Source organism: Bacillus songklensis, from assembly GCF_042649685.1.
GTDB lineage: Bacteria > Bacillota > Bacilli > Bacillales > Bacillaceae_H > Bacillus_BA > Bacillus_BA songklensis.
The window spans coordinates 478,767-594,109 of sequence record NZ_JBHRZT010000020.1; the positions used below are offsets into that span (position 1 = coordinate 478,767).

General features: G+C 41.3%; 110 protein-coding genes, 1 other RNA gene, 3 pseudogenes and 4 other annotated features (1 of these 118 only partly in view). Of the genes and pseudogenes, 16 read left to right on the forward strand and 98 right to left on the reverse strand.

Going from position 1 to position 115,343, the window contains the following annotated elements; all coding sequences use genetic code 11:
* Window positions 1–180: 180 nt before the first annotated feature.
* Window positions 181–807 carry a helix-hairpin-helix domain-containing protein gene (locus ACFOU2_RS05470; protein ID WP_377912956.1) on the reverse strand — a complete coding sequence of 209 codons (627 nt, stop codon included), beginning with the start codon at window positions 805–807 and terminating at the stop codon, window positions 181–183.
* Window positions 808–902: 95 nt separating this feature from the next.
* On the opposite strand from ACFOU2_RS05470, the gene comER reads away from it, so the two are divergent.
* Window positions 903–1,724, forward strand: coding sequence for a late competence protein ComER (comER, locus tag ACFOU2_RS05475; RefSeq protein ID WP_377912958.1), 822 nt, complete (start codon window positions 903–905; stop codon window positions 1,722–1,724).
* Window positions 1,725–1,853: 129 nt separating this feature from the next.
* Here comER and ACFOU2_RS05480 read toward each other — a convergent pair whose 3' ends face one another.
* From ACFOU2_RS05480 to ACFOU2_RS05515, 8 genes are all read right to left on the reverse strand, one after another.
* Window positions 1,854–2,600, reverse strand: coding sequence for a class I SAM-dependent DNA methyltransferase (locus ACFOU2_RS05480; RefSeq protein WP_377912960.1), 747 nt, complete (start codon window positions 2,598–2,600; stop codon window positions 1,854–1,856).
* Window positions 2,597–2,953 carry a ribosome silencing factor gene (gene rsfS / locus ACFOU2_RS05485; protein ID WP_377912962.1) on the reverse strand — a complete coding sequence of 119 codons (357 nt, stop codon included), beginning with the start codon at window positions 2,951–2,953 and terminating at the stop codon, window positions 2,597–2,599. Before rsfS ends, ACFOU2_RS05480 begins: the two co-directional genes overlap by 4 nt.
* Window positions 2,954–3,517, reverse strand: coding sequence for a bis(5'-nucleosyl)-tetraphosphatase (symmetrical) YqeK (gene yqeK, locus ACFOU2_RS05490; protein WP_377912964.1), 564 nt, complete (start codon window positions 3,515–3,517; stop codon window positions 2,954–2,956).
* Window positions 3,507–4,076, reverse strand: coding sequence for a nicotinate-nucleotide adenylyltransferase (locus ACFOU2_RS05495; protein WP_377913598.1), 570 nt, complete (start codon window positions 4,074–4,076; stop codon window positions 3,507–3,509). The genes yqeK and ACFOU2_RS05495 overlap by 11 nt, the downstream gene beginning before the upstream one ends.
* Window positions 4,077–4,098: 22 nt before the next feature.
* Entirely contained in the window at window positions 4,099–4,392 is a 294-nt protein-coding gene (gene yhbY, locus ACFOU2_RS05500) for a ribosome assembly RNA-binding protein YhbY (protein ID WP_377912966.1), read from the reverse strand.
* A 17-nt stretch (window positions 4,393–4,409) separates the two neighbouring features.
* Entirely contained in the window at window positions 4,410–5,264 is an 855-nt protein-coding gene (gene aroE / locus ACFOU2_RS05505; protein ID WP_377912968.1) for a shikimate dehydrogenase, read from the reverse strand.
* Window positions 5,265–5,485: 221 nt separating this feature from the next.
* Complete coding sequence (gene yqeH, locus ACFOU2_RS05510) at window positions 5,486–6,592, reverse strand: ribosome biogenesis GTPase YqeH (protein WP_377912970.1); 1,107 nt, start codon at window positions 6,590–6,592, stop codon at window positions 5,486–5,488.
* 4 nt (window positions 6,593–6,596) lie between these two features.
* Complete coding sequence (locus tag ACFOU2_RS05515) at window positions 6,597–7,112, reverse strand: YqeG family HAD IIIA-type phosphatase (protein WP_377912972.1); 516 nt, start codon at window positions 7,110–7,112, stop codon at window positions 6,597–6,599.
* A 563-nt stretch (window positions 7,113–7,675) separates the two neighbouring features.
* Here ACFOU2_RS05515 and sda point away from each other — a divergent pair.
* Window positions 7,676–7,816: a sporulation histidine kinase inhibitor Sda gene (gene sda / locus ACFOU2_RS05520; RefSeq protein ID WP_377912974.1), complete on the forward strand. Its 141-nt coding sequence runs from the start codon at window positions 7,676–7,678 to the stop codon at window positions 7,814–7,816.
* A gap of 12 nt (window positions 7,817–7,828) precedes the next feature.
* Here the strand turns inward: sda and ACFOU2_RS05525 are convergent, their stop codons facing one another.
* On the reverse strand, window positions 7,829–8,614 hold the full coding sequence (locus ACFOU2_RS05525; protein ID WP_377912976.1) for a phosphatidylserine decarboxylase: 786 nt from the start codon (window positions 8,612–8,614) through the stop codon (window positions 7,829–7,831).
* A 112-nt stretch (window positions 8,615–8,726) separates the two neighbouring features.
* Here ACFOU2_RS05525 and pssA point away from each other — a divergent pair, with 112 nt between their 5' ends.
* On the forward strand, window positions 8,727–9,266 hold the full coding sequence (gene pssA, locus ACFOU2_RS05530) for a CDP-diacylglycerol--serine O-phosphatidyltransferase (RefSeq protein WP_377912978.1): 540 nt from the start codon (window positions 8,727–8,729) through the stop codon (window positions 9,264–9,266).
* Between the two features lie 39 nt (window positions 9,267–9,305).
* Here the strand turns inward: pssA and ACFOU2_RS05535 are convergent, their stop codons facing one another.
* Window positions 9,306–9,455: a sporulation protein YjcZ gene (locus ACFOU2_RS05535; protein WP_377912980.1), complete on the reverse strand. Its 150-nt coding sequence runs from the start codon at window positions 9,453–9,455 to the stop codon at window positions 9,306–9,308.
* Window positions 9,456–9,891: 436 nt separating this feature from the next.
* Here ACFOU2_RS05535 and motA point away from each other — a divergent pair, with 436 nt between their 5' ends.
* The 3 genes from motA (at window position 9,892) to sigK (ending at window position 12,263) form a co-directional block, all read left to right on the forward strand.
* Entirely contained in the window at window positions 9,892–10,698 is an 807-nt protein-coding gene (motA, locus tag ACFOU2_RS05540; protein WP_377912982.1) for a flagellar motor stator protein MotA, read from the forward strand.
* The gene (gene motB / locus ACFOU2_RS05545; protein WP_377912984.1) at window positions 10,676–11,425 is read left to right on the forward strand and encodes a flagellar motor protein MotB; all 750 of its coding nucleotides are present in this window, start codon (window positions 10,676–10,678) and stop codon (window positions 11,423–11,425) included. Before motA ends, motB begins: the two co-directional genes overlap by 23 nt.
* A gap of 124 nt (window positions 11,426–11,549) precedes the next feature.
* A complete protein-coding gene (gene sigK / locus ACFOU2_RS05550) occupies window positions 11,550–12,263 on the forward strand; it encodes an RNA polymerase sporulation sigma factor SigK (RefSeq protein ID WP_377912986.1) in 714 nt (237 codons plus the stop codon).
* A gap of 238 nt (window positions 12,264–12,501) precedes the next feature.
* Here sigK and ACFOU2_RS05555 read toward each other — a convergent pair whose 3' ends face one another.
* From ACFOU2_RS05555 to ACFOU2_RS05580, 6 genes are all read right to left on the reverse strand, one after another.
* Entirely contained in the window at window positions 12,502–12,642 is a 141-nt protein-coding gene (locus tag ACFOU2_RS05555) for a YrzI family small protein (RefSeq protein WP_377912988.1), read from the reverse strand.
* Window positions 12,643–12,979: 337 nt separating this feature from the next.
* Window positions 12,980–13,219, reverse strand: coding sequence for a YrhC family protein (locus ACFOU2_RS05560; protein WP_377912990.1), 240 nt, complete (start codon window positions 13,217–13,219; stop codon window positions 12,980–12,982).
* 226 nt (window positions 13,220–13,445) lie between these two features.
* On the reverse strand, window positions 13,446–14,579 hold the full coding sequence (locus ACFOU2_RS05565; RefSeq protein ID WP_377912992.1) for a bifunctional cystathionine gamma-lyase/homocysteine desulfhydrase: 1,134 nt from the start codon (window positions 14,577–14,579) through the stop codon (window positions 13,446–13,448).
* Window position 14,580: 1 nt separating this feature from the next.
* The gene (locus tag ACFOU2_RS05570) at window positions 14,581–15,504 is read right to left on the reverse strand and encodes a PLP-dependent cysteine synthase family protein (RefSeq protein WP_377912994.1); all 924 of its coding nucleotides are present in this window, start codon (window positions 15,502–15,504) and stop codon (window positions 14,581–14,583) included.
* A 406-nt stretch (window positions 15,505–15,910) separates the two neighbouring features.
* Window positions 15,911–16,612 (reverse strand): 5'-methylthioadenosine/S-adenosylhomocysteine nucleosidase, encoded by a 702-nt coding sequence (gene mtnN / locus ACFOU2_RS05575; protein ID WP_377912996.1) that lies wholly within the window; start codon window positions 16,610–16,612, stop codon window positions 15,911–15,913.
* Window positions 16,613–16,638: 26 nt separating this feature from the next.
* On the reverse strand, window positions 16,639–17,280 hold the full coding sequence (locus ACFOU2_RS05580) for a class I SAM-dependent methyltransferase (protein ID WP_377912998.1): 642 nt from the start codon (window positions 17,278–17,280) through the stop codon (window positions 16,639–16,641).
* Window positions 17,281–17,538: 258 nt separating this feature from the next.
* Here ACFOU2_RS05580 and ACFOU2_RS05585 point away from each other — a divergent pair, with 258 nt between their 5' ends.
* Window positions 17,539–17,751, forward strand: coding sequence for a YrzA family protein (locus ACFOU2_RS05585; RefSeq protein WP_377913000.1), 213 nt, complete (start codon window positions 17,539–17,541; stop codon window positions 17,749–17,751).
* Between the two features lie 409 nt (window positions 17,752–18,160).
* Here ACFOU2_RS05585 and argH read toward each other — a convergent pair whose 3' ends face one another.
* The 26 genes from argH to cymR all read right to left on the reverse strand — a co-directional run bounded on the left by argH (window position 18,161) and on the right by cymR (window position 48,632).
* Window positions 18,161–19,669: an argininosuccinate lyase gene (gene argH, locus ACFOU2_RS05590; protein WP_377913002.1), complete on the reverse strand. Its 1,509-nt coding sequence runs from the start codon at window positions 19,667–19,669 to the stop codon at window positions 18,161–18,163.
* 12 nt (window positions 19,670–19,681) lie between these two features.
* Window positions 19,682–21,367, reverse strand: a complete 1,686-nt coding sequence (locus ACFOU2_RS05595) for an ABC transporter permease (protein ID WP_377913004.1) — start codon at window positions 21,365–21,367, stop codon at window positions 19,682–19,684.
* A complete protein-coding gene (locus ACFOU2_RS05600; protein WP_377913006.1) occupies window positions 21,357–22,472 on the reverse strand; it encodes an ABC transporter ATP-binding protein in 1,116 nt (371 codons plus the stop codon). Before ACFOU2_RS05600 ends, ACFOU2_RS05595 begins: the two co-directional genes overlap by 11 nt.
* A gap of 19 nt (window positions 22,473–22,491) precedes the next feature.
* Window positions 22,492–23,583, reverse strand: a complete 1,092-nt coding sequence (locus ACFOU2_RS05605) for an extracellular solute-binding protein (RefSeq protein WP_377913008.1) — start codon at window positions 23,581–23,583, stop codon at window positions 22,492–22,494.
* 117 nt (window positions 23,584–23,700) lie between these two features.
* Entirely contained in the window at window positions 23,701–26,226 is a 2,526-nt protein-coding gene (locus ACFOU2_RS05610; RefSeq protein WP_377913010.1) for an NEW3 domain-containing protein, read from the reverse strand.
* The gene (locus ACFOU2_RS05615) at window positions 26,223–27,428 is read right to left on the reverse strand and encodes an ROK family transcriptional regulator (RefSeq protein ID WP_377913012.1); all 1,206 of its coding nucleotides are present in this window, start codon (window positions 27,426–27,428) and stop codon (window positions 26,223–26,225) included. The genes ACFOU2_RS05610 and ACFOU2_RS05615 overlap by 4 nt, the downstream gene beginning before the upstream one ends.
* A 197-nt stretch (window positions 27,429–27,625) precedes the next feature.
* Window positions 27,626–28,297, reverse strand: coding sequence for a DUF1510 family protein (locus ACFOU2_RS05620; RefSeq protein ID WP_377913014.1), 672 nt, complete (start codon window positions 28,295–28,297; stop codon window positions 27,626–27,628).
* A gap of 121 nt (window positions 28,298–28,418) precedes the next feature.
* Window positions 28,419–30,188: a peptidoglycan D,D-transpeptidase FtsI family protein gene (locus ACFOU2_RS05625; RefSeq protein ID WP_377913016.1), complete on the reverse strand. Its 1,770-nt coding sequence runs from the start codon at window positions 30,186–30,188 to the stop codon at window positions 28,419–28,421.
* 380 nt (window positions 30,189–30,568) lie between these two features.
* Window positions 30,569–31,045: a transcription elongation factor GreA gene (gene greA / locus ACFOU2_RS05630; protein ID WP_377913018.1), complete on the reverse strand. Its 477-nt coding sequence runs from the start codon at window positions 31,043–31,045 to the stop codon at window positions 30,569–30,571.
* Window positions 31,046–31,328: 283 nt separating this feature from the next.
* Window positions 31,329–31,964 (reverse strand): uridine kinase, encoded by a 636-nt coding sequence (gene udk / locus ACFOU2_RS05635; RefSeq protein WP_377913020.1) that lies wholly within the window; start codon window positions 31,962–31,964, stop codon window positions 31,329–31,331.
* Window positions 31,965–31,970: 6 nt separating this feature from the next.
* Window positions 31,971–33,236, reverse strand: coding sequence for a peptidase U32 family protein (locus tag ACFOU2_RS05640; protein WP_377913022.1), 1,266 nt, complete (start codon window positions 33,234–33,236; stop codon window positions 31,971–31,973).
* A gap of 200 nt (window positions 33,237–33,436) precedes the next feature.
* Complete coding sequence (locus tag ACFOU2_RS05645; protein ID WP_377913024.1) at window positions 33,437–34,366, reverse strand: peptidase U32 family protein; 930 nt, start codon at window positions 34,364–34,366, stop codon at window positions 33,437–33,439.
* Window positions 34,363–35,019 (reverse strand): O-methyltransferase, encoded by a 657-nt coding sequence (locus ACFOU2_RS05650; RefSeq protein WP_377913026.1) that lies wholly within the window; start codon window positions 35,017–35,019, stop codon window positions 34,363–34,365. The genes ACFOU2_RS05645 and ACFOU2_RS05650 overlap by 4 nt, the downstream gene beginning before the upstream one ends.
* 292 nt (window positions 35,020–35,311) lie before the next feature.
* Window positions 35,312–36,364, reverse strand: a complete 1,053-nt coding sequence (gene mltG / locus ACFOU2_RS05655; protein WP_377913600.1) for an endolytic transglycosylase MltG — start codon at window positions 36,362–36,364, stop codon at window positions 35,312–35,314.
* A gap of 295 nt (window positions 36,365–36,659) precedes the next feature.
* Window positions 36,660–36,947 (reverse strand): DUF1292 domain-containing protein, encoded by a 288-nt coding sequence (locus ACFOU2_RS05660; protein ID WP_377913028.1) that lies wholly within the window; start codon window positions 36,945–36,947, stop codon window positions 36,660–36,662.
* A gap of 192 nt (window positions 36,948–37,139) precedes the next feature.
* Window positions 37,140–37,559 carry a Holliday junction resolvase RuvX gene (gene ruvX, locus ACFOU2_RS05665; protein ID WP_377913030.1) on the reverse strand — a complete coding sequence of 140 codons (420 nt, stop codon included), beginning with the start codon at window positions 37,557–37,559 and terminating at the stop codon, window positions 37,140–37,142.
* 3 nt (window positions 37,560–37,562) lie between these two features.
* Window positions 37,563–37,829, reverse strand: coding sequence for an IreB family regulatory phosphoprotein (locus ACFOU2_RS05670; protein ID WP_377913032.1), 267 nt, complete (start codon window positions 37,827–37,829; stop codon window positions 37,563–37,565).
* Window positions 37,830–37,911: 82 nt separating this feature from the next.
* Complete coding sequence (gene alaS, locus ACFOU2_RS05675; RefSeq protein WP_377913034.1) at window positions 37,912–40,545, reverse strand: alanine--tRNA ligase; 2,634 nt, start codon at window positions 40,543–40,545, stop codon at window positions 37,912–37,914.
* 106 nt (window positions 40,546–40,651) lie between these two features.
* Window positions 40,652–40,862 (reverse strand) — a binding site (T-box leader).
* 44 nt (window positions 40,863–40,906) lie between these two features.
* On the reverse strand, window positions 40,907–41,917 hold the full coding sequence (locus ACFOU2_RS05680; RefSeq protein ID WP_377913602.1) for an AI-2E family transporter: 1,011 nt from the start codon (window positions 41,915–41,917) through the stop codon (window positions 40,907–40,909).
* 222 nt (window positions 41,918–42,139) lie between these two features.
* The gene (locus tag ACFOU2_RS05685; RefSeq protein ID WP_377913036.1) at window positions 42,140–42,274 is read right to left on the reverse strand and encodes a YrzQ family protein; all 135 of its coding nucleotides are present in this window, start codon (window positions 42,272–42,274) and stop codon (window positions 42,140–42,142) included.
* A gap of 13 nt (window positions 42,275–42,287) precedes the next feature.
* A complete protein-coding gene (locus ACFOU2_RS05690; RefSeq protein ID WP_377913604.1) occupies window positions 42,288–42,479 on the reverse strand; it encodes a hypothetical protein in 192 nt (63 codons plus the stop codon).
* A 156-nt stretch (window positions 42,480–42,635) separates the two neighbouring features.
* Window positions 42,636–44,981, reverse strand: a complete 2,346-nt coding sequence (gene recD2 / locus ACFOU2_RS05695; RefSeq protein WP_377913038.1) for an SF1B family DNA helicase RecD2 — start codon at window positions 44,979–44,981, stop codon at window positions 42,636–42,638.
* A 64-nt stretch (window positions 44,982–45,045) separates the two neighbouring features.
* Window positions 45,046–45,696 (reverse strand): tetratricopeptide repeat protein, encoded by a 651-nt coding sequence (locus ACFOU2_RS05700; RefSeq protein WP_377913040.1) that lies wholly within the window; start codon window positions 45,694–45,696, stop codon window positions 45,046–45,048.
* A 120-nt stretch (window positions 45,697–45,816) separates the two neighbouring features.
* Window positions 45,817–46,929, reverse strand: a complete 1,113-nt coding sequence (gene mnmA, locus ACFOU2_RS05705; RefSeq protein ID WP_377913043.1) for a tRNA 2-thiouridine(34) synthase MnmA — start codon at window positions 46,927–46,929, stop codon at window positions 45,817–45,819.
* Window positions 46,930–46,967: 38 nt separating this feature from the next.
* A complete protein-coding gene (locus ACFOU2_RS05710) occupies window positions 46,968–48,110 on the reverse strand; it encodes a cysteine desulfurase family protein (RefSeq protein ID WP_377913045.1) in 1,143 nt (380 codons plus the stop codon).
* Between the two features lie 105 nt (window positions 48,111–48,215).
* Entirely contained in the window at window positions 48,216–48,632 is a 417-nt protein-coding gene (gene cymR, locus ACFOU2_RS05715) for a cysteine metabolism transcriptional regulator CymR (protein WP_377913047.1), read from the reverse strand.
* 168 nt (window positions 48,633–48,800) lie between these two features.
* Between cymR and ACFOU2_RS05720 the strand changes: the two genes are divergently transcribed.
* Window positions 48,801–50,084 (forward strand): replication-associated recombination protein A, encoded by a 1,284-nt coding sequence (locus ACFOU2_RS05720; protein ID WP_377913050.1) that lies wholly within the window; start codon window positions 48,801–48,803, stop codon window positions 50,082–50,084.
* Window positions 50,085–50,279: 195 nt separating this feature from the next.
* Window positions 50,280–50,954 (forward strand): RsfA family transcriptional regulator, encoded by a 675-nt coding sequence (locus ACFOU2_RS05725; protein ID WP_377913052.1) that lies wholly within the window; start codon window positions 50,280–50,282, stop codon window positions 50,952–50,954.
* 241 nt (window positions 50,955–51,195) lie between these two features.
* On the opposite strand, the gene ACFOU2_RS05730 is transcribed toward ACFOU2_RS05725, so the two are convergent.
* From ACFOU2_RS05730 to ACFOU2_RS05750, 5 genes are all read right to left on the reverse strand, one after another.
* The gene (locus ACFOU2_RS05730; protein ID WP_377913054.1) at window positions 51,196–51,963 is read right to left on the reverse strand and encodes a tRNA threonylcarbamoyladenosine dehydratase; all 768 of its coding nucleotides are present in this window, start codon (window positions 51,961–51,963) and stop codon (window positions 51,196–51,198) included.
* A gap of 169 nt (window positions 51,964–52,132) precedes the next feature.
* Window positions 52,133–52,319, reverse strand: a non-coding RNA gene (gene ssrS, locus ACFOU2_RS05735) — 6S RNA.
* A 62-nt stretch (window positions 52,320–52,381) separates the two neighbouring features.
* A complete protein-coding gene (gene aspS / locus ACFOU2_RS05740) occupies window positions 52,382–54,157 on the reverse strand; it encodes an aspartate--tRNA ligase (RefSeq protein ID WP_377913056.1) in 1,776 nt (591 codons plus the stop codon).
* Between the two features lie 14 nt (window positions 54,158–54,171).
* The gene (hisS, locus tag ACFOU2_RS05745; protein ID WP_377913058.1) at window positions 54,172–55,440 is read right to left on the reverse strand and encodes a histidine--tRNA ligase; all 1,269 of its coding nucleotides are present in this window, start codon (window positions 55,438–55,440) and stop codon (window positions 54,172–54,174) included.
* 85 nt (window positions 55,441–55,525) lie between these two features.
* Window positions 55,526–55,759: a binding site (T-box leader), on the reverse strand.
* 89 nt (window positions 55,760–55,848) lie between these two features.
* Window positions 55,849–56,025, reverse strand: coding sequence for an RNA polymerase subunit sigma-70 (locus ACFOU2_RS05750; RefSeq protein ID WP_377913060.1), 177 nt, complete (start codon window positions 56,023–56,025; stop codon window positions 55,849–55,851).
* Window positions 56,026–56,160: 135 nt separating this feature from the next.
* Between ACFOU2_RS05750 and ACFOU2_RS05755 the strand changes: the two genes are divergently transcribed.
* Window positions 56,161–57,072, forward strand: a complete 912-nt coding sequence (locus ACFOU2_RS05755; protein WP_377913062.1) for an N-acetylmuramoyl-L-alanine amidase — start codon at window positions 56,161–56,163, stop codon at window positions 57,070–57,072.
* A gap of 264 nt (window positions 57,073–57,336) precedes the next feature.
* Here ACFOU2_RS05755 and dtd read toward each other — a convergent pair whose 3' ends face one another.
* The 7 genes from dtd to ACFOU2_RS05790 form a co-directional block, all read right to left on the reverse strand.
* Window positions 57,337–57,777 (reverse strand): D-aminoacyl-tRNA deacylase, encoded by a 441-nt coding sequence (gene dtd / locus ACFOU2_RS05760; protein WP_377913065.1) that lies wholly within the window; start codon window positions 57,775–57,777, stop codon window positions 57,337–57,339.
* A gap of 15 nt (window positions 57,778–57,792) precedes the next feature.
* Window positions 57,793–59,982, reverse strand: coding sequence for a RelA/SpoT family protein (locus ACFOU2_RS05765; protein ID WP_377913067.1), 2,190 nt, complete (start codon window positions 59,980–59,982; stop codon window positions 57,793–57,795).
* A gap of 555 nt (window positions 59,983–60,537) precedes the next feature.
* Window positions 60,538–61,050 carry an adenine phosphoribosyltransferase gene (locus ACFOU2_RS05770; protein WP_377913069.1) on the reverse strand — a complete coding sequence of 171 codons (513 nt, stop codon included), beginning with the start codon at window positions 61,048–61,050 and terminating at the stop codon, window positions 60,538–60,540.
* Window positions 61,051–61,073: 23 nt separating this feature from the next.
* Window positions 61,074–63,410 (reverse strand): single-stranded-DNA-specific exonuclease RecJ, encoded by a 2,337-nt coding sequence (gene recJ / locus ACFOU2_RS05775; RefSeq protein ID WP_377913071.1) that lies wholly within the window; start codon window positions 63,408–63,410, stop codon window positions 61,074–61,076.
* Between the two features lie 68 nt (window positions 63,411–63,478).
* Window positions 63,479–64,372 (reverse strand): cation diffusion facilitator family transporter, encoded by an 894-nt coding sequence (locus ACFOU2_RS05780; RefSeq protein WP_377913073.1) that lies wholly within the window; start codon window positions 64,370–64,372, stop codon window positions 63,479–63,481.
* Between the two features lie 130 nt (window positions 64,373–64,502).
* A complete protein-coding gene (gene secDF / locus ACFOU2_RS05785; protein WP_377913075.1) occupies window positions 64,503–66,746 on the reverse strand; it encodes a protein translocase subunit SecDF in 2,244 nt (747 codons plus the stop codon).
* Between the two features lie 126 nt (window positions 66,747–66,872).
* Complete coding sequence (locus tag ACFOU2_RS05790; protein WP_377913077.1) at window positions 66,873–67,166, reverse strand: post-transcriptional regulator; 294 nt, start codon at window positions 67,164–67,166, stop codon at window positions 66,873–66,875.
* Window positions 67,167–67,441: 275 nt separating this feature from the next.
* Between ACFOU2_RS05790 and spoVB the strand changes: the two genes are divergently transcribed.
* Complete coding sequence (spoVB, locus tag ACFOU2_RS05795; RefSeq protein ID WP_377913079.1) at window positions 67,442–68,989, forward strand: stage V sporulation protein B; 1,548 nt, start codon at window positions 67,442–67,444, stop codon at window positions 68,987–68,989.
* A 127-nt stretch (window positions 68,990–69,116) separates the two neighbouring features.
* Here the strand turns inward: spoVB and ACFOU2_RS05800 are convergent, their stop codons facing one another.
* Window positions 69,117–69,773, reverse strand: a complete 657-nt coding sequence (locus ACFOU2_RS05800; protein ID WP_377913081.1) for a DUF421 domain-containing protein — start codon at window positions 69,771–69,773, stop codon at window positions 69,117–69,119.
* A 157-nt stretch (window positions 69,774–69,930) separates the two neighbouring features.
* Between ACFOU2_RS05800 and ACFOU2_RS05805 the strand changes: the two genes are divergently transcribed.
* Window positions 69,931–70,311, forward strand: a complete 381-nt coding sequence (locus tag ACFOU2_RS05805) for a TIGR04086 family membrane protein (RefSeq protein ID WP_377913083.1) — start codon at window positions 69,931–69,933, stop codon at window positions 70,309–70,311.
* A 104-nt stretch (window positions 70,312–70,415) separates the two neighbouring features.
* On the opposite strand, the gene yajC is transcribed toward ACFOU2_RS05805, so the two are convergent.
* The 8 genes from yajC to ACFOU2_RS05845 form a co-directional block, all read right to left on the reverse strand.
* Entirely contained in the window at window positions 70,416–70,676 is a 261-nt protein-coding gene (yajC, locus tag ACFOU2_RS05810) for a preprotein translocase subunit YajC (protein ID WP_377913085.1), read from the reverse strand.
* 183 nt (window positions 70,677–70,859) lie between these two features.
* The gene (tgt, locus tag ACFOU2_RS05815) at window positions 70,860–71,999 is read right to left on the reverse strand and encodes a tRNA guanosine(34) transglycosylase Tgt (RefSeq protein ID WP_377913088.1); all 1,140 of its coding nucleotides are present in this window, start codon (window positions 71,997–71,999) and stop codon (window positions 70,860–70,862) included.
* 28 nt (window positions 72,000–72,027) lie between these two features.
* Window positions 72,028–73,056 (reverse strand): tRNA preQ1(34) S-adenosylmethionine ribosyltransferase-isomerase QueA, encoded by a 1,029-nt coding sequence (queA, locus tag ACFOU2_RS05820; protein WP_377913090.1) that lies wholly within the window; start codon window positions 73,054–73,056, stop codon window positions 72,028–72,030.
* Window positions 73,057–73,155: 99 nt separating this feature from the next.
* Entirely contained in the window at window positions 73,156–73,356 is a 201-nt protein-coding gene (locus tag ACFOU2_RS05825; protein WP_377913092.1) for a DUF2905 domain-containing protein, read from the reverse strand.
* Window positions 73,353–74,354: a Holliday junction branch migration DNA helicase RuvB gene (gene ruvB, locus ACFOU2_RS05830; RefSeq protein WP_377913095.1), complete on the reverse strand. Its 1,002-nt coding sequence runs from the start codon at window positions 74,352–74,354 to the stop codon at window positions 73,353–73,355. Before ruvB ends, ACFOU2_RS05825 begins: the two co-directional genes overlap by 4 nt.
* Before the next feature lie 35 nt (window positions 74,355–74,389).
* A complete protein-coding gene (gene ruvA / locus ACFOU2_RS05835) occupies window positions 74,390–75,001 on the reverse strand; it encodes a Holliday junction branch migration protein RuvA (RefSeq protein WP_377913097.1) in 612 nt (203 codons plus the stop codon).
* 358 nt (window positions 75,002–75,359) lie between these two features.
* Window positions 75,360–75,872: a BofC C-terminal domain-containing protein gene (locus tag ACFOU2_RS05840; protein ID WP_377913099.1), complete on the reverse strand. Its 513-nt coding sequence runs from the start codon at window positions 75,870–75,872 to the stop codon at window positions 75,360–75,362.
* 107 nt (window positions 75,873–75,979) lie between these two features.
* Window positions 75,980–76,243 (reverse strand): WGxxGxxG family protein, encoded by a 264-nt coding sequence (locus ACFOU2_RS05845; RefSeq protein ID WP_377913606.1) that lies wholly within the window; start codon window positions 76,241–76,243, stop codon window positions 75,980–75,982.
* A 418-nt stretch (window positions 76,244–76,661) separates the two neighbouring features.
* Here ACFOU2_RS05845 and ACFOU2_RS05850 point away from each other — a divergent pair, with 418 nt between their 5' ends.
* Window positions 76,662–77,381, forward strand: a complete 720-nt coding sequence (locus ACFOU2_RS05850; RefSeq protein ID WP_377913101.1) for a YebC/PmpR family DNA-binding transcriptional regulator — start codon at window positions 76,662–76,664, stop codon at window positions 77,379–77,381.
* Between the two features lie 289 nt (window positions 77,382–77,670).
* Here ACFOU2_RS05850 and ACFOU2_RS05855 read toward each other — a convergent pair whose 3' ends face one another.
* The 6 genes and pseudogenes from ACFOU2_RS05855 to nadB form a co-directional block, all read right to left on the reverse strand.
* The gene (locus ACFOU2_RS05855; protein WP_377913103.1) at window positions 77,671–78,444 is read right to left on the reverse strand and encodes a YhcN/YlaJ family sporulation lipoprotein; all 774 of its coding nucleotides are present in this window, start codon (window positions 78,442–78,444) and stop codon (window positions 77,671–77,673) included.
* A gap of 158 nt (window positions 78,445–78,602) precedes the next feature.
* Window positions 78,603–79,601: a phosphotransferase gene (locus ACFOU2_RS05860; protein ID WP_377913105.1), complete on the reverse strand. Its 999-nt coding sequence runs from the start codon at window positions 79,599–79,601 to the stop codon at window positions 78,603–78,605.
* 1,227 nt (window positions 79,602–80,828) lie between these two features.
* A pseudogene (safA, locus tag ACFOU2_RS05865) lies at window positions 80,829–81,006 on the reverse strand (SafA/ExsA family spore coat assembly protein); the annotation flags it as partial.
* Window positions 81,007–81,276: 270 nt separating this feature from the next.
* Window positions 81,277–82,377, reverse strand: coding sequence for a quinolinate synthase NadA (gene nadA, locus ACFOU2_RS05870; RefSeq protein ID WP_377913107.1), 1,101 nt, complete (start codon window positions 82,375–82,377; stop codon window positions 81,277–81,279).
* 22 nt (window positions 82,378–82,399) lie between these two features.
* Complete coding sequence (gene nadC, locus ACFOU2_RS05875) at window positions 82,400–83,233, reverse strand: carboxylating nicotinate-nucleotide diphosphorylase (RefSeq protein ID WP_377913109.1); 834 nt, start codon at window positions 83,231–83,233, stop codon at window positions 82,400–82,402.
* Between the two features lie 20 nt (window positions 83,234–83,253).
* The gene (gene nadB, locus ACFOU2_RS05880) at window positions 83,254–84,792 is read right to left on the reverse strand and encodes an L-aspartate oxidase (protein ID WP_377913111.1); all 1,539 of its coding nucleotides are present in this window, start codon (window positions 84,790–84,792) and stop codon (window positions 83,254–83,256) included.
* A gap of 89 nt (window positions 84,793–84,881) precedes the next feature.
* On the opposite strand from nadB, the gene ACFOU2_RS05885 reads away from it, so the two are divergent.
* Window positions 84,882–86,024, forward strand: a complete 1,143-nt coding sequence (locus ACFOU2_RS05885; protein WP_377913113.1) for an IscS subfamily cysteine desulfurase — start codon at window positions 84,882–84,884, stop codon at window positions 86,022–86,024.
* A gap of 12 nt (window positions 86,025–86,036) precedes the next feature.
* Window positions 86,037–86,579 (forward strand): transcription repressor NadR, encoded by a 543-nt coding sequence (locus ACFOU2_RS05890; protein ID WP_377913115.1) that lies wholly within the window; start codon window positions 86,037–86,039, stop codon window positions 86,577–86,579.
* Between the two features lie 259 nt (window positions 86,580–86,838).
* On the opposite strand, the gene pheA is transcribed toward ACFOU2_RS05890, so the two are convergent.
* The 26 genes and pseudogenes from pheA to ACFOU2_RS06020 form a co-directional block, all read right to left on the reverse strand.
* Window positions 86,839–87,693 (reverse strand): prephenate dehydratase, encoded by an 855-nt coding sequence (gene pheA / locus ACFOU2_RS05895; RefSeq protein ID WP_377913118.1) that lies wholly within the window; start codon window positions 87,691–87,693, stop codon window positions 86,839–86,841.
* Window positions 87,694–87,720: 27 nt separating this feature from the next.
* A complete protein-coding gene (locus ACFOU2_RS05900) occupies window positions 87,721–88,170 on the reverse strand; it encodes an ACT domain-containing protein (RefSeq protein ID WP_377913120.1) in 450 nt (149 codons plus the stop codon).
* A 30-nt stretch (window positions 88,171–88,200) separates the two neighbouring features.
* Window positions 88,201–89,487, reverse strand: coding sequence for a GTPase ObgE (obgE, locus tag ACFOU2_RS05905; protein ID WP_377913122.1), 1,287 nt, complete (start codon window positions 89,485–89,487; stop codon window positions 88,201–88,203).
* A 38-nt stretch (window positions 89,488–89,525) separates the two neighbouring features.
* On the reverse strand, window positions 89,526–90,065 hold the full coding sequence (locus tag ACFOU2_RS05910; RefSeq protein WP_377913124.1) for a Spo0B C-terminal domain-containing protein: 540 nt from the start codon (window positions 90,063–90,065) through the stop codon (window positions 89,526–89,528).
* Window positions 90,066–90,396: 331 nt separating this feature from the next.
* On the reverse strand, window positions 90,397–90,687 hold the full coding sequence (rpmA, locus tag ACFOU2_RS05915) for a 50S ribosomal protein L27 (RefSeq protein ID WP_377913126.1): 291 nt from the start codon (window positions 90,685–90,687) through the stop codon (window positions 90,397–90,399).
* A 15-nt stretch (window positions 90,688–90,702) separates the two neighbouring features.
* Entirely contained in the window at window positions 90,703–91,035 is a 333-nt protein-coding gene (locus ACFOU2_RS05920) for a ribosomal-processing cysteine protease Prp (protein ID WP_377913128.1), read from the reverse strand.
* A gap of 11 nt (window positions 91,036–91,046) precedes the next feature.
* On the reverse strand, window positions 91,047–91,355 hold the full coding sequence (gene rplU, locus ACFOU2_RS05925; protein ID WP_377913130.1) for a 50S ribosomal protein L21: 309 nt from the start codon (window positions 91,353–91,355) through the stop codon (window positions 91,047–91,049).
* A gap of 13 nt (window positions 91,356–91,368) precedes the next feature.
* Window positions 91,369–91,443: a sequence feature (ribosomal protein L21 leader region), on the reverse strand.
* A 170-nt stretch (window positions 91,444–91,613) separates the two neighbouring features.
* Window positions 91,614–93,089: an Rne/Rng family ribonuclease gene (locus ACFOU2_RS05930; protein ID WP_377913132.1), complete on the reverse strand. Its 1,476-nt coding sequence runs from the start codon at window positions 93,087–93,089 to the stop codon at window positions 91,614–91,616.
* 107 nt (window positions 93,090–93,196) lie between these two features.
* Window positions 93,197–94,063 (reverse strand): M50 family metallopeptidase, encoded by an 867-nt coding sequence (locus ACFOU2_RS05935; protein WP_377913135.1) that lies wholly within the window; start codon window positions 94,061–94,063, stop codon window positions 93,197–93,199.
* A complete protein-coding gene (locus ACFOU2_RS05940) occupies window positions 94,056–94,838 on the reverse strand; it encodes a peptidoglycan DD-metalloendopeptidase family protein (protein WP_377913137.1) in 783 nt (260 codons plus the stop codon). The genes ACFOU2_RS05935 and ACFOU2_RS05940 overlap by 8 nt, the downstream gene beginning before the upstream one ends.
* Before the next feature lie 228 nt (window positions 94,839–95,066).
* Complete coding sequence (minD, locus tag ACFOU2_RS05945; protein ID WP_377913139.1) at window positions 95,067–95,867, reverse strand: septum site-determining protein MinD; 801 nt, start codon at window positions 95,865–95,867, stop codon at window positions 95,067–95,069.
* A gap of 2 nt (window positions 95,868–95,869) precedes the next feature.
* Window positions 95,870–96,553 carry a septum site-determining protein MinC gene (minC, locus tag ACFOU2_RS05950; protein WP_377913141.1) on the reverse strand — a complete coding sequence of 228 codons (684 nt, stop codon included), beginning with the start codon at window positions 96,551–96,553 and terminating at the stop codon, window positions 95,870–95,872.
* 60 nt (window positions 96,554–96,613) lie between these two features.
* Complete coding sequence (gene mreD / locus ACFOU2_RS05955; RefSeq protein WP_377913143.1) at window positions 96,614–97,138, reverse strand: rod shape-determining protein MreD; 525 nt, start codon at window positions 97,136–97,138, stop codon at window positions 96,614–96,616.
* On the reverse strand, window positions 97,135–98,010 hold the full coding sequence (gene mreC / locus ACFOU2_RS05960) for a rod shape-determining protein MreC (protein WP_377913145.1): 876 nt from the start codon (window positions 98,008–98,010) through the stop codon (window positions 97,135–97,137). Before mreC ends, mreD begins: the two co-directional genes overlap by 4 nt.
* Window positions 98,011–98,028: 18 nt before the next feature.
* Window positions 98,029–99,054 (reverse strand): rod shape-determining protein, encoded by a 1,026-nt coding sequence (locus ACFOU2_RS05965; protein ID WP_377913147.1) that lies wholly within the window; start codon window positions 99,052–99,054, stop codon window positions 98,029–98,031.
* Window positions 99,055–99,274: 220 nt separating this feature from the next.
* Window positions 99,275–99,478: pseudogene (locus ACFOU2_RS05970) on the reverse strand (JAB domain-containing protein); the annotation flags it as partial.
* A 103-nt stretch (window positions 99,479–99,581) separates the two neighbouring features.
* A complete protein-coding gene (locus ACFOU2_RS05975; RefSeq protein WP_377913150.1) occupies window positions 99,582–101,393 on the reverse strand; it encodes a reverse transcriptase/maturase family protein in 1,812 nt (603 codons plus the stop codon).
* A gap of 176 nt (window positions 101,394–101,569) precedes the next feature.
* The gene (gene ltrA, locus ACFOU2_RS05980; protein ID WP_377913152.1) at window positions 101,570–103,195 is read right to left on the reverse strand and encodes a group II intron reverse transcriptase/maturase; all 1,626 of its coding nucleotides are present in this window, start codon (window positions 103,193–103,195) and stop codon (window positions 101,570–101,572) included.
* Window positions 103,196–104,269: 1,074 nt separating this feature from the next.
* Window positions 104,270–104,749, reverse strand: a pseudogene (radC, locus tag ACFOU2_RS05985) (RadC family protein); the annotation flags it as partial.
* A 28-nt stretch (window positions 104,750–104,777) separates the two neighbouring features.
* A complete protein-coding gene (locus ACFOU2_RS05990; RefSeq protein ID WP_377913154.1) occupies window positions 104,778–105,362 on the reverse strand; it encodes a Maf family protein in 585 nt (194 codons plus the stop codon).
* Window positions 105,363–105,564: 202 nt separating this feature from the next.
* Window positions 105,565–106,587 (reverse strand): hypothetical protein, encoded by a 1,023-nt coding sequence (locus tag ACFOU2_RS05995; protein ID WP_377913156.1) that lies wholly within the window; start codon window positions 106,585–106,587, stop codon window positions 105,565–105,567.
* Window positions 106,588–106,719: 132 nt separating this feature from the next.
* Entirely contained in the window at window positions 106,720–106,851 is a 132-nt protein-coding gene (locus ACFOU2_RS06000; protein ID WP_377913158.1) for a hypothetical protein, read from the reverse strand.
* 186 nt (window positions 106,852–107,037) lie between these two features.
* Window positions 107,038–107,796: a prepilin peptidase gene (locus ACFOU2_RS06005; protein ID WP_377913160.1), complete on the reverse strand. Its 759-nt coding sequence runs from the start codon at window positions 107,794–107,796 to the stop codon at window positions 107,038–107,040.
* A gap of 94 nt (window positions 107,797–107,890) precedes the next feature.
* Window positions 107,891–108,100, reverse strand: a complete 210-nt coding sequence (locus ACFOU2_RS06010) for a hypothetical protein (RefSeq protein WP_377913162.1) — start codon at window positions 108,098–108,100, stop codon at window positions 107,891–107,893.
* Window positions 108,101–108,529: 429 nt separating this feature from the next.
* The gene (locus ACFOU2_RS06015) at window positions 108,530–109,825 is read right to left on the reverse strand and encodes a bifunctional folylpolyglutamate synthase/dihydrofolate synthase (protein WP_377913608.1); all 1,296 of its coding nucleotides are present in this window, start codon (window positions 109,823–109,825) and stop codon (window positions 108,530–108,532) included.
* 237 nt (window positions 109,826–110,062) lie between these two features.
* Complete coding sequence (locus ACFOU2_RS06020) at window positions 110,063–112,708, reverse strand: valine--tRNA ligase (RefSeq protein ID WP_377913164.1); 2,646 nt, start codon at window positions 112,706–112,708, stop codon at window positions 110,063–110,065.
* 43 nt (window positions 112,709–112,751) lie between these two features.
* Window positions 112,752–113,025 (reverse strand) — a binding site (T-box leader).
* A 174-nt stretch (window positions 113,026–113,199) separates the two neighbouring features.
* Here ACFOU2_RS06020 and ACFOU2_RS06025 point away from each other — a divergent pair.
* Complete coding sequence (locus ACFOU2_RS06025) at window positions 113,200–113,391, forward strand: hypothetical protein (RefSeq protein ID WP_377913166.1); 192 nt, start codon at window positions 113,200–113,202, stop codon at window positions 113,389–113,391.
* Between the two features lie 209 nt (window positions 113,392–113,600).
* Here ACFOU2_RS06025 and ysxE read toward each other — a convergent pair whose 3' ends face one another.
* Both ysxE and spoVID read right to left on the reverse strand, forming a co-directional pair.
* Window positions 113,601–114,653: a spore coat protein YsxE gene (gene ysxE, locus ACFOU2_RS06030; protein WP_377913168.1), complete on the reverse strand. Its 1,053-nt coding sequence runs from the start codon at window positions 114,651–114,653 to the stop codon at window positions 113,601–113,603.
* An 85-nt stretch (window positions 114,654–114,738) separates the two neighbouring features.
* On the reverse strand, window positions 114,739–115,343 hold the 3' end of the coding sequence (gene spoVID / locus ACFOU2_RS06035) for a stage VI sporulation protein D (RefSeq protein ID WP_377913170.1). It continues 766 nt past the right edge of the window; 605 of the gene's 1,371 nt are visible here — the last part of the coding sequence; the start codon falls outside the window, past its right edge — the gene reads right to left on this strand; the stop codon is at window positions 114,739–114,741.

Below are 115,343 nucleotides of genomic sequence, written 5' to 3' on the forward strand. Positions count from 1 at the left end.
CACTGTCCAGCTGCGAAAACCAAGCCGTACGGTCGTTTCACTTTCTCCCACGGCACCAAAGAGCGGTTCCCCGGGAGAACGCTCCAACGCCCTATCGGCTTAAACAGGCTTTCTCCGCTTTTCTTTTTAGTGTAGCGGTTATAATCAAATATCGTCAATATTCATCTTTTTTCACACATATTACTGAATGGTGACATGTTCTTTAATCTTTTCGAATGACTTCTCCCCAATTCCCGACACATTCATTAAATCTTCCGCTTTTTGAAATCCCCCTTTCTCTTCACGATAGGCGATAATGGCTTCAGCCTTAGATGGACCGATTCCCGGTAATGATTGTAATTGTTCACTTGAAGCTGCATTGATATTAACGAGCTCAGCATTCTCTTCCACCTGAAGAGGGGCAGCAGGTAAAGCCGGCATTTCCCCTAATTTAGGAATATAGATGACCATTTCATCTTTTAGCTTTCCCGCTAGATTAACTTGATTTATATCCGCCTCTTTTATAAATCCTCCTGCTGACATCACTGCATCTTTTACCCGGCTTCCTTCTTTCATTTCATATACACCTGGTGTTTGAACCGCTCCTTTGACATCCACCACTATCGAGAGTGAGGCACTTTGTGACTCCCTGCTTTTCTTTTCGGCAGGAAATCTCCCCTCCTCTTTTGTCTCCACCATTTCTTCCAGTTCATTTATAGAGGACATATTTTCTGAAGAATCTTCTTGTTTAAAAAACCAAAATAAGGTCAATACAATCACCGCCAAACCAGATGCCATCATTCCAATTTGTTTTTTTGATAACGTCAATAGATGAACCCCTTTCTCATAAATCATAATCATAAAATCTTCATCGGACTCATATCGTTTAGGGGAGAATCTTTTATAAAGGAGGGGATGAAATAGTGAACATAGGGCTTATCGGAACAGGAAACATGGGGAGAATATTAATCGAGGCATTCATTGAATCAAAAGCAGTACAGCCAGCTAACATGATTGTCACAAACCGGACGATTGAAAAGGCCTATGATATTCAAGCCCAACATCCCTCGGTCAAAGTAGCCCAAAACGCGAAGGAAGTGGTGCAACACTCGAATATTATCTTTCTCTGTGTAAAACCATTGGATATTCACCCCCTTTTAATACAATTAAAAAATGATTTACAGTTTGCTCAATGTATTGTATCAATAACAAGTCCAATTTCAGTGGAACAACTTGAGAGTGTCGTGAACTGTCAAGTTGCCCGTATCATACCAAGCATTACAAACCGCGCCTTAGCGGGCGTTTCATTATTCACTTATGGAGAAAGCTGTAGCAGGGATTATCAGCAAGTGTTATACGAGCTATTTTCGGCTATTTCCCATCCTGTATTAATCGATCATTCTATTACAAGAATTGCATCTGATATCGTCAGCTGCGGTCCTGCTTTTCTCAGCTTTCTCTTGCAAAAATTCGTCTCAGCGGCAGTAAGTGAAACAAATATTTCAAAGGAAAAGGCAATAGAGCTTGCAAGTCAAATGGTTATAGGAATGGGAAAACTGCTTGAAAAAGAGATCTTTACCCTCCCTACCTTACAAGAGAAGGTTTGTGTAAAAGGCGGAGTAACCGGGGAAGGGATTAAAGTATTGGAAGCGGAGCTTGGAAACTTATTCGAGCATGTGTTCCAGCAAACACACGCAAAGTATTATGAGGATATCGAGAAGGTAGGCCAACAATTCAATATATAGGCATTATGTATCTATTTTGACAACAAGAGCTGATTGTCCTGCTTCCTAAAAAAATTCATACTTATTCAAGAAGAGGGTGTCCTAAAGTACGGTTTTTGTACTTTTTGGGACACCCTCCTTCTTTTTTGTTTAGCCATTCTTAATAGATGAAAAAAATAGACGCTGGCTTGTATTCGCCGGTGGATTTTCTGAAAAATCCGCTGTGACGCTTACATGATCGAACCCTGCATCCCGCAGCCACTTTTCATATGTCCCAATCGGGAATGTACGCTGTTGATGACACTCATCAAAACGCTCGTAACGACCTGTATCATCTTGTACAAAAAAAGTTAATTCATGCTCAACGGAATGCTCGTCCTCCCCACGGAAACACTCCCAAATATACGAAACTTCTTCCCCTGTATAGGCAAACGTCTCTTCGGCAAAGATAAAGTCTATTTTATAAAGGGAATGAATATCAAATACAAATAATCCTCCCGGCTTTAGATGTCGATAAACGGAAGAAAAAGTTCGCTTCACTTCTTCAGGGGAACGCAAATAGTTTAATGAATCACAAAAAATCCCGACACAATCAAACTGTTCCCCCAATTCAAGTTCTGCCATATTTTGCTGAAATAAAGGAATAGACAAACCTTCCTGACGCGCCCTCTCTTGTGCAACCATTAACATATCATCGGACAAGTCGATGCCTGTTACTTCGTATCCTTCTTTCGCTAAACGAACGGTGACTTGCCCTGTTCCGCATGCAACATCTAATATCTTCGGCTGATGTAAGCCAATACGCTCTAATTCCCTTCTGACATATCTTACCCACTCATCATATGGAACATCGGCCATTAAGCGATCGTACACATAAGCAAACCGTCCATAACTCATTGATTCAACACTTCTTGAACATCCACTGCAGGCGCGTCTCCCCATAGCCTTTCAAGATTATAATAAGAGCGTTCATCCTTATGAAACACGTGCGCTATAACATTTCCCAAATCAACAAGTACCCAGCGGGCTTCATCGAACCCTTCCAATCGTTTTACCTGAATCCCCTTTTCATTTGCACGTTCTTTAATTTCACGGGCGATTGCCTGAACTTGCTTATCGGAATTCCCGTGACAAATTAAGAAATAATCCGAAATTAACGAAATTCCCTTCATGTCCAATACAATCATATCTTCTGCTCTTTTATCATCTGCCGCTTGGACAACCAATGGTAACAGTTCATGCTCTTGCATCTATTTACCTCCTGTAACTAAGCTGTTATATGTAAAAATGGTATCCGGATAAACCGCCTGGTTTTTTTTCAATAAAAATGTAATCGTATTTTTCAGAGACTGTACTAATGCCTTGTCTAAATCCTGTTTGGCAAGCTCCCTTACCTCTTGAACACCGGGAAAGATTCTTCCTGGTTCAATATAATCAGCCACATATATAATTTTTTCCAAAAGTGTCATATTGGGACGCCCTGACGTATGATAACGAATGGCATTTAATACTTCTGAATTTGTCACACCCGCTTCTTTTTCAACTAAGTAAGCTCCTACCGGGGCATGCCATAATTCAGTGTTATGAACGAGCAGGTCTTGGGCCATGTTTTGGTCGATAATAATTTCCCTCATCTCTTCTTTGGAGCGAAATTTTGCATAGTCGTGGAAAATAGCCGCCAATTCTGCTTTCTTTACATCCGCCCCGTACCGTTTGGCCAGTTCAATGGCTGTTTCCATAACGCCGATGGTGTGAATATATCGATGTTCCGTTAACTTCTCTTTTACAATGGCTAATGCTCTCTCACGATCCATATAAATGATTCTCCTCTATATATTTTTCCACTTCATCAGGGACTAAATACCGAATCGTTTGCCCCTTTTTTATTTTCTCTCGAATAAGCGACGAAGATAAATCAATCGTTGGGGCCTCTACCTGTAAAATCGGATAAGGAGATTGCCTGCTATAGCCAGGGCGATTTACTCCTACAAAGGTGACTAAATGCAACAGCTCATCGATACGATGCCATTCAGATAAGCTTTCAATCATATCTGCCCCGATGATAAAGTGAAAATCCGAATTCGGATATTGTTCACGTAAAATTTTCATCGTTTCATATGTGTATGACTTCCCCCGTCTTTCAAATTCAATACGTTGAATAGAAAAAGAGGGATGACCCACAATAGCGACCTCAATCATTTTTAAACGATGAAACGGTTGTGTCCATATATCAGTTGCTTTGTGAGGAGGTACATATGTAGGCATGAACCAGATCTCATCTAATTTCAAAGCATCCTGTACTTCATTTGCCATAATTAAATGTCCGATATGAGGTGGATTAAACGTACCGCCTAGAATGCCGATTTTCTTCAACAATCTCCGTCTCCTTTGTTGATTAATTAGGAAGAACGATTTGTTTATTTTCACGTGATTCTTTATATAAAACAATGGTGTTTCCAATTACCTGCACAAGCTCAGCCTTCGCACCTTCACTAAGTTCCTCAGCTACTGTATAACGATCTTCTTCACAGTTTTGCAGCACACTTACTTTAATCAGTTCACGCGCTTCTAGCACATCTTCAATTTGCTTTACCATGTTCTCGTTGACTCCGCCTTTCCCAACTTGAAAAACAGGGGTTAAGTGGTGTGCCTGCGAGCGTAAAAAACGTTTTTGTTTACCAGTTAACATTGTATTCCTCCATCTTATTACTTATCTTTTTGATTTTGCAATCTGCTTAATACAATTGCTTCCATAGCTTTTATATCCGGGCGTTTACCTGTCCATTTCTCAAAAGCCAATGCCCCTTGCATAACAAACATTCCAATTCCATTCTGGATAAACGCCCCTTGATTTTTTGCATCTTTTAATAGCCTCGTTTCAAGAGGGTTATAAATGATGTCACTTACGAGAGCACCTTTTCTTACATGATGAAGCTGCAAAGGGGTGTTTTCTATATGAGGGTGCATCCCGACAGATGTTGTATTGACAATGATATCATATTGCTGCAGCGAGGCTTCCGCTTCTTCGATTGAAAGAGCCGCTGAGACAGCAGAAGCGGGATTATCTGCTATTAAGTCTTTTGCTTTTTCCGCTGTTCTGTTGCAAAGATCAATCTGGTGTGGTGCATCTTTATAAGTAGCGAGAGTAAAATAAATCGCTCTTGCTGCTCCCCCCGCTCCGATTATCAATACACGCCTCTTCTTCAAGTCGGCTTCATTCAGTGCTTGCAGCAGGGACGTCACATATCCCTCTCCATCTGTATTATATCCAATAAAACGCCCATTTTCATTGACGACAGTATTTACCGCCCCAATCGCCTTTGCTAAAGGATCCACTTCATCTAAAAAATCCATGATTTTCACTTTATAAGGCACCGTTACATTGAAGCCGGATATATCAACTGCTTTTAATCCTTCCACTGCTGCCGCAAACTTTTCAGGTACTATTTCAAAAGCGTGATAATAAGCCTCCATGTTTAAACGTCCAAAAGCATCGTTGTGCATAGTAGGTGACATCGAATGGCCGACCGGATAACCAATAACCCCATATAGTTTTTTCATCTGCTGCTCCCCCTTTACGAATTGAAGAGAGAGTGAGCCAAAAAGGGAAATCCCTTCCGATTCACTCTCGTATAATTATTTACTTCTTCCATGTACGCGCTAGTCCCTTACAAGGGATATCTCCCTTTCATTCATTGAGAAAATCCGCGTCCATAAAAGCCACGCACCGCCCCACATTACTCGGCGGCCGTTTTCCCCATCCCTCAGTATGTCCATCCTTTTTAAATAAGGGAATCTCTAACGAACACGCCCACGCCTTTCGGAGCATAGGCTACCACTTTTGCACCTGGTTCATTTACGGTGATCCAACCTAAGCCGGAGAAAACAATGTCATTTTTTCCTTGTTTAATGGTGAACTCATGTGCTACAAGTTCCGGAAACTCATCTAACTGCTCTTGTCTTGGGGGCTGCAATAGTTCTCCAACATGATTTTTATATAACTCATCAGCTTTCTCTAATTTTGTACGATGAATCATTAAGTCATTGGAAATATAGCAGGTCAAAGCCCGTCTTCCACCGCTTACATAATCAAGGCGGGCCAATCCCCCAAAAAACAAAGTTTGCTGTTCGTTTAACTGATACACTTTTGGTTTGATCTCTTTTTTAGGCGAAATGATCTTCAGGTCACGTTTATCCACAAAATGAGCCATTTGATGATGATTAATAATACCAGGTGTATCATATAAAACAGCATCGTCGTCAAGCGGAATCCCGATTAAATCAAGAGTCGTTCCCGGATATTGAGACGTTGTAACCACATCTTTTTCTCCGCTGAACTCTTTGATTAATGCATTAATGAAAGTCGATTTCCCTACATTTGTACAACCGACAATATATACATCTTTTCCGAATCGATACGCATCCATTGCTGCTGCAAGCTCTTTAATGCCCTGTCCTTTGGACGCGCTGATTAGATGAACATCAGTTGGTTTAAGACCAAGATCTTTAGCTTCTTTTTTCATCCAATTGATTAATTTAGTTTTTTTTACGGATTTCGGTAATAAATCCACTTTATTTCCGACCAAAATGACATTATTGCTTCCTACAAAGCGATGTAACCCAGGAAGCCAACTTCCATTAAAATCAAAAATATCAACAATTTTCACCACAAGAGCGTCAGATTGTCCAATACCATTTAGAATTTTCAGGAAATCATCATCTGTTAACGAAACATCTTGGATTTCATTATAATGTTTCAGACGGAAGCAGCGCTGGCAAATGATAACGTCTTTGTCCAATGCAGATTGAGGAGCATAGCCCATTTCATCAGGCTGTTCTGTTTGAATGGCTACCCCGCATCCTACACATTGCAATTTTTGTTCACTCACGAATTTATTCCTCCCAATTAATCATGCCTTTTCGTTTCATCCAAGTTAAGATCCTGCGTTCCATTTTCCGATTAAAGCGTGTAACTAAGCCGTCCGTTTGGGCGACGGGAACAACCAAAATTGTGTACAATCCAAGACGGTTTCCCCCCAGCACATCCGTGAGCAGCTGATCGCCGATTACTACAATCTCTTCATTTCGCAAATTCATAAGGCTTAACGCTTTACGGAAAGCTTTTCCCATTGGCTTTCTCGCTTTGAAAATAAAGGGAATCCCCAATGGATCTGAAAAAAGCTTCACCCTCTTCTCTACATTATTAGAAACGATTGTTACTTGAATGCCGTGTTCTTTCATTTCTTTAAACCATTCTATAAGCTGGGGAGTAGCCTCAGGACGGTCCCATTCTACTAATGTATTATCAAGATCCGTCACAATTCCTTTTACTCCTCTTTCCTTTAACATTTGCGGCGTAATATGAAAAATGCTTTTTACATGTTGATTCGGTAAAAAAAGTTTTAACACCTATGTCACACCTCTAATAATAAAATAAGGTTAAATTTAACTTTATGAATACTGGATGCACAATACACAATTATAACGTTAGTTCTCCATTTTCCAACAAAAAACTAAAAAAAACGACTCGTATCTTGTTCTTACTCAAAAAAATTATCTTATTCCCAAAAATCCAGGCGCTTTTTGGTAAATTATGCAAAACTTTCGACAAAATCACTTAATATTCCATTTTGTGGATAACTTTATTCACACTTTCCCAAGTTACTTCCCAACATTTAAAGGTAATTATAAACAAAATACCCACAATTTATCCACTGCTTCTTGTGGATAACAGAACGGTTGTTCCATTTTTTATTTCATGGTAGATTATGGGTAACCAAATATTCATCATATGATTGTTCCCTTAAAAATAGAACCATATAAAACAAACTTTCCCTCATAGCGGCTATTTGAACCGAAATGTTCTTACAGACAATCGTTCCAGCTTAAAAAAGAGGAGTTCTTCCTGCCAGCGAAAATGGGACAAACGAAAAAGATATCGGAGGTGAGAGCCTTTTTGTAAGGCGGCTCGTATGCAAAGACTATCTGACAAGCTCTTAATGGAATCATATTTAAAAGCGACAGAATTAAAGCTGAATCCTGAATTTATTCAATTAATCGAGAAAGAAATGGAACGAAGAGCATTGAAACTTGAGATTAAATTATCCTCTTAAATCTAGCCTTAACTATTTCTCTTTTAATACACCAATAAGCTGACCAACTTTGACTGGCTGTTCTTTTTCAATGTTGGGATTCAAGATAAATGTACCTTTTTCAAATAGAAGAACGACGGTGGAGCCGAACGTAAAATAGGCCATTTCGTCACCCTTTGTTACACTTTCACCTTCATGGGTTCTTTCAATGCTATTAATAAACATCGCCCCTACTTTGACCATTAGCATATTCCCATATGGATGGAGCAATTCTGTCAGTTTTCGATAATTTTTAGTTAGCGGATCCTTTCCGTACTTCATTCCCCACTTGTTAACGGGATACGATCTGTTTCCGAGCGTCCACATATTTGTTATGGTTCCACTTAGCGGACTGTGGATACGATGATAATCGCGAGGACTTAAATAGAAGATCATAAACAGTCCTCCAATATACTTTTCTAACAGTTTATCATTGCCAACCATCTCCTCGATCGAATAGACCTTTCCTTTTACTTTCATTTCTTTTGCCGGGTCTATGTAGCCATACTCTTCAATTACAGCATCTACCGGGCTTACAACTCCGTTTAGCGTTTGATCAATTGGGCGTACTCCCTCTTTTAGTTGCCTAATAAATAGTTGTTGTAAATTTTCATAATTTTTAAGGTTATCCGCCATTTCTGATTGATTAATTTTGTAAACTCGTGCATATGATGATAGTAGCACTGCACTTGCACGGGACGTTGAAAATTTTTGCAGCAGCTTTGAAAACAAAGCATGGTTTGTTAATTCAATAAAGATTTGATATATCCGTTCAAACAAGAAATTTTCCCTCCAATTGTTCGATAACTCTTTACTAACGTAATCTTTACGTCTACAATAAATATACACTTTGAAACATGTGCATCCCATTCTCTACAAAGGAGTGAAGAGAATGTTTTTATTAGAATACTTAGACCATACTGTCAAAAAAGTAAAAACACAAGCTGCAAACGCATTAACTCTATTAAATCTAAGTTTAGGAGCTTTCGCAATTCTTTTTATACTAAAAGATAACCTTAAACTAAGTGTCTTATTAATTTTTTTAGCGGCATTAGCTGACCGCTTTGATGGGATGACAGCAAGAAAACTAAATATTGAATCTGAACTTGGAAAACAGCTGGACTCGATGTGCGATATTATCTCATTTGGTATTGCGCCTGCTCTATTGCTTTATCAAGGCATACTCTTTGAATACGGTGCACCAGGTGCCCTGTTCACCATTTTCTATATTGCCTGCGGAGCATTAAGACTGGCAAGGTTTAATATTTCGGAAAATAACGGATACTTCACAGGGCTACCCATTACAGCAGCCGGCTGTATATTAACTTTAAACTATTTAGGTATTCCTTATTTGCCCCAGCAATTTTTCATGTTTTTAATTATCATTCTTGCTTTTCTGATGGTCGGAACGTTTAGACTCAAAAAAGTATAAAATATAAAAAGCTCATGGATACCATGAGCTTTTTATATTTTAACAGAAATAGTTGCGATAGCAATAAAAGGCGCCAAATATTACGAGTAAAATAAACAATACGATGATAACTGCAATCCAGACACCGTACCCACGGCTGTAGCCTCCCCCTCCATACGGGCCATAAGCTGGATAACCATATGGATACATGAAAGTCCCCCCTCATATGCTTATTTACTACTACCTTATGTAAGCCTGCCAAAATGGTATAGGCTTCTGTCCGCCTGCAAACAAAATCCCTTTACAGATTTGCCATGATACAGTAACAATGTTGGCAAAAACGTCCCCTCTGCTTTCAAAAGATGCAGGGTACATTAAAGATAGATCCTTTATCCCTGCCATCAGAGGCGAGAAAGATTTTTCATCGAACCCCCTTCTTTTATCACTTTCGCAATCAACACTAAAAACATAATAATTCTTGTTACGAATATTAAAAGCCGATTCCCCACGATGCTCTCTTCTCCCTTGCGTTCAATAAAGTTTCAAAAAAATTGTGCGGATGATCATAAAAATCATAAGGAATTTGTCGATAAAATGGTATAGGTAAATCCTTTTTCCTTTAAAATATACTTTTCAGGGTGATTGTATGGACAAAACTTCCTTATTAGGCCTTATTTTAGGAATCATTGCCATTTTCGTCGGAATGATTTTAAAAGGGGTCAATCCAACTGTTTTACTTAACGTTCCGGCCCTACTCATTATTTTTGTAGGTACGATAGCGGCTGTTACGATTGCATTTCCAACTCGAGATATTAAAAACATCTCAAAGCTCTTCGGGATTTTATTTAAAGAGGACAAAACATCGAATGTAGAAGAATTAATCCCTTTATTTGTTGATTTGGCCACTGTTGCTCGCAGAGAAGGATTGTTAGCATTAGAAAGCCAGGTTTCAACTATCGAAGATTCCTTTTTGAGAAATGGTCTGGAATTGGCTGTAGATGGTCAAACCCAAGAATTTATCCGTGATATCATGACCGAAGAAATTGCAGCTATGGAGGAACGTCATCAAACAGGTGCTGCCATTTTCGCCCAAGCGGGCACATATGCCCCTACTCTAGGGGTTTTAGGCGCCGTTGTAGGGCTCATTGCAGCTCTGTCAGACATGAACAACATTGAAGCACTTGGTCATGCCATTAGCTCAGCATTCGTTGCCACGTTATTTGGAATCTTTAGCGGTTATGTATTATGGCACCCTTTTGCCAACAAATTAAAACGGAAATCGAAGCACGAAGTAAAAATCCGCTACATTATGGTAGAAGGCGTTCTATCAATTGTGGAAGGTCAAGCGCCAAACGTAATTGAACGCAAGCTTACTTCTTTTTTACCCGTACATGAGCGTCAAAAATACTTTGCTGAAGGTGAAGTGAAAAATGAAGAAAAAGCATCAGCATAAAGATCATGAAGAACATGTTGACGAGTCATGGCTCATCCCATACGCGGATTTACTAACGCTTTTATTGGCCTTATTCATCGTTTTGTTTTCCATGAGCAGCTTAGATGCCGTTAAATTCAAACAAATGGCAAATGCATTTAGTTCATCCCTAAATGGAGGAACAGGTGTTTTAGAGTACCCAAGTCCCATTCCTCCTGAACAGCCGCTCTCACTCAATCAAGAGCAAAAAAATGGGCAGATGGCGGATGCGGAGAAAAAGTCTCTCCAAGAAATTCAAGACAAAGTCAACCATTATATAAAAGACCGGCAATTAACGGGAAAATTAAAAACAACCTTAACAGATGAAGGGCTGCTTATCACAATTTTAGATAATGTATTATTCGATTCCGGCATTGCCGAAGTTCGACCAGCAGATCATCAGCTTGCAAAGGAAATTTCCCAATTGCTCGTTATGGAAACTCCAAAGAACATCATCATAAGCGGGCATACCGATAACGTACCGATTCGTAACGGCCGTTTTGACTCAAACTGGGACTTAAGCGTCATGCGTGCAGTTAATTTCATGAAAGTACTATTGGAAAATAAAAATTTAAACCCTGCCCTGTTTAGTGCCAAAGGCTATGGAGAATATAAACCGATTGCCAGTAACTCTACCGATAACGGAAGGTTAAAAAACCGGCGCGTTGAGATTTTGATTGTTCCTAATGAACCGATCAATAAACAGTGAGCACATTCTTGACCTGCAAAAGCAGGTCTTTTTTTGTGGTACAGACACAGTCAAGCAAACATGGGCATATGAATAAAGTACGGGTTAGGGTTTGGATTTAGAGATAAAACCCGGAGGTGAGGACATGTCCGCATTCGTTACAGGATTAAGTTACTTGATCAAAGAGCTCATTTTCTTAGTGTCTTATGTGAAAAACAATGCTTTTCCACAACCCCTTTCTGCGAGTGAAGAAAAAAAATACTTACTGTTGATGGAGCAGGGCGACTTAGAAGCAAGAAACTTGCTCATTGAACATAATTTGCGTTTGGTTGCCCATATCGTCAAAAAATTTGAAAACACGGGCGAAGATTCAGAAGACTTAATTTCCATTGGTACGATCGGATTGATTAAAGCGATTGAAAGTTACTCGCAGGGAAAGGGAACGAAACTAGCAACATATGCGGCCAGATGTATCGAAAACGAGATTTTGATGCATTTGCGTGCCTTGAAGAAAACAAAAAAAGATGTATCACTTCATGATCCAATCGGCCAAGATAAAGAGGGTAACGAGATTAGCTTGATTGATGTTCTGAAATCTGAGTCAGATGATGTGATTGATACGATTCAACTTAATATGGAGCTTGAAAAAATCAAAGAATACATCGATATTTTGGATGACCGGGAACGAGAAGTAATTGTGGGGCGGTTTGGCCTTGATTTGCAAAAGGAAAAAACACAGCGGGAAATCGCAAAAGAATTGGGAATTTCCCGAAGCTATGTATCTCGTATTGAGAAAAGAGCATTGATGAAGATATTTCATGAATTTTTCCGGGCCGAAAAAGAAAAGAAAACAAAATAAAAGACAGACAAGGCGGACATTGTCTTGTCTGTCTTTTTTATTCTTATCATCTTCCTTTACTACGCCATACGCGCATAGGAAGAATGATGATTCGAAGCATAATCAAACAAAATCCCTCCTAACCAACAGCTTGCTCATTTAGGTGGAATCTTTCTCCACCTTTAACCATGTAATCACCGTAAATGACATTCCTTGAAACATATTCTTCACACCTTTCCATTGGTATTTTTGTTTGTGATTAAAACATACGATAAAATTCGTATTTTCGATCCATGATTTCTTCTTCGATTTCATGTAAACGCCTCTCATGCTCGATTTCTTCGGCTGTTAACGGGCGGCGTGTAATAGTAATCGTTAAAAAGAATAGGTTCAGTGTCATACTAATCACCTCCTTGACCGGGAATGTTCACATTGTAAATATGATTCTTTAGACATAAAAAAGCCACAGGGGGTACCTGCAGCTCCATAAAAAAGCCACAGGTATATACTATCCTCACCCGTGGCTAAAATGTCTTTAATAAGAATCAATAGTTTACAATGCTCTGATAGGTGGTCGAATAGTTATGATGGTAATGCTTATAAAGTTGCACGGTTACAGATACATGCGTTACTACCATTTTACTCGACCTCCCTTCTGGAATAATTCACTTATTACATTGGTAATTATATCCATTAAAAGAGCGATTGTAAACCACTTTTTGTAAAAATAGGTAAATTTAATTTTCTTCTTTCTCCATTTCTTTGTTCATTTTTTTAATTTTATAGGCAAAATAAAAAGCGCCGCCTAATAAAACAGCTGTTGTTCCCATCATAACATCCATTTGAAGAGGATCTTTTTCTCCGTTTCCAATAACGGTTCCTAAATATAAAAACGTGCTGACTGCTAATAATATATATATAAAACGTGTGTAGTCGGAAATTTTCGTTTGTAGTTCACGAATCATTTTTTCATTCATTATTCATTTCCCCCTTACTTAAGGCTCCAATTCCAATGTAACACAGACTAGCAGTCTATGAATCATGTAATTTTATCCAGTATGTTTATACTTTAGATACAGGGGAAAATGAATAAATTGGGTAAAATAAAAAACTGGTTTTGCAAACAAACGGGGATGACCCAAAAGGCAGCAAATCATGCCTGCCGAGTCATCCCCGTTCTCAGTTCAACTGATTTAAAAATTTTTAAGATAAAGCTGCTGTTAAATCCTCAATTAAGTCTTCCACATCTTCGATTCCGACTGAGATACGGATTAATCCATCAGTAATTCCCAATTCCTCCCGACGCTCTTTTGGGATAGAAGCATGGGTCATCTTAGCCGGTACAGAGATTAAACTTTCTACCGCTCCAAGGCTTTCAGCTAACGTAAAGTATTTGACGCTGTTTAATACTTGATCCGCCTTTTCTTGACTGCCTACATCAAACGATACCATTCCTCCAAAACCGCTTGCCTGCTTTTTCGCGATCTCATGGTTCGGATGGGTTTCCAAGCCTGGATAATACACTTTTTCCACTTGTGGATGATTTACTAAAAACTCCACAATCTTTCTCGTATTCGCTTCATGTTCTTCCATACGGATGCCCAATGTTTTGATGCCCCTCATAAGCAGCCAGGAATCTTGAGGTCCCAGGACGCCTCCTGTTGAATTTTGGACAAAGTGGAGGTCCTGCGCTAATTGAGCTGAGTTGACAACGACTAATCCCGCTACCACATCACTGTGGCCTCCTAAATACTTTGTCGCACTATGAAGGACAATGTCGGCTCCTAATTCAATCGGAGTCTGCCAATACGGAGTGCTAAATGTATTATCGACAATTGTTAACAAGTTATGCTGTTTCGCAATTGCTGCAGCACCTTGAATATCAGTGATCTTTAACAGTGGGTTTGTAGGTGTTTCCAAGTAGATCGCCTTTGTCGTCGGGCGAATTTCTTTTTCAATATTCTCTAGGTTGCTCGTATCCACGAATGTTGCTTCAATTCCTAATCGATTTAACACTTTCGTCATCACGCGGTATGTCCCGCCATATACGTCATCGGTCAAGATTACATGATCCCCGCTGTTAAACAACATCATAACGGCCGTAATGGCCGCCATGCCTGAGCCAAACGCAAACCCTGCCTGGCCGCCTTCGATATCTTTAATCAATTCTTCCAATGCATGACGTGTCGGGTTACCTGTACGGGAATATTCAAATCCTTTATGTCCCCCTACACCTTCTTGTTTATACGTACTTACTTGATATATAGGTACAGAGACCGCACCTGTATGTGGATCTCCTGCGATTCCGCCATGGATCAATCTCGTTTTTCGTTTCATGTTAAATGCCCCCCTCATATATTTTCTTGCTTAAATAGCGTTCACTGCCATCCGGGAAAATCGTCACGATATTGGTACCTTCTTTTGCATTTTCGGCTTCTAACAATGCTGCGTGCAGAGCTGCACCCGACGAGCTACCAGCCAGAATTCCTTCTCTTCGGGCCAACTCTTTCACCCTCTTAAATGCATCCATATCCGAAATAGTATGAATTTCATTAAAATAAGTGGAATCCATGTATCCAGGTAAAAACTCCATCCCGATTCCCTCCGTTTTATGCGGTCCGGGTTCTCCACCATTCAAAACCGAGCCTTCAGGTTCAACAATGACCGTTTTTATAGAAGGAAGCTTTTCTTTCAAAAATTTCGCCGTCCCCATAAAAGTGCCGCCGCTTCCTGCTCCTGCAACAAATATATCAATTTGGCCCTCCAGTTGTTCATAAAGTTCCGGTCCCAATGTTTTATAATACGTCATGGGATTAGCGGGGTTGGCGAACTGCTGCGGTACATAAGCGTTTGGGATTTCCTGTGCAAGCTGCTGTGCTTTTGCAATTGCCCCTTTTATCCCTTCACTTGTTGGCGTATGAACAATTTGCGCACCAAGTGCTTTCATGATTTCTTGTTTTTCCATACTAAATTTTTCAGGGACGCAAAAAATAACCTTTATGTCATGTTGAAGGGCTGATAATGCTAAACCGATACCTGTATTTCCTGCCGTGGGTTCAATAATGGTTCCGCCTTTAACTAATTCACCTGTTTGCAGCGCATTGTTAATGAGCTCCTGACCAAGTCGGTCCTTTACGCTGCCTCCCGGATTAAGGTATTCAAGCTTGGCGAACAAGCGCACTCCCCGTGGCAGTACAAATTTAGTCAGTTCAACAACAGGAGTTTCTCCAATTAATTCATGGATACTTTTGACAACCTTCACTCTTTCACCCCATCTAGCTTCTTAAAGATAAGTAAACCGACCACATTACTTGTAATTATATTCAAAAAAAAGGTTCTGTGTATCAGTCACTTTTTATTTTGGCTGTTTTCGTAAACATTATTGCTTTTTGATCGTTTTTCAAAATACAACCCGTTTTGCAAACAGATGAAATTGCCTTTACATGTCTCGTATTCTGAAAAATACCAACCTAAAGCATCATAGGACAGGCGTTTGTTTGCCTATGGAATAAAAAGTCCACTACTTCATGCTGGCACGGCAGGGAGGAAGCCCTGTTGTGCCGGCTTTAACTTTATCCCGCGTTAACAGACCCCCTCTTCAAAACTTAGCGTAATCGGAGAAGTTTAAGTGGGGGATGAAGGAAAACCCCCACTGATGGAAGTTTCCTTTATGCGTTCTTAAGCTTCTCTACACAGCGAAGAACAAGATTTGTCGAGTTCACTGCTGCTGTTTCTAAAAACTGTTCAAATGAAACGTTAGATTCTTTACCGGCGATATCTGATAAGGCCCGGATAATGACAAATGGTGTTTTAAATTGATGACAAACCTGCGCAACCGCCGCTGCTTCCATTTCTACTGCCTGCAACTCCGTGAATTTTCCGCGCACAAACTCCACTCGAGTTGGATCGTTCATGAAAGAATCACCCGTTACAATTAATCCTTTCGCTACTTGAACATCAGTAATTTCTTTAGCGCTCTCCTCTGCGATGCTTATTAATGTTGCATCCGCCTCAAAAGCTGGCGGCATACCAGGTACTTGACCGTACTCATATCCAAAAGCCGTTACATCCACATCGTGATGACGCACTTCCGTTGAGACGACCACATCTCCTACATTCAGCAATGGATTGTATCCGCCCGCAGAGCCAGTATTGATGACATAATCAGGCTTAAATTTTTCCAATAAAATAGCTGTTGAAAGTGCAGCGTTTACTTTTCCGATTCCCGACTTTAATAATACGACATCGGTACCATTGACTGTTCCCTCTGAATATTCACAACCTGCAATAATCGTCTCTTTGCGGTTTTCCAACTTTTCACGTAAAATGGTCACTTCTTCTTCCATTGCACCGATAATTGCTACTTTCATGCTGGACCCTCTTTCTCTTTCAATCATTATTTTTTCGTCGCATTTAATAACCAAACGAAATGATTATAGCGGTTGAATGTTACATCAAACCCGTGCTTCTCCAGAATGGCCCGCAATACAGGGATGGTCGTATAATATTCACGCTGTAAATCCTCTGCTAGGTTATTAAATTGCCGCTGTTTAGCTTGCTCGATTGTGTCGATAAACGACTGTTCGTTCTCAAACATTGTATCAGCAAATATTATTTTACCACCAGGTTGAAGAAACTTTCCATACTTTGCAACCGCTTCTTCTTTTTCTAAGTCTGTTAAATGATGAAAAGCATATGTGCTCACAATGCTGTCGACCTGTCCCTCCGGCAGCGGAAAGTTTAAGAAATCTCCATCCTCAATGGAAACTTTATTGTCCAGCTTTTCAAGTGCTAAATCTCTCATCGGTTTTGATGGCTCAATTCCATATACATTTAATCCTTTTTCAAGGAGTTTTGTCGTTAAATTCCCTGTCCCAACGCCAAATTCTATTACATTCCCAAAAGCTGCATTTGCTGTTCCTTGCAAAATCTCTTCATACCGTGCAAATACTTCTTTATATTCTTCGTCATGCCCATAAACGGAAGAATCATATTGTTCTGCCCAATCCTCAAAAATGTTTAGAAACTCACGCCCCATTTTGTGCACTCCTTTTAATACTTATAATTCCTATAAATATACTATGTTTTAAAGCTTTAATTGTCCTTAAATTATCATAACTATTCGTTTTCATCAAGAAAAAATTATTCTATGTATAGTATTCGGGATACACCTGGTACAATCTGTACGTCGAAATTCCAACGGGTGAAGCTTCACTTTATCAATCTTTTCGTTTTTTAGGAAAATACCTTGTATACTATAAAAAGGAAAAGTGAAAAGATGGAGGGAGTTTTGAAAATGCAGTTCAAATTAGAAGTATTAGAAGATAAAGTCGAATTCTTTGAAGCAAACGATTTAACAACATTAGAAAAACAAATCAATGAGAAAATTGAGCAAAACAAAGCGATTATGCTGGAAGTCCATCATGTCTCCCACCAAATGTCGATCGATTACGAACACGGGCGCAAATATTATTCTGCCGTTGTTCACTTTAAATTAAAAAGGCATTAGAAAAGCGGAACGAGCCTGCTTAGCCCCATAGGAAATTGGAACTTCTGAGAAGGAGTCGCTTTTTGACTCCGCAGGAAGAAGTGAAATTGCCGTAGGGGCTGGCTCGTGCAGCTAGACAACTAAGAAAAGCGGAACGAGCCTGCTTAGCCCCATAGGAAATTGGAGCTTCTGAGAAGGAGTCGCTTTTTGACTCCGCAGGAAGAAGTGAAATTGCCGTAGGGGCTGGCTCGTGCAGCTAGACAACTAAGAAAAGCGGAACGAGCCTGCTTAGCCCCATAGGAAATTGGAGCTTCTGAGAAGGAGTCGCTTTTATACTTTTTTATAGCAAGCAAAAAGGGCTGAAGCGTGCAAAACTGCACGTTTCAGCCCTTCCCCGTTTCATGGTGAATCACCGTCCCAGAGTTTATTGTCATGCAGTGAAAATAGCCTCCATTGCCTTCCTTAACTTTTCCTTACTGTCACTCTGAAAGTCCATCTCACGCTGAACGAGGCTCGCTTGCTGTTCACGCGTTTGTTTACGTAGAGAAATCATCCTTTGCACTTCCTGATAACTTGGTCCCCCTTGAATACGCCTTCGCTGTACAAAGGTTTCAGGGCAAACAACCCCTTCCCATTCTTTCGCTGTAAGAGAAACGGGTAAAACTGAGGATAAAAGAGAGTTTACCTCATTGACTTTAAGCTCGTACAATTCTTTTTGTAAGTTTACACATTGTTTGGCGATAAGACCGGCCATTTTGTGTGCAGCACGAAATGGCACATCTTTATCCCGTGCTAACACATCTGCGAGCTCTGTAATCGTAATGCAGGAAGTTTTAGCTCTTTTCCGGAGCAGCGCTTTATTAACCGTCATGGTTTTTATGACGGCGTTCATCAGATGAATGACACGGTTCGCTTTTTCATAACTGCGATAAAGATGTGGCTGCAAGTCGTCTTCCGTATCGACAATATCGCTAAATGGTGTATTATGGATCATTTGAACAGCGGCTAATGCTTCTCCGCTGGAACTGCTTGCAAGGGCTCTCGAATGTTCAATGGATACCGGGTTTCTTTTTTGCGGCATAATACTGCTAATCTGTACATATGGATCTGCTACTTGAATCGCACCAAACTCTTTTGTCACCTGTAAAAGAAAATCTTGTATCCACCTACCCATATTTGTCATAAGTGACAAAACAGCAGACGCCGCCTCTATTAAATAATCTCCGCCCGCAACAGCATCATAGGAATTTTCAATAATTCCTCCAAACCCTAACAGTTCGCATACCCTCTGACGGCTGATCGGAAATCCTGTCGTGGTTAAAGCAGCTGAACCTAACGGTGATACGTTCACCCGGCGATATGCAGCCCACAGCCGGTCAATGTCACGATTTAACAAGTCGAATACGGCAACAAGATAATGACCGAATGTTGTAGGCTGCGCCGGTTGCGTGTGGGTATAAGCTGTCATAATGGTTTCCTTATGTTCCTCTGCCTTTTCTAAAATGGCGTCACTTAGCATGACTGTGTTTGTAATCGTTTCAAGAATATGCCTGCGCAGCACCATGCGATACATGGCAACCCCCATATCGTTTCTGCTTCTCGCTATGTGCATTTTGCCCGCGAGTTCTTTCCCGATTTCTTCTCCCATTCTATGTTCAACTAAAAAAAACAAGTCTTCAAACCGTGGATCATAATTCAGATTCTTATAATCGATATGAGAGACCTGCTCAACTCCTTGCAACATCACTTTTGCTTCTTTTCTTTGTAAAATGTTTTGTTCAGCAAGCATAACGATATGGGCTTTATGAATCTCAAGCATTTCGTGGAACAAATAATCGCGCTGATCATTAAAAACATGTTTTAATAAATGTTCTACATATGTTTTCCCCGGGAAAACCATACCTTCCCTTTGGATAAACTCCTCTTTTGAACTCATCATCAATCTCCTTTCCTACAAGGATCTTTCTGCTTTTACGCCGAAAAATTGATTGGAGATAAACAAAACAATCGCAATTAAACCGATTTGAATCATTCCATAAGCAGCAGCCTGCCCCAGATTAAACATGCGCAGCTGATTCATGATTTCAATGGAAATGGGCCTGTTGCTGATGGTATAAAGTAAAACGGATGTCGGGAACTCTCCCACCGCCTGCACAAAGGCAAGCAACGTACCAGATAGTACACCGGGCAGTACAAGAGGCAGCACAATTTTCCTAAATGCATAAAACCATTTAGCCCCCAGATTGCGGGCAGCCTCCTCCAACGAATCATCCAGCTGTTCCAAAGCCGCATTCGTGGAGCGCACAACAAGAGGGATATGTCTTACAAAGTAAGCCAGCGGCAAAATCCAAAATGTTCCCACCAGGACGTTCCCGAACGTGAAAATCGATCTTTCGTTAAAGGCCAGAATTAAATTCATTCCAACTACGGTTGCCGGTAAAGCCCATGGAAGCATGACCGTCATATCAAGCAAGTTTTTTCCGTAAAATTTTCGCTTCACTAACACATAAGAAGTTAAGATGCCGAATATAAAGTTTCCTACTGTGGCAACGGCAGCAAGCAGCAAACTGTTTCGAACCGGATTCCACACTCCCGGGTCATTGAATAGCAGCAAGTAATTTTCCATGTTAAAGACCGTGGGATACGCCTGCCATGTCCACGTACCATCAGGAACAAGCGATAAGATGAGAATCGTTACATGGGGCAGCAGTAAAATGATTACTCCCACAATCCCGAAAACGACGAGCGTCCACTTAATGAAAGGATTTTTCACTTCACTGCGATGGGTACCGATGCCTTTTGAAGACATTCGATAATCTTTACGGTTTTGATGCCACCGCATGAATAATAAGAATGAGATGGAAACAATGGATAAGATGACAGACTGTGCCGCAGCCATTTCCAAGTTTCCGTTTACTTTTGAAAAATAAATTTGCAGGCTTAATACGCGATAACCGCCCGCCAATAAAAACGGAGCGCTGAATGACGCCATCGATGTCATAAAAACCAATAAGGAAGCGGCGACAATAGCAGGCGTCAATAACGGCAATGTCACTTTACGAAACACGGTAAAACGGGAAGCTCCCAGGTTAAAGGCCGCTTCTTCAAGAGATGGATCAATATTGCGGATCGTAGATGACACCGTCATATAAAAATAAACATACATCGTATAGGCGTGAACAATTAAAATCCCCGATACGCCTCCAATACTAAAAGGCACACCCTCTAGACGGAACAAATCTTTCAACGCGTTCGGTACAAGCCCCGTTTCTCCGTATAAAAACATAAAGGCCATAACCCCTACCAGTGAAGGGAGAACAATCGGCATAATCGCCACACTGGAGAAGAAACTTCTTCCGGGAAAATCATACTTATTAAAAATGAAAGCCAAAGGAATGCCAATCAATGCGCTGAACAAAACAGACAATAGCGAAATATACACCGAATTCCAGAGCGCCTCCAAATTCGATAGACTCTCTTTGTTAAAGAAAGCTTGATAGTTTTTCACACTAAAAATCCCATCAGACTGGAAACTCTCCCATAATGTCCGCATGGATGGATAAAATACATAGGAGAACAGCACTAACACAATCGGGATGAGCAATAGTACCGTAAAACGATTCTCTTTATTTTTCACGAAGACCGCCTCCCGTCAAGCGCGGTACGATTCGAAGGCTATGTGACGGAAATTTTAAATAAACAGTTTCATCCGGTTTCAGTTCTATCATGTATCGATTGTTTAATGTAAGGACTTGAATGATGCGGGAATGCACCTTTACAAACAGATGCATCGCGGCCCCTGTAAATTGAACGAGTTCCACGTTGCCTTCCAGTAGGTTTTCCTCCTCTGTCTTTTCACCATACACTTCAATGGACTCAGGACGAATGGACAAAGACAAAGGAGAAGATTGGGTGTTCGCCGCTACTGTCATCTCGGAGGGTTCAATTACAAATGAACAATGCTCCTGTTCTTCCCAGCAAACTTGAATGATTTGATCGTTTCTCTCTTTCATGACAACAGGGATTAGATTTGTTTCCCCGATAAAGGAAGCCACAAAATCATTGGCCGGTTGGTTGTAAATTTCTTTCGGCGTTCCAATTTGCTGACATTCACCAAAATTGAAGACAGCAATGCGATCACTCATGGACAACGCTTCTGTTTGATCATGTGTCACATAAATGGTCGTAATGTTATATTCCTTTTGCAATCGCAAAATTTCTGTACGCATATCATCGCGCAAGCGAGCATCGAGATTGCTGAGAGGCTCATCAAGCAGCAAAATATCCGGCTCGATCACAAGGGCTCTTGCAAGGGCGACACGCTGCTGCTGACCACCGCTCAATTGACTTACCTGCCTGTCGCTATAGGGATCGAGTCTGACTTTTTTTAAAGTTGCCTTTACCTTTTGTTTAATATGTGATGAAGCCATTTTTCGTACCTTGAGACCAAATGCCACATTCTCAAAAACAGTCATATGCGGGAAAAGGGCATAGTTTTGAAAAACCATGCCCGTATTGCGCTTTTCCGGCACCACTTTTGTCACATCACGATCCCCGAATTTGACGCTGCCTGTGGAAGGATAATAAAAACCGGCAATCATTCGCAATGTAGTTGTTTTCCCGCATCCACTTGGTCCAAGGAAGGTAAAAAATTCGCCTTCTTTAATCTCCAATTCTAAGTTTTTGACTGCATGAAAGGTTCCGAAATATTTGTTGATGTTCTCTAGTACAACAGAAGACATGTCTTCCTCCCCCTCTCTATCATTCTTTTTTATCTTTTTCTTTGTTTTTAATGTTTGTATCCCAATCTTCCATCCACTCGTTCGATTTCTCTTCGAACACTTTCCAATCAATATCCATTGCATTGATTTCAGTTTCACTGATCCATGCAGGCAGGTCAGTAATGTCGCTGCGCGTCGGAATGCGGTAATATTCCTCTGCTAAAGTTTTGGTTGATTCCTCGGAGTTGACAAACTCATAGAATGCTTTGGCCGCTTCCGGATGTTTACTCCCTTTTACAACAGCAATCCCCTCTGTTAAAACCGGTGTGCCGCTCTTTGGGACGATAAAATCAAACGGGTAATTTTTCTGCTCCTTCAACATAACAACATCCGGCATCGCCCATACGGACAGCTTTCCTTCTCCTTTTGCCACCTTGTTGTACATGATTTCAGGGTTAGCAGCGTATTCTTTCGTGTTGGTATCCAATTTCTTCAACCATTCATATCCAGTTGTTGCATCTTGTGTATCTTTATAATCACGGTAAATCATTGCCGAGAAAATCGTTCTCATCGTTCCGGATGCAAGCGGATAACGAATGATGATCTCATCCTTCCATTTTGGCTCTAACAATTCATCCCAATCCTGCGGGGCCTCTTCTTTCTTCAATAGCTTCGTGTTGTACATAATAACTTCCGGCGTTTGGCTCGTGCCGGACCAATACCAGTCAGGATCATGAAACTTAGCATCTAAACTATCTGCATAACTTGGTTTATATGATTGTAATAAATCTTCACTTTTTGCCTGATTAAACATGACAGAAGGAGCTCCCCACCATACGTCGGCCTGAGGATTATTCTTTTCGGAACGAATGCGGTCAAGCACTTCCTGTGACCCTAAATCGAGCCACTCAACGTCCACGTTATATTCCGCTTCAAACTTTTGCTCGAATTGCTGTAAAATATCTTTTCCATGCGGAGAATACACCACTACTTTTTCCTCCAGCTTTTTCTCCCCTGTTTTCGTTGTTTCCTTCGGTTCATTGTTTGCAGGTTCACTTGCCATACAGCCTGTTAAAAATATGGAAAGAACGAATGCTGTAGAGCAAGCAATAGAAGCCTTACGTTTGACCATAAAAGTTTCCCCCTTGTTTCTGTCTATATTTGATTCCGCTCTATTGGCAGAAAAACCCCACTGATAGAAGCTTCACTTTATAGAAGCTGTGCTGCCGTACAGCCTCTTGTTGCACGACTAGTTTTGGTTTGCCCCATAGTGAAGCAAGTTCGTGAAAATGCGATAGCCGCCAGGTACTTGGTTTTGAATTTGGCGATACCAAACTAAGTTTGTATACAAGTAAGACCCTTTACCGTAATGGGCAAGCAAAACACCGCTGTTAAACGGGGTCTCGTTTGGATCTGCCATGCTGACAAATGTTTGGTATTCGGACTCATTCCATTCGGTCGGGAAATATAAGCCTCTTTCTTGAACCCAGCCGTTCCAATCTTTTTCTGTAATCTTATTTGGTGAATTGAACAAGACATGTTCAGGCTTTAGTACAGTGACATTCGCGTTTTCATCTGTGACTCGGACTTTAATGGATGGGCTGCCAATGATCAGCTTATAAGGAGGAGTAGCCTCCGCATCCCAATAATCCTCCGGCTTGTGGTATTGAACAACGAGATGCCCGCCTCTGTGAACGTATTCTAATAGCTTGCTGTTATGAGTTCTTAAATCCTCCCTTGATAGATAAGCGCGAATACCCAACACAATTGTGTCGTATTGAGATAAGTCACCACTCGCTAAATCTTGCTCCGATAAATTTGTGATATTCATTCCAATGGCTTTTAATTCATCGCCTACACTGTCAAAGCCGCTTTGGATATAACCGATTTTTAATCCTTTATCAAATTCAAGCGGGAAAGCGACTACTTTGACAGCAGAGTCATATAAATAATAATCTGTGCCGATATGATCATATTGGATGGTCTGAACCGTCGTACTTAATTCTTTTCCGTTTATAGAAGCGACCGCTTTGAATGTTCCCTTTCCTTCGTTTACTGTTTTAGGTGGTATGACTTCAAAGGTTACATTTTTCTCTTCGAATTGCTTACCGAATGGAACTAAAATATTATTTTGTTTTACTTTCCAGCCGTCCGGAACCTGTAAAGACACCTTGGCGTTTGCCTTACCGGTTTGATAGTTTCGGGCTATCACCTCGACGTTATACTGATCTTTGATTTCCTTTGTATTGAGGACCATATTTTCATTTTTTACTTGCAGAGAAACTTCAGGCAGCACGGCGACGGTTTGCTGCGGCCTTTTCGCGGCGGTAAATGATTGTCCGTCCGCTTTGTAATGTAGAGAAGCGGTTACTGTTTCAGGATGATACGGCTGGTGATAAGAAGCATCTTTTGGAACACGAAGGGTAAACACATGCACAAAAGATTCGTTTTGTTTAAGCACGTTCTTGCTCGCTTTTTCCGATACGCTCCATTCCTCTGGAACTTGGAGGGAGAATTCAGTATCCCGTAACGCTTTTCCCCCTTCATTTTGAACGGTTACTTTCACTTTTGCAGTGCCGTCTTTTGTTAAGGTCGGATTGTCTATTTCCACTTTCATTGACAGTTTCGAAGCGACTTGCATTACTTTCATTAATTGCTCTTCTTTTATTTCGAGACGATACAGCAGGTCATATTTTTCTTCATTCCCCAACCTGCTTTCTTTCACGATTTGTACAGTGTGTTTTAATTGTTTCAATGCCTTCGGGGTTTTATCCGCTACTTTCGTGTCATTCGGATAAAAGTCGATTAGTTCTTGAAGATCTCTCTGTAATTGAGTCAAATGTGCTGAAAGGTGCGGAATGTGACGAAATTGGTCTGCATATTGCTCGAAATCATACGGAATTCCCTTAAATATGCTTTTTTCTTTAGTAAGAGGAAGGTCGTTTGCTTTTTCCAACTTTAAATAAATCATTCTCGGCTCGGCCGGGATATCTCTTCCCATCCCCTGGCTCTTATGAAGGTATCTGGATGCTTCACCAAGCTGTGGATACGTCATTCCATACTTTTCATCATATATACCAATATCAAATGAAACAGTTGCATTGTCTTGTTTAGCTGGCAGGTATAGTTTCTTGATTTGCCAAGGATGTAATCCTTCTTTTAGATGCTCCGGAAAGACATTCGAATCCGCTGCATCTTTAAAAGCTTTCAAGGTAAGCATGTTCATGGTTCGATGATGGCCATGCTCTGTATCTACATCCAAAAAAGAAGGCATGACGATGTCAGGCCGCTGCTGACGCAGCAAGCGAATGAAACGCTCATATGTAACTTCTTCTCCCCATTTTGATAGTGTTTCTTCCTTTGATTTTGAAAAGCCAAAGTCATAAATTTCATCACTTGGCTTTTCACTTAAATGGTAAACTTGCACATCTGTCACTTTTGATGCTTCAATCAATTCTCTTGAGCGAATCATTCCAAGAGCATTTCCAAGCTCAGTGCCGATTTCATTTTGTCCCCCTTCTCCTCGGTTGGCAATGATACTGGAAGTGCGAACACCTAAGCCCCTCGATAAGTAAGCTAATAAATCACTGCGCTCATCATCTGGATGGGCTCCTGTATTCATAAAGCTAACGGTCGTACTTAAAGGCTTAAGGGCATTCCACAATTCAATCGGTGGAGTCCTATTTGCTGGTTCCCCTTCTCCTAAAGCGACTTGTGGAGATACAAGACCGAAAATGATAAGAAATGAAAGAATGAAAGTAAATATTTTTCTCACTCGTTATAACCTCCTTCATCTTTCCTGAAGTTCAATAAAGCGCTTTCGTTGTTTGTTAGTACAAATGAAACAGCACCTATAACTACAGCGTGAGCCCCTAAATCAGTGGTTTTGATTTCTGCTTTGATGGGAGTCCATTCCTTGAGGATTCTTTCTATATCCTTTAAAAACCAATCGGTACTATTTGATATACCACCTCCTAATAGCACGGTTTCCGGATTAATGAGAGAGATTACATTGCTAACAGCAAAGCCGATATGCTCGACCACTTCTCTCACAACCGATAAAGCCGCGGCCTCCCCCTGTTGTGCGCGTAAAAAAATCTCTTTTGCACTCTTTACCAGCCTCGTTCTTTTTTTATAAGCGCAAGAAATCCCTGCTCCGCCAATTCGGCTGTCCAAATAACCGTAGCCATCAAACACTCTCCCATGATCGGCCAAGGCGTCCCCTTTATCAGTCACCATATAGCCGATTTCGCCAGCAGCCCATGAAGAGCCATGATATAGTTGATTGTTAATCACGATTCCACACCCAACCCCGGTTCCTATGGCTATTAACACGACATTCTTTTTTCCCGCAGCTGCTCCCTTCCATTGCTCACCTAATACGGCCAGGTTGACGTCATTATCAATAAACACCGGTACTTGAAAAAGCTGTTCGACGTCATGCCTAAGCGAATAGTCTTTCCATTTCAGCGTAGGTGCATCAATGACCATTCCTTTTTCAGCATCTGTCATACCTGGAACACCTATACCCATACCAAGCAAACACTTTGGAGTCAGTTCATGTTTATGCAACAAGTCGTGAATCATCTGGGAGAGTTTAAATAAAAACTTTTGCTGGACATATTCCTGTGTAGAAAACAGCACCGTGTCTATAATCGTCCCCGTTAAGTCGCTTAAAGCGAGGAGAGTTTTTGTCCCACCGATATCGATACCGATAATATAAGCCGCCCTGGCATTAAAAGTTAGATGAATGGGTTTTCTCCCTCCTTGTTGTCTGGCTTTTCCGAAGCCGTTCTCCAAAACGAGGCCTTCTGAAATTAACTCATCAACGAGGGAAGAAACAGTAGCTTTGCTAAGTTTTAATTGAACGGAAATGGTAGATCTTGAGATAGGTCCTTTTTCCATAATCGTTTGCAAAATGAGAGTTTTGTTACGTTCCTTTATCGATCGGGAAGTTGATTTCATATTCTTTTTCATCCCCTGTCTCCTCTAACCATTATTCATACTACAAATAAAGCTAGGTTAGTTCGTTAACTATACAAACTTTATTATCGTTTCATCTAAATTATTCCCCTAACCTAACATTTCTGTTTCCCCAAACCTTACATTCAAAAAGAAAGAAGCGCATGATTCATCTGAATCACACGCTTCTTTTATAAACCCATATTCATTTACTAGTTAAGTTCTTCCATAACAACTGGTTTCCAGCCTTCGTTCTCTACCCAGTCAATTTGAACGCGGTATTTCTGTTTGGTCGACTTCGACGAGATGGTCGCAACAGCCTTGTTCGGTCCTCCGTTGTTTCCAATACGCCATACGGTCATATCACCAACATTCACACCTGTTGCATAGCTCACCGCCTGAAGCATTTCATTCCAGTCCACTGAGCCTTTATCATATGTCGCTGCATGAGGTTCTGATTGCTGCGTGCCAATCGGCTGCCAGTTTGGATCAGTGATTGACCTAGCTACACCCGGAGAAGGATTTTCTTCTATCACTGGAGCTGACTCCTCAGGATTTTCCTCATCGAGATTTTCTTCTTCAGGACTTTTTTCTTCGTCGCTTTCTTCTTCAACAGCTGATTCATCACCTTTTGCTGGTTCTTCCTCACTGTCGCCTTCCTCATAAATAGACATACTATCTACTTTCTCTTTTTCTTTATGACTGTGTTCCTTCTTTTGTGCCGTTGCCGGTTGGGCTGTTTCTTTTTCCTCTGAGTTTCCAAACATCATCTGACCGCCCACAAATACAATAAGCACAGCAACTAACACAATTAGTACATTATAAATACGATTTAACTTTAACTGCTTTTTTTTATGCCGTTGTTCAAATCGTCTATTTTCCATCTGTACAACTTCCTCCAGCTTCTATAATGTTCTATTTTAACACTAGAAGCTGCCAGGATGAAGCCTTGAATAAAAAAAGACGCACAAATGTAATGTTTTTGATACATTTTACCTATTTCTTCTATTTTTGGGTCTGATCTATAGTATATAATTCCTGAACTATATCATAAAATACGCTGTTTGCTGCAGATTGGACACTCTCAGTAGATAGATCGACCACAACAAGGGCATATTTTGGACTGGAAGCAGGGAAATAACCCGCAAACCACTTATTAACCAACCATTCTCCCTCTTTCTTTTGTATAACATCAGCCGTACCTGATTTTCCTGCTACTTCATATGGAAGGGTTTGAAATCTTCGTCCCGTTCCTTCTTGATGTGTTACTACTTCTCGCAAAAGCTTTTGAAGCTGTATTGCCGTGTATGGTTTGATTTTCTCTCCTTTATCTTCTTGTTGTCTAAAGTTATATAAAGAAGCGCCATTTTTATATTGGATTTGATCAACCGCTCTCACGGTAAACCTATCGCCGCCTCTTGCGATGGTCGCCATCATATTGGCTACAGCTAAGGGAGTGACTCTTACATCCCGCTGGCCGATAGCTGTTTGACTAACCTCTCTCCAATCCCTACGCTTGCTTTTCGTTTTCCAAACTACTCCTTGTTTTTCTTCTTTTAACTGCCTAAAGTTCTCAAAGTGAAATACGTCTCCGCTCCAACCAACAGGACCAAGCAATCCAAGCTTTTCCGCATATGCCTCCAAAAATGCGGGATCCTTTTTGATAATCTCATTCGCCAATGTTCCAAACGTAAAGTTGCAGCTTCGGGCAAAGCTGTCTTCAAAGGTTAACTGCCCCATTTTCTTGTCTTCATCCAGTTCTTTCTTGCGCACATTTAAATCACAGTCAAACCACCGATTATAAATATCTGCCCCTTCTTCAATTGCTGCGGCTGCCGTGACTGTTTTAAAAATAGAGCCGGGAATTTGCGGAACCAGCATTCGGTTCTCAATTCCTCGTGCCTCGTCGTAGGGATTGCTTTCATTAATGTCGGGCTTGCTAACAAGGGCCAGCAGTTCATTTGTCTCTACATCAAGTAAAACAACGCCTCCCCTTTTTAATTTGTGCTTTTCTACAACATCTTGCGCCATTTGCTGGATGTTCTCGTCAATTGTAGTTTTGATATTGACGGGATAAAAAGGGTTAGCCGCTCCTGTATATTTAACATCAATGCCAAACAATGGCCCTCCAAAGCGGTCAACGTGGTAAAGCAGTTTTGATTCCTGTTCAGGAAACAAAAACCGGTCAAAAGATGCCTGAAGGCCTGTAATGCCGATAGGAGTATGAATGGAAAGCTCTCCTTTTTTTAATTCTTCTTCGTATTTCTGTTGAATCAATTTCTCGTTTTGCCTAATTACGCCAATCAACTGATAAGCGAGGGGAGATGAGTTTTTTTGCTGCAAAGGAACGGCAAAAATGCCCGGATACTTTAAATTATTGATTTGTTCCATTTGTGAAGAAGTGAGTTCTTTTTCAATCACCACAGGCTTATTCCCGTTTCCTAATTCACTAATTAACTCAAAGGATGGAATATCCACAATTTCAGCCACTTTCTTGACAGGCCAATCCATCTTTTTTAAAAAAGGAAAAAGGACTAATCGATTATTTGTGTCATATGTAAGAGGTGCTCCGTTGCGTGAAATAAATTTTCCTCTTCCATCATCAATTGTCATTTCCTGTGTCCGCTGTTTCACACTCGCCTCAATAAGGTTAATGTTTTCTTTTGAAAAAGATTCTGTACTAATGAGCTGAATTTGTGCCAATCTTCCAATTAATAAGAAAATCAACCCAATAATGACCGTAAGCAAGATATAAAAACGTTTTACTTTTTTCATAAAAATAAAACACCTCGTTACAAGTGTCGACGAGGTGTTTCTTTTTAAGTCATTAAATTTCAAAAAATTTCTAAAGCACAGGATGTCCATACGGAGACGCAGTTCCATGAACAGTCGCCCCCGCTTTTCTTTATTATCCAGTTCCGCAAGCTATGCTCTACGGTCACTTCACCACCTCCCACGAAGTCAAAAAGCGACTTCTCGTCGGTGCTTCCAGTTCCCTATGAGCATAAACGAGCTTGCTTCACTTTTCTTTATTGTCTAGCTGCGGCTCCTAATCTTTCGGTCGTTTCACTTCTGTCCATGAAACCAAAGTGCGGTTTCCCGGCCAGACGCTCCAACGCCTCTCAAGATTGAACAGTCGCCCCCGCTTTTCTTTATTATTTAACCGCAATGATACGTACGTTCATTTCGCCTCCAGGCGTTTGAACCACAACTTCATCCCCAACTTGTTTACCCATTAAGCTTTTGGCGATTGGGGAATCGTTAGAAATTTTTCCTTCGAATGGATCCGCCTCTGCACTACCTACAATTGTGTAAGTTTCTTCTTCACCATTTGGAAGTTCAACGAATGTAACCGATTTACCTAATGATACAGTTGTTGAATTTTCTGCATCTTCTTCGATAATTTTAGCGTTGCGAATCATATTTTCAAGCGTAGTGATACGGCCTTCCACGAACGCTTGCTCTTCTTTGGCAGAATCATACTCTGAGTTCTCTGATAAATCGCCGAAGCTGCGTGCAATTTTAATACGCTCTACTACTTCTTTGCGTTTTACTGATTTTAAGTATTCTAATTCTTGTTCTAATTTCTCTTTACCCTCTTGTGTCATAGGGAACACTTTCTCTTGTGGCATAACCCTTCACTCCTTCTCATTTTCAAAACGGTCTCTAACATGCTGGTTCTCTTTTATGTATGAATGACAGAAAGCTTACAAACGAAGATAAGAACGAACAATTATATAACATACAGATGATTTTTTCAGCATGATATGAAGCAGCTTGATGACGCTGTCCGCATCATCAAGCTGAACTGTATCTTATTCTTTATAATTTGTGTTCCATGCGAAAAGAATATGAATATGTTAAAGGTTTTTTTAAAAATTTTCCCAAATAATTTCCGTCATCTCTGATATGTTATTACAAAATGGCATTTTGTTCAAGAATTGTTTTAATTTTTGTAACCATTAGATCAATCGCCACATGGTTTTGGCCGCCTTCCGGGATGATAATGTCTGCATAACGCTTCGTTGGTTCGATAAATTGATTATGCATGGGGCGAACAACGGAAACATATTGATCGACAACTGATTCCAATGTACGCCCTCTCTCTTTAATATCCCGAAGCATACGGCGAATGATGCGAAGATCCGCATCCGTGTCCACGTATAATTTGATATCCATTAAATCACGAAGACGTTCATCTTCCAATACAAGAATCCCTTCCAAAATAATAACGTCTTTTGGATCTTCATGAATTACTTTATTAGAGCGTGTGTGGATCGTGTAATCGTAAACCGGCTTTTTAATGCTTTTATAGTTAAGCAATTCGTTTAAATGCTCAATCAATAAGTCATTATCAAATGCAAATGGATGATCATAATTTGTTGTCAATCGCTCTTCAAGCGGAAGATGACTTTGATCTTTATAGTAATAATCCTGTTCAAGCAACAAAATCGAATGGTCTTTAAAGCATTCGTAAATGGATTTTGTTACACTCGTTTTGCCGGAGCCCGATCCGCCGGCAATCCCTATTACGATTGGCTTCTTCCCCATCTTTGATTAAATCCCCTTTCGCATCATATTGTATGGGAAGACAGGTTTGTCCACTTTAAATTTAACAATTTGCAGCGGATGACGTGCTGCATCTAATTCATTTCCATCTTCGTCCCAAACTTTTTCGATTACTTGTGTAAAGTTTTCGATTTCTGGACCGAAGAACTCCACTTCATCGCCTGGTTTGAAGTGATTGCGTTGCTGTAACGTTACAATTTGTGTTTCTTCATTGTAATCTAACACAAGTCCGACAAAATCGTAAGTTGTCTTCTTGCTATGATTTCCAAACATTTGCTCTTTATGCCCCGGAACACCTTCAAAGAATGCCGGTGCCGTATCGCGGTTGGCACATTTATCCAACTCATCAAGCCATTCTTGCTTGATTACGAAGTTTTCAGGATCCGCACAATAAGCATCAATAACTTTGCGGTATACACTCACAACAGTCGCTATATAGTGAATGGATTTCATTCGCCCTTCAATTTTTAAGCTGTCGATGCCTAACTCAATCATTTTCGGAATGGATTGAATTAAATTTAGGTCTTTTGGACTCATCGCAAACGGAGCATCTTCTTCATCAAATAAAGCTACTTCGTTTTCATTTTCGCGTAATTGATATAAATCATAATCCCAGCGACATGATTGACAGCATCCGCCGCGGTTGGAGTCACGCGCTGTCATGTGGTTGCTCAACACACAACGCCCCGAGTAAGCAATACACATGGCACCATGGATGAAGGCCTCAATCTCGATGTCCACTTTTTCTTTCATTTCACGAATTTCTTCTGCACCCGTTTCACGTGCCAATACGACGCGCTCAAGCCCTTCTTCTTTCCAGAATTGAACGGCTTTCCAGTTGGACAAAGATTGTTGTGTACTTAAATGAACTTCCAATTTAGGGGCTACTCGGCGGCATGTTTCGATAATAAAAGGATCGGCTACAATGATCCCTGCAACCCCCGCTTTTTCTAATCCCTGCAAATATTCTTCCAAACCGTGCATGTTTTCGTTGTGAGCATAAATATTTGTTGTTACATAAATTCTCGCTCCATACTTGTTCGCAAACTGAACACCTTCTGCCATTTCCTCTAATGAGAAATTGTCCGCATTTGAACGAAGACCATATTCCCGACCGCCAATAAACACTGCATCGGCACCGTAATGCACGGCAACTTTTAATTTTTCAAGGTTACCTGCAGGTGCTAATAACTCAGGCTTTTTCGTAATGACGCGTTTTCCGTCAATCACAGTATCAATTTTCACAGCCATCATTGTTACCTCCTTAAAATATTAATTAAAATTTATAAAGATGATGCTCTTTTTGCTCTATTCAATTTCTTATACATCTCTTCGTTAAAAAGTTTTATCTAAAGCGGATTTACCGCCAATCAAACAGCATTCAACAAGTTAACCGCAAAATCTGCTTTGCAAGAAAGTTCAATGCATACGCTTTTTGTATGCATTGAACTTTCTTAATAGACGGTTTCCTTGAAGAAAAAGCCTGTGTCCAATGGACGGTTTACCGGCTGAAGCTCTTCGATTTCCGCTAATAACTCATCTTTTACATTTTCATATTCACCACGGTTTTCTACACATAAGTCGATTGCCTTACGATATTTTTTCGTGACCTCGATGATATACTCAGGTGTTTTTAAGATCCCGTCAATTTTGAAAGAATCCACGCCTGCATCAATCATCTCAGCTAATTCATCGATAATGCAAACATCATTAGGGCTCATAATGTGCGTCCCGTTTTCATCTTCAAAGATTGGATATTTGTTTCCGCGCTCTTTATCATGTAAAAACATGTCTTTTTCCAGGCGGCGGTTTTCTACTTCCATCACTTTATCTTGATATAAGAAGTAGTTTCCTAAAAGGGAACGTTTTGATTGGAACATACAAGTCATACCATGAACTTGTACTTCAATTTCTACTTCTGCATTCTCTTTAATTTCCACAATGGCATCCATGCTTAATTCACGGGCAAGCACCGAACGCTTAGCCCCTTTTCTGCCCCAGTAGTTGCATACATACCAGTTTGTTGCCGTTGTTTCTGTATTCCAGTGTAGCTTCATATCCGGGGCCGCTTCACGGGCAGCCATTAAGACAGCCGGATCACCGAATACGACAGCATCAACACCTGCTTCTTTTAAGAATGAAAGATAATCTCCTAATTCTTCTACTTTTTCATTATGGAAAAGGGCGTTCATGGCTACATATACTTTTTTATTTTTCTCATGAGCCACTTTAACTGCCTCTGTAACATTTTCACGTGTAAATTCACCGGCAAGACGAAGACCATAGCGCTGCTCTCCAATCATAAAAGCGTCTGCGCCCGCGTCCGCAAGCGGTGCAATATCTGCAACAGATGTTGGTGTAACTAATAACTCAGGCTTTTTCACTTTTCTTCACCTCTTCTTTTAGTAATGGCAATACCATCGCCAATGGGTAAAATCATCGTGTCAAATTTCGGATGATTCATAAGCCAATCATTGTATTTTTTGATTTTTGCCGTTAAACTTCGGATCCGTTTTGTTTCAATCGTTCCTTCCTCCTGGGCTACATACCCTTTAAAAAGAACATTGTCCGAAATAATGATTCCATCATGACTTAATAACGGCTCAAACAGTTCAAAAAACTTTTGATACTGCCCTTTTGCCGCATCAATAAAAATCATGTCGTACGGGGCTTTGCTTCGAATAGCTTCCGTGAGCTCAAAAGCATCGCCAAATAGGACATGAATTTGCTGGGTTTTGTTTGCTTTTGCAATGAAAGAAAGAGCCTTATCATAACGCTCTTGATCACGCTCAACCGTGACAATCCGGGCATGCGGAACAGCCGTCGCCATACGAACGGCTGAATAACCAATCGCAGTGCCAATCTCCAATATGCTCTTAGGCTGTTGAATGCGTAAAAGCTGCAATAATGTTTCAATCCCGATCAGCTCCATAATAGGCACCTGATGATCTTTTGCATATTGCTCCATCTCTTGAATAAGCGCAGAACGAGTCGGGATAAGGGATTCAATATATGTTTCCACTTCTTTTGAAAGCAAGGAGACTTCCTCCCATCAGCGAAGTATTTTTATTTATAAAAAAGGTTCACTTTTGAACCCTTAACTTTAGAACGCAACCTTTATATTATATCGATTTTTTTTGATTGAGTAAACCCGATATATTTTAACATAAAGTTCAGCTAACCATCAGTAAAAATGCTTCCCTGCTGATGGCTAACTGAGCCAATCGGCTCTTAGGAACGGTTTTTCTCTTAGCATAAGCAGAGTTTTCTCCGTCGATTAGAGCGAGATATAAAGAGAGGGAATGCAAAAAATTGGCATTCCCCTATTTTTATGAACTTGTATTTTCCTGTTTTGTAATATGAAGGGCTTTTTGCTTATTATGTTCTTCCAATGTTTTTGTAAAAATCACTTCACCCGTTGAAGTAGCAAGAAAATATAAATATTCTGTTTCAGCGGGTTTTAACGCTGCGACAATGGACAATTCGCCTGCGTTGGCAATCGGCCCCGGCGTTAACCCCTTCACCTTATACGTGTTATAAGGTGATTCCACTTTAAGATCTTTATAAAATACACGATCTTTATGTTCTCCAAGAGCGTATAACACCGTTGGATCAGTTTGAAGCGGCATTCCCGCTTCTAAGCGATTATAAAAGACGCTTGCAATTTTTTCTCGATCTGTTTTTTCCGTTGCTTCTTCTTCAATAAGAGAAGCCATCGTGAGCAATTTGTGGCTTGTCACGTTTTTCTCTTTCATTAACGGTTTGTATTTGTGAATTACTTCATTTGTTTTTCCTACCATTTTATCCAGAATTTCTTCCAATGAAACTTTGTCTGTATAAAAAGAGTAAGTAGCTGGATAAAAATATCCTTCTAACGGATATTTAATGTTCTTGGCAAATACTTCATTCGTAATAAGATCGGGATACTTTTTGCTCAAAATTTGGATAAACTGTTTATCTGACATTTTCTTTAATACTTGCTCTTTTGTGTAGCCTGTATTGGCCGCAATGATTTCGGAAATTTGTACAAGCTGGCTTCCTTCAGGAATCGGAAGCCTGATTTTTGGCTTTTGTGCACTTTCTCCCGTTTGTAGACTTCGAATAATTTCTTTCACACTCATCGCTTGAGAAAATGCATAGTTCCCTGCCTGAAAGCTCTGTTCATTTTTCAATTTAACATAATAACGAAACACACGCTCATCTTTAATGACACCTTGGTCTTCGAGCCTCTTTGCAATGGTACCGACGGATGAGCCTCGTGAAATGGTAATTTCAACGATGTTTTTACTTTTCTCATTTACCGGTGATAAAGCTGAATTAATATATATGAAAGCACCAACAGCCATGCTTGCAATAAGCAAACCCATCAACCCAAAAACGATTACCCACTTTTTCGGCCTTCGTTGTTGTGACTGTCCGTTTACGTATAGTGGTTTAGACAAAAAGTCAACCTCCTTTCCGCTGCGTTTTATTATACTACAATTTTTCGTTTTTTTCGTCAGAATTAGACAAAGAAATCTTGCCAATTCTGGTTGTATGGTCTCCCCTAAAAGAGGGGGACCATACAACCAAATAGGATATCGTGCAAAGTCCAGCATCCTATAAAAAAGAGTAAAAAACAATGGGAAGAAAATGAAAGGCTTCCCAAAGTATATAACGGGAAGCCTTTCATTTATATTATTCTCCCTCTTCTTCGTCGAGGAACGTGTTAAGCATTTCTTCGATTAAATCCCATTCTTCTTCTGATTCAATTGGCTGAAGTTCACCATCTTCACCATTTTCGCCTGGAGTGAAGCTGGAAGCATGAATTTCAATTTCTTCATCGTCCTCTTGCTCGCTGCCGATTGGGTAGTAAAGAACGTAAGATTTACCGAATTCTTCAGAATCAAATGTGAAAAGCACTTCACATAATTGCTCGTTGCCGTTCTCATCAATTACTGTAATATTTTTTTCACCATGTTCCATTGTTTTGCACCTCGTTTTTAATTAAGTAGTGTCTTTCGTTTTTATTTATCTTTGTTTATTGGCTTGCTTCACTTTCCTTCATTGTCTAGTTTCGCAAGCTATGCCCCACGGTAACTTCAACACCTCCTACGAAATCAAAAAGCGACTTCGTGTCGGCGTCTCCAGTTCCCTATGGGCATGAGCGAGCTTGCTTCACTTTCCTTTGCTGTCTAGAAAGCCTTGCAAGATCATGACCGCAGCCATTTTGTCGATGACTTTTTTGCGTTTTTTTCTGCTGACGTCCGCTTCCAATAGGACACGTTCTGCCGCCATGGTAGAAAGACGCTCATCCCACATGATGACTTCTAAGCCGAGTGCTTCTTTTAGCTGTTCAGCAAATTGCAAACAAGCTTCCCCGCGGGGGCCAATTGTGCCATTCATATTTTTGGGCAATCCGACTACCAGCTTGTCTACTTCATATGTGTGAATAAGCTCTTTCAGCCTTGGAATAGCCTGCTCAGTTTGATTTTCCTCTACCCTAATGGTCTCCAATCCTTGAGCAGTCCATCCCATCGCATCACTGACAGCTACTCCTATTGTCTTAGTGCCGACATCTAGTCCAAGTGTGCGCATGTATTAACCCTCTCGCTGTTGTTTTAAATAAGACTTTACAAGCTCCTCAATTAGTTCATCGCGTTCTAATTTCCGAATGATGTTGCGCGCATCTTTATGACGCGGAATATAAGCTGGATCACCCGATAGTAAATAACCCACGATTTGGTTAATTGGATTATAGCCTTTTTCTTGCAGGGCATCATAAACCGTAAATAGCACTTCATGAACATTCGTATCTGCAGGTTCTTCATGAAAGTTAAATTTCATCGTTTGATCAAACGAGCTCATGCTTTGCACCTCACTCTCATAGTCAATGAACGAACTCTCGCTGACTTATCTTATTTATAGTTTACACTAATTGACTAGAGAATTAAACGGATTTAACCCATTGTTCTACGAAGCTCAACGCTTCCTCAATCTTGCTAGGATCTTTACCGCCTGCCTGTGCCATATCTGGACGGCCTCCACCGCCGCCTCCGCAGCGCGTTGCCACTTCTTTGACAAGTTTTCCGGCATGATAGCCTTTTTCCATTAAGTCTTTTGTTACCCCTGCGACAATATTGACTTTGCCTTCATTTGCGGCCGCCAATACGATGACAGCAGAACCAAGCTTTTGTTTTAAATCATCAGCCATGGAACGCAAGTTATTCATATCGGTTGCATTTACCTTACTTGCCAGCACATTCACTCCGTCGATTTGTTGCACCTTATCAACAAGGTTACCCGCTTCAATGTTGCCCAATTTTGCAGCTAGTGATTCATTTTCACGCTGTAAACCGCGAATTTCTTCTAGTAAGCCTTCGATGCGCGTCACAATATCACGCGGATTTGCTTTTGCTTTCGCTGCTGCTTCTTTTAATAGAGCCACTTGATTGTTCATTAATTTATACGCATGTTCTCCTGTTACCGCTTCAATACGACGAGTACCGGCTCCGATACCGGATTCAGATACGATTTTAAACAAACCGATAACAGAAGTATTGGGAACGTGGCAACCGCCGCAAAGCTCTAAGCTGTAATCCCCGACTTGGACAACGCGTACGATGTCACCATATTTTTCACCGAACAGCGCCATGGCACCCATAGCTTTGGCTTCATCGATTCCTTTATGTTCAATTACAACCGGGATGCTCTTCCAAATTTTTTCATTGACGATTTGTTCAATGTTTTCGAGTTCTTCTTGTGTTACTTGTCCAAAATGGGAGAAGTCAAAACGTAAACGGTCTGGTGTAACAAGTGAGCCGGCTTGATTCACATGTTGACCTAATACATCTTTTAAAGCCTGGTGCAGCAAGTGTGTTGCTGTGTGATTTTTAATAATATGGCCACGTTTCTCTTCATTAATCGTTGCTGTGTACGCTTCCCCTTTTGTCAATACACCTTCGACTACTTGTACATGATGGAGGTTTTGGCCGTTTGGTGCTTTTTGTACGTCTTTTACGAGAACTTTAGTTGTACCATTCGTAATCTCACCCTGGTCGGCAATTTGCCCTCCGCTTTCAGCATAGAAAGGTGTTTCACGTAAAATGATTTGCGCTTCTTCCCCTGCTTTTACTTCATCAACCATCTCGCCGTCTTTAATAATGACATCAACAAATGTTTCCACTTTTGACTTGTCGTAACCGACAAAATCACTTTCTGTTTTGATGTCCCCGAGTACACCGCCCTGAACTTGCATGGAACCCACATCTTGACGGGCTGCACGTGCCCGCTCACGCTGAGCGTTCATTTCACGCTCGAACCCTTCATGGTCCACTTTCATGCCTTCTTCTTCTGCGTACTCTTCTGTCAATTCTACAGGGAAGCCGTATGTGTCATATAGACGGAACACATCTTCACCCGAAATGGTGTTGCTTCCTCTTTTCTTTTCCTTCTTAATAACGCTCTCTAAAATAGCAAGTCCTTCATGTAATGTTTCATGGAAGCGCTCTTCTTCGTTTTTGATTACTTTTTGGATAAACTCTGTTTTTTCTTTCACTTCCGGATAGTAATCGACCATGATTTCGCCAACTACCGGCACAAGTTCATACATGAATGGTCGGTTGATGTTTAATTTTTTCGCATAGCGAACCGCACGGCGCAATAATCGGCGCAATACGTAACCACGGCCTTCATTTGATGGAAGCGCACCGTCGCCTACAGCAAATGTTACAGTACGAATGTGGTCAGCGATAACTTTAAATGCTTCATCCTTTTCATTATCAGTGCGATATTTCTCCCCTGAAACGCTTTCTGTCGCTTCGATGATTGGCATGAATAAGTCCGTATCGAAATTCGTCGGCACATTTTGGATAACGGAACACATACGCTCTAAGCCCATTCCTGTATCGATGTTTTTCTTCGGCAGCGGCGTGTACGTACCGTCTGGATTGTGGTTGAATTGAGAGAATACCAAGTTCCATACTTCTAAATAACGTTCGTTTTCACCGCCTGGATAAAGTTCCGGATCACTTGGATCGTTGCCGTACTCTTCGCCGCGATCATAGAAAATCTCGGTATTTGGTCCACTCGGGCCTTCCCCGATATCCCAAAAATTTCCTTCCAAACGAATGATGCGCTCAGCTGGAACACCAATTTTTTTATTCCAGAGTTCGTATGCTTCATTATCCTCTGGATGAACCGTCACAGATAGGCGCTCCGGGTCAAATCCAATCCATTTCTCGCTCGTCAAAAACTCCCATGCCCAATCAATCGCTTCTTCTTTAAAGTAATCCCCGATTGAAAAGTTCCCTAACATTTCAAAGAATGTGTGGTGGCGGGCTGTTTTCCCGACGTTTTCAATATCATTTGTACGAATCGATTTTTGGGCATTACAAATGCGCGGATTAGCCGGAATCACACGGCCGTCAAAATACTTCTTTAATGTCGCAACACCGCTGTTAATCCACAATAATGATGGATCATCGACCGGCACTAACGGTGCACTTGGTTCCACAGCGTGGCCTTTTTCCTGGAAGAAGTCTAAATACATTTGGCGCACTTGCGCAGATGTGAGCTTTTTCATGTAAAATAACCTCCTTAATGGACTATCTATAGTTAGAATCAGAAAGAATAAACTGCCTCCCCGTATCACATTGCAGACACAACAAAATAAAAAACCCCCATCCCCTAACAGGGACGAGAGTTTGCTCGCGGTACCACCCTGATTATGAGCGTCTGAAAACACTCATCACCTCAACAGCGTTAACGTTGCTTACACGACAGGTTTTGCCTGTACTCCGGATTAGCCTTCTGCTACTCTTCATCTGGAATTTCTTTCAGCCTTGGAAATCCCTCTCTTATAGATGGGCTGTAACATACTCGTTCCTTCTTCGCTTTCATATGTAATACTTATGGCGCTATTATGACAAATTCCGAATCCTTTGTCAATGCTCGGTCCACCTTACCCGTAAATGAAGGATGATGACCTTGATGACTGCTAAAATCGGAACCGCCAAAATCAGTCCAATGACACCGCCAACTTCCCCTCCTATCAAGAGGGACAACATGATAAACAGCGGGTGGATATGCAGCGTTTTACCGACAATCAACGGGGATAGGACGTTCCCTTCTAAAAATTGCAGAGCAAAAATGATAATCATCACAATGACGACGAGCTTCATGGAAATGGTCGCAGCGATGACAGCGGCAGGAACAGCTCCGATGATTGGGCCGAAATACGGGATCACATTTGTTAAACCGATGATGATTCCCAATAATAAAGGGTACGGTACTTTAAATATCCAAAGAGCAACCGTTGCAGCCGACCCAATGATCAGACAAACAAACAATTGGCCGCGAATATAATTCCCGAGCGATTCATCCACATCATGCAAAAAATGTTTACCTGGTTCATGCCATTTAGAAGGTGTTAAAAAGGCGGCCAATTTTTTGATTAGGCGAAAATCCTTTAACATGTAAAAAACGATAAAAGGAACCGTAATAAGCAAGATGATGTAATTTAAAATTCCTTTAGCACTGGTCATCACCTTCGCCAGCCACACTTCTAATGTAGCTTCCAAGTCATTGATCCCCTGTTCGATTCGTTCATGTACTCCATTGGGCCAAGTAGAGGTTCGATCATGCACTTCAGTGACCCAGCTACGGTAAGTTTGAGTGAATTGCGGCAAGTTCTCATTCAAATCTTTCAATTGTTCGATAAAAAGCGGGATTCCTTTATACACACTGTAACCGACTCCGCCAAAAAAGAATAAATAAATAATTAAAATAGCTAAAGGCCTTGGCACCCCGCTTTCGTGCAGCTTTTCGATGATTGGATGCAGCAAGTATGTAATGAAAGCAGCAATCAAAAAGGGAGTCAAGGCTGTAAAGAGAATCTTCAAAACCGGAACCCAAATAAATTGAATTTTAAAGAAAACATATATACATAAAAACATTAATAACAGAATGCCTAAACGGTAAAACCATGCTACAGAGACTTGTTTCACAAACGATTCCTCCCTACTGACTAGTGTTCGACAATTGAACATTAATCTATTCAAGAAAATCGTTGAGAAAAGCGGAGCCGGACAATTTCAACGCCCAATTTATACTTGCTTATACAAACATATGAAAAAAGACGAAAGAGGATAAACCCCCCCTTCGTCATTCTCTTTGCATTATGAAAAAGCTCTCATAACACGCTTGCGCATTCTATTCATATTGCGTCTTGTCAACATTCCTCTATCTTCTGCGACTTTGTAAGCATAAGCTCCGACTCCAAATGCAACCATGGAAGATAATAATCGATTCATCGTGATCCCCCCATTAAAAGTTAATGGTACGCTCATCCTCTGAAAATAAATCATCCAAGGAACTCAATGTCCCGTCTTCTTCTACTTGATGTGTATGAATGACTCCCCTGGAAATGGTCAATTCAATGAAACAATTCCAGCAATAGTATTGATTGACACCAATTTTGCCAACATCAATGCTTCTGCAGTTCGGGCATTTTAACAACACTGACGAACACCTCTTTGCTTCGTTTTTTTATCAGTGTTGTCCATTTTTCCATAAATATACGTTTTGCCCAAACTTTGCAGAAAGCCGAAAAACGGGAGGTGAATGAGTATCGCCGTACATGTACATGTACAGCTATCATTAGGGTGTCATAAATTATAAAAAGTCATACGGCGTAACGTTTTCCATTCCGATATTAGCGTCTTTCATAAACGGCACTTCATCTTCAAACTGCCGATCAGCCAGCATCTCCATTAAAGTTGTTTGTCGTGAAGCATCATCATGGCGTTTTACACCAAGGCGAAGCGCTTCTTCTTCTCCGCATAAAATTAAAAATTTCTTACTTCTTGTAACAGCTGTATAAATTAAATTACGTCTCAACATTCGATAATAGCTTTTGACAATCGGCAAAATGACGATTGGAAACTCGCTTCCCTGAGATTTATGAATGGAGCAGCAGTAGGCATGGGTGATTTGGCCAAAATCCTGCTTCGTATATGTCACTTCATTGCCATCGAAGGAAATGACCAGCATATCCTGCTTTTCTGTATTTTCTTTAGCATAAAAAACAGAAACGATTTCTCCCATATCTCCATTAAACACATTGCTTTCCGGCTGATTGACGAGCTGTAATACTTTATCTCCGACACGATATGTCACATCGCCGTACTTTATTTCGCGTTTCTTTTCGGAAGCAGGGTTGAAAAGTTCCTGAAGCACTGCATTTAACCGGTCAATTCCTGCATTTCCTTTATACATAGGTGCAAGCACTTGAATGTCTTTTACGCTGTACCCTTTTTTCAGGGCACTTGCACATACTTGCTGTACGACATCTGTAATGTGATGGGATTGACATTTAATAAAAGAACGATCTGGTTTTGGCGTTGCCATATCTCCCGGCAGTTGTCCATTTTTAATAAAGTGGGCCAACTCAATGATGGATGAACCGTCCTTCTGACGATATACATCCGTTAACCGAATAGTTGGAATGGCCTTTGACTGAAGCAAGTCTTTTAACACCTGACCAGGTCCGACAGAAGGAAGCTGATCTTCATCCCCAACCAAAATCACTTGTAAATCGGAAGGAAGCGATTTAAACAATTGATGGGCAAGCCAAATATCCACCATGGATACTTCATCGACAATGAGCAGCTTTCCTTGGACCGGATGCTCCTCATCATGTTCAAATCCTTCCTGACCGTTCCATTTCAATAGACGGTGGATGGTGACGGCGGGCAGCTCTGTTGCTTCACTCATCCGCTTAGCTGCACGTCCTGTCGGAGCGACAAGCAAAACAGGGAATGGATTATCCTTTTTATAATCTTTTGGGTTCAGGGAACAACCGTGCAATTCAGCATACAGCTCCACAATTCCTTTAATAACGGTCGTTTTCCCTGTTCCCGGACCTCCTGTCAATAGCATCATTGGGGACATGAGCGCTTTTTGGATGGCTTCCTTTTGCGATGGAGCATACTGCACGCCTAAGCGCTCTTCCAACTCACCGAGGGCAAGCAAAAATTCCGATTCTGGAAATTGATTTTCATACTGAGTTTGAGCCATCAGCTTATCGATCGCTTTTGCGACCCCTTTTTCAGCATAATACAGCGAAGGAATATACACTTTCTCTTCTACAAGTTTGACTTTTTTGTCGGCCTTTAAGTTCTCGAGCTCCCTTGTAATATCCAGTTCCGAAATAGGCTCGTGCCGGCTTTGGTGCAATAAAGCAGCAGTTTGCTCAAACAATTGCTCGATGGTTAAATAGATATGACCAAGCTGGACACACTCTTGCTCCAACACATATAAAATCCCGGCTCTCATGCGGTCGGGATGATTACTGGCCATTCCAAGTTTTTTCCCCAACTCATCCGCACGATTAAATCCAATTCCCTGTATATCCTCTACAAGTTGATATGGATTTTCACGGATTACTTGAAGGGCTTCGTTCTTATAAGCCTGGAAAATCTTCATGGAAAGCTGCGGTCCAAATCCATGCCCTGACAGCTGTACCATCACTTCTTCCAATCCCTCATGCTCCCTCAATTGCTGGACGAGGGACTCGGCTTTTTCTTCGGACAACTTTGGCACTTGCTTTAACACCGATGAATCGTGAAGGATTTTATAAATGGCATTTTCTCCGAGAATGTCTACAATTTTTTCAGCGGTTTTTTTTCCGATTCCATGAAATAAGTCACTTGATAAATATTGAATGACTCCTTGCCTTGATTGGGGAAGCTCCTTTTTGAATCGTTCTACATTGAATTGCCGGCCAAAGCGTTGGTGTTCTTTTAAACGGCCGTAAAACGTATATGTTTCGCCCTCATGAAGACGTGGAAAATAGCCCGTTACCGCCATTTCGTTTTCTTCTGTGGCAACATCTGTTTCCTGAATGCGTATACGTGACACATTGTACAAGTTCTCATCATTATGAAAAATGGTGACAATTAACGTTCCTTTTATGTAAGAAAGCTCTTCTTGTCCGATTAACGACGTCCTTTCGTCCATTTTGTACCTCCTTTCCATGATCGGCGTTATGATTGATCCAAGCGGTCAAACAAAAGTAGAGTCATTACTCTTTTTCTGTTAACAGACGAATTCCGTTTCCGGCCAAAAGGTGATCTGGCTGAATCTCAACTGCTTTCCGAAACATTTCTAATGCTTTGTCCTGATTTTCTTTAAACGCATACGCAACACCTAAGTTATAGTAGGCATCTGCATGATCATCCTGTTGAATGACTTTTGCAAACTGCTCCATTGCTTCATCCAGCATTTCAAGCTGTGCCAAGCATAAACCATATTGGAAACGTGCTTCCACGTCTTCTCCGTTCAATTCTACGGCACGCTGCAGATAAGGCAAAGCAAGACGAAGTTCATTCGTATATAAAAAGGATAAGCCAAGCATAAAATAGACATCAGCTGAATTAAGCCCTTTTTGGATCGCCTGTTCAAAATGCTTTTTCGCCTCATTCAATTGCTGGAGTTTAAAGTGCACATTTCCTGCACCATAATGGGCAGTGGCTGCTTTTTCATCCATCTCAAGTGCACGTTCAAAAAATTTCAAGGCCTTTTCATTTTCCTCTAAGGCTGCTAATAAATTTCCGAAATTCACATATCCAAGTGCCTCTTTCGGGTTTTCCTCGATGGCCGCTGAAAATGCTTTGGCTGCCTCATCAAATTTTCCTTCCTGCATATATCGAATCCCTAATTGGTTGTTATCCATATGTATCACTCCATTATCCACTCATTTTCTACGATAAGTATAGCACAAAGTGGAACAAGTCATGTTGCCTCATAAGAACGCGATTTGCAAAAAATAGGATGCCTGTACAGGCATCCTATTTTACACATACCAGAGTTCTTCACCATTTTTGAAAACTTGGTCGATTGTTCCTCCGCCTAAACATTCTTCTCCGTTGTAAAATACAACAGCCTGCCCTGGTGTAACGGCACGGATCGGCTCATCAAATATAACCTTCACCGTATTGTCACTCGATTTCTCCACTGTGACCTTGTTATCTGCCTGGCGATAACGGAATTTCGCTGTGCACGCAAGCGGCTCCGTCCATTCACGATCACTTACCCAGCTGACATTTGTTGCAGTGATGGAATCTGAATAAAGCACCTCATTGTCGAAGCCTTGCTCGACATACAAAATGTTCTTTTCCAAATTTTTCCCGACCGCAAACCACGGTTCTCCGCTGCCACCGATGCCTAAGCCATGACGCTGACCAATCGTATAATACATTAAGCCGTCATGCTTACCTTTCACCTCTCCGGATAATGTTTGCATCTCACCCGGTTGGGCCGGTAAATATTGACTTAAAAACGTTTTAAAGTTCCGCTCCCCGATAAAGCAAATACCTGTACTGTCTTTTTTCGCCGCTGTCGCCAATCCTGCTTCTTTGGCGATTTCCCGTACTTTTGCTTTATCGATGTTTCCGATTGGAAACATGACTTTAGATAGCTGTTCTTGTCCCAATTGATTTAGGAAGTACGTTTGGTCCTTGTTTTCATCCAAACCGCGAAGCATTTTGTATTCACCGTCACGTTGCTCTACACGGGCATAATGCCCTGTTGCCAAGTAATCGGCCCCGAGTGTCATAGCATGCTCCAGGAACGCTTTAAATTTAATCTCTTTATTGCACATCACATCGGGATTTGGTGTACGTCCTGCTTTGTATTCATCTAAAAAGTACGTAAATACTTTATCCCAATATTGTTTCTCGAAGTTGACTGCGTAATATGGAATGCCGATTTGATTACATACACGAATCACGTCATTGTAATCTTCGGTGGCTGTACATACTCCATTTTCATCTGTATCGTCCCAGTTTTTCATAAAAATCCCGATGACGTCATACCCTTGCTCTTTTAATAGCAGCGCTGCAACGGATGAATCGACGCCTCCGCTCATTCCAACAACGACCCGTGTGTCTTTTCGTGCTTTTGTCAACTTGTTCACCTCCGTTTAATCCCGCTTCTAGGGAATTTTCACTTTACTAATCGCTTTACGATCCGAGCTGTTTCATGCGCAGCTTTTTCGATCTGTTCTGTTGTCGTTCCAAGTCCGAAACTAAAGCGGATAGACGAGACCAAGCGCTCGGAATCTTTCCCGAACATGGCGACCAGCACATGGGATGGATCGATTGAACCCGCCGTACACGCAGAGCCGCTTGAAGCAGCAATTCCCGCCAGGTCCAGATTGACGAGCATGGACTCGACGTTCGTTCCTGGAAAGGCCACATTTAAAACATGAGGAAGAGAGTCTTCCAGGTTTCCATTCACTGAATACTCGATTCCTTCTTCTTTGAAGATGTTGAGCATGTTTTCTTTATAACCTTTATATTGTGCCGCTTTTTCGGATAAAGTTTGCTGTGCAAGCTTAACGGCCTCTTCGAAGCCAACAATGCTTGCCACATTTTCCGTTCCTGCTCTTCGCTTTCGCTCTTGTTCTCCCCCAAACAAAAGAGGAGATAACGGAACGCTGGAAGCAGCGTATAAAAAGCCGACACCTTTTGGGCCATTGATTTTATGTGAAGAAACCGACAGCAAATCAATTCCCAACTGTTTTACATTGATCGAAACAAGTCCATATGCTTGTACAGCATCTGTATGGAAGAACGCCTGGTGATTCTTTAATACCTCACCGATTTCACCAATCGGTTGAATCGTTCCTACTTCGTTGTTTCCATACATGATCGAGACAAGAATCGTATCATCTGTTAATGCTTCTTGCAACTGTTTTGCACTGATTCGACCAGTCTCATCCACCGGTAAATAAGTGACGCGAAACCCTTGCTTTTCTAACGCTTCACATGTATGAAGTACCGCATGATGTTCAATTTGGGTTGTAATAATATGATTTCCTTTCTCTCGGTTGGCAAAAGCCACGCCGGTCAACGCCATATTATCAGCCTCAGTACCGCCGCTCGTAAAAATGATTTCATTTGGGTCAGCTCCTACACTAGCCGCCATCGTTTGACGCGCTTCATCTAAATAACGTCTGCTTTCACGGCCGTAGAAATGGATACTTGAAGGATTTCCGAACACTTCCTTCATGAATACTGTCATTTTATCGATTACAGCCGGATGCATCGGAGACGTCGCGGCATGGTCGAGATAAATTCGTTCCAATGTTAACACTCCTTGTTCATTAAATCCCTCCATAAAGGGACTCGAAAAAAGTTAATCATTATGCATGTAACGGCGCTGCAGACATTCCCTTTTACAGCACCTGCATCAAATATAAAACATATAAGAGCTTGCGTCTCCCCCGCTATGGTTAGCTAAGTCTTCCAATGTTGTACTATCCAACACTTCTCTTACGGCATCTCGGATGCGAATCCACAATTCGCGCTTCGCCGGTTCCTCTTCTTCCAACCCTTCAACAGGGCTAATCGGTCCTTCGAGTACGGAAATGATGTCACCGGCTGTAATGAGAGCAGGTTCTTTGGCTAAAATATACCCACCGTATGCTCCTCTTATACTTTTTACTAACCCTGCATTACGTAAAGGTGAAATTAACTGTTCCAAATAATGTTCAGATAAATCATGTGTTTGTGCAATCGCCTTTAAAGAGATAGGACCTTCCCCGAACTTTCTCGCTAATTCAATCATAATCGTTAAGCCGTAACGTCCTTTTGTTGAAATCTTCAAACCCAACACCCTTTCCATTCCTATCTTCATTTATCTATATCAAGTAATCCTATCGCTATTATAATAAAAAATTAGACCCTTGACATTATAGCATACTATTCATATCAGATGCATTTCAATCACCAGTTGCAATATAATAGGGTCTATCCATAGATAGGAGAGATTAAAATGAGTAAAAAACCACTTGCTTTCCGCATGCGGCCGAACCGCCTCGAAGATGTCATCGGACAGCAGCACCTTGTCGGAGAAGGCAAAATCATTCATCGGATGGTCAAGGCCAAGCATGTCAGTTCAATGATTTTGTACGGTCCGCCCGGTACAGGTAAAACGACTATTGCCACAGCGATAGCAAAAAGCACCAATACGGCTTTCCGTCAATTGAATGCGGTTGTGAACAATAAGAAAGACATGGAGATTGTGGCAGAAGAAGCAAAGATGTCAGGCAAAGTCATTTTACTGTTGGATGAGGTACACCGCCTTGATAAAGCCAAACAAGATTTTCTGCTTCCATACCTTGAGAATGGGATGATTACCTTAATCGGAGCCACAACAAGCAACCCGTATCACGCGATTAATCCTGCTATTCGGAGCCGCTGTCAAATTTTCGAGCTCAAACCGCTGACACCGGAAGAAATCAAGATCGCCCTTCTCCGGGCTTTAGAAGATGAACAGAACGGCTTGGGACAAACGAATGTACAAATCACCGAGGAAGCGCTTAAGCATTTTTCCACGGCTTGTAACGGTGATGTTCGTTCTGCCCTTGGAGCGTTAGAATTAGCTGTGCTATCAACTGATTCTGATAAAGATGGGAACATCCAAATCAGTGTATCCATTGCAGAAGAATGCCTGCAAAAAAAATACTTTACGCATGATAAAAACGGTGATGCACATTATGATGTATTATCGGCATTCCAAAAGTCCATTCGCGGCAGCGACGTGAATGCCGCTTTGCATTATTTAGGAAGGTTAATAGAAGCTGGCGATTTAGTCAGCATTAACAGAAGATTGCTTGTCATTGCCTATGAGGATATTGGGCTGGCTAATCCGCAAGCAGCCTCAAGAACACTTGCAGCCATTGAAGCGACCGAACGGCTCGGGTTTCCCGAAGCACGTATTCCTCTGGCGAATGCTGTCATTGAACTTTGCTTATCTCCAAAGTCCAATTCGGCCTACAAGGCACTCGATGCAGCAATTGCTGATATCCGTAAAGGACAAACGGGGGAAATACCTTCCCACTTAAAAGATGCCCACTATCAAGGAGCAGCACAACTCGGCCGGGGCATTGACTATCTATATCCGCACGATTATGAAAACGGCTGGGTCAAACAGCAATACTTGCCGAACCGTCTTAAACATCAGAAATATTATGAGCCGAAAAGAACGGGAAAATTCGAACAAGCCCTGGGCCAAATCTATGAGAAAATTAACCGCATGTCATCCATCTCTCATTAGGCTTCAACATTACCTATGTGGAAGTGCGCTTTAAAAGTATCCTGAACGAGCTAAAGAGGTTCTCGTATAAACCTTTGACAAAGGCCAAAGGGAAATTGTGCATAGATGAAATCTATTAAATTTGGGAAACGTATAATTGCGAGCCCAATGGGCAAAGCTATGATATAAATCAACCTATCGATAACGGGAGTTGATATGGTGAAAGTTAGACAGGATGCCTGGTCTCATGATGACGATTTACTATTGGCCGAAACCGTTTTACAATATATTCGCGAAGGCAGCACACAACTTGCAGCCTTTGACGAAGTGGGTGATAAATTAAACCGAACCTCGGCTGCATGCGGGTTTCGCTGGAATGCTGAAGTGAGAAAAAGATACGAAGAAGCAATCGCGCTTGCGAAGAAACAAAGAAAAGAAAGAAAACGTGCCCTCGAACACGCAAAGAAAAATGTTAAAAATGTTTCACCCCCATCAGCAGTCTTATCACTATCAGCGGCAGCCGATTCTTCTAAAGACCACGCAATCGAAGAATATGCGACGGAATTAATAGCACCGCTGAATAATATGAGCTTAAATGATGTCATTCAATTTTTATGTAAAATACGATCCGAGCAATCACAATCGAATATATTGGCAAAAGAAAATGAAACATTGCGCAAGGAAAATGAACAGCTCGCCCTTGAAAATAAGCAATTGGAAACAAAGCTGGAACAACTACAAAAACAGCAGGTTATCATTCAAGAAGACTACCAAACACTGCTGCAAATCATGAATCGCGCACAACAAATGATGCTGTTTGAAGAAAGGGAAGATATTGCCCCGCCCTTCCTTCAAGAAGACCAAACGGATACTCCTCCACTTCTTAACTAAAAAGCTGAGGATGACTCAAAAGGTATAAAAAGACATACCTATTAAGTCATCCTCCTTAAGTTCTTAACATCATCTATCACTTTTTATCCTATGTATGTTTTTCAGTTCTTGCATCCTGAATAGGCTAGAAAGGTTCTCGTATAGGCCTTCGACAAGAGCCCGGAAGGGAAATTGGCGAAGGCTTATGCGTAAACAATGGACCATGGATGTTTTTCATCCATGGTCCATTGTTTATGTGGATTTATATATCTTGACCGACACGGTAAATTTCAATATCTTTTAACAGCTCTGTAATAACATGCCCTGCCATGATTAATCCGGCCACGGAAGGAACAAAAGCGTTAGAAGACGGCGGCATTTTCGCTTTGCGAATCTCTGCCTGGTCATTCCCAACTACTTTACGTACTTCTTCACGAATAACAATGGGACTTTCATCCGAAAATACGACTGGAATTCCTTTACGAATTCCTTCTTTGCGTAAACGTGTACGGATAACTTTGGCGATTGGATCCGTATGTGTTTTGGAAATATCCGCGATACGGAAACGGGTCGGATCCATTTTATTAGCGGCTCCCATACTTGAAATGATTGGGATTTTACGTTTTAAACATTCTTTCATCAAATGAATTTTATAAGAAATGGTATCCGAAGCATCAACGACATAATCAAGATTGTAACTGAAAAATTCTTCATATGTTTCTTCTGTATAAAACATTTTTAGTGCGATGACTTCACAATCTGGATTGATATCTGCTACACGTTCTTTCATTAGATCAACTTTAGGACGGCCGACTGTTGACAATAAGGCATGAATCTGGCGGTTTACGTTTGTAATATCCACATCATCTTTATCGACTAACACGAGACGGCCTACACCGGAACGGGCGAGTGCTTCCACTGAAAACGAACCAACTCCTCCAATACCAAGAACAGCCACTGTACTTCCTTTTAGCTTATCTAAACCTTCTTTTCCTATCGCAAGCTCGTTGCGCGAAAATTGATGTAACATCTGTTTCACACTCCGTTATTTTTCTCATTCTTCCATAGTATTTGTTCAGAATTTGACTATATCACACTTTTTATTTAATTCAACTAATTCTATTGGTTTTAGATGTTTTTTAAGAGCATATGAAAACCCTATGCAGATATACTGCATAGGGTTGAATATACAAATAAAGAAAAGTCCCAATCGTGCCGTCTTCAGATGCCTTCGTTTTGAACCCGCTCACAGCAGGTGGGTGCTCTATTTCAATGGTTGTAAGTCCTTGATCCAAAGGCATTTACGCTCATTGAAAACTCCGAGCTCCCTTATAACTTATTGTTCGGTCAAAACAATAGGTTATAAGACGAACACATCAGGACTTCTTGTTTCTTGACAGTATCTTATCATAGAATAAATTCCTTTTCAAGCAAGCAAAAAGTATAATTTATTCACTTTTTTTAACACGGGTCTCCAAATGCAGTTCCGCTAATTGTGCCGCACTAACTTCTCCCGGAGCTTCTGTGAGTAAACAGCTTGCACTTGCTGTTTTCGGGAATGCGATTGTGTCACGCAGATTTGTGCGCCCCGCCAGCAGCATCACTAAACGGTCAAGACCCAGGGCAATACCGCCGTGAGGAGGTGTTCCGTATTCAAATGCTTCAAGCAAGAACCCGAATTGTTCGTAGGCCTGTTCAAGCGTAAAGCCTAATACCTGGAACATTTTTTCTTGAATGTCTCGCTCGTAAATACGCAACGAACCGCCGCCAAGCTCATAGCCGTTCAACACTAAGTCGTATGCTTGTGCACGCACTTTTCCTGGATCTGTATCTAAATATTCAAGATCCTGACGAACCGGCATTGTAAACGGATGATGCGCCGCATAATAGCGGCCTTCCTCTTCATCATACTCAAGAAGCGGCCAGTCTGTTATCCACAAGAAGTTGAATTTTGCTTCATCAATTAGGCCTAAATCTTTTCCAAGCTTCAGGCGCAATGCCCCCAATGAATCTGCCACTACACTCTTCTTATCGGCGACAAACAGCAGCAAATCGCCAGTAGAAGCTTCTAACGCTTCAATGAATTGTTTTTGCTCTTCTTCGTTGAAGAATTTTGCAATCGGGCCTTTTAGGCCGTCTTCTTCCACCTTCAACCATGCTAAACCTTTAGCGCCGTAAACAGCTGCATATTCTTGTAAGCCATCGATGTCCTTACGTGAATAGTTAGCAGCCGCTCCCTTAACATTAATCGCTTTTACTTGTCCGCCGTTTTGAACCGCACCGCTGAATACTTTGAAGCCGCAGTCTTTGACGAACTCTGATAGATCGACTAACTCCATCTCAAATCGGGTATCCGGCTTGTCCGAACCGTAACGGCTCATCGCTTCATCATAAGCCATACGAGGGAATGGAGCAGGAACGTCGATTCCTTTTACATCTTTCATGACTTTGACCATCATGTTTTCTGCCAACTCAATAATTTCATCTTGAGTGAGGAAAGATGTCTCAATATCTACTTGCGTGAACTCCGGCTGACGGTCTGCACGCAAATCTTCATCACGGAAACAGCGTGCAATTTGGTAATAGCGCTCGAAACCAGACACCATTAATAACTGCTTGAAAATTTGCGGTGATTGCGGCAGCGCGTAAAACTCTCCCGGGTGAACGCGGCTTGGTACTAAGTAGTCGCGTGCTCCTTCCGGTGTGCTCTTCGTTAAAATTGGCGTTTCGACATCTAAGAAACCATTATCATCTAAATAATTACGGATGGTTTTTGTCAGATCACTGCGCATCTTCATTGTTTCAAACATCACTGGACGGCGCAAATCCAAGTAACGGTATTTTAAACGTACATCTTCCGCTACATCTGCTTTATTTTCAATCATGAACGGAGGAGTTTTTGCTTTATTTAAAATAACGATTTCCTCCGCCTGTACTTCGATTCTTCCCGTTTTTAAGTTGGCATTCACGGTTCCTTCTTCACGTGCAATCACTTTTCCTTCGATATGAAGCACGAATTCGTTACGTACGTTTTCAGCTATCTTTAATGCTTCAGCCGATACGTCCGGATTGAAGACGACTTGGACGATCCCTGTACGATCGCGAAGGTCAATGAAGATAAGACCTCCTAAGTCACGGCGCTTTTGCACCCATCCTTTTAGTTTTATCGATTCACCAATCGCTTTTTCCGTTATTTCACCACAGTAATATGTTCTTCCCTGCATGATGTTATCCCCCTTTAGCGTACTTCCTTTAAATGGGCAACAAGTTCTGTAATTGCCACTTCGTGCTGTTCCCCTGTTGCCATATTTTTTACATTAACTACTTTCTTATCTAATTCATCCTCGCCTAACACGATGACAAATTTAGCCTGAAGACGGTCTGCTGATTTGAATTGCGCTTTTATTTTTTTATCTTGATAATCTTTTTCTGTGATGAAACCAGCCATACGGAGATCATTCACAATGGAAACGGAATAATCTTTTGCTGCTTCTCCCAGTGCCACCACATAGCAATCAATGCTCTCTTCAATCGGCAGGGTAACGTTTTCTGCCTCTAATGCTGCCAGCAAACGCTCAATACTCAGAGCAAAGCCGATACCAGGCGTTTCCGGGCCGCCGATATCTTGGACAAGACCGTTGTATCGCCCGCCGCCGCAAAGAGTCGTAATCGAACCGAACCCTTCTGCTTCACTCATAATTTCAAACGCCGTGTGGTTGTAATAATCCAAGCCGCGGACCAGATTCGGATCCACAACAAACTCGATATGTAAATTCGTTAAATATTGCTGCACCTTCTCAAAATACACTTTTGAGTAATCATTTAAGTAGTCCATAATCGACGGTGCCGTTTTCATTAGTTCATGATCGCGGTCTTTTTTACAATCAAGAATGCGAAGCGGATTTTTTTCTAACCGGCTTTGGCAATCAGAACAAAATTCTCCGATTCTTGGCGAGAAATGATTGATTAAAGCCTCACGGTGTGCCTGACGGCTTTCCGCATCACCCAAGCTGTTAATGACAAGGCGCAGCTTCTTCAATCCTACTGATTGATAAAATTGCATAGCGAGTGCCATTACTTCTGCATCGATTGCTGGATCATTGCTCCCTAATGCCTCCACTCCAAATTGAACAAACTGGCGGAATCGTCCTGCTTGGGGACGTTCATAGCGGAACATAGGGCCAATATAAAACAGCTTCGTTGGTTGATTCGGATTTCCAAACATTTTATGTTCCACAAACGAACGTACAACCGCCGCTGTACCCTCTGGGCGAAGAGTGATGCTTCGGCCGCCCCGGTCTTCAAATGTATACATTTCTTTTTGAACAATATCCGTTGTATCCCCTACACCACGTTGGAATAATTCAGTATGCTCAAACATCGGGGTGCGGATTTCTTTATAATTGAACATGCGGCAAATGGTTCTCGCCTGCTGCTCCACATATTGCCACAGTTCCACAGTACCTGGGAGAATATCTTGTGTACCTCTTGGAATTTGAATTGACATAAACGTTGGTGCCTCCTAATTTCTTTTTTCTTAACACTCTCTTATGGCCTAAAAATAAAAAAACTCCCATCCCTACAAATATACTTGTAGGGACGAGAGTTATACTTTCTCGTGGTACCACCCTAATTGAAGCAAAATTGCTCCCACTTAAATCGTTAACGCCTGAATACGTTCAACTCCTACTAAGAACATCCTTTTCAGAGAGAAACCTCGAGAGTGTTCGTTCGTTAAGTCATCATGCAGAAATGCTTTCAGCCTTAGGCATTTCCTCTCTTTTTCATGTGTACTCTTAACTACTTTTCTCCGTCCATGGTTTTTTACGGGTCATTATTCTTATGTAGATTTATAGCAATTGTCTACTATATTACGAATGAAATTCGGAATTGTCAAGAACCTTTCTGCGTTTAATTAAGAACGGGATAAATTCTTTTTCAACGTCTTGACATCGCGCAATGTCAAACCGAATTCCGATGCCAATTCAACGGAAGAGGAACTGGATTCCTGTTGAATGAAATCGTGAAAATTGACTCCAAATAACTGATTGCGGTGGGTAAATGTTTGTTCTCCTTTATCACTGAATTTCATGCAATTCCCTTCTTTCCTGCGGTATGATAGTTAGCCTTACAACATATCTTTTCCATTTTTCCATTTGAACTTACAGGATTTTTCGATATTATCAAGAATTATTACCTTACAAATACAGGAAAAGGAGTTACGGTAGTGATAGTGAAATATGTGAAACTTCCACTTTATTTTCTGCTCGGAATCACCCTCTTCTTTTTAGTTTTTCAGCCTCAGACGAATGCACAAAGCGAATTCGTTTCCGTTCAAGCCAATGTACTGAACGTACGAAGCGGCCCTGGTACCTCACATGAGATTGTGGATAAAGTCAAAGAAGGCACAATTTTATCCGTAGTTGAAAAGTTTGATCGCTGGTACCATGTCCAATTAACAAATGGAAGGACCGGATGGGTGGCAAAGCAGTACGTTGATTCACTCCCGGATATTCCACCCTCCCCCATCACACAGCCATACATTGCCTTTGCCTCTGCTTCCAAGCTTCAGGACCTATACGGGATTTCGCTGGCGACTTTGCAAGATAAAACGATTGTCATTGATGCCGGTCACGGGGGACGCGATAAAGGAGCAGTCGGCACATCCGGTACGTATGAAAAAGACCTGACACTTATCACTTCCAAGTTACTCCAAAAAAGATTGTCAACACTAGGGGCTCACGTCGTCATGACTAGAACGAATGATCAGTACATCTCCCTTGAGCAGCGGGTGGCACTCGCCAACAAAAAAAAAGCGGATGCCTTCATCAGCATCCACTATAACAGTTCCAAAGACGACAAGCTCCATGGCATTATCACTTATTATGATCGGCATCAGTCGTTAGCGGAAAGCATTCATAAAGAGCTCATTTCCCTTACAACTTTTGATAACAAAGAAGTGCGTCACGGTGATTATCATGTATTAAGAGAAAATTCGCAGCCATCCGTCTTACTGGAGCTTGGCTTTTTGAGTAATGCCCATGAAGAAACACAAATGCAAACAGGGCAGTTTCAATACAATGTCGTAACAGCTATCGTCAAAGGATTGGCCCGCTACTTTGATGAGCAGAACACATAAAAATAGGATGGTTGATATCTTGTTGAATTTTCAAACCATTCTTTTTAAGAAAAGCACAAGCGGCTCGCCCGGAGTCGAAACAAGCCGGATAAATTCAAAACACATTTTATCCTTTCTCATACCGTAAAAAAATATATTCATTATGCTTTCCTAATCTAAAAAGGACCTTTTTCACCAAACTTTGTTTTATCCTCAGTTTAGGTGAAAGGCCCTTTTCAAGAGAAAGAAAAAAGGCCGCTTTTTTCGGCCTTTTTCCCTTCTCTTTTATTTACTTTCTATAATTAACGTAACCGGTCCATCATTCGTAAACTCTACATCCATCATGGCACCGAAAATACCTGTTTCAACTTTTAAACCTTTTTTGGTCAGATCCTCATTAAAGTGCTTATACATTTCATTGGCATAGTCAGGTTTGGCGGCTTCCATGAAGTTCGGTCTTCTTCCTTTACGGCAATCCCCGTAAAGGGTGAATTGTGATACAGACAACACTTCCCCGCCGATGTCAAGCAGTGACCAATTCATTTTCCCGGATTCGTCTTCAAAAATACGTAAGTTAGCGACCTTGTCCGCTAAGTAAGCTGCATCTTCTACTGTATCTGAATGAGTCACACCAACTAATAGCATCACACCACGCTCAATGGCACCGACCGTTTTTCCTTCTACGATTACTTTTGCATTTTTTGCTCGCTGAACAACTACACGCATAATGAAAATTCCTTTCTAATGCATAATTCTTCGTACCGAATAAATGTCACGAATTTGTTTAATCCGCTCTACTACTTTATGAAGATGATTAATATTGTGGATGGATATCGACATATTAATCGTCGCCATTTTGTTACGGTCCGAACGTCCTGATACGGCAGAAATGTTCGTTTTCGTCTCATTTACCGCCTGAAGAACTTCATTTAACAAGCCGCGGCGATCAAATCCGGAAATTTCTATCTCCACATTAAATTCGCGTCCTTCTTTAATGCTAGACTCCCACTCAACAGGGATTAAACGATTTTCGGCTTCCTCAGTGTGAACATTTAAACAATCTTGACGATGAACGGACACGCCTCTTCCTTTTGTAATGAACCCGATAATTTCATCACCTGGAACTGGATTGCAGCACTTGGACAAGCGAATCAACAAATTATCAATTCCTTGTACGACTACACCTGAATCCCGTCGTTTTCCTTTAGGGATAGACTTCGTCTCATTCATGATTTCCTTGATTTCTTGCTCTTGATCGCGCTGTTTGCGCCATTTGTCAGTCAGACGATTCGCAATTTGTGCCGCTGTAATGCCGTTATATCCGACTGCGGCATACATATCCTCTTCATTGGAAAAGTTAAATTTCTCCGCCACTCTTTTTACATTCTCTGCTGTTAAGACTTCTTTCACCTCAAAGTCTAAGTTACGGATTTCTTTCTCGACAAGTTCTTTTCCTTTTTCGATATTTTCCTCACGACGCTGCTTTTTAAAGAATTGGCGAATTTTATTTTTTGCCTGAGTCGTTTGCGTAAGCTTAAGCCAGTCTTGGCTCGGGCCATAGGAATGCTTGGAGGTTAATATCTCAATGATATCACCTGTTTTCAATTTGAAGTCAAGGGTCACCATTTTGCCGTTCACTTTCGCTCCTATCGTCTTATTTCCAATCTCGGAGTGGATACGATAAGCAAAATCGATTGGAACAGATCCAGCAGGAAGTTCAATGACGTCTCCTTTTGGTGTAAAGACGTACACCATGTCAGAGAAAAGGTCCACTTTTAACGATTCCATAAACTCTTCAGCATTCGTCGATTCGTTTTGGAACTCCAAAATCTCTCTAAACCATGTTAACTTATCTTCAAAGGAAGCACGATCGTTTGCTGTCTTTCCTTCTTTATAAGCCCAGTGTGCGGCAACCCCGTATTCCGCAATATGATGCATCTCTACTGTACGGATTTGCACTTCAAGAGGGTCCCCCTTAGGACCAATCACTGTTGTATGGAGAGACTGATACATGTTAGGCTTAGGCATTGCAATATAATCTTTGAAACGTCCGGGCATCGGCTTCCAGCACGTATGAATAATTCCTAATACCGCATAGCAATCTTTAATACTGTTTACGATAATACGAACAGCCAGCAAATCATAAATTTCATTAAATTGCTTGTTCTGTAAAGCCATTTTTCGATAGATGGAATAAATGTGCTTCGGTCTTCCCGAAATTTCTGCTTTAATAGCTACTTCGTTGACCCGATCCCGCACCTCGTCAATGACTTCTGAAATATATTGTTCACGCTCTGCGCGTTTTTGCTTCATTAAATTGACAATGCGGTAATACTGTTGAGGATTTAGATAACGTAAAGCCGTATCTTCCAATTCCCATTTGATTTTGGAGATACCAAGACGATGGGCTAATGGGGCAAAGATTTCTAATGTTTCATTGGCAATGCGACGTTGTTTTTCCTGGGGTAGGTGCTTTAACGTACGCATGTTATGCAAACGGTCTGCCAACTTAATTAAAATCACTCGAATATCCCGTGCCATCGCAACAAACATTTTCCGATGATTTTCTGCCTGCTGCTCTTCTTTTGATTTATACTTAATTTTGCCCAGCTTTGTAACACCATCGACTAACATGGCAACATCATCGTTAAATATGTTCTTTAGTTGTTCAAGTGTAACATCCGTATCTTCTACTACATCATGTAAAAATCCCGCCGCAATCGTCGTTGGGTCCAGCTCTAAATCCACCAAAATACCCGCTACTTGAATCGGATGAATAATATAAGGCTCCCCTGATTTGCGATATTGCTCACTATGAGCGTCCTTTGCAAATCGGTATGCCTTTTGTACAAAATCTATATCATCATCAGACAAATATTTTCCAGCATTTTCAATTACTTGTTCAGCTGTTAACACTTGCTCGTTTGCCATGAAATCACCTTTTATCAATAAAATAAAACTTCCATCAGCCGGAGTTTTCGACGCACCAGGCATCAGGTAATTAGTCTCATTCCTTACTGATGGATAGTTGAATCAATCGGGTTCCTATGGCCTATGACCCCTCCGTCTTAGGAGGTACAGAGGCTTATCGACCATTAGAATGGGGTAAATGAAAAGATCATATCTTATAAGTTCATATTGTAACTATTATCATGAAAATTTTCAAAGATGTAAAGCTTTTCTAAAAAGATTTTTCCGACGCACATTGAACTGGATGCGCGCCGGAAAAATCTTCGTACTGAATCATTCCGTTTGTTGAATGGAGTCTTGGAAAAGCAATCATCTCAGTACGCAGACAAACGCTAAGAAAGTTATGTTCCATACAGAAAACTTAATGATATAAATTCTTTATGTGGATTCATATATTTAATAAACAGAAATCACCCTTTACCCCTGTAATCAAGAGCAAAAGGTGATTTTACATTTTCTAAAATTCAAAGCATATAAAACCAACAGGGTGATGGTTCCGCTGTTGGTTTTACATCATTAATATTTCATTAATGTAAAGACATCGTAGCCTTCTAGTTTCTCACGACCATTTAGATCTGATAACTCGATTAAGAATGCAGCGCCTACTACAACGCCTCCAAGCTGCTCAACAAGTTTGATCGTTGCTTCAATGGTACCGCCGGTTGCTAAAAGGTCGTCTGTAATTAATACACGCTGACCTGGTTTGATTGCATCCTTATGCATCGTTAATACGTCTTTGCCGTATTCTAAGCCATAGTCTACTTTAATCACTTCACGAGGAAGTTTTCCTTCTTTGCGAACCGGCGCAAACCCGACTTCTAATGCATACGCAACAGGACATCCAATGATAAAACCGCGTGCCTCGGGTCCTACAACAATGTCGATTTGTTTTTCTTTTGCATACTTAACAATCTCGTCTGTTGCTGCTTTATAAGCTTTACCATTATCCATAAGCGTTGTAATATCTTTAAATATAATACCTGGCTTCGGCCAATCAGGTACGATTGTTATATATTGCTTAAAATCCATTAATTTGTTGCCTCCTCATCAATTCAACGGTTGTCAATCACTTGGTCAAACAACTGTTTCAATTGTACATATGATGTGTACAGAAAACTTTTTTCTAATTGAATTTGCTCCTGTTTGCGACGGTAAGTCGCAGATTCTATTAAATCACGTTTTGCTCCATTTTTCATCAAAGAAATGAGACCATTTTTTATTGTAACAAATTCTAATTCAAAAAACACCTGTGACATGAAATCAATTGTATCTTTCGACCAGCCTCGACGAATCGCAAGATCTTCTTTGTAACGATTCAAATCGAACGGACTGTTTTTCATTAAAAATGCATAATACCATTTAAAATGGTCACGCGTCGGAACGGTGTGAAAATAATGATCTTCCTTTGATAGAAAAACGGTATAAATTCTTGACGGAACTCCGTTATTCAGCAATTTGCTTACTAACTCCATAGAGGAGGGCAGGTCCAGCAAGACAAGCTGTTTTCCCTCTGCCTCAAAATGTGACGCAGCTTCAACACTGCCTATATATACAATTCGGTCATGATATAGTTGCTTTTCCCGTTCCGTTAACGTATGTTCTGAAAAATAAATAACCGTCATATCAGAAGTAAACATCGACTTAAAAAAGCGGTCCGCACTTCTGACACTCCGATAATCGAATAATTGCCAATCTCCAATCCCTACATCCTCAATCATCAACTGAGGTTTTCGAATATTATTCCATTCGTTAATCGTTAACTCTCCAACAAGTGAAATTTTAGATATTGGAGAGATGTCATCATACAAGTGGCCTAAGCCGAAGCCAACCCCATCGATTGTCATACCTTCATCTTCAAACGTCAGCTTTAAATGAGTTTGATCCGCTCCAATTTTCCGAATGGAAGAGATATTGACATCTTCCACCATCACTTTTGGTTTTGCATTGCTCATTCCGAAGGGAGCAAGCCGTCTAAGCTGCTGAATGGCCGAAAGCGTGATATCTTCCACTTTACAAACAGTATCCACGTTGGTAATCGGAATAAAATCTTCTTCCGTCAGTTGCTCATAAGCTAGCGTATTCAACCGAGCCCGCAACCTATCGACATCTTCCGTTTTTAAGGTCATACCTGCCGCCATCGGATGTCCCCCAAAATGGGGAAGAATATCGCGGCAAGTAGATAAATTGGCAAACAAGTCGAAACCATCGATGCTTCGTGCCGACCCTTTAGCCAACCTTTTTTCAGGATCGATGCTTAAGACGATGGCCGGACGATAAAACCGGTCGACCAGTCTTGAAGCGACAATACCGATGACACCCGAATTCCATCCTTCCTTCGCTATCACAAGTACACCGTTATCTTCGGGAGGGTAAAGAGTTTCTACGATGGAGACTGCTTCTTCCGTTATTTCATTCACAAGCTGCTGCCTTTCTTTGTTTAGCTCATCAATTTCTGCAGCTAGTTGTTGAGCCTCGATTTCATTTGTTGTCATTAATAAATGAACGGCAGGGTCAGCCGACTGCAATCTCCCTACTGCATTAATACGGGGAGCGATTGCAAATCCAATCGTATCTTCATGGACATCATCCTGTTTAATGCCGCATACACGAAGCAAAGCCTGGATACCGGGACGATTTGTCCGTCTTAAGTATTGCAAGCCCTTGCTGGCAATTAAACGGTTCTCCCCCTGCAGCGGCACTAAATCCGCAATTGTCCCAATCACAGCCAGTTCCAGTAAATGCTCCGGCACTTCTCCAAGCAAAGCGTGTGCAAGTTTGAAAGCCACTCCTACACCCGCTAAATCTTTGAACGGATATGTACTTCCCGGCTTTTTAGGATGGATGATCGTATATGCTTCCGGTAACTGCGGTCCCGGCTCATGATGATCGGTAATGATCAAATCAAAGTTCAGCTCTTTTGCAAGGGAGGCTTCATTCACAGCCGAAATCCCTGTGTCCACGGTAACGACAAGCGTATATCCTTGTTCACTGATTAATCGAAAAGCCGCTTCATTCGGACCGTATCCTTCAGTAAAACGATTTGGAATATAAAAATCCGCTTCTGCCCCCAGCAAGGTTAAAGCAGATAAGAGTACAGACGTACTGCTAACCCCGTCCGCATCATAGTCTCCATATATCATTATTTTTTCATTTTGCTCAATGGCTTGCTTAATACGCTTCACTGCTTTATCCATTCCGTCTAATAAAAAAGGATCATGGAATGTTTGTCGATCTATGTTTAAGAATTGCTCAGCAGATTCAATCGTCGTTAATCCGCGATTGATGAGCAATGAAGCAATGAGAGGTGTAATCTCGAGGTTGGTCACAAACTTCTCTACAAGTTCATGATTCGTCTGTTGAACCCTCCATCTTTTTTTTGATTTCAGCATATCCTCACCCCTTAACCCACATTATTATACTAGAGTAGATGCTAACGGGCAACGCTGTTACATATTTGTCACTCCCCTGAATATGGGTTGATATGCACGAAGACATCTTGAATATTCGGTTCTTCCATTAATCGTTTTTTTACTTTTTTTCCGATTAAGTGCCCTTCTTCTACGGTGATAGAAGGATCCACTGATATTTTCAAATCAATAATGACATAATGGCCATGCTCCCTGGCATGCAGGGACGTTAATTTCTTGACCCCGGGCACAGAAACGGCGATTTCCTTCAAATGAGCTGTCTCTTCTTCATGACGTACATGATCTAACGTGTTATGGAAAGCCTCTGAACCAAATTGCCACGCTGTCTTTAAGACAAGAAACGAGACGAATAGCCCTGCAACCGGGTCTGCATATACAAGCCAGCCGACTCCAATCTTTTCTCCAATAATGGAACATAAAATCCCAATGAGTGCAGCAATGGACGATAAAACATCTGTACGATGATCATAAGCACTCACAAGAAGGGCATCGCTTTTAATCTTTTTTCCGAGTTGATATGTATATCGGAACAAAGCCTCTTTCACTAAGATAGAAAAGATAATGGCAGCAACCGCCCATATCTTTGGCGGTGCAATCGGCTGGGAAAATGCCTTGATGGAAGAGGTGAAAATTTCAATACCGACCATAACGAGGAGCACGGCGACAATAATAGCAGCAATTGATTCAGCTTTACCATGCCCGTAGGGATGATCTTCATCAGGTGGACGTTTGGCAACCCTTACTCCGATATATACCACAATGGAACCGGCCACATCCGAAGCCGAATTCAAGGCATCCGCCATTAAAGCACGACTATTGGCCAATGTACCAAAAATCCACTTCACAATAGCTAATACAATATTTCCAGCCATCCCGACAATGGCAGCCTGTTGCGCTTTCTTAAAACGCTCATTTTTTTCCACACCTGCACCTCTTTTCCCTAAGCCTATAACATTATATAGAGTACCCTGATTTTCTCCTGGCATGAAAAGTTCATCATCCGCTCTTTTTGGCCACCGAAAAAAATCCGCGGAGCATTTCTCCGCGGATTTTTTAAGGTTCCAATGTTTCTTCTTCAACTACTTTACGTGGTTTGCCAAGAGATTTCGCCTTCCATACGAGCCACAATTGAGCGGCGATAAATAAGGATGAATAAACGCCCAATAATAAACCGACAAGCAACGCAATCGAGAAGTTTAAAATTGCTTCACTTCCGAAGAAGATAAGAGCGATAACGGTGAAGATAACCGTTAATACCGTATTGACAGAACGTGTAAAGGTTTCTCGCAAGCTTCGATTGACGATGTAGACCAAGTCTTCTCTCGTTTTCACCTTATCTGTTTTCATATGCTCACGCATACGGTCAAATGTAACAATCGTATCATTGATCGAATAACCGATGATGGTAAGAACAGCCGCAATAAAGGTCAGATCTACTTCCAGACGTGAAAAGCTAAAGAACGAAATCATGAAAAAGGCATCATGCAGCAGCGCAATAACTGCGGCTAGCGCCATGTAAAGCTCAAAACGCACTGATACATAAATAATAATACCGACCGACGCAATCAAAACCGCAATTAACGCATTGCGCGCCAGCTCTCTCCCAACAGTTGGAGAAACGGTGCTGACATTCGGTTCATTACCGTATTTTTCTTTAAAATGCGTTTTTAATTCACCGATTTCATCTTTAGAAAGAACGCCGATAAAGCGGGCGATACCCGTATCGTTATTATTTCCGGCGATCACTACATCCTTCGGCTCTAAATGAAGCTGTTTAAGCTCCTGCTTCACTTCCTGGGCTGAAATGGCTTCATTCGCTGGGATTTCAACACGTGTACCACTTGCAAAATCAATGCCTAAATTCAACTTGAAGATAGCAAGCGAGAGAATCCCAAGAATCGTTACAACAATCGAGAATGTAAAGAATACCTTGCTGTATTTCACAAAATCGATTCGGTCAAATTTTGTTGGAATTTCTTTATTTCCAGCATCTTTTGATAAATCTTGGATCTCAGAAGGCTTAACCCTAAAGAAAGATGGCCTTTTGTTCAATGCACGGCTGTTTACCCAAAGACCCAGGAATAATCTTGTTCCATAAACCGCTGTAACAAAGCTTGCCAGAATACTGACGATCAACATGGTCGCAAACCCTTTAACAGAGCTTGTCCCGTAAACAAATAACACACCTGCCGCCAAAATGGTCGTCAAGTTGGCATCAAAAATTGTTGAGAGCGAACGGCGGTTACCAGAGCGGTAAGCGGAGACAACCGACTTGCCCGACTTCAATTCATCTCTAATGCGCTCATATGTGATGATATTGGCATCGACCGCCATCCCGACCCCGAGGAGGAGCGCTGCAATTCCCGGAAGCGTCAGAACACCGTTCATCCAGTCAAAGATCAGTAAAATTAAATAAATGTAAATGCTTAATGTAATAACAGCGATAATACCAGGAAGACGATAATAGAAAATCATGAATAAAAAGACAAGCCCGACTCCGATAAATCCAGCTGTAATCATTTTATCGAGTGCTTTGTCACCAAACTGGGCACCGACAGAAGTCGAATACATTTCATCTAATTGTACCGGCAATGCCCCTGCATTTAATAAGTTGGCAAGTTCTTGTGCTTCTTTTACAGTAAAGTTGCCTGTAATCGTTACTTCATTTGTATTGAATACTTGGTTAACGGAAGCTGCTGATAAATATTTCGGTTCTTGTTTCGCTGATTCTTTTTGGAATGAATCTTTTCCTTGTTCGTAATCGAGCCAAATAACAAGAAGGTTATTCGGAGCTCCCATATTCAATACTTGCTGGGTAACATTCTTAAACTTCTCCGCGCTTTTCAGTTTCAACGCTACATTCGGCTTACCGTTTTGGTCAAACGATTGCTTTGCACCGCCTTGGGCCAAATCGGTCCCATCCATTAGTAACTTATCGTTGACATCACGGAACGAAAGCTGTGCCTCCGTAGATAAAATTTCGCGGGCCTTATTTTGATCCTTGACCCCCGCTAATTGTACCCGGATGCGATTTTTCCCTTCAATTTGAATGATAGGCTCACTGACACCTAGTACGTTGATACGCTTTTCCAACGCTTGCACAGTGCTGTGGAGCACTTTTTCATTAATAACATCGCCTTCTTTGGCTGGCTTGACTTCATATAAAATCTCAAATCCACCCTGAAGGTCCAATCCGAGCTTAATCCGGTTTGCAATGTCGCTGACTGTCGCCCCCATTGTGCTAAAAATAAGCAGCACTAAGAGGAAGAACGCAACGATACGTCCTCTCTTTACCATTCGTAAAAAATCCTCCTTCTGATGTAAGCAAGAGCATGATGTAAAAAATAAAATCAGAAAAATACCTCACCAATATTCCTATTATCATCCATAAAAACAAAGCTGTCAAACAAGCTTTTGTAAAGTTTATTTTAAAAGATCCTTCCACTGCTCTCTAAAGTTTTCTTTTTGATAGGAAGCATTTTTGTATGATTCCATCGCCATAAAATTAATGATGTCTCCCGGTTTTAGCGTTAAAATGTCATTGACGACTTGATGGAGGAGTTTTTTTTCCTTCTCGCTTTTCCATCTTTTCTTTTCGAGATAATCCCATATCTCCTTTTCCTGGATATGGCCGTATCCCAGCAGCTCAAATTCCTCCAGCTTGCTGTCCATGGCCGGCTTCACCTTTTGCCTCACCTGTCTCATTCCTTCATTCACCATTCAGACCACCCTCTTAATTAAATATTCAGACAAGCAATAGGAACAAAACTCCCCGCTCCTTCATTTTCATACGTGAATATAAACAATACCCTTTCAGCAATCAATTTCCATCAAATTTTCAGAGCCATCTCGAATATGCATAAATCATTGGACAGGAATCTCTTTTTCCTGTCCAATGATTTACGTGGATTTATATGTCATGCTTGGTCATAGGACACGCATATATTCATTGTATAAAATAATAAATCGTTTGAGAAGGCAGGGAGCATAGCATGTCTAAATTTTTGCGCGGTACGCTCATTTTAATCCTTGCTGGATTAATTACAAGAGTACTTGGCTTTGTAAATCGGATTGTCATTGCCCGTTTGATCGGTGATGAAGGGGTAGGCCTATTCATGATGGCGGTCCCTACTTTATTTCTTGTCATTACGGCTACACAGCTCGGATTGCCTGTTGCCATTTCAAAATTAGTGGCGGAAGCCGAAGCGTTAGGTGATAGAAGAAAAATTAAAAAAATTTTAATTGTCTCTCTCTCCATCACTTCTGTGTTAAGCGTCTTGTTTACGGTCTTATTAATTGTTCTGGCACCGATTGTCTCCCGAACATTTTTCACGGACGAACGCACATATTATCCACTAATCGCCATTACACCTGTTGTTCCGATTATTGCAATCTCTTCAATTATTCGAGGTTATTTCCATGGAAGACAACAAATGAAACCTGCTGCCTACTCACAAGTTATCGAACAAATTGTAAGAATCTTCCTTGTAGCTGTTTGCACAAGGGCCTTTTTACCTTACGGCGTGGAATATGCAGCTGCAGGTGCTATGCTGTCTGCCGTATTTGGAGAGCTTGCGTCGCTGTTGTACATGCTCTTTATGTTTAAAATAAAGAAACAAATCAAAATTCGCCGTAACTTTTTCTCTTCTTTAAAGGGAGGAAAAATGACCTTTTACGAGTTGATGAGCATCGCATTGCCAACAACAGGAAGCAGGATGATCGGATCCCTATCCTGGTTTTTAGAGCCCATTATCGTCGCTCAAAGTCTGGCCATAGCCGGAGTTGCCACCATCACGGCTACGAAACAATATGGGGAATTGACCGGATTTGCCCTGCCGCTTCTCATGCTACCTTCCTTTATTACCGTTTCATTATCTACATCACTCGTTCCGGCAATCAGTGAAGCCATGGCCCAAAAACAATACCTCCAAATCGAACATCGGCTGCAGCAAGCATTAAGGTTGTCGTTTGTGACGGGGGGACTTGCCGTTATTGTGTTATATGTGTTCGCCGAACCTGTCATGCAATTGATGTACGGTTCTACAAAGGCTGCTGTTTTTGTGAAGGTAATGGCCCCTTTCTTCATTTTTCATTACTTTCAGGGACCTTTACAGGCTGTATTACAAGCATTAAATCTTGCTCGAGCGGCAATGGTCAACAGCCTCATAGGTGCAGCCGTGAAAACGGCTTTAATTTTTCTATTGGCAACAAGACCAGGCTTGGGCATCATGGGGGCCGCTCTGGCGATTGTAATCGGAATCATGCTTGTGACACTCCTTCACCTGTCGACGGTAATAAAAGCAGTTTCCTGCACCATTCATGTCCGAGACTATGTAAAAGGCTTTATCGTCATAATCGTATCTAGTTTGATTGGGCACTTCATTCATATCCGTTTTCTCCTGGATGGAAATCTTGTTTTTAACACACTGCTTGCCATTTCCATCATCTCAAGCGTCTACTTCATTCTGCTTTATCTCTTCAAGCTCATCACTAAGGAAGAAATTAAGCGTTTCTCGTTTCTAAACCCTTTTCGTAAATGACGATGCTCTTTTTTAAATGAAATGGACCGTTTTGCTAAATTATGATCATACCAGCGACTCCAATGAAGCAGCCCATTTTAGCAGGACGGCCCCAAAGCGTCTCGTTGATGCTTTGGGGCCGTCCTGTTTATTGGTCTTTTAGGTCAATGTAAAAGACACCGTTATTGTAGCTGCAATAAGAAATGTCTTTTATTTCTTTATAACCGAGTTTGCGCAATTCCTGTCTCAACCATAAATTCGTTTTATTCGCTCTTAACAAATGTTCTTCTTGAATAGTTCCATCCATGATAAAAGGCAAATTCAGGTTTTCTTTCTTCTTTTCCCCTGAGTTATTTTCTTCTTTTTCAAATACAGACAGTTTACCGGATGGCTCTAGGATGGCAAACTCTACATCCGTAATGTTCTTAACATTTTTTTCCCTAAGCTGCAGCAATAAATCATTAAAATTGTAGCGCTGTTTTTTCATTTCTTGTTCATTGATTTTACCGTGTTCGATGATTACGCTCGGTTTTCCATCTAAAATCTCTCTTACCTTTTGGTTTTTTAATGACCAGTAAGCTAAACCAATCTGAACTAACATTAAAACTGCCATAGGTACAATCGTGTGTGAAAGGGCATCTTCCGGATTTTCAATCGCGATTACAGCCATTTCAGCAATCATAATAAAAACGACCAAGTCCAAGATACTCAGTTCGCCAATTTCCCTTTTTCCCATTAAGCGAAAAATAAACATAATCAAAAAATAGAGAAAAATCGTACGAGCGGCAATTATTAACAACTCCATTTGCAACAACCTCCGCATCAAAAGTCATCAACACATAGTGTGTACAAGTGTTCAAAAAACATGACATGAAAGATGTAATTCTATTTTTGAACCAAGCTGAATATGCTCGTACTAAAGATGCAAACTTTTATCTTAACGACAAAGGGGGAGCCGCATCATGGAAAGCAAAAGAATGGGAAGTGCCATTTTATTCGGGGTGATGACTATCTTTATCATCGCTCTTATGACGAGTTTCGTTTTTTCCCTTCTATTAAAGTTTACCAATCTGACAGAGAGCTCGATTCAATGGTTTGTGCTGGTTTTATCCTTTATCGCCCTTTTTATCGGAGGATTTGTTTCAGGTGGAAAGGGACAATCAAAAGGCTGGCTTCTGGGTGCCTCTACCGGTCTTTTTTATTCCTTTATCGTATTCTTAATTCAATTTTTAGGATACGATCAAACGTTTACCCCCCAACAATTATTATTTCATGGAGGGTTCATTGCCACCTCGGTACTAGGGGGAGTGTTAGGGGTCAATATGACAATGAAAAGACAGTAACGAACGGGAACATATACTGTTTCCCTAAAAAAATCACCCTTTTCCCTTGACGGCTTATGACCATTCATTAGGAAAAGAGGTGATTTTTCGTTTTTCTTATAAGTTTAGTCGTTTTTCACATCACGAATCGCAGCACGATCAAACGTTAAACGAGACCCGTCGCCACCTTTGATGATAACTTGTCCTTCATCGATCGAATCTACGATTCCGTGCATACCGCCGATTGTTACGACTTTGTCGCCTTTTTTCAGTTCAGACTGCATTTTCTGTACAGCTTTTTGGCGCTTTTGCTGCGGACGAATTAAAAGGAAATAAAAAATCGCAAACATCAATAAAAGCGGCCAAATACTTGCAAAAATCTCCATTATGTATGTTCCTCCTTTATTAAATGATTAGCTTTTTCAATCTGTACCGTTGTTTTCCACCCTTATACACGACGGGAAAAGAGCAGCCAAATTGTTCTGGTTGCTCTTTCCTGCTGATGCAGGTAAACAACAGTTCGTGTGAAAACAGCCAAAATATAAAATAGGCATGGCCTACATTATCAATTAAAAGTTTTTCGCGTTCGGCTTATTAAATCCATATTTTTCAAAGAACTCGTCCCGGAAATCACCCAGACGATCTTCACGGATCGCTTCACGCACTTGCTCCATTAATTTTAGCAGAAAATATAAGTTATGGTAAGATGTTAAGCGAATTCCAAATGTTTCGTCACAGCGAATCAGGTGACGAATGTAAGCACGTGTATAGTTTTTGCATGTATAGCAATCACAGTGCTCATCAATTGGACGGAAGTCCTCTGCATATTTTGCATTTTTCACCACAAGTCTTCCTTCACTTGTCATTAATGTCCCATTGCGGGCAATGCGTGTCGGCAATACGCAGTCAAACATGTCAATGCCGCGAATGGCACCATCAATCAAGGAATCCGGAGAACCCACCCCCATTAAATAACGCGGTTTGTTCGTTGGCAATAATGGTGTCGTAAATTCAAGCACACGGCTCATGACGTCTTTTGGTTCACCTACTGATAATCCTCCTACCGCATAACCCGGGAAGTCCAATGATACTAGATCCCTTGCACTTTGTCTTCGCAGTTCTTCATACTCGCCGCCCTGTACAATTCCGAATAGACCTTGATCTTCAGGACGTGCGTGAGCTTTTAAGCATCTCTCGGCCCAGCGGCTTGTTCGCTCAACGGATGACTTCATATAATCATACTCTGCAGGATAAGGCGGACATTCATCAAATGCCATCATAATGTCTGATCCAAGGGCATTTTGAATTTCCATTGCTTTTTCCGGAGATAAAAATAGCTTGTCTCCATTTAAATGATTGCGGAAGTGAACCCCTTCTTCTTCAATGCGGCGGAATTCACTTAAACTAAAGACTTGGAAGCCACCCGAATCGGTTAAAATAGGACGATCCCAGTTCATGAATTGGTGAAGGCCCCCCGCTTTTTTTACAATCTCATGACCTGGACGGAGCCATAGGTGGTACGTGTTGCTTAAAATGATACCTGCTCCCATCTGCTTTAACTCTTCTGGAGACATCGTTTTAACAGTTGCCAATGTTCCCACGGGCATGAAAATCGGTGTTTCAAACGAGCCGTGCGGAGTATGTACAATTCCAAGACGCGCTCCTGTTTGTTTACAAGTTTTAATTAATTCATAACGTATAGCCGTCATCGTTTATAATCTTTCCTTCCTAATCATCCTAAATAATAAGCATTGCATCGCCAAAACTGAAGAAACGATATTTTTGCTCTACTGCTGTATTGTAAGCATGTAAAACATGTTCACGTCCCGCAAGAGCACTTACAAGCATAATCAGTGTCGATTTTGGCAAATGGAAGTTTGTAATCATACCATCGATTCCCCTAAATTCATAACCTGGAAAAATGAAAATATTTGTCCACCCTGATGAAGCCACAAATTTCCCGTCATGTTCAGAAGCAATCGTTTCCAATGTGCGTGTTGTTGTCGTTCCGACGGAAATAATGCGCCCTCCCTGCTCACGCACTTCGTTTAATAACGCTGCTGTTCCTTCACCTATTTGATAAAACTCAGCATGCATGTCGTGTTCCTCAAGGTTGTCCACACTAACAGGCCTAAAGGTCCCTAAACCTACATGCAGCGTAATAAACGCAATATGTACACCTTTTTGCTTGATCTCCTCTAACAATTCCTCAGTAAAATGCAACCCGGCTGTCGGTGCGGCAGCGGAACCTCGCTCACGGGCAAAAACCGTTTGATAACGTTCTCTGTCATCTAATTGCTCTTTAATATAAGGAGGAAGAGGCATTTCTCCCAATTGATCCAGCACTTCATAAAAAATGCCTTCGTATTCAAATTGAAGAACACGCCCTCCCTGCTCTCCCGTGCCGACACACGTTGCCTTTAAGCGGCCGTCTCCAAACGTAAGGACCGTTCCTTCTTTTACCCGTTTTGCAGGCTTTACAAGCGTTTCCCATGTATCCCCTTCTGTTTGCTTAAGAAGAAGAACTTCAATGTTGGCGCCAGTATCTTCTTTTGTACCGAATAAACGGGCGGGCATTACACGTGTATTGTTAAGGACCAGACAATCTCCTTCTTGTAAATACGAAATTATGTCATGAAAGGTTTCATGTTTTATGTCACCCGTTTCTTTATTTAATACCATAAGCCTTGAGGCATCACGTTTTTCAAGAGGAGTTTGAGCAATTAATTCTTCTGGTAAATAAAAATCAAACAAATCAACTTTCATTGTTGTCACCTGTTTCTGTATTTACTTCTTTTTTTATCAAGTTTAAACAGGCGGTCGCATTTTCCCTTTTTCAGCAAAAGCCTCCGCCCGTAAGAACCTTTATTTTAGTTTGCCGATAATGAAGAAAATCAATGATAATACAACACTAATCACAATAGAAGTCACAATCGGAAAATAAAAAGTTGTGTTTCCTTTTTTAATGAGGATATCGCCAGGGAGCTTTCCAATAAACTGTAGCACAAACCCAACAAGGAGTAAAAGGGCTCCCGCTCCCATCAGCATTTTAGGAAGTTCTGTCATCTTTCGGGTACCTCCATTTGGAAATGCTCGTATACCGAATTCGTCACAATCCGCCCGCGGGGTGTACGCTGTAAAAAGCCGATTTGCAGTAAATATGGCTCGTATACATCCTCGATCGTATGTGGTTCTTCCCCGATTGTCGCGGCAATCGTATCCAAACCGACCGGGCCTCCGCGGAATTTTTCGATGATGCCTTTTAATAATTTATGGTCAATATGGTCGAGTCCTAAACGGTCTACTTGCAATAATTCAAGGGCTTCATTGGCTAACCCTGCCGTAATTTCTCCATCTCCCCGTACCTGTGCAAAATCACGCACCCGACGTAATAAACGGTTGGAGATACGGGGAGTGCCTCTCGAACGTCTTGCGATCTCAACAGCTGCACTTTTCTCGATCCCTACATTCAAAATGGAAGCCGTACGCTCGACAATGGATGCTAAATCTTCAGTCTGGTAATACTCCAGGCGACTTAAGACACCGAAACGATCACGTAAAGGAGAAGATAATAATCCTGCTCTTGTTGTTGCTCCTACCAACGTGAAGGGCGGTAAGTCAAGGCGAACCGAACGGGCACTCGGTCCTTTTCCAATGACAATATCAAGGCAAAAATCTTCCATTGCCGGATAAAGAACTTCTTCTACCGAACGATGAAGACGGTGGATTTCATCAATAAACAGGACATCCCCTGGTTCTAGACTTGTTAAGATGGCTGCCAAATCACCCGGGCGTTCAATGGCCGGCCCTGATGTCGTCCGAAGCTGTACCCCCATTTCATTGGCAATGATGGCCGCTAAGGTTGTTTTCCCCAGGCCAGGCGGTCCATACAACAATACATGATCTAACGTTTCGTTGCGCAGCTTGGCAGCTTGAATGAAAATGTCCAAATGGGACTTTACTTTGTGTTGTCCGATATACTGTTGCAGCGTCTGCGGACGCAAACTTTGTTCAAGCCATTCTTCTTCCTGGATGACATCACCAGTCACGATGCGCTCGTCCATATAATCCTCCTCCCCTTCTTTTACTGGTCATTGCTCTATTTTAACAATTTCTGCAATGCCTTTTTGATGTATTGATCTGTTGTTAACTTTTCTTTCATTAGATCCGGAATAACCTTGTTGATTTCTCTCTCTGCATAGCCCAATACTTTTAATGCTTCAACCGCTTCATCCAATGCTTCTGATTCACTTGTCACGGCATCCAGTCTTTCTACATCGGTAAATAAATCCGGCACGGCACCCGGCAGCACATCATGAAGCTTTCCTTTTAAATCCAAAATCATTTGTCGTGCCGTTTTCTTGCCGACTCCCGGAAATTTCACTAAAAACTTCTCGTTTTCCTCCTCAATGGCCTGCACAAGCTGAACAGGATTTCCTGAAGCTAAAATGGCCAAGGCCCCTTTTGGACCGATGCCTGACACACTTAATAATTTCGTAAACAATCCTTTTTCCTCACGGGAAGCAAAACCGTATAAAGCGATCACATCTTCACGTACATAATGATAGGTGTAAATCGTCACGTCCGCTTTCGGATTGATGGTAAACACGTAAGGATTCGGCGTAAATAATTGATAGCCGATTCCGTTGTTCTCAATTACTACATATTCAGGATTTAAATACGTAATAACCCCTTTTATATAATCAAACAATCTATTCTCTCCCTTGCCACTTATCTAGAAGGACATACGTTTTATCCCGCTCTTGCGGGCAGTAAGACCCCCACCTGGTGAAGATTCACTTTATGCTACCACATTTGAAATACATTTGACTACTTGCACACGGCGGCACTCCGCAAACGTACGTTCCTTTCATTATAGCGTAAATTTTTATTTTTTATAAGAAGGCTTCGTTAATAGCCATATTGATTTTGGCTATTTGGGACCCGTAAGAAATTCAATCGAAAAATTCAGCGTTTTTTCAGGAACCCATTCCACAAGAAATCACCGTTTTCCCAAAATCGTCGATGCTTCAACAATTAAGAGCCAACGGTGATTGACATTCTTTTCATTATGGAGAATTAAGCGAATAGTCCTTAAAGAAATTCATCAAAGAAACATATTCATCTTTTGAATGAACGCGTATTCCTTTTTTCAGCTCTTCACGATGGTAACTCTCCAGCCTTTCTACATCAATTTGAAAAAATGACTGAATGACTTTCGTGGAGTGATTCGGTTTACCCTCATAAATAGACAACATGTTGCCAATCGAAATTCCAAAATACCCGTTTGTCTTTAATAATGGAGAAATATCATCAATATAAGCACGAAATACAAGTTCATCTTCACCTTCTTTGATGATCCTCCACTGACCATAAGCATCTAAAATTTCTTGCTTAGGGCTATCTACATGACGTATTACTTCTTGACTAACGACTCCGTCGAGATATACTCTTTCTAAGAAAACGGTGAACTCCTCTTCGCTTACAGCCGCTTTGACATTTGTTGCAGCCAAACAGACCCATGCCAGCAAAGCGGTAATAAAACAAAGCAGGCCTTTTCTTTGATGAATGAGGATATGCATCCATCTTCACCTTCCCAAATGTAAAATAAAAACTTCTAAACAAGGAAGCATTTACTTATAGCTTTACCTTATTTAGAAGTTTTATCCTTTTTTAAGCGTAAATACACTTAGTAAGCCTCTCTGTCTCTTCTTCTTCTTAATCCTAAAAGGCCTGCTAACCCTAGTAAGCCAACCCATTCCCAATCCGCATCGTTGTCATCAGCCACATCGGTGGTCTGAGCGACACGGGTTGTTCGGATATCATCGTTTGTTCGATAATTGTCAGTTGTCCGAACGCCATCATTATTATCAACTTCAGCTAAAACAGGCATACCTGCAGTCATTGCCGCAAGAATGAAAATACCTAAAATGGAAAAAAGCTTCCTTTTTATAGTTTTCATAGCTCCCCTCCTTCCATTCATTAATGATGTTAGGATATCCTATTCATTTTTCATTATTCAGGACTTGGTTCTGAACTATTGTGGAAGGGGGCTGGATAATCTATTTTAAAAATCTTGTGATACAGGGAGTGTGCCTGCAAATGATATAAAAGTAAAACAACTTTTATTGTCATCACACAAATATATGAGAACTGCCCGTCTTTTTTTGATTATTAAACTCTTAACAAATTATGCAATTGAGGTATAATATAATTTAGTGGATGAGCCTTCATCTTCAATTAGTATTGTTTGTCAGCAATATGAAATCGTAACGAACTCCTTATAGTTATTTTGAAAAAGCGTTGAAGAAACAGCTTTATTTCATATTAGCAGTTTTGTGTAGATTCAAAGTGGAAAGAGAGTGTTCATTATGGGCCGTAAGTGGAACAATATTAAAGAAAAAAAAGCGTCAAAAGATGCAAATACGAGTCGTATATATGCAAAATTTGGACGCGAAATCTATGTAGCAGCAAAGCAAGGTGAACCAGATCCAGAATCAAATCAAGCTTTAAAAATCGTACTCGAGCGTGCAAAAACGTACAGTGTGCCGAAAACGATTATTGACCGTGCAATTGAAAAAGCGAAAGGTGGTTCAGAAGAAAACTATGACGAACTTCGTTATGAAGGCTTCGGACCAAATGGATCGATGGTAATCGTAGATGCACTGACAAATAACGTGAACCGTACTGCATCAGAGGTGCGTGCTGCATTTGGTAAAAACGGCGGTAACATGGGAGTAAGCGGATCTGTAGCATATATGTTTGATGCAACGGCGGTCATCGGTCTTGAAGGTAAAACGGCAGATGAAGTGCTTGAAATATTAATGGAAGCAGATGTAGACGTCCGTGACGTTTTAGAAGAGGACGAAGCGGTTATCGTTTATGCAGAACCTGATCAGTTTCATGCAGTGCAAGAAGCATTGAAGAATGCCGGTATAACCGAATTTACAGTTGCAGAACTAACAATGCTTGCGCAAAATGAAGTAACACTTCCAGAAGATGCACAAGCAAAATTTGAAAAAATGATTGATGCATTAGAAGATTTAGAAGATGTTCGACAAGTCTACCACAATGTGGATTTAGGTGAATAATACATGAGAGCAGACCTTTGTTATGGTAACAAAAGGTCTGCTTATTTAGATTGTTCATCTATTCGGAATGGTTTTGAATAACTATAGCCTTTTTATGTATACGTTTACGGTACCATCGTTACTTCCGCTGACACATTTGCCACGCCGAATATTCTTTCACTTAGAATGTCCAGCCATTCTAAAGACTCCTCTCATCTTACAAAATTCCACCCTATAATATATCATAAACGAAAAAAAGAGAAATGATTATCCAAAAAGGATAGGGACCGTTTTGCCCCCATCCTCCCGGTTAACGTGTGCTTCTGTTTACTTTTTCATCTACAGCCTCCAATAAGCTGTTAAAGTTGGTACTCATCACTCCAGGCCCTCCATTGCGCAGCTCGTTATCGATACTGCGAACGTGGCTGTATACGCCATCATCTACGGTAACGTGAAGTTCGTAGGACTTGCTGACATCAGAGAGCTCCCGGCGCACTTTATTTTCAAGGAGAGCTGGATCTGCTACATCTGATTCAATAGCTACGAGCATACGGTTGCCATCCACAAGAGCACGGGCGTCGTCTACACCCTTTATTCTCTCTACACGGTTAACGACATCCTGTACGATCCCGCCGCCATGTTTCTTATGATACGATGTTTTGGTAAGTGCGTTGGTCGAATTTAAATGACCATGATAGTTCCTATCATCTTCCGCACCAAGGCGGGCACTGCCATAAAATAAACCATCCCTTTGAAGACCGTAGGTAAGCGTTGGTGATTGAGACATGGTATTCATGCGTTTAATGCCTTCACGAGCGTTTAAGGCATTACCGTTTCTGAACCCATTATCTCTAGTTGTACGATCCATAATTTCTGTAACAGGACCATCGTTATCATCCATCAAAATAACGTTGCCATTTCGATCGGTTCCATCAGCCATGCGCATATCTTTTTCATTCGAATAATAACCGACAGGTCTCGTTGTATCGTTATATCGCTGCCTTCCTGCTTCCTCGTTTGCATTACAAGCAGATAAAGCCGCTGCACAAGCTAAACTTAAAACCGTTACCGTTGCTTTGTTCAACACAAATCCCCCCCGGTCAACATTTGAGCACAAAAACACTTGCACTCATGTATAGGGTTCAATTTCGACGGGAAAATTATGCTGTTAGTTAGCGGTAACTCCTTTAAATGTTGGAGGATACACTCCTTGGTTATTTTATCACTAATGATTTTTAACGTTTATTTCTTATTCTCATTAAACAAATAGTTCGTTGCTTCAGAGACTAAGCGCTGGCGGAAATATATTTCCATCTTTGTTTTTTGAACTAAGTGATTGAGTTGCTGCCTAGATGTAGAAGAAACGGGATTTATACATAGCTGATTCCACTCCCTCAGTAAATCAGCGGGAAACAACAGCAAACTAATCACCCACTTAGCAGTTGCCCCTTCTTTAATGAGAGGGTGCTGGAACAAGGAAGAAAAAGACCATTGTGTATAGCTTAAAAACCGCTGCATAAGCTGAATGTATTCATATTCCTTTGGACCAGTACATAATAAATCAAAATCAATCAGCCACAATCTTCCATCCCGGGATGGAATAACATTGTGGGAAGCGACATCTCCGTGAAGGATGGAGAAAGCAGTCGCCGGTGCTTTGAAAAATTGTTTAGACCAACTAAGACTTTTCTCAGCCCACATTGTTAAGATGGTAAATAGATTTTTTGATAAATATAGCGATATACGGGAATGATTTTTTTGAAAGTCCCTTAGCCTTTCTTTCCATTTAGTCGGCAAACACAGCTTCGGTAAAGGAGACTTTATGGTTGGAAGAGCAGTCTCTCCGCATTGATGAAACATGCGCAGCAACATAAGTACTTGCTCTCTTTGCTCGAATGTCCGATAACTAAACACCGATACGGAAGGAACATAGGGAGTCAGCGTCCAATACTTATTCCCAAAAGGCAATGCCAATTCCCCCTGCGGATAGTGTTCGTAATTAACAGCTTGTCTAAAACCGCATTCTTTTAAACGGTTAAGAACATGATAAACTGTATGAAGATGAGCGGCATTTTCATGCCCTTTTATAATCTTGATTCCTTTTTCCGTATACAGTATGCAGACATGGGATTTGATCGGTTGGACTCCATAAATGCCCAACCGGCTTCGGTGTTCGATAAACAAGACGAGACGACTTAAAAAATCGTCTCGTCTTCCCTTATAATTAAACGGTATCATCATCATCAAAATCCGGAAAATCGAACATACCGTCTTCATCTACACGCGGCTGCATATACGGCTGTGCCATTCCCATTTGTGGTGGCATATACCCTCCCATCATCCCATACGGGGCTGCTGCATATGGAGCATAGCCGTAAGGAGCTGGCTGAACAGCCTGCGTCATCGTATAAGGCATTGACTGCGGATAGTACGGCTGCGGTCCACCGCATCCACAATCATGCATAGGCTGCGGTGCCATCATATAAGGAGCGGCCTGATATCCTTGAGGCATAGCCATCTCTGGTGGCTCTGCCATCGTTTGTACTCCTTGCTGAGGCATCATTGCCGGCTGTTGATACATTGGCTGCTGATAAACAGGCATATTGGCTGTTGGCATACTATACGATGGATTCGGCATTCCGCCAAATGCCATGTGTTCATCGCTTTCCATCTCCTGCATTCCCATTACTTCCGGTGACTCCGCCATCATTTGTGCCCCCTGTACCGCTTGCTGAGGCATCATTGCCGGCTGTTGATACATTGGATATGCTGCCTCCTGAGGCATACCCGGATACATATACATAGAATGAACGGGCATGGCTCCAGGAGGACAAGGAACACATGGAACAAAATTATAGCCGTACCCTGGCATCACAGGCGTGATCGGGACAGGTATGCATGTTGGATGTACCGGCACACAAGTCGGCATATATGTTGGCATGTAAGGCATGTGAGGTATCATAGGCATCACCGGTTCCTCCAAAGATTCCTCCATAACCGGCTGTTCTTTCGCCGGTGCTACCGGTTTTGGTACCTCTGGCGGTTTTGGTATCTCTAGCGGCTTTGGTATCTCTGGCGGCTTTGGAGGGAGCGCCATATTTAACGTGTAAAAATTAGTATTAATATCTGTATTTACGATATCAACCTCTTGTTTGATCGGCTGAATCGGTGGTAATTTGGGCAATACCGGCATTTTAGGGATAACCGGCATTTCTTTCTTTGGAGCCGGCATTTCTTTCATCGGCATTGGCTGAATTGGGGGTACAGGCATTTCTTTTGCCGGTATTTCTTTTATCGGCATTTCTTTGGCAGGCATTTCCTTTGCCGGCATCATCTGTATCGGCATTTCCTTTGCCGGCAGTGCCGGAGCCGGTTCTTCATCGATTTCTGTTACCGGGTATGTTTTTGGTTGATTTCCAAAAGGGTGCTCTGTTACCGGCATTTCTTTCATGCCGCCAGTCATTCCCATTGCTCCTTCTTTTTTAACTGAAACGCTTGCGGTCGGTACTTTAATTTTCATTCCCGGCATAATCATATCCGGGTTGCTAAGTTGCGAATTCATTTTTTTTAACTCTTCGAAATCGACCCCATATTTTTTAGCGATTTTCCAAAGAGTATCCCCTTTTTGGACGATATGGATTTTCAAAACCATTCCCCTCCCGAAAAAAAATCTTTATAGTGTATGTCGTTATAGGCGAATTGCTACTACTCGTCATCACAACATATGCTTGTAACAATGGATTTATTCTTCATGAAGCGAAAGTTCCATCAGCAGACGCTATTCCTTCTGCTGGTTAATCGAACCAATCGGACTCTAAGGGGCAGTGATTCTTCTTCTGAAAAAAATAGAAATTTTACCGTCTGTTAGAGCGGGGTAAAATGAAGTTTAGTCCCGACCTTGCTTATTTCTTTCTGTTTAAACCAGCAACATCCTTTGCAACGCAAGTGTGGCATCATCAGCTACGTGTTTAGGTACGGTGATCTCGTTATGGATTTCGCCCTTATCCAGCGATTCCAATGCCCATAGCAGATGCGGCAAATCAATACGATTCATCGTTAAACACGGACACATATAAGGGTTTAACGAAATGATTTCCTTGTCAGGATGCTGCTTGATTAAACGCTTGACAAGATTCATTTCCGTGCCGATTGCCCATTTTGAACCAGGGGGAGCCTCAGTAACCATATCAATAATATATTTGGTCGATCCTGCATAGTCAGACAATGCAACAACTTCACGGCGGCACTCTGGATGAACAATGATGTTCATGTCCGGATACTGCTCGCGGACATTGCATACGTTGGAGACCGTAAAGTTTTCATGAACGGAACAGTGGCCCTTCCACAAGATTACTTTTACATTTTGAATGTTCCCTCCAAATTCAATCTGTTCATTAATCGGATCCCAAACCGCCATTTGATCTAATGGTATGCCAAGCTCATAGGCGGTATTGCGGCCAAGATGCTGGTCCGGCAAAAAGAAGAGACGCTCTTTCTTTGAAAAAGCCCATTCTACCATTTTTTTAGCGTTGGACGATGTGACGGTCGCTCCGCCATGTCTCCCCACAAACGCTTTAATCTCAGCTGTTGAATTGACATATGTTAAAGGAAGCATGGTATGACCAAAGATTTTCTCCAGCTTCTCCCATGCCTGTTCAGTTTGATTGAGATTTGCCATGTCTGCCATCGAGCATCCTGCCCGCATATCCGGCAAGATTACTTTTTGATGTGGACCTGCTAAAATGTCTGCTGTTTCTGCCATGAAATGAACACCGCAAAATACGATAAATTCCGCATCCTTTTGTTTAGCCGCTACTTGGGCTAATTGGAGGGAATCCCCTGTTGCATCCGCAAATTGGATCACCTCATCCTTTTGATAATGGTGCCCCAAAATAAAGATTCTTTCTCCCAGCTTCTCTTTCAATGAAGATGCTCTTCGGACAAGCTCCTCTTGACCCATTTCTTTATATTGAGCAGGAATCATATGAGTGTTCGTTTCGTTTAAAAATGATAACATGTAAACCCCTTCTCCCTTCTTGCTAAATCTGTATATCTAAGCTAATATCCAAGCTCTTGACTGAATGTGTAAGCATCCCTAATGAAATGTAGTCTACGCCTGCTTTCCCGTAGTCAGCCAGCCTTTCCATTTCAATTCCTCCCGACGCTTCTGTGACGATAAATGGAGGAACGAGGGTAATCCATTCTTGAATCGCATCAGAAGAACAGTTATCAAACATAATGATATCCACTTTTGCCTCAATGGCTTCCAACAACTGTTCTTTCGTCTCGATTTCTACTTCGATTTTGGTCATATGACCAACTTTAGCACGAATGGAATGAACCGCTTTTAAGATCGAGCCTGCATACGCAATATGGTTATCTTTCAGCATGACCCCATCATATAAGCCATAACGATGGTTTACTCCTCCACCGCATCGAACCGCATATTTTTCAAACATTCGCAGCCCCGGCGTTGTTTTTCGAGTATCACATATTTTTGTCGTAGAACTGCCTACTGCTTTCACTGCTTTATTTGTTAGTGTGGCAATCCCGCTCATGCGTTGCAGTAAATTCAAAATCACTCGTTCTCCAGAAAGAATCGAACCTAGCTTTCCGTGAACCGAAGCAATTGCTTCACCGGCTCTCACAACATCTCCATCATGCTTATAAAGTTCAACGCTAATGTGAGGATCAAGCAGCCTATACCCAGCTTCAATAAGGCCAAGCCCCGATATGATCCCATCTTCTTTCACTAAAAATTCTGCTCGGCCCGTATCCTGATCGGAGAATAAACTTACACTTGTAACATCGCGATCACCTAAATCTTCTATAAAAAACTGTTCGAGCAGTTGTTTCACTTTCAACTGATTCATGTCTTCTCATCTCCCTGTTCTTACACTTTCCATGCCAATACTTTCTCTTTTTGTCGAATAATTTTCTGCTTAGACCATCGAGGACAGGCAGCCGGAAAATCGCTGCGAAAGTGAGCACCCCGGCTTTCTTCCCGTTCCAATGCCGATTTGGCAATAACATAGGCAGCTGTAATCATATGAATGCATTCTATCGTCTCGTGTTTATATCCCAGCAGGTTTCCTTCCACCTCTTTCAAACACTCCTCTAATAAACGAACCATTCTCGTTAGGGAAGAATGACTTCTAACGATTCCCACATGGCTCATCATCATCTCTTGAACATATGTTTTTGACGGTAACAAAGGTACTTCTTGACGGAATGGAACGGAGAATGGGACAGGTATGATCGGTTCATCCTGCCTTTCGGTAATTCGTTTAGCGACAAGCTCTCCAAACACGAGGCCTTCCAATAGAGAGTTGCTTGCTAGTCGATTCGCTCCATGTACGCCTGAACATGCCGCTTCGCCTACAGCATATAACCGTTGAATGTTCGTTTCTCCAAACATATTGACTTTCACGCCGCCCATATGAAAATGAGCGCCAGGCATAACCGGAATCAGCTGTTTTTCAAGATTGATTCCATGTGTCCGGCATAAAGATGTGATGGTCGGAAAACGTTTTGTGAAATTTTTCACGTTCTTAATCGATAAAAAGATTTGTTCCCCGTTGGTCATACGTTTGTAAATTTCCCTTGAGACAATATCCCTTGGCGCCAAATCCTCTAATTCATGGACCCCTTTCATGATTCGTTCCCCATGTCCGTTCACCAGAACAGCCCCTTCTCCTCTTACCGCCTCTGAGACGAGACCTACCGCCTTTCCATTTTGGACAAGCAACGTTGGGTGAAATTGAATAAACTCTAAATCGACAAGTTCTGCTCCTGCCCGATAAGCAAGGGAAAGACCATTTCCTACAGCTTCAGGTGTATTGGAAGTATAAGAATATAGTGCTCCACAGCCTCCTGTTGCCAATACAACATGCTGTGCGTAGTAGGCGGATAGCTCTCCTGCTGAATTTTGGGTCCATACCCCCACACAGCGTCCGTCAGTGACGATCAATTCTTGCACTTTTTCATATTCGATCATGTCCACATAATGATGGGCTTGCTGATAAAGAAAAGAAACGAGAGCTTTTCCTGTTGCATCCCCCCCTGCATGAAGAATCCTCCTGCAAGTATGCGCTCCTTCCCTTCCTAATAAAACTTCATTGTGTTCGTTGCAATCAAACCTAAGTCCTGACCGCATCAGCTCATGAATGAGAGCCGGTCCCCTCTTTACTAAATACTCCACAGCTTGCTCATTATTATATTCACAGCCTGCAGTCATCGTATCCCTATAGTGAGAGGACCAATGATCTTCCTTGCTAAAAACGGCTGCTACTCCCCCCTGTGCGAGCATCGAGTTGCTGGACCATCTCGATTGTTTTGTTAACATCGCGACTGTTTTGTTTTTTGGAAGAGAGTGAGCGGTCATCCATGCCGCAAGCCCGCTTCCGATAATTACCACATCGTATACCTGCATGATTTTACCTCCAAGTTTACACTTGTCTTGACACATATATTTACATATTATTAAATTAATTACAAGATTTTTTTTAAGGAATGAGGAACATGATTTATTTAGATTACGCCTCTACCACTCCAATGAGCGAAAAAGCGATAGAGGCATATACAAAAACCGCTTCTCTTTTCTTCGGCAACACAAATAGCCTTCATGATATCGGTACAGGTGCAAATGATGTCTTAACTTTATGTCGTCGACAATTTGCCCATTTTATAAATGGGGATGAAAAAGGGGTTTACTTTACAAGTGGAGGATCCGAAGCCAATTATCTCGCTATCCGTTCTTTAATAAAAGGAAGTGACGCTTCCAACAGACACATTATTACAACACAAATTGAACACTCCTCCATTTTGAATCTTTGTGGACAACTTGAAGAAGAAGGTTATACTGTTACTTATTTACCGGTAGATAAATGGGGGATGATATCTCTTTCCGATTTACAAAAAGCTGTTACATCCAAAACAACCCTTGTCTCTATTCAACATGCCAATCATGAAATCGGCACGATTCAACCCATTCAAAAAATCGGACGTTTCTTAAAAGAGAAGAACATCTTGTTTCACTGTGATTGTGTTCAATCATTTGGCAAATTGCCGATTGATGTACAGTTATACGGTGTGGACAGCCTATCGGTATCAAGCCATAAAATTTACGGACCAAAAGGTGTTGGAGCCGTCTATATCCACCCTTCTGTTTCATGGAACTCAGTGTATCGAAACGCGAATCATCAAAGCGGATTTCGTCCCGGAACGATCGATGTACCTGGAGTGGCTTCATTTATCACTGCCGCCCAGGAAGCATATTCTCGTATAGAAGAACAAAGAGAGCTCCATGAACAGTTACGGACCAAATGGATGACGCTGATGGAACCGTTCAAAAAGTTCATAACGATAGAAGGCCATCCAAGTCAGAGGCTTCCTTCCGTTATCGGAATGACAATCGATAAAATTCAAGGTCAATATGTTATGCTACAATGTAATCGACACCAAATTGCCATCTCGACAGGAAGCGCTTGTCATGCAGGGCTTCAGCACCCATCAAAGACGATGACGGCAATCGGAAAGTCAAACGACGAGGCAAAGCAATTCATCCGTATTTCATTTGGGACCAACACATCTTATAATGATTTAAAACACCTTTATACTGTATTACGGAAAGTAATGGAAGAATTTCATTGTGTGACTATGTAGGGAGCGTGAATCATGAAGGACAATCAAAAGAAAGTATTAGGTGAAAAACGAAGAGAATTAATACTATCTTGGCTTCGGTCGGAAGCCGCCCCGATTACGGGAAGCGAGCTTTCTAAACGAACAAATGTCAGTCGTCAAATTATCGTGCAAGATATCTCATTGCTTAAGGCTCGTAATGAACCAATCATTGCGACAAGCCAGGGATATGTGTATATGCAAAAACAGCATGAGCAGTCACTGATTCAGCGGCTCATCGCCTGCCAGCATAGACCGGAGCAAACATCTGAAGAGCTGAATCTGCTTGTAGATCATGGGGTGCTTGTAAAGGATGTAATTGTAGAGCATCCTGTGTACGGGGAACTGACAGCTTCTATTATGGTGAGTACCAGAAAAGAAGTAGAAGAGTTCTTAAATAAAATAAATGATACGAACTCGGCTTTCCTGTCACAGCTAACAGAAGGTGTTCATTTACATACGATTGAAGCAGATTCACTTTCTAAATTGAATGATGCTTGTAAAGCGTTAGAAGAAGCCGGCTTTTTAATAGAAAACTAAGAGGCTGGTTCAAAACTATACTTTTGAACCAGCCTCCCGAAAATGAACCGTCATGAAAATCCAGCAGAATTACTGGGTTTCTTGACGGTTCATTTTAGTTTAAAAACAAGGCTCTTTTCAATCCTTAACTTATGGAGCACATTTTTTATAAAGAATTTCCATGTGTTATCCTACACCATTACAATTCATTTTACAAAAAAGATTAGTCAAAAGAATCTTTCCTTTTGAAACGATGAACTAGAAAAGCCAAAAACTCTTTTTAATTGGTGCTAAAACAAGGATAACTTCCAAGTATATGAACGCTACATCCCAAAGCCTCCAGTTCAGCAATTGCACCTGGAATTAAGACATCATCCAACAATTGATTGATGTCGATAATAAAAAAGTAGTTTCCTAATCCTGTTTTCATCGGACGAGATTCGATCTTGGATAAGTTTAGCTTGCGCCAGGAAAAAGCCGACAGTACTTGATGAAGGGCTCCTGCCTGATCGGAAGGTAAAGTCACCATCAAAGTCGTTTTATAGTCTTCAATTCTCTCAGGATCTACAGACAAACTTTTTCCTTCCCGATGGAGCACTACAAACTTTGTCGTATTATGATCATAATCATGGATATTTTCTTGAACAATCGTTAACCCGTATTCTTTTGCTGCCAGCTCATTGGCGATGGCCCCAATAACACGTTCCGGATGCTCTTTTACATATTTAGCCGCAAAAGCGGTTGAAGTTGCATCCTCAACCGGTATATTGGCAAAATGCCCATGTAAAAATTTATGGCATTGTGCAATCGCATGTGAGTGAGAATAAATCATTTCAAGCTCTTTCCAACGACTGGCATGTTCCGGATGAATCATTAAGTGCTGGCGAATTGGTGTCACAATTTCCCCAACTATAGGTAACCGTTTTTCATGAATCAAGTAATCTAGTGTTAAATTGACAGAACCTTCAAGCGCATTTTCGATCGGGACGACTCCAAATTCAAGCTCTCCCTCATCAATCGCATCAATGCAAGCCGGAATTGTATAGTAAGGCACATGTTCTGCCTCCGGCAAAACCGCTTGAACTGCAAGATGAGTAAATGTTGCTCTTGGCCCTAGATATCCTGCTTTCCCCACTTTGCCTTCTCCTACCTTTTCTCTTTCTTAAGCACCTGAACCTAATACTTCTACCTTCTCAACGAATTCTAAGCTTTTTAGATTTGATAACAACTCATTGAGTTCCAGTTGAATACCGGAAATATCAAGCGATAACGTCACATTTGCCCTTCCTTGAAGCGGAATGGTTTGATGGATCGTTAATACATTGCATCCTGCCGACGCTACTACCCCTAATAGATGGGACAATGTACCGGAGCGGTCTTCTAAATGAAAAAAGAGCGTAATGATCCGTTCTTTTACCATCGTATGAAACGGAAAGACCGTATCACGGTATTTGTAATAGGCACTGCGGCTCAAGTCGACCATTTGTACAGCATCCGCAATGGAATCAACCTTCCCCCGCTCAATTAACCGCTTTGCCTGAAGCGTTTTTTGCATGGCTTCAGGCAATACATCTTCACGTACTAGATAAAATTGGTGATCTTTTTTGTTCAAGCAAAGCTCCCCCTTGGCCTTGTCTAACGATTATTCAATAAATTCAAATTCGTAATCCAACAGCCTCACAACGTCGCCGTCCTTCGCACCGCGTTCACGCAAAGCTTCATCCACTCCCATACCGCGCAGCTGACGGGAGAAGCGTCGAACAGACTCATCACGAGAGAAGTCGGTCATCTTAAACAGCTTCTCGATTTTTTCACCTGAAAGAACGAATGAGCCGTCGCTCTCTCTCGTGATGAAAAAGCTTGGTGCTTCTTTCTGATGTTTATATAGAACACGATGAGTGGATAGATCTTCTTCCACTTCCAATGGAAATTCAGGTGTCGTTTCCACTAAATCTGCAATAGCAAACAACAAATCTCGCAATCCTTGTCGCGTTAAAGCCGAAATCGGAAAAATCTGCGCATCTTCCTGCAATTTCTCTTTAAATGCCGCCAAATTCTCTTCCGCCTGCGGCATGTCCATTTTGTTGGCAACGATGATCTGCGGACGCTCCGTCAATCGTAAATTGTACTGACGCAGCTCTTCATTAATCGCCACATAGTCTTCATATGGATCGCGGCCTTCCATCGCTGACATATCAATGACATGGACGATGACTCTCGTACGTTCGATATGCCTTAAAAATTGATGGCCTAATCCTACCCCTTGATGGGCACCTTCAATTAATCCCGGTAAGTCAGCCATGACAAAGCTGCGTCCATCTTCTGTCTCAACAACCCCCAAGTTTGGGTTAATCGTCGTAAAGTGATATTCGGCGATTTTCGGTTTAGCCGATGATACGACAGATAATAATGTTGATTTTCCTACGCTTGGAAATCCAACAAGACCTACATCTGCGAGTAGTTTCAATTCCATTGTAATATAACGTTCCACACCCGGTTCACCGTTTTCTGCAATTTCGGGTGCAGGATTCGCAGGCGTTGCGAATCGAGTATTCCCTCTTCCTCCGCGTCCCCCTCGAGCAATCACGGCCTGTTGTCCATGCTCCGTCAAATCGGCGATGATTTCCTGTGTATCTTCATCTTTTACAACTGTTCCAGGCGGCACTTTTACCACTAAAGGTTCGGCATTTCTGCCATGCTGGCCCTTGGACATGCCATGCTCTCCGCGTGGCGCTTTGAAATGACGCTTATAACGGAAATCCATGAGTGTACGTAAACCTTCTTCCACTTCAAAAATGACGTCGCCGCCTTTTCCTCCGTCTCCGCCGGCTGGACCACCTTTTGGTACATATTTCTCACGACGAAAGGCAACCATTCCATTTCCGCCGTCTCCGCCTTTCACATAAATCTTGACGTGATCTACAAACATTCTTTCTTTTCACTCCGTTCTTCTATGTTGTATGTAAATTATACAATCTCTACTACAACACTCAGTTCCTCTTTAGAAATATGCTTTTCTATAATCTTTAATCGCTGCTTTTCTTTTTCTTCTTCTAACCAGTCTTGAATAGATTGAATATTAGTTAGTATTCCACTAAAATCAAAAAAGAAACGAACCGATTCATTTTCTATTAATAAGGAAACACTAACATGGTGAGTGGACATGCCGTCAGCCCCGGCTTCGAGCATCTGCATAAATTCCATTGTCCATTTTGCAAGTACAGCATCATAAGAGGATAAATCTTTTGCATCACCAAGTACTTCTATCTCTAAATGAAGGGGGGTCCCCCGCCAGTTATATGTCATCACATACTCGGCAAAAGCGGCCAATTTCGTATTTGTCAGCTTTGACTCATGCCCCGCTTCTCTAATGATTTCTTCAATGATTTCATTGACCCGATCAAGACGATTCAACGCGATGTTCCCCTTAATCAACTGAAGCCGGTTCAACCAGTCATGTCGAGCACAGCTTAATATTTTAACTACATTCCATTCTTCTCTCTGCATGGTTGCACTCCTAACTCTATCTCAAGCATGAGTAAACATTGATCTCTTCTGATTCAAAAAAGCGGTAGCAGCATTTTTTGTCATCATTTGCTGTTTCCTTTTCCGTCCACTGCCGCTGTACGCAGCACTCTTCCCCTGTCTCGCATAACATCCATTATGCATAGTTAGTAAAATTATAGCAGATTCTTTCTAGTAATAGGGGAAATTTCTGCAAAAGGCTTTTAAGAAAGGGACATATTCATGATGGTAGAAAGAGATTACCCTGATCTTTCATATGGCTGGGCAAAAAGAAAACTCTAACCTTAGTCGGTTAGAGTTTTCTTTTTGTTCCTTATGCTTCTTGCGCAACAGGATATACAGATACTTTTTTACGGTCACGACCGTAGCGTTCGAATTTAACGATACCGTCAACTTTCGCGAATAAAGTATCGTCGCCGCCGATTCCTACGTTTGTACCTGGGTAAATTTTAGTACCGCGTTGACGGTATAAAATTGAACCACCAGTTACAAATTGGCCATCAGCACGTTTCGCACCAAGACGTTTCGCGATAGAATCACGACCGTTCTTAGTAGAACCTACTCCTTTTTTAGAAGCGAAGAACTGAAGGTCTAATCTTAACATGACATTCACCTCCTGCTATTTTGTATAGATTTTAATATATTTTCCGTAATCACGTTCGATTGTCTCAAGTGATACAACCATGCCTTCCAAGAGCAGTTGAATCTTCTCAAACGTAGATGAATCCACATTTGTTGGAAACACACAGCGAAGATATCCTCCGTCACTGCCTTGCTCGATTTCGGGCATCGTGTCGCATAATACAATGATTGCATTTACCGTTCCGAATGAAACAGCGGATGCCCCTGCACAAACAATATCTTGACCCTTCTTTGCAAAATCAGCATGTCCACTCATTTCGAAAGCCGTAATCTTGTTATTGTCGTTTCGGGTAATGGTCACTTTAATCATAACCGATTGCCTTACGCGTTGATTTTTTCAATAACAACTTTAGTGTAAGGTTGACGGTGACCTTGCTTACGGCGATAGTTTTTCTTCGCTTTATATTTGAAAACGATGATTTTTTTCGCCTTACCTTGTTTCTCAACTTTAGCGGTAACAGTTGCGCCTTCAACTAAAGGAGCACCAACTTTTACGTTTTCGCCGCCTACGAATAAAACTTTGTCGAAAGTAACTGTTTCGCCTTGGTCAGCAGCAAGCTTCTCGATGTAGATAGCCTGACCTTCTTCAACACGGATTTGTTTACCACCAGTTTCGATAATTGCGTACATACTTGCACCTCCTCAATAAACTAAGACTCGCCATCACAGGTGTTCTTTTGCAGAACTTTTAACCTGATCTGCGCGGTTGTAGCACGGGTGCTACAAACTAACATATAAAATCATACTATATGTACAAAGGGAATGTCAACTATATAAATCCACATAAATAATTTACCATCGATAAAAAACATCCATATACGCATAAGCGTTTGCCAAGCAGCCTTACGGTCTCTTGGCAAACGCTATACATCAACCGGGATTTATATATTATTTAGCGTTCTGGATTCTTTCTTGAATCGTTTTAATACTTCCGATATGGCGGATTGAATAAGAACCATGGAGATGGGGAGAATCGGTCAGAAACACTTTGAAGCCGATCATGTCTTCAAGCTTGGGTAAAAACCCGTCTCTTTTTAACGCAGTTATCACGACAGGAGTTGTTTCAATCCACATGGCTTCCTCTTCCATCATCCGATGTTCCCACAATTCCCGTTCAATCTTGTAGGCAACCGCTTCAGGACTGTATATTCTTCCTGTACCACTGCAAATTGGGCAGTGGTGGGTCAGGGCTGCTTCAATGCTTTCTTTGACTTTTTTTCTCGTCACCTGTAAAATGCCTAACTGTGTAAAGCCGATGATTGTCGTCCGTGTATCATCATTTTTCACCTTTTCTTGCAGCACTTCTTGAACCCTTTGCCGATCCCCTTCTTCCTTCATGTTAATAAAATCGATTAAGATCATTCCTCCTATATTACGGAGCTTCAGTTGGTTCGCTATTTCTTTTGCCGCTTCTATATTCGTTTGCAGAACCGTTTCCCGCTGTGTCGTTTTCCCGGAAAATTTCCCCGTATTAACATCAATGACGGTCATCGCTTCCGTTTGATCAATAATGATGTAAGCACCATTTTTTAACCATACGATTTTCTTTAGCAGCTTCTCGATTTCCGGTTCGATATGGTAATGGCGAAAAATGTTTTCTCGATGCCGATAGTACATAATAGTACCATTTACATTCATTTGTTTATTCTTGAATTGTTCATACGTATCGTAATCATCGATGTACACATCGCATTGATCAATTTTACGGAAAAGGTCCTCCAATGTACTGAAGATAAAATCATATGGCTCATACAGGACAGAGGGAGTCTTCACTTGTCCTTTTTTCTTTGCTACTTGTTCATAACGTTCCCTCAAAGATTGCCACTCACGGATGACTTCCTCTTCTGATGTACGGGAGACGGAGGTCCTCAACAAGATTCCCTCTTGTTCCTGACGGTGCAAAGAAGCGAACGTACGCCATTTCTCTCTTTCTTCGTCTGTTATTTTCTTTGACACGGCTACATAGTTTCCGTGCGGAAGATATACGACACATTCACCGCCAAACTCAATGATCCCGGTCAACTTGGGTCCCTTTGTACCAATGCCCTCTTTGACGACCTGGACGAGAATTTCTTCTCCTTCCCGCACAAATTTTGTGATGCTTTCTTTATCTTTTGAAGCCGACGCTGAAAGATGAAAGGATGCCAGGTCATTACGATGAAGATAGCCGTTTTTGTCCATACCGATATCGACAAATGCTGCTTGCATCCCCGGCAAGACTTTCACGACACGACCTGCATAAATGTTGCCTGCTATCTGGTGACCTTTGCTTTGCTCCTCTAAATAAAGACGCTCCAGTCCATTTTCACCAACGAGCGCGATTCGCTTCGCAGAAGAAGCGGCATTGACATAACATGTTTTCATTGTTGTTCACACCTTTACTGTCAAAACAAAAAGCCGAGATCCGTTTTCATCTCGACCTATGCTTTCTCTTTCCTTTTATATAAATGTACCGATGTTTTCACTGGAAATCAATAGAACGGAATCACTTCTTCGATAGGGGCATGAAGGCGTCTTTCCACAAAATACGCATGAAGAAGTTCATTTTCATCCAGCTGTATTTGTTCATTCTCCTTATTTCTTACGATGATCACATGCTTACAGCCCCGCTGAAATTGTTCAAGAACATGCTGAATGGGGTCTCCCGCTGCTGCCAGCAGCGGTTTTAACTGGCTAATGTTCCGTTCCTTGCTATGGTAGCGATCAAGCAAAAAGCGCAGATACACGTATTGGCGGTGCCGCCATTCATGATAAATCGAAAATCCCAAAAAGCCCAGAACCATCCACAGATGAAGCTGCTGAAAGTAAAAGAAAGCAGAAAATAGAAGAAGACCGGCCAACAAACTACCAGATGCATACAACATCTTTTTATACGCTTGCAAAAATGGAAGCGTACGGGTAAAGAATAAGAATAAGAGCTTCCCTCCATCCAACGGCCAAATTGGAAGCAAGTTAAACCCCAGAATCATCATATTTTGAACAATAAACTGCTGATGAAGTTCATATGAAATGATTGAAAAAGACACCAGTACATAGGAAATCGCCATTAATACAAGATGTGTGAGCGGTCCGCTTATAATGACAATCAACTCTTCACGAAAAGGCCGATTTCCGTGTTCTTCCACTTCCGCTACTCCCCCGAACGGCAGCAGCATGATTCGTTTAATGCGCCAGGAAAAAAAGGAAGCCGCTGCTGCATGCCCCAACTCGTGAATCAACACAATAAAAAACAGAATAACCAGTTGTTGAAAATGCGCCGTGACAATTCCAATACCAAATACAGCCCAAAAAAGAGGATGGATATGAATATTGGTCAACAAAAATAGGATTTTACTCAAAGGAAATCACCTGATTCGGATCGATAAATCTTTCTCCTTTTTTAATGGCAAAATAAAACTTCCCTGTTTTACCATCCTGATTTTGCATGACTTTTCCTACAGCTTTTCCTTTATCCACAAAATCATATAGACTGACATTAATCTTTTCAAGCTGCCCGTACCATGTTTCGCTTCCGTCGGCATGCTGAATGATGACGGTTTTGCCGCTGTCCTCTTTTTTACCGGCAAAAACGACAATTCCCTCACTCATTGCTTCAACCGATGATTGACTTCCTGTCTCAATCATGATCCCCTGCCCATTTTTCTCAAAAGATTCCAGTACTTTCCCGGAGGCCGGCATGGCGTATTGAGATGGCTGTGCAGGTGCTTCCTTCTTTTCGTTCGTTGCCGGCAAAAGGGCTAATGGCTGTCCAAATGTGTCTTCATACCAATTTGAAACGGAAGCAAATTGAAATTCAGTTTGCATCGTATGTTTGACATACTGCCTTGCTTGATCCAGTCCTGGTGATGAATTTTTGAATAAAATAGCCACCACAAGGACTAAACAAACAGAGGTTAAAAATTTAAAGACAAGCCATTCTTTTTGGAAAAGCGATGGAGATTGATTGTCCGCGGGAGAGTGTGAATATTCCACTACCGGCATGTGCTCAGCTCCATACCGCTCTTCATCACTTAAAATAGAATAGGCAGAAAACGGATTGTCCTGAGGCTTTGTCCCCTGCTTTTTTTTGCGCTCAGCAATGCGTTTTTTAATTTCTTCTGCGCGTCGATTCATCTTTTCACCATTCCTTTTAAGCTTGTTTCTATAATGTATGACTTGTCCGCCGGCGCTATGACCAAACAAATGTTCCTGACAAAGAAATAAAAAAACGCTCAATCTTGAACGATTGAACGTTTGGATAATGCTATGTAAAATTGGCGGAAAGCCTCCTTGCAGCACAAAGCCGCAAGAGATTTATCCGGCATCACCAGGCAGTAAGACCCCCGTTGCTGGAAGTTTCCTTTATCGAACACCAAAGAATTTTTTTATTTTCGCGAATACCCCTTTTTCTTCTGTCTCGAGCGATTGAAGAGGAACGGATTCCCCAAGGATACGTCTTGCGATGTTACGGTAGGCAATGGATGCTTTGCTGGAAGGATCCATTGCGATCGGTTCACCGCTGTTTGATGCTTTAATGACATTATCATCATCTGCTACGATTCCGATTAAATCAATCGCAAGCAGGGAAACAATTTCATCTACATCGAGCATATCACCGTTTTTAACCATATGATTCCGGATACGGTTGATGATAAGCTTTGGAGGCTCGATCCCTTCTTCCTTTTCCAAAAGTCCAATAATGCGGTCTGCATCGCGAACGGCTGATACTTCAGGCGTCGTTACGACTAGGGCTTTGTCCGCACCAGCGACTGCGTTTTTATATCCCTGCTCAATTCCTGCAGGGCAATCAATGATGACATAATCGAATTCTTGCTTAAGCTCCAAAACCAACTGTTTCATTTGTTCAGGAGTCACGGCTGTTTTATCACTCGTCTGTGCAGCAGGAAGCAAGTATAAGCACTCAAAACGCTTGTCTTTTATTAAAGCTTTTTGTGATGTGCAGCGGCCTTCTACAACATCTACAAGATCATAAATAATGCGATTTTCAAGACCCATTACAACGTCTAAGTTCCGTAAACCAATATCTGTATCGACTAAGCAAACCCGTTTGCCAGACAAAGCGAGTGCTGTACCTAAGTTGGCTGATGTCGTTGTTTTCCCAACGCCACCTTTTCCTGACGTAATAACTATAGCCTCTCCCACTGTTAATTTCTCCTTTCTAACCGTGTCAAATTAGGTCTTAGATGCGGCATGGACTGAACTCGCTCTAATACGAGCTGTCCATTTTCATCTAAATAAGCACATTGCATTGGCAATTCCTCGTTATGCCTATCAACTTCCGTCTGATGTAAAACTATATCGTTTATACGAAGTTGAGCATTGTCCATAACGGACGCACCGATAACAGCCTGTGCATTTCCTTCGCAGCCGGCATGTGCAATGCCCCGCAATGCCCCTAAAATGAATATATTTCCTCCAGCTATAACAGTACCCCCTGGATTGACATCTCCAATTAATAATAAATCGCCTTTCACCTGCAACACTTGTCCGGAACGAACAATTCTTGCAACCGATAGGAGTTCATTTTCCTCTTTTAAGCGGAGCGCTTCTTCCTTTGAAACAACATTACAATCGATCGTTTCAACAACCAGATCTTTTTTTCGCCTTATTACTTCTTTCAACTGTTCTTCCTGTTCAAACGTCAAATAGCGATTTCCAACCTTCAGCTGAACAGCTACAAGCTGCTGATCGTCTCCGTATTGATTCGTTGAAAGCTTCACTTCGAGCTCGCTTAATAGCTCTTGAAATGAACACGTATCATCGAGATGTAACGTGAGCCCATCTTTCGTTCCTTTTATGATTACATTTTGTTGTTTTTGTCTATTCACGACGTTCACCCCAACGAATGAATAATTTCGACAGAGACTTACGAATTTCCTCTTTTTCCATTATAGACGGTCGTCCGTATATTGTAACGAAAGTTTTTGAAAACGCTTTTTAAGCAAATATGAAAAAAGGAGGCAAAAGATGATGCTCAAAACAAGTGTCGGATACAAACGAAGCGTTAAAAATTCGTTTAACGGCATCGTTGTTACATGCACCAACAAATTGATTCCATATATATAAAACTCTAAAATGGCCACACCTAAAACGGCCGCCAACGAAACAACAATCACGTTATTTTGCAAGACTTTCATAATTTGTGAGATGAAATAACAAATAGCAGGAAGACTAAACATGTATACACCAAGGACATCTGTAAAAGCCACATCATATAACATACCAAAAATGGCTCCGTACATCATTCCTTGTTTTCTACTTAAATAAACGGTCATAAAAATTAAAACAATCATGACAAATCTCGGAGATATAACCCATTGGCGAAGCAATGGCTGTACAGCGATAAAATTCACGAATAAGCTTTCGCTTACAAAAACAAGGAAGACAAGAAAAGAAAGGAAGAAACGATTCATTTCTCTTCCTCCTCTTCCTTGTCAAAATTCTCATCAGCAATCATGGTTCGTTTAGCAATCATTACATGGTCTAAGTCATAAAGGTTTGCAGCCGGTTTGACATAAGCGATTTGCGTCAGTCCATACTCGTCCGGTTCCACTTCAATAATCTCGCCGATAATAAGCCCTTCTGGAAAAATACCGCCTAAGCCGGATGATAAAACGAGTTGTTTTTCTTTAATCTTCGCCTCTTTCGGGATACGTTTCAGCATAAGTGCTGCTTTTTTCTCATCGTATCCTTCAATTAGGCCATATACTCGAGTATCCGCTTGAATGACGGCTGAAATGCGATTTGTGCGGTCCAACGAACTTATTAATTGAACAGTGGAAGTAAACTGGGAAGCATGTTTGACTTTCCCGATCAATCCTTGAGCTGTAATAACAGCCATATTTTCCTTCACGCCATGCACTTTCCCTTTATCAAGAGCAATGACTTCATGCCAGCGGTCCGGATTGCGCGCGATAACCGTCGCCTGAATAGGATCGTACTCGCTCAGGCTTTCTTTTTTATCGAGAATCGCTTTCAGCTTTTTATTGTCATCTTCCAGTTCTTTTACTTTCGCTTCCATTTGCATATATCCATCGAGGCGGGATTTCAACAGCTCATTCTCTTCATATGTATGTCTAAGGTCATTGATATTCTGAAAGAAACCCGCGACATATTGTGCGGGTTGATGAAACGCTGTTTGAGCTAAACCGACGGCATCTTTTACAAATTGTTCCGGAAACGTAACCGTTTTACGACCATTCAATGAAAAACCAATCAATGCCACTAAGATGATAATGCTGACTAGTAAAACAATTAATCGTTTATTAAAGAAAAATTGTGGCATGATTTACACCTCTTATTTTTAGCGGTAAGAATCTCCGGCTTTCGTTTTAAATAAATCAATATGATCTAACGCTTTTCCAGTACCGATTGCTACACAATCAAGCGGATCTTCAGCAATCACGACCGGCATGTTTGTTTCTTCACTAATCACTTTATCTAAATTGCGCAGTAAAGCTCCCCCACCTGTTAACACAATACCGCGGTCCATAATATCGGCCGCTAATTCAGGAGGAGTTTGTTCTAATGTACTCTTAACTGAGTCTACAATTGCTGTAACGGTATCTTTTAACGCTTCGGCTACTTCCGCTGCTGAAATTTCAATCGTTTTTGGCAAGCCCGTTAATAAATCGCGTCCGCGGATTTCCATGTTATCGATGCCTTCAGCATTTCCTGCAGAACCGACTTCCACTTTTAACGCTTCAGCTGTACGCTCACCAATCATCAAGTTATAATTTTTGCGGATGTATTGGATGATGGCATCGTCCATTTCATCGCCGGCAATACGAATCGACTGGCTTGTTACGATACCGCCAAGCGAGATGATCGCTACTTCTGTTGTACCGCCTCCTATATCAACGACCATGCTTCCTGTCGGCTCCCAAACCGGTAAGTTTGCCCCAATCGCTGCTGCAAACGGCTCTTCGATTGTATATGCATCTCTTGCGCCTGCTTGACGAGTCGCATCGATAACAGCGCGCTTTTCAACTGCTGTAATACCAGATGGCACACACACCATTACATACGGTTTACCCGCAAAAACGCTTTTTGATTTTTGTGCTTGTTTGATATAGTATTTCATCATTGTTGCTGTTGTTTCATAGTCGGCAATAACGCCATCCTTCATCGGGCGAAGTGCCACAACATTTCCCGGTGTACGCCCAATCATATTTTTTGCATCATTACCTACCGCGACAATTTGTTTTGTATCTGTTTGCAGTGCCACAACAGATGGCTCGCGAACAACGATTCCTTTTCCTTTTACATAAACAAGAGTGTTAGCAGTCCCTAAATCTATTCCAAGGTCTCTTGTACCGATTCCAAACATTTTGTGTATCTCCCTTTCTATTACCGAAATGCAAAGGCATAAGTGTATTAAATTTACGCATCAAAAAAAACTGACATTCATTATTGTGTCGAGTTATGTCGTATATGTCAACGCCAAATATTGTATAAATGAAATAAATTTTATGCTCTATCTTCACCGGCTTGTCAATTAAAAATTCATGACTATTATTATAACCTACCCATTCAAAAAAGCATAGTATTTACATATACCCTTTTTCCTTTAAACTTACGTACTTTCGATCACCGATAATCAGATGATCAAGAACTTCAATTCCAATGATATGACCGCAATCTTTCAGCCTTTTCGTCACTTCGATATCTTCCCTGCTGGGGGTCGGGTCGCCGGAGGGGTGATTATGGGCACAAATAATGGAAGCGGCAGATCGCCGGAAGGCTTCTTTAAAGTAGGGTAAGAACCCGGCGCCTTGCTTAGTTTCCTAAGTAGGTTTCCAAGAACTCCCCCCCAAACCGTACGTACTTCTCTCGAAGTATACGGCTTTCCATTTATCAATCTAACTTTCCATTGTGTAAGTCATGATGGCATTTCACGCACATGGCAATTGTCTTACGATTCCTTGCAATCATGATTTGTTTCCATAGCTTTTTGCCTTCTAAATTCTTAAGCTTATTGACATGATGCATCTCTAACGGAACATTTTCCGTACCACACCATTCACACTTTTCTGCTAAAAGGCGTTCAATGAGACTTGTCCTGCCACCGAATTGTATTCTACTCGGTTCTATATCAACCTCTTCATTTTTAATCTTTGTATTCTTTTCCATTCTTTGATCTATGAAATATGCAATACGCTGCCCATCTTTCGTTTTGTAACGAATGCCAAAATTTCCATTTATAGAAAATCTATCAATGATTTTACTAACGGTACTTTTGTATTTATTTGCATAGGTTTTTATCATGCTGTATTTCATTGTTTGGCGAAAGGATTGCAGCACATGCACATTACTAGCTAATCGATAATAATTGTACAACCCTCTGATTTCGGCATTGTATTGTCTTATTATTTCTAAATCGTCATTACGGATTAAATACGGTCTATGAATCGGTTTCCATTGATTATTTTTCCCTAGGCTTAATGCGCCTAGTTCAATGAGTTTGTTGATATATTTTTCATGAGGTACGAAAAGTTTGGCCTGAAAATTAAATTTTCTTTTTTGAGTGCCATTAGGCATTTTCATTGTTTGCCAATCTCTCGCTACTCTTATATCGTAACCAAGAAATCTAGCGTTCTTTTTGCTATGTGTTATCAACGTTTTTTCCGCACTTAGTTCAAGTTTTAGTTTATCAACTAGAAAAACAGTTAAATCTTGCTTGATTTTCTCTGCTTCTTCTTTACTTGCTATGACACCAATTATAAAATCGTCTGCATATCTCACATACTTCATTCTACGGTAGTTTGGGTCAAACAAATCTTTACTGTCATGTTTGATTAGCTCTTTGTAAAGTGCTTTCAATTCATTAGCTCTTTTAACCCTAGTTTCCGTATCTAAATTTGACCATTCACGTTTATTCTTGTATTTTCGATAGTTTATTTTTGATGCCAGATTATGATAGACAAGATTATGTCTCCGTTTATCCCCTTTGTTGAAAGTTGAGATGTATCTTTCTACATATTTATCTAATTCATTAAGGTAGATATTAGAAAGAATCGGACTTATAATGCCACCTTGTGGGGTTCCACTGAATGTTTTATGAAAAACCCAATCCTCCACATAGCCAGCACGTAAAAACTTCCAAATCAAATTAATAAATTTTTCATCCTTGATTCTTTTTCTCAAGATGTTGATAAGAATGTGATGGTCGATATTGTCAAAGAAGCCTTTTATGTCCCCTTCAATAAACCAGCAAGTACCAGTAAAGGTATTTTTAATCTGTTTAAGAGCTGTATGACAGCTTCTGTTTGGTCGAAATGCATGTGAGTTTTCAGAGAAATTAAGTTCATAGATACTTTCAAGAATTCTCCTAACTACTTCTTGAACTAGTTTATCCTCGAAAGTTGGTAGTCCTAAAGGTCTTAGTTTCCCATTCTTTTTCGGAATATAAGTTCTTCTTGCAGGATTCGGTTGATAAGTTAGATTTCTAAGGTTCTCAATAAGAGCATTTATTCTTTTTAAACTCATTCCATCAATGGTGTCTTCATTAATCCCTTTGGTATTGCTACCTTTGTTAGGATAAATTTTGGCGTATGCGTCCAGGTAAAATTCAATGTTATATAGATTCCGATACAGACGATGAAAGACATAATTTTCATCTTTTGCTTTGGAAGTTAGACTGTTTAATACTATTTTTGGATTTCTCATAGAGCCTCGCGCTCCTTCCCAATTTGTATTAAACGTGATAAACTGCTCTCCTTTGCCATGTAATGGGCTTTCCCCATCTCGGACTAGTCGGGTAGGTCAGAGGTGTTACCACCTCTTTCCCCCCTAAGAACCGTACAGGTGAGTTTCCCCACATACGGCTCAGGCCATCAGTTATCTCAAACAGTTATATAATTAAATTTACCGAATGCCTTTTCTATTAACCTAATACCTTCTTTACTTGATGGTTCGATGTTATTTCTTTTAAAATACGCTCTAATCTTATTAAGCTGTTTTCCACCACCATATTTTTCCAAAAGTTGGTGATGTTGAATATTTTCGAAGTATTGTCGCAAGCTTGGATTATCTGGTGAATTTGTGAATTTAACCATTACATGTCTTGTAATTGGTATCCACGTCATTCTTGTTAGTTGGTTTCTTTCATTATGAGGGTCTGTTAATATCCATTTATCTTTGCTTACACCTGTATGGTCTGGTTTGAAGTATCGTGTTATTCTCCATTTCCAAGACTTTTTAGGGTGTAAGCCTCTAAGGTGCTTCATAGTTTTAATCCAGATATAGTGGTCTATCTTATTGTAAAGCTTCTTTGAAACAACCGATGACCAGTAATACCCTGTCCCTCTAATGATTGGATTCAATTTATAAATAAGTTCATGTACAGGTCTACCTTTTAATTCCAGAAACGTTTCCTTAATGGTTTGTTTTGCCTTTTTAATACTTGCTTTAGATGGTTTGATTAGTAATTTTAGTCCGTCTTTCATGCTGTATTGTTTTAAATTAAATCCTAGAAAATCAAATCCATCTGTTATGTTTGTAATTTTCGTTTTATCTTCCGCAAGCATTAACCCTCTTTTATTTAGGTATGGTTTCAGCTTTTCATACATCGATATGGCTTCTTCTTGTGTTTTACATAGTATGACGAAATCATCAGCATATCTTGTAATAGCCACTGAATTTTTATCTAGTATAAATCCATCTCTTTTGTTGAAAATGTATTTAACACCTAGTTCTTTTTCCATATCATGAAGTGCAATATTCGCCAATAAAGGAGATACAATTCCTCCCTGTGGAGTACCCTGATTAGTTTCATTAAAGGTTTCGTTGTCAATCAATCCTGCTTTAAGCCACTTGAAGATTGCTTCTTTTGCTGGAAAGCTACCCAATTTATCTAAAATATGTTGATGATCTAGATTGTCAAAACACCCTTTAAAGTCTCCTTCAAATATCCATGTACGTTTACTTTTGGAAGAGAGCTTAGTAAAAAGGTTTGCAATGGCATCATGTGGACTACGTTTTGGTCTAAAACCATATGATGTCGATTCAAATTTCGCTTCCCATTGTGGTTCAAGAGCATTCTTGACTACGTTTTGGTAAACTCTATCCTTTATTATTGGTATTCCGAGAGGACGTAACTTACCGTTTTTCTTTGGAATATAGGTTCTCATAGCAGGTTTTGGTCTAATACAACGAATATTGTAGTTTTTGATTCTATTATATAACTCAATTCTTTCTTTAGATGATAGTGCTTTATATCCGTCTATTCCTGCTGTACGCTTACCCTTATTTACTTGCGTTACCCTTCTTATACTTAATAGTAGATTCGCTTTGCTTCTTAACATTAATCGTTGGAGCTTTCTCACTTTCCGATGTTGCCCTAACTGTTCGGCACGAAAGATTCGTTGTCGAAGTCTCTTCACATATTTATGGATTTTTATCCAATTTAGTGTTTCCCACTGCTCAATATGTGGAGAAACAGCCGACTCATTATTAATAATGGCATTCATAACTTGTTCCTCCTTAATAAGATTCTTCTTTCCGCTTTCTTTTGTGTTGATGACCTTGTGGAAGTCTGCTCTCTTTCGAGTGGGACAAATTTTGAATCCCTATCCAGTGAGTTATATCGAGTCATCGACTTTCCTCTTGGTTTTCACCTTACTGGCATTCGCTTTTTCCACAATCCTTTACCCTCTGTGTGTTTGTAGTCCTCTTACGATTTCCCTACCATTTACATGGAACACATTGGGCTTACCAAGTTCCGCTAATCATAGATATGAATGAGTTAAGCATCCTTCTTTACACCGACGGAAATAGGGGTCATTGCAAGACTGTCCATAGATTCAGTCCTTCCATTCCGTAAAATAAGCTTGTTACAACCACAGTACGCTTACTGGAACTCACGATGATTACAAAGGTTCAGCTTTACGCTTATGCATTCTCATTCTTTCCCTTGCCCCGAATTATCCCTGTGTAAGATAATCCGTTAGACATTACCTCATGCAACCCACCTTCCGATTACTCAGAACGCAGTTTTGGTTGGGAATAGCTCAATGACTAAGCTATCTGGATTGGTTACCAGCACTATTAATTAGCGACTTCTTGTCGCACCTATGAGAGTTCCGTTGCCATATTGGATATTCAGGCACGATTGTCATAGCCTTTGTACGGCGTTCCAACTTAGGCAATCCCCATTTAGACATTTAGAAACATAGCTTTTCATAGTTTCGGATGTGACTTTCGCTCGTTTCTTCCATATAGAAGTTGGTCGAAATAGTATCACTTCATGTTCCTCGAGATTTTTAAGAAACACGCGTATTTCGCACAGCGTTTATCGTTACCTCCCGCTGAAGGTCCCCGTAGTCCCCCTTGAGCTATCATTCAAGCAATCCAGCTTTCATCCTTGTCTATGAATTTCATCTCGCCATTCAGTCGTGCCTTGGTAACTAGACAACTTATGGCTTTCCCAACATGCTACACTCCCCATTCGGTTTCCCTCTTGGATAAGTTGGCTGATGATAGGGTAAGTACTGTGATATTTCCCTACTGCTTTGCTAGAGCAGATTTTCTAAATGCCCTTATGGGCGCACAATCTCGCGTGGATGAACGATCGAGGAATTTAAACTCCCGATGAAAATGGTTTGTTTATGGAGAATTTGATTTTTCGTATTGAGGTAAAGACAGACGAAATGTTCTTGGGATAATAAGCGCATTTCTTCCATGATGAAGTTGGCCCCGTCTTCGGGGTTGCGGATCGTGTAGCGATCGTGGAGGTGCAGCTTGCTGATGCGCCTTCCCAACTCGATGGCGGCGGCAATTTGAACGGCTTTGGCCGTACCGACCCCTTTAATGGAGGTCATCTCGTCAACAGTCGCATCCTGCAAAAGTTTTAAGCCATCAAAGTGCTGCAAAATACGATTTGATAATTGCAATACGGATTCTTCTTTCGTTCCGGTACGGAGCAAAATTGCTATTAATTCATGGTTGGATAAACTTTCGGCCCCATAGGAAAGTAATCGTTCTCTGGGGCGTTCATCCTCAGGAAAATCGTGAATTTTTAACATGGACTGGTTCAAGAAAAGTTCCTCCTTTTTATGAACCGTTCATTTCATACACGTAGCCCGCTTTCTTCAATTCACGCAATGTCTTGGATAACGGTAAGCCTACGACTGAATAGTAATCGCCGTTCATTTTTTGAACAAGCGACGCCCCTAAACCTTGGATGCCGTACGCTCCTGCTTTGTCCATCGGCTCTCCGCTTTTGACATAGTCGATGATTTCTTCGTTTGTCAGCTCCCAAAACGTGACATCTGCCTTTTCATAAAACGTGATCTCCTGTCCCTGATACACAAGAGCGACTCCCGTTACGACTTCGTGTGTACGGCCTGACAGCATTTGAAGCATTTGCATCGCTTCTTCTTCACTGTGCGGCTTTCCGAGGATATTTTGCTCATGGACGACAATCGTATCGGCACCAAGAACATAAGCATTAGGGTAATCGGAAGCGACATCCTTTGCTTTTCGCATCGCTAATGACATGACGATTTCATACGGAGATTGATTAGCGTCAAATGTTTCTTCTACGCTGCTGACATGAACGGTAAACGATAAGTGAAGCTGTTGAAGCAATTCTTTTCGACGGGGAGACCCTGACGCTAACACTAGCTGCTGTTTCATATTCATCACCTTTGCATTTGGAATAATGGAAATCGGTACATCCCTATTCTAGCAATTTCCAATATATTTTACAATTTGAACCATAAACAAAAAAAGCCGATGAGACTTGTCTCACCAGCTTACGAGCCGTTTTCATCTTTTATCTTCTTGTCATCTCTCTATTCTTTATATAGAGATTTCCTTCAACGAAGAAGAGATTTGCTTATTTCATTTGGGAATAGATGCTTAAGGCTTGAAGCAAAAATTGCTGGGACTCCCATTTCGCCTCATCCTTTTGATCTTTTTCATAACTCTCTAGAGCGGTTTCCGCCATTAATAAATAAGATAAAAACTTTCCGATATCTTGATTGAGATTTTGTTCTGACTTTAACTTCACCAGTTCTTCTTTAATTCCTTTTCGTTCTTTTGAAGAAGGAGAGGAATCAGCGGCGATTTTAGAAGAAAGCGAAAGCATTGTTTCAAAAATGCTTTGCCCTTTTGTCATCACTTTCAGATCATTTTTTGACCACTCATTCGTTTGGATGGCCGGCATTTCGTACGATTTAATGTACGTGTCTTCTCCCTGCTTTTTATAATACTCCCCAACCTGCTTCATCACCTTTTCCTCCAGCCCTACTCCGATGAATAATGCATAGACATCCCCGCTTTTAACGGCTGCGGCTGCATATCCCTTTGCTCTCATATTCCGAACGGCTGCTTCTCCTGCTTTTTTTGTCGAAAACACCCCTGCTTGTACAGCATAAGCAGAAAAAGAAGGCAACGAAGAGGGCTGCTTCTCTTCAACGGTCTGTCCTCCCCCTGTCTTTTCCGTAAGCGCAGCTGGAGGAGGGGAGGCCGTAACCGAATCTGTCTTTTTCGATGTAAACGCTGAGTTTTCTCCTGTCATCATGTTCAGGCTAAACATCCCTAAACCTGTCCCGATTAAAACGGCGACCGCCATGATGATCGCAACGTGCTTCACAGCATTTCGAGAAGATCCATTTCTTCTGATTCCGATTGATTTTGTTTTGAGAGACGGTTTTTTCTTGCTTTTCACTTGGCGTAAATCCTCAATTGACACAACCTTTGTCGGCTGTTCCTCTGGAAGAATCCAAGAAAATTCTTCTTGTGGAGAAGAAGGTACTTCCACTTTCTCTTGTTTCTTGGTTGTGCTTTTTGCCTGCTCCTCATACTCTGCTTCTTTTCCATTAATCTTGATGGAAATTTTATTTGGCTGCTTGTCCATTTCCGCCCACCACCTTGTTTTCACAGCGCATCCATTGTTTGCTCCCATCCTATCATAACGGCCAAAAAAAATAACAAGACATTTGTCGTCTTGTTATGAAAGGTTTTCGACGTTTTTATGAAAATCGCGACATCAATCACTCGTAAGTGGCTGCTGCTTATTGCCAGGAAGCCGCATATCGAATGCAGGAAAGTCTTTTTTCAGCTTGTTGATACCGGCATCATAGTAGATGCACACGTCCAGCTCATATGCCGGTTTACCCATTCGCCCCCCATCTAGCAGCACTTTTCAGCCGGGCCGATAAATGTCAATTTTCATCTAACGCTTCCCTTCCTGTAATGTCGCAAGAAAGATGCCCGGGTCGAAACATGTGGGCGTTTCGACAGAAAGGTGGTTAATCCCTCTGTTCTGTTCTAAGTAAGAGCCATGAAGAGGGGAAGGGCAGAACCACTACAGTATAACATTATAAAAATACCAATCTAGTATTTTTTGGCCATATATAAAATAAACAATGGTTCCGATAGCAATAGACGGGCCAAAAGGCATAGGTTTTCCACGTTTCACTCTTCCTATAAATAAACCTATCAGCCCAACAATCACACCCATAACGGTTGAAAAAAAGAAAGATAACAATATCGCTTTCATTCCCAAAGCGAGGCCTATCACCCCAAACAGCTTAATATCACCGCCGCCCATTCCGCCGCGACTTAGAATGGCTATTAACAATAACAATCCAACACCGATCATTCCGCCAGCAATGCTGTCCCACCACGGGGTGAGCGGATAAATTGCTCTCTCTAGCACAAACAATCCCCCGAAAAAAAGCAGGATTTTGTCCGGAATGATCATATAGGCCATATCAGATACTGTGATAACCATCATTAACGAAACGAGTGTTACGTAAATAATAGCCTCCTCCAATGAACTGCTTACTAACGGGGCTGCCCCAAATAATACGCCCGTCGCCAATTCAACAGATGGATATACAGGCGAGATTGCCTTACCGCAATTACGACAGCTCCCACCCTGAAATATGTATGAGAAAAAAGGAATTAGTTCTCGCACTGTCAACTGTTTCTGACAGTGCGGGCATGCTGATCTTGGTTTGATAATCGATTGACCTTTTGGGAGACGCAGGCCCACTACATTGAAAAACGAACCTAAAATGAGCCCGAAAACAAATAAGTAACCAATTAATATATATAACATAGATACATCCTCAATCTCCTTTTTATTTATATCTTTTCTTGTTTTTATTCAGTTAGCTTCACTGGATTTGTTAACTTGATCATACTTCCGTGGATCAAACTAATGGATCAGTCGCGGTAATGTCGTAAATTTCGGTTGCATGCACGAACCGAGTCTTTTTATCCACCATACCTCCTCCGCCTTTTTTACTAAAAACATCACCAATCATCGGGATTACAATTGCGGCAATTGTTCCCAAAACGACAATAATAATCAATAATTTAGCTAAAGTTAATTCGCTTTTATCACTGGAAAGACGCTTCAATATATCTATGTCTCCTTGTTCCATTTTGGGGCTTGTCACATCAAAATTAAAGAGACGGCCCGGCTTAAAAACATTCTTTAAACAATTGTTTCTGCCTGTTTATAGCTGACTGGGCATACAGATGCACACCCTTTAATACCATGTAATACCGACTATATTTCCCTGAAAAATCCAATTCCAGGTCAAAATCTATATCTTTTATCCCATGCCGCCAACTTCACAATATCTATATTTTACCATCCGTGATTTTTCGTTGCAAACGGGGAAATGTATTTTTAACTACTACTTTAGTTTCAACAATTGAGGCTGTTCGCCTTCTTTCTATACTAATTGTTAAAAGTAAACCTTTTGATGGTCTGTAATTTAACAATGATAGAAACGAAAAATAAAATAAAGACACCGTGCATTTTTTATGCAGGTGCCTTTTATTTACACAAATGCTTTTCTAACTTCCGAAATAAAATACAACGATCCCGTCACCATCAATAAATCCTTCTCGGTTTTTAATTTTTCCTTTCCTTCTCTCAAAGCTGTATACCAATCTTCTTCAGCGGAAGTGTTATCCCCTTGTGCCATTTCATGCAAATCTTTTGCCTCATAGGCCCTCGGAAAATCAAAGCTCGTAAACGTAATGGAAGCTGCCACTTCCTGCAGCTTTTCAATCATATCTTTTGCATCCTTGTCTTTTAGACAACTGAAGATGACGTGAATGTTTTTATCTTCATAATGTAAACGCAATGTTGAAACGAGGCTTTCGATTCCCTGAAAATTGTGGGCACCGTCAATAATGATGGTTGGATGTTCACTTACCTTCTCGAAACGGCCGATCCATTTGGCAACAACCAAACCTTCTTGAATATGCCGTTCTTCAATCGCTGCGCCGCCATGGTTTTTTAAATAAACGGCCGCCATGACGGCAAGTGATGCATTTTTCACTTGATGATAGCCCATCATCGTAATGCGCAAATCATGAAAAGAGGCGGCGGGTGTTTCCATTGAAAACTTTTCTCCTGTCTCTAACGTCTCATAAGAAGTAATATGAAACTCTTTTTCTAACAAATAAAAAGGAGATTGTTTCTCATTCGTCCTTTCCGTTAAAATCTCTCGTGCTTCTTTTTGTTCGACGGCGGAAATCAACGGTATCCCAGGCTTGATGATGCCTGCTTTTTCTTCCGTAATCTCCTCAACGGTTTCGCCTAAAATGTGCATATGGTCAAACCCGATGTTTGTGATGATCGTTAAGATGGGCTGAACGACATTTGTCGAATCCAATCGTCCCCCTAATCCCGTTTCAAAAATGACGAAATCTTGTTTGTTCATCTTGCCGAAATAATAGAACGCCATGATTGTAATGACTTCAAACTCCGTCGCTTCTCCTAAATCAGTCTCTTCCAATCCTTCGACAACGGGCTTTATCGTATTAACAAGTTCGGCCATCTCTTCGTCGCAAATGGGCCGCCCATTGACACTAATGCGCTCGTTAAACGTTTCAATATATGGCGATGTAAATGTACCGACGTTATTGCCCGCTTGCTGCAAAATATTTCGCAAATAACAGACGGTAGAGCCTTTTCCGTTTGTTCCCGCGACATGGATCGCTTTAATTTCATCATGCGGATTTCCCAGTTGCTCCAGCATCCATGCCATTCGTTCAAGACCAGGCTTTATTCCGAAACGAAGGCGATTACGAATCCAGTTCAATGCTTGGTTATAAGTCTCCATGATTGTGTCCCTTCACCCTTCTATCTATCTTTCTACCCTTTTTTTCTTCGCTTACTAAAGATTCATTATATCAAAAACGGGTTAACTCTAAAGTCTCCGCTCCCTAGAGTTCAAAGTCTTTCTATAAAATGAATCGTCACGAAAAACCTCGATTTTACCGGATTGTTCATGACGATTCATTTTATGGGGTGTCCCAAAACCACGTTCTTCTTGTGGTTTTGGGACACCCTCTTCTTCCTGTTATCCTCTTAAATCGCTAATACGCGCCTCAACTGTTGAACGTTTTTCGAGATAGTCCGCTTCTTTTTTGCGTTCTTCTTCGATTACGTTAGCCGGCGCTTTGGCAATAAAGCCCTGGTTACTTAATTTTTTTTGCACGCGCTCTACTTCTTTGTTCCATTTGTCTAATTCTTTTTCAAGACGCTTAATTTCTTCTTCTACGTTAATTAAGCCTTCAAGCGGCAGAATAAGCTCTGCACCTGTCACAACTGCTGTCATTGCTTTGTCTGCTGCTTCCATTTCCGTTGCAATCACAAGCTCACTTGGATTACAGAAACGTTCTAAGTAAGCACGGTTCTTTTCAAGCTGTCCTTGGATGTTTGCATCTTTCGCTTTGATGTGAAGCTTGATTTGCTTGCTCATCGGCGTATTTACTTCCGCACGGATGTTACGTACAGCACGAATGATGTCTACAAGTAAACGCATTTCTTCAGCCGCTTCTGTATCTGTCAAGTCAGTACGAACTTCCGGCCACTTTGCTACCGTGATGGATTCTCCTTCATGCGGCAAGTTCTGCCAAATTTCCTCGGTAATAAACGGCATGAACGGATGTAAAAGGCGCATTGTGTTGTCTAGTACATAAGCCAAAATCGAACGAGTCGTTTTCTTTGCTGCCTCATCCTCACCGTAAAGCGGCAGTTTCGCCATTTCAATATACCAATCACAGAAGTCATCCCAGATGAAATTGTAAAGAACACGGCCTACTTCACCGAACTCATACTTCTCTGCAAGCTTCGTTACCGTTTCAATTGTTTCATTTAAACGAGTTAAAATCCATTTATCTGCAACGGATTTCCCACCGCTTAAGTCAATTTCTTCATATGTTAAACCAGCCATGTTCATTAAAGCAAAACGGGAAGCGTTCCAAATTTTATTCGCAAAGTTCCATGTTGCTTCTACTTTTTCTGTGCTGTAACGCAAGTCTTGACCAGGTGAAGAACCTGTTGATAAGAAGTAGCGCAGTGAGTCTGCCCCGTATTGATCGATGACTTCCATCGGATCAACGCCGTTTCCGAGAGACTTACTCATTTTGCGTCCTTGCGCATCACGTACAAGGCCGTGGATTAATACATCCTTGAATGGACGCTTTCCTGTAAACTCAAGTCCTTGGAAAATCATACGTGATACCCAGAAGAAGATGATATCGTAACCTGTTACTAACACATCTGTAGGATAGAAACGTTGATAATCCGGAGACTCTGTTTCAGGCCAGCCCATTGTTGAAAACGGCCATAATGCGGAACTGAACCATGTGTCTAATACGTCAGAGTCTTGCTCCCAGTTTTCAATGTCTGACGGCGGCTCATGATCAACGTATACTTCACCTGTTTCTTTATGATACCAGGCCGGAATGCGATGTCCCCACCATAATTGACGAGAAATACACCAATCACGAATGTTTTCCATCCAATGTAAATATGTTTTCTCGAAACGATCCGGTACGAAGTTTACTTTTTCATCTGCCGATTTTTGAAGCTCGACCGCCGCATCTGCCAATGGCTGCATTTTCACGAACCATTGCGTAGAAAGATATGGTTCTACAACGGCACCGCTGCGCTCGCTATGGCCGACAGAATGCATATGGTCTTCAATTTTGAATAACACGCCTTCTTCTTGAAGATCTTTCACGATTTGCTTACGGCATTCAAAACGATCCATCCCCTCATATTTGCCAGCTTTTTCGTTCATTGTACCGTCCGGATTCATGATAAGAATACGCTCCAAGTCATGACGGTTTCCGATTTCAAAGTCATTCGGGTCATGAGCTGGTGTAATTTTAACAGCACCTGAACCGAATTCCATATCCACATAGTCATCGCCTACGATAGGAATTTCGCGGCCTGTAATTGGGAGAATGACCTTTTTGCCGATTAGATGTTTATAGCGCTCGTCTTCCGGGTGAACCGCAACAGCCGTATCACCAAGCATTGTTTCAGGACGCGTTGTGGCAATCTCAATATGTCCTGAACCATCCGCTAATGGATAACGCATATGATAGAACGCACCTTGTACGTCTTTGTAAATAACTTCGATATCTGATAACGCCGTTTTCGTCGCAGGATCCCAGTTGATGATGTACTCGCCGCGGTAGATTAACCCTTTTTTATAAAGGGTCACGAATACTTCACGTACCGCTTTTGACAATCCTTCATCTAATGTAAAACGTTCACGCGAATAGTCTAAGCCAAGACCTAACTTTGCCCATTGTGCGCGAATATGGGATGCGTATTCTTCCTTCCATTTCCATGTTTCTTCAACAAATTTCTCACGGCCTAAGTCATACCGTGTTTTTCCTTCATTGCGAAGCTTCTCTTCTACTTTTGCTTGTGTCGCGATACCTGCATGGTCCATACCAGGAAGCCACAGTACATCATAGCCTTGCATGCGTTTCATACGTGTCACGATGTCTTGCAGCGTTGTATCCCACGCGTGTCCTAAGTGAAGTTTCCCTGTTACGTTTGGCGGCGGAATGACGATCGTATACGGTTGTTTTTCTGGATCGCTTGTTGCTTCAAAAAACTTTCCATCAAGCCAGTATTGATAACGATTGGACTCAACGGATTTCGGATCATATTTCGTTGACATGGTGATTTCCTTTTCTGCCATCTTCTTAACCTCCATCTAAAAATAAAAAACTCCTTCCATCACATAAAAGGACGAAAGGAGTGAGTTTCGCGGTACCACCTTTTTTCATAAGCCATATGTAGATACAATGAAGCCTATGCACTTAAACAGATAACGGCCTGTTTCCGTCTTTTTCTACTGGTGCCCTTGGTGGATACTTGATTCAGTTCCTGCAGACATGTTCGTAAAAGCTGCTCATGGGCGACCTTCAAGCGTGACCAACCTAAGAAGTCTCACAGCCAAGGACCTCTCTTTCTGAAGGCGTGCACTGCCCTACTCTTCCCAATCGATGCATTTTCTTTTAAAAAGTCTCGTAACTATACTATATGAAAAATCTATTAATCGTCAATATTATTATCCATTTTTTTAGCATTGTATTCACGTTCTTGAAAAATTGATTCAAAAATCACCATGTCGAATCACTCATCATACGATAAACTAAGCTAATTTTAAAGGAGAAAGGAAGGAAGGAAATGAGAAAGCGTTTTAACTCATATAAATTTCAAAAATGGACGCGTAATGCCACTGCCGTTTGCGCTCAATTCATTATTCCGCTCACCATTTTCCAGGCAGTTCGGACCATCTTCTTTCCGACAACATTTGACGTTTTATTGTTAACGCTGCTTGTCATTTTGGCGGCTGCCATTTATCTAGAATGGGTATAAGAAAAGCGAAGGCGACTGTTCAACCATACAGTAGGTTGGCAGACTAGAATCGCGACGCCCTGTACTTCGGAGCTTCTGACAAGGGAACCGCTTTTTGGTTCCGCAGGAAGAAGCGAAATTACCGTAGGGACTGGCTCGTGCAGCTGGACAATTTCAAAGCGCAATTTATGCTTTATTATAAATAAAAAACAAGCCATCCATAACCAAGGTTATGAATTGGCTTGTGCTTGTGCAGCCTGCTCGGCAGCTGCTTTCTTTTGTTGCTCTGCTTGCATGATTCTCGTGAGCAGCTGCTCAATATTTTTCATATGCCAGTAAGAGGACACTAACGTTTGAACGTGCTTCATCTCGGTTTGTGCCCCACGTTCGTTCCGGTATTGGTCCACCGCTCTTACAATCAATTCCGGGAAAGCCATATAACAATAAAACAATAACAATTCTTCTTCCCTCAGCGAAAAATGCTGCTGATACGTTGTAAACCATTCATAATTTTCATAGCTTTGAATGGGATATGTTTTAAAAACCCTAAAGTAAAAAGGCATCAAATCATAAATAGGAGAAGCTTCTCTCGCTTTCTCAAAATTGATAAAATAGCCTGTTCCGTTTTCATCATAGATAAAGTGTTTAGAAGATAGCTTCCCATGAATTGTGACAAGGCGTGCTTTTTCTTTCTCCTTCATTTTTTCATACCATTCATCCAGTTTTGAACGTGCAAATCCCAGCGCTTGGGAACATTCATTATAAAACATGCAAAAATACAATTCAAATGGGGACATATACAATTTTTGCTCACACTCTGTTACGTATTTTTCCAAATCTTCTTTGCGATCATCCCATTGTTTGCCTAATAGTTCATAGTGTCTTTTGACATCCTCTTGTTTTAAGCCCACTTCATGCAATGTCAATGAATGAAGCTGCGCCAACTCTTGGAACAATTTATGGTAGCGAATGTCCCGTTCTTCTTTCGGATCATTCGGGAGCCATGGCGTTAAGTAATAAGCATGTGTTCCTTCATATACAATATACTGTCCATCCTGTGTGCGATAAGGCTGCACCATTTTCATAAAGCCTTTTTGCGAAAGTCCCCCGATTGTTTGAATAAAGTGGGTACCTTGTCTTGAAGAAACGTCCAGCCTTTTCAATGCAAATACACCCTGCTGAGTATACACCTTTTTCAGTCTTCCATAGTCTTCCACATAATCGACCTTTAAACGATACGGATTTAACAGCTCTTGATAATCAATAACAGATTCGTATCCCACTCTCTTTCCCTCATTTTATGAAAAGTCTTAGAAAAGAAGGAGAGGCCGAGCAATAAAATGGATGCTCGACACTCACACAACTGGCTTATCGCTTCACTGCGATCGGTATATTTAAAATCATTCCCTCTTCCACACTATGTTCATCTTCAAGATTATTCACGCGAATCAAATTTTGGACATTTATGTCGTAACGTTCCGCAATTTTCTCGAGTGAATCTCCATTTTGGACAATGCATATTTTAAGCGGTGAGAAATCTTCCTCCGCATTTTTTGAGAATAACTGAGTTAAATACAGTGCATTTTCATTACGAACAGGTTTTTCTTCTTGTTCCTCCTCCGGTTGGGCTTTGGCGGAGCCTGCGTATTGTTTATACGCTTCTTCTCTCGATTGTGCTTCTTCCTGCTCTTGTTGTGCCCGGAGAGGAACCATATTTTTTGCTCTTAATTCAATAGCGGGAGCTTCCGCTTGTTCTTCCTCACCAGAAGTTTCTTGTTTGACTTCAGTCTCAAGCGGCTCATAAGCTTCTTCCTCTTGTGGATTAGAGGTTGGAAAATAGGAAGGCGAAGTCGCCTCAACTTCAGAAGAATGACCGCGTGCCTGGACCTCAACCTCTTCTCTCCCAGCGGAACTCTCTTTTTTCACTTCAACCTCTTCTCTCTCTGCAGAGCTCTCTTTTTTCACTCCAATCT

Excerpts from the sequence above, each read along its gene's own strand:
- ACFOU2_RS05860 (WP_377913105.1), bottom strand. The coding sequence starts at position 79,601 with ATGATGATACCGTTTAATTATAAGGGAAGACGAGACGATTTTTTAAGT.
- sigK (WP_377912986.1), top strand. The coding sequence starts at position 11,550 with ATGTCCGCATTCGTTACAGGATTAAGTTACTTGATCAAAGAGCTCATT.
- greA (WP_377913018.1), bottom strand. The coding sequence starts at position 31,045 with ATGCCACAAGAGAAAGTGTTCCCTATGACACAAGAGGGTAAAGAGAAA.
- spoVB (WP_377913079.1), top strand. The coding sequence starts at position 67,442 with ATGTCTAAATTTTTGCGCGGTACGCTCATTTTAATCCTTGCTGGATTA.
- ruvX (WP_377913030.1), bottom strand. The coding sequence starts at position 37,559 with ATGCGCACACTTGGACTAGATGTCGGCACTAAGACAATAGGAGTAGCT.
- alaS (WP_377913034.1), bottom strand. The coding sequence starts at position 40,545 with ATGAAAAAGCTCACATCTGCGCAAGTGCGCCAAATGTATTTAGACTTC.
- tgt (WP_377913088.1), bottom strand. The coding sequence starts at position 71,999 with ATGACGGCTATACGTTATGAATTAATTAAAACTTGTAAACAAACAGGA.
- yajC (WP_377913085.1), bottom strand. The coding sequence starts at position 70,676 with ATGGAGATTTTTGCAAGTATTTGGCCGCTTTTATTGATGTTTGCGATT.
- aspS (WP_377913056.1), bottom strand. The coding sequence starts at position 54,157 with ATGCAGGGAAGAACATATTACTGTGGTGAAATAACGGAAAAAGCGATT.
- ACFOU2_RS05670 (WP_377913032.1), bottom strand. The coding sequence starts at position 37,829 with ATGAGCTCGTTTGATCAAACGATGAAATTTAACTTTCATGAAGAACCT.
- pssA (WP_377912978.1), top strand. The coding sequence starts at position 8,727 with ATGTTTTTATTAGAATACTTAGACCATACTGTCAAAAAAGTAAAAACA.
- obgE (WP_377913122.1), bottom strand. The coding sequence starts at position 89,487 with ATGTTTGTAGATCACGTCAAGATTTATGTGAAAGGCGGAGACGGCGGA.
- ACFOU2_RS05730 (WP_377913054.1), bottom strand. The coding sequence starts at position 51,963 with ATGTTACATCAATTTTCGCGCAACGAGCTTGCGATAGGAAAAGAAGGT.
- ACFOU2_RS05700 (WP_377913040.1), bottom strand. The coding sequence starts at position 45,696 with ATGGATAACAACCAATTAGGGATTCGATATATGCAGGAAGGAAAATTT.
- ACFOU2_RS06000 (WP_377913158.1), bottom strand. The coding sequence starts at position 106,851 with ATGGGTAAACCGGCATATGAGCTGGACGTGTGCATCTACTATGATGCC.
- ACFOU2_RS05825 (WP_377913092.1), bottom strand. The coding sequence starts at position 73,356 with ATGACAGAACTTCCTAAAATGCTGATGGGAGCGGGAGCCCTTTTACTC.
- rsfS (WP_377912962.1), bottom strand. The coding sequence starts at position 2,953 with ATGCAAGAGCATGAACTGTTACCATTGGTTGTCCAAGCGGCAGATGAT.
- ACFOU2_RS05910 (WP_377913124.1), bottom strand. The coding sequence starts at position 90,065 with ATGCAGAGAGAAGAATGGAATGTAGTTAAAATATTAAGCTGTGCTCGA.
- ACFOU2_RS05560 (WP_377912990.1), bottom strand. The coding sequence starts at position 13,219 with ATGAATGAAAAAATGATTCGTGAACTACAAACGAAAATTTCCGACTAC.
- ACFOU2_RS05480 (WP_377912960.1), bottom strand. The coding sequence starts at position 2,600 with ATGAGTTATGGACGGTTTGCTTATGTGTACGATCGCTTAATGGCCGAT.
- ACFOU2_RS06005 (WP_377913160.1), bottom strand. The coding sequence starts at position 107,796 with ATGTTATATATATTAATTGGTTACTTATTTGTTTTCGGGCTCATTTTA.
- ACFOU2_RS05580 (WP_377912998.1), bottom strand. The coding sequence starts at position 17,280 with ATGGGGCGTGAGTTTCTAAACATTTTTGAGGATTGGGCAGAACAATAT.
- nadB (WP_377913111.1), bottom strand. The coding sequence starts at position 84,792 with ATGCAGGTATACGATGTGGTAATTATCGGAAGCGGGCTTGCGGCATGG.
- ACFOU2_RS05990 (WP_377913154.1), bottom strand. The coding sequence starts at position 105,362 with ATGAAACAGCAGCTAGTGTTAGCGTCAGGGTCTCCCCGTCGAAAAGAA.
- mreD (WP_377913143.1), bottom strand. The coding sequence starts at position 97,138 with ATGAATCGTTTCTTCCTTTCTTTTCTTGTCTTCCTTGTTTTTGTAAGC.
- motA (WP_377912982.1), top strand. The coding sequence starts at position 9,892 with ATGGACAAAACTTCCTTATTAGGCCTTATTTTAGGAATCATTGCCATT.
- motB (WP_377912984.1), top strand. The coding sequence starts at position 10,676 with ATGAAGAAAAAGCATCAGCATAAAGATCATGAAGAACATGTTGACGAG.
- ACFOU2_RS05800 (WP_377913081.1), bottom strand. The coding sequence starts at position 69,773 with ATGGAGTTGTTAATAATTGCCGCTCGTACGATTTTTCTCTATTTTTTG.
- ACFOU2_RS05840 (WP_377913099.1), bottom strand. The coding sequence starts at position 75,872 with ATGCATATCCTCATTCATCAAAGAAAAGGCCTGCTTTGTTTTATTACC.
- ACFOU2_RS05685 (WP_377913036.1), bottom strand. The coding sequence starts at position 42,274 with ATGAATCGATTATTATCTTCCATGGTTGCATTTGGAGTCGGAGCTTAT.
- ACFOU2_RS05680 (WP_377913602.1), bottom strand. The coding sequence starts at position 41,917 with ATGTTTTTATGTATATATGTTTTCTTTAAAATTCAATTTATTTGGGTT.
- argH (WP_377913002.1), bottom strand. The coding sequence starts at position 19,669 with ATGATGAGTTCAAAAGAGGAGTTTATCCAAAGGGAAGGTATGGTTTTC.
- ACFOU2_RS05920 (WP_377913128.1), bottom strand. The coding sequence starts at position 91,035 with ATGATTAAAGTGACCATTACCCGAAACGACAATAACAAGATTACGGCT.
- ACFOU2_RS05600 (WP_377913006.1), bottom strand. The coding sequence starts at position 22,472 with ATGTCTTCTGTTGTACTAGAGAACATCAACAAATATTTCGGAACCTTT.
- ACFOU2_RS05965 (WP_377913147.1), bottom strand. The coding sequence starts at position 99,054 with ATGTTTGGAATCGGTACAAGAGACCTTGGAATAGATTTAGGGACTGCT.
- aroE (WP_377912968.1), bottom strand. The coding sequence starts at position 5,264 with ATGAAAAAACTATATGGGGTTATTGGTTATCCGGTCGGCCATTCGATG.
- ACFOU2_RS05765 (WP_377913067.1), bottom strand. The coding sequence starts at position 59,982 with ATGGCAAACGAGCAAGTGTTAACAGCTGAACAAGTAATTGAAAATGCT.
- hisS (WP_377913058.1), bottom strand. The coding sequence starts at position 55,440 with ATGTCAATTCAAATTCCAAGAGGTACACAAGATATTCTCCCAGGTACT.
- ruvB (WP_377913095.1), bottom strand. The coding sequence starts at position 74,354 with ATGGACGAGCGCATCGTGACTGGTGATGTCATCCAGGAAGAAGAATGG.
- ACFOU2_RS06025 (WP_377913166.1), top strand. The coding sequence starts at position 113,200 with ATGAGAAAGCGTTTTAACTCATATAAATTTCAAAAATGGACGCGTAAT.
- ltrA (WP_377913152.1), bottom strand. The coding sequence starts at position 103,195 with ATGAATGCCATTATTAATAATGAGTCGGCTGTTTCTCCACATATTGAG.
- ACFOU2_RS05565 (WP_377912992.1), bottom strand. The coding sequence starts at position 14,579 with ATGAAACGAAAAACGAGATTGATCCATGGCGGAATCGCAGGAGATCCA.
- ACFOU2_RS05620 (WP_377913014.1), bottom strand. The coding sequence starts at position 28,297 with ATGGAAAATAGACGATTTGAACAACGGCATAAAAAAAAGCAGTTAAAG.
- ACFOU2_RS05625 (WP_377913016.1), bottom strand. The coding sequence starts at position 30,188 with ATGAAAAAAGTAAAACGTTTTTATATCTTGCTTACGGTCATTATTGGG.
- dtd (WP_377913065.1), bottom strand. The coding sequence starts at position 57,777 with ATGCGTGTAGTTGTTCAGCGAGCAAAAAATGCAAAAGTAATCGTAGAA.
- yhbY (WP_377912966.1), bottom strand. The coding sequence starts at position 4,392 with ATGTTAACTGGTAAACAAAAACGTTTTTTACGCTCGCAGGCACACCAC.
- ACFOU2_RS05720 (WP_377913050.1), top strand. The coding sequence starts at position 48,801 with ATGAGTAAAAAACCACTTGCTTTCCGCATGCGGCCGAACCGCCTCGAA.
- ACFOU2_RS05885 (WP_377913113.1), top strand. The coding sequence starts at position 84,882 with ATGATTTATTTAGATTACGCCTCTACCACTCCAATGAGCGAAAAAGCG.
- ACFOU2_RS05640 (WP_377913022.1), bottom strand. The coding sequence starts at position 33,236 with ATGATGGCTGTGAAAATTGATACTGTGATTGACGGAAAACGCGTCATT.
- ACFOU2_RS05725 (WP_377913052.1), top strand. The coding sequence starts at position 50,280 with ATGGTGAAAGTTAGACAGGATGCCTGGTCTCATGATGACGATTTACTA.
- ACFOU2_RS05555 (WP_377912988.1), bottom strand. The coding sequence starts at position 12,642 with ATGACACTGAACCTATTCTTTTTAACGATTACTATTACACGCCGCCCG.
- queA (WP_377913090.1), bottom strand. The coding sequence starts at position 73,056 with ATGAAAGTTGATTTGTTTGATTTTTATTTACCAGAAGAATTAATTGCT.
- mreC (WP_377913145.1), bottom strand. The coding sequence starts at position 98,010 with ATGCCACAATTTTTCTTTAATAAACGATTAATTGTTTTACTAGTCAGC.
- ACFOU2_RS06020 (WP_377913164.1), bottom strand. The coding sequence starts at position 112,708 with ATGGCAGAAAAGGAAATCACCATGTCAACGAAATATGATCCGAAATCC.
- nadC (WP_377913109.1), bottom strand. The coding sequence starts at position 83,233 with ATGAATCAGTTGAAAGTGAAACAACTGCTCGAACAGTTTTTTATAGAA.
- recJ (WP_377913071.1), bottom strand. The coding sequence starts at position 63,410 with ATGCTGAAATCAAAAAAAAGATGGAGGGTTCAACAGACGAATCATGAA.
- ACFOU2_RS05805 (WP_377913083.1), top strand. The coding sequence starts at position 69,931 with ATGGAAAGCAAAAGAATGGGAAGTGCCATTTTATTCGGGGTGATGACT.
- ACFOU2_RS05585 (WP_377913000.1), top strand. The coding sequence starts at position 17,539 with ATGCAGTTCAAATTAGAAGTATTAGAAGATAAAGTCGAATTCTTTGAA.
- udk (WP_377913020.1), bottom strand. The coding sequence starts at position 31,964 with ATGGGGAAGAAGCCAATCGTAATAGGGATTGCCGGCGGATCGGGCTCC.
- ACFOU2_RS05890 (WP_377913115.1), top strand. The coding sequence starts at position 86,037 with ATGAAGGACAATCAAAAGAAAGTATTAGGTGAAAAACGAAGAGAATTA.
- ACFOU2_RS05770 (WP_377913069.1), bottom strand. The coding sequence starts at position 61,050 with ATGGATTTTAAGCAATATATAACAATCGTACCTGATTGGCCGAAGCCA.
- ACFOU2_RS05615 (WP_377913012.1), bottom strand. The coding sequence starts at position 27,428 with ATGAAAAAGAATATGAAATCAACTTCCCGATCGATAAAGGAACGTAAC.
- yqeK (WP_377912964.1), bottom strand. The coding sequence starts at position 3,517 with ATGGATCGTGAGAGAGCATTAGCCATTGTAAAAGAGAAGTTAACGGAA.
- ACFOU2_RS05605 (WP_377913008.1), bottom strand. The coding sequence starts at position 23,583 with ATGGTCAAACGTAAGGCTTCTATTGCTTGCTCTACAGCATTCGTTCTT.
- ACFOU2_RS05940 (WP_377913137.1), bottom strand. The coding sequence starts at position 94,838 with ATGAATCGACGCGCAGAAGAAATTAAAAAACGCATTGCTGAGCGCAAA.
- ACFOU2_RS05535 (WP_377912980.1), bottom strand. The coding sequence starts at position 9,455 with ATGTATCCATATGGTTATCCAGCTTATGGCCCGTATGGAGGGGGAGGC.
- ACFOU2_RS05750 (WP_377913060.1), bottom strand. The coding sequence starts at position 56,025 with ATGAAATTCAGTGATAAAGGAGAACAAACATTTACCCACCGCAATCAG.
- rplU (WP_377913130.1), bottom strand. The coding sequence starts at position 91,355 with ATGTACGCAATTATCGAAACTGGTGGTAAACAAATCCGTGTTGAAGAA.
- ACFOU2_RS05975 (WP_377913150.1), bottom strand. The coding sequence starts at position 101,393 with ATGAGAAATCCAAAAATAGTATTAAACAGTCTAACTTCCAAAGCAAAA.
- nadA (WP_377913107.1), bottom strand. The coding sequence starts at position 82,377 with ATGTTATCATTTTTAAACGAAACGAACACTCATATGATTCCTGCTCAA.
- ACFOU2_RS05660 (WP_377913028.1), bottom strand. The coding sequence starts at position 36,947 with ATGGAACATGGTGAAAAAAATATTACAGTAATTGATGAGAACGGCAAC.
- ACFOU2_RS05850 (WP_377913101.1), top strand. The coding sequence starts at position 76,662 with ATGGGCCGTAAGTGGAACAATATTAAAGAAAAAAAAGCGTCAAAAGAT.
- mtnN (WP_377912996.1), bottom strand. The coding sequence starts at position 16,612 with ATGAAAGTAGCAATTATCGGTGCAATGGAAGAAGAAGTGACCATTTTA.
- sda (WP_377912974.1), top strand. The coding sequence starts at position 7,676 with ATGCAAAGACTATCTGACAAGCTCTTAATGGAATCATATTTAAAAGCG.
- ACFOU2_RS05930 (WP_377913132.1), bottom strand. The coding sequence starts at position 93,089 with ATGAAAACATGTTATGTCAATGCCGCTTCTTCTGCGAAGCGAATCGCG.
- secDF (WP_377913075.1), bottom strand. The coding sequence starts at position 66,746 with ATGGTAAAGAGAGGACGTATCGTTGCGTTCTTCCTCTTAGTGCTGCTT.
- recD2 (WP_377913038.1), bottom strand. The coding sequence starts at position 44,981 with ATGGACGAAAGGACGTCGTTAATCGGACAAGAAGAGCTTTCTTACATA.
- ACFOU2_RS05995 (WP_377913156.1), bottom strand. The coding sequence starts at position 106,587 with ATGGACAAGCAGCCAAATAAAATTTCCATCAAGATTAATGGAAAAGAA.
- rpmA (WP_377913126.1), bottom strand. The coding sequence starts at position 90,687 with ATGTTAAGATTAGACCTTCAGTTCTTCGCTTCTAAAAAAGGAGTAGGT.